Genomic DNA, 113,786 nt, shown 5'->3' on the forward strand with positions numbered 1-113,786 from the left:
AGCTACCTGCCATCCACGCAGGAACACGGTAGTTGGTTCACCTGGGAGGCAGAACAACCGGGGATGACGGTGCGCGATGGCATCAGCCACCTGGCAGTAGGGCAATGGCAACAGCGTGCAGCGGATCTCGCCAGCCGCTCTGCGCGCCTGCGAGCTTGTGTGCAAATCGAGAGCCTGGGCCGCTGGCTGACCACCTCGGTACTGCCGCACCTGGTATCACGAGACTCTCGGGATGCCCCCTGTCCAGCGACGGCCTGCGCCATGGCTCTGGCCTCCGGTTCCACGGCAAGCACATCTGGCAATTTGTGGTCGCAATGGCTGCATGATCGAACAGCCCTTGAGCCAGCATCAGCATTGGGACAGGCATCGTTGCCGTTCCCCGATCCGCTGTTGAGCTTGCTGCCGCGCCAGACGGGTCTCACACCTGCTCGCCGAGCGGCGGTGCTCGGCCTTTGGCTGTTCGTCCTCGCCGCCGGCATCGCGCTGTGCAGTTCGGCCTGGCAGAACCGCACACTGTTGCGCCAGGTGAACGACGACCTGCGGCGCTATCAGGCAATTCCTGAGCCGACCACGCTTGAACAGCCTGAATATCAGTTGCGTGAGCAAGCGGTCACCCTCCTGCGCGGTGATGCCGCGACGCTGGACCGCTACTACCGAGAAGGCGAACCACTGTCATTGGGGCTGGGCCTGTACAGCGCAGAGCAAATCCGTCCGCCGATCCTGGCTGCGCTAGCTGCCCACCGAGTTCCGACGCCGAAACCAGTGCTGGCGAAAATCCCCGATCCGGTTCGCCTGGACAGCTTGTCGCTGTTCGCCAGCGGTAGCGCCGAACTCAAGCCCGGCTCGACCAAGGTACTGATCAATGCATTGGTGGACATCAAGGCCCAGCCGGGCTGGCTGATCGTCATCGCGGGGCATACCGACGCCACCGGTGATCCGCAGCGCAACCTGCTGTTATCGCGTGCTCGCGCCGGCGCCGTGCGCGACTGGATGCAACGCATGGGCGACATCCCTGACAGCTGTTTTGCCGTCCAGGGCTTTGGCGCCGACCAACCGCTCAGCAGTAACGACACACCGGAGGGGCGAGCAGCCAACCGCCGGGTCGACATCCGCCTGGTACCGGAGTCGGGGGCCTGTGCGCTTCCCTCTCAGGTATCCGGCGGCCAACCCCAGCCGCGGCAACGGCCAGCGGCGAGTTTTTATCTGTAGAAGGAACTTCACATGGCAATTCCCGTTTACCTGTGGCTCAAAGATGACGGCGGTGCGGACATCAAAGGTTCGGTCGACGTCCAGAAGCGCGAAGGCAGCGTTGAAGTGGTGGCGCAGGATCACAGCCTGTACATCCCCACCGATAACAACACGGGCAAGCTGACCGGTACCCGCATCCACACGCCGTTCGTCTTCACCAAGGAAATCGATGCCTCCAGCCCCTACCTGTACAAGGCCGTGAGCTCGGGCCAGACCCTGAAAAGCGCCGAGTTCAAGTGGTACCGCATCGATGACGCCGGCCAGGAAGTCGAGTACTTCAACACCCTCCTGGAGAACGTCAAGGTCGTGAAAGTCGCGCCGAAAATGCACGACGTGAAAGACCCGAGCAAAGAGAAGCACAACCACCTGGAACTGGTTGAGCTGCGCTACGAGAAGATCACCTGGACCTACAAGGACGGCAACATCATCCACTCCGACGCCTGGAACGAGCGTCAGAGCGCGTAATCGCGTCCCATCGACCGGCGGGACGCCTGCCGGTCGATGTTCGCGCTGACCTATTTCCCGCCTTGCTGCCGAGCATGCATCGGAGCAAGACGAATGCCTCAGCAAGGATCGCCCCATGGCCCAGCCCACCCACCTGCTTCGCCGCCTCAATCCCTATTGCGCCCAGGCCCTGAGTGCCGCCGCGTCGTTGTGCCAGACCCGTGCCCACGCCAGCATCAGCGTGGAACACTGGCTGCTCAAGTTGCTGGAGCAGGGGGAAGGCGACCTGACCCTAATCGCCCGTCGCTACGAATGGGATCTGGATGCGCTCTGGCAGGGCTTACTGGACCACCTCGATACGTTGCCGCGCAGTGTGCGCGACAAACCTCGGTTGTCGCCCAAGCTCGAACAACTGATCAAGGACGCCTGGTTGATGGCCTCGTTGCAGGGCGATATCGAAACCTTGCGCTCGGCGCATCTGCTCAGCGCCCTGCGAGAAACGCCGCAACTGCTGGAGTGCGACGCCGCCTGGCCGTTACTCAGCGTCGGCGACACCCAAATCGAGCGCCTGCTCCCGGTGCTGGATGAACAGTCCCAGGAGCGCCACACAGTTCAGCAAGAAGCGGCCCTGGCTGAGGTACCACGCCCTTCGGCGACCAAGCCTGCCGCGAAAGCTGAAGCTAACACCGCGATCCTCGACAAATTCACCCAGGACGTCACCGCCAAAGCATGGGCGGGGGGTATCGACCCGGTCTTTGGCCGCGACAACGAAATCCGCCAAGTCATCGACATCCTCGGTCGCCGGCGCAAGAACAATCCCATCCTCGTCGGCGAGCCGGGCGTTGGAAAAACGGCGCTGGTTGAAGGCCTGGCCCTGCAGATTGTCGGCGGCAACGTGCCGGACAGCCTCAAGCAAGTCAGTGTGCGCACCCTGGATCTCGGCCTGCTGCAAGCCGGTGCCGGCGTCAAAGGCGAGTTCGAACAGCGCCTGAAGAATGTCATCGATGCCGTCCAGCAATCGCCCACGCCGATCCTGCTGTTCATTGACGAAGCCCACACCCTGATCGGCGCCGGTAACCAGGCCGGCGGCGCCGACGCGGCCAACCTGCTCAAGCCCGCCCTGGCTCGTGGCGAGTTGCGCACCATTGCCGCCACCACCTGGTCCGAATACAAACAGTACTTCGAGCGTGACGCCGCCCTGGAACGTCGCTTCCAAATGGTCAAAGTGGACGAGCCAGACGACGCCAGTGCCTGCCTCATGTTGCGCGGCCTGAAGGCTCGCTATGCCAGCCACCATGGCGTGCATATCCAGGACGCCGCCGTGCAGGCCGCCGTCACCCTGTCACGCCGCTACCTCACCGGGCGCCAACTGCCGGACAAGGCCGTTGACCTGCTCGACACCGCCAGCGCCCGCGTGCGCATGAGCCTGGATTGCGAGCCGCAGCCGCTGGTGCAACTCAAGGCGGAACAGCAAGCGCTGCTGCTCGAGCGCCAGGCCCTTGAAGAGGACGCCAGGCTCAGTGGCGCCATGGCGATTGATCGCTTGTCGGCTATCAGCCTGCGCGAGCACCAAGTGCAGGAAAGCCTCAAGCATCTGCAGCAGCAGTACCAGAAAGAACTGGCTCTAACCCGTGATCTGCTAGAGGCCCGGAATAGCACGCCGGAGACGTGTGCCGCCTTACAGGAACGACTTTCCACGCTGCAGGGCGACCATCCACTGCTGTCGCTGGACGTTGACGCCCGTTGTGTGGCCGAAGTGATCGCTGACTGGACCGGCGTCCCCCTAGGCAGCCTGCTCAAGGACGAACAGACCAACCTCCTCGAGCTGGAACAGCAGCTCGGCCAGCGAGTCATCGGCCAGGACAGTGCCCTCGCCGACATGGCGCAACGACTGCGTGCGGCCAAGACCGGCCTTACCTCAGAGAATGCCCCGCTGGGCGTCTTCCTGCTGGTGGGCACCAGCGGCGTCGGCAAGACCGAAACCGCCTTGGCCCTGGCCGATTGCCTGTTCGGCGGTGAAAAGTCTCTGGTCACCATCAATCTCTCCGAGTACCAGGAAGCGCACACCGTCAGCCAGCTCAAGGGCTCGCCGCCGGGTTACGTCGGCTATGGCCAAGGCGGCGTGCTGACCGAGGCCGTCCGCCAACGCCCCTACAGCGTCGTCCTGCTCGACGAGGTGGAAAAGGCCCACCGTGACGTGCTCGACCTGTTCTACCAAGTCTTCGATCGCGGCTTCATGCGCGACGGTGAAGGGCGCGAGATCGACTTCCGCAACACCGTCATCCTGATGACCTCCAACCTGGGTAGCGACCGCCTGCAAGCACTGCTGGATGAGCGCCCCGAGGCCACCGACAGCGACCTGCAAGAACTGCTGCGCCCGGTGCTGCGCGACCACTTCCAGCCCGCGCTGCTCGCACGCTTCCAGACTCTGATCTACCGGTCGCTGGATGCTGCCGCACTGAGCCGCATCGTCGCCATCAAGCTCGGCCAGGTCGCCAAGCGCCTGCAGCGCCACTACGGCATTACTTGTCGTATCGACAATGGCCTCAACCAGGTACTGGTCGATGCCTGCCTGCTGCCCGACAGCGGTGCCCGCAACATCGACAGCCTGCTCAACCAGCAAATCCTGCCGGTGCTCAGCCAGCAACTGCTGCAGCGCCAGGCCAACCAGCGCAAAGCCAAAGCCGTCACCCTCGGCTACAGCGCTGACGACGGCATCGCCCTGGAATTCAGCGAAGAGCCTTCGGCTCTTGAAAGCGCGGAGGTCTGACCATGCTCAACGAGATACGCACCTTCTTCGATCACAGCCGGCACACCGTCACCGTGGATGGCCAGAGTGCCTTACTGGATGTCTTGGCATTTTCCGGAACCGAGGCACTCAGCGAGACGTTTTGCTACGCCATCGAGGTGACCAGCCCGAACCTCGATATCGCCGCTGACACCATGCTCGGCAAAGACGCCAGCTTCATTCTGCGTGCTGCGCCGCCGTCAGTGGCGATTCGCGGCTTCACGCCGCCCCCGGTCGCGCCGCTGCGCACTCTGCATGGGGTGATTACGCAGTTCAAGCGACTCTCGGCCTCCCGCGATGAGGCACGCTATGAGCTGACCCTGGAGCCGCGTCTGGCCCTGCTGGATAAAGGTTGTCAGTACCGCATCTACCAGAACCAGAGCGTGCCCGAGGTAGTGGAAACTATCCTGCGTCGCCATGGCATGCGCGGGCAGGATTTCCTGATCGATCTCGGTCGTACCTACAAGCAGCATGACCAACTGCTCCAGTACGGCGAATCAGACTTTTCCTACATAAAACGCATCTGCGCGGAGAGGGGCATCTGGTTTAGCTTCGTTATGGACTTGAGGCTAAAAATCGATGTCGTCGAGCTGCATGACGCCCCCATGCACTATGAACGCGACTTCACCTTGCCGCTGCGCCCGCTGAGCGGGCTGGAAACCAGTGGCCAGGATGCTGTCTGGGATCTGCAAGCCAGCCACCAGATCGTGCAGCAGTTGGTCAGCACCCGGGCCTACTACTCGCGTGACGCCGGTGCCAACCTCGACGGTCAGGTCGATCTGACCCGAGGGGCAACCACTACCTACGGCGAGGCTTATCACTACGCCGACGAGCCTTACCAGACGCTAGGGGATTCCCTGGCGCGTGGCGATGAAGAAGGCCACGCCGAAAGCGGCGTCTTCTATGCGCAGCTAGCCCACGAGCGCTACCTGAATGACCAACTCCGGCTGAGTGGAGTCAGCAGCAGCGCCGAACTGGCTCCGGGCCTGGTGCTCAAGGTCGAGGGCGGGGCACCTTCAGCTTTCACCGAAGGCGCATTGATTGTCCGCACCCACTGCACCGCCGCCCGTGATCGCAGCTTCGAGGTGCGCTTCGAAGCCATTCCCGACGGCAACATCGCTTTCCGCCCGCCAGTACCGGCCAAGCCACGCATCGCTGGCACGGTCCCGGCACGCGTCACCAACCCGCAGCGGAACGATCCTTACGCCCACATTGACGGAGAAGGACGCTACCGCGTCAACTTCCTCTTCGACCGGGACGTCTGGCCGGCAGGCCGCGAAAGCATGTGGCTGCGTCTGGCGCGGCCTTATGCCGGCGACACCTACGGTCTGCATATGCCCTTGCTGGCCGGTACCGAAGTGGCCGTGGCCTTCGAACAGGGCGACCCGGACCGCCCCTTCATCGCCCATGCCCTGCATGACAGCCTGCACCCCGATCACGTCACCATCCGGAACGACCGACGGAATATTTTAAGAACGCCCGCGAACAACAAGATTCGCCTGGACGATACGCGGGGTCAGGAACATCTCAAGCTCAGCACTGAATACGCCGGCAAGAGCCAGCTCAACCTCGGCCACCTAGTGGATGCGCAGCGCAAGAAACGCGGAGAAGGCTTTGAGCTGAGAACTGATGACTGGGGCGCACTGCGCGCAGGTAAAGGTGTGTTCATCAGTGCTGATGAGCAGCACAAGGCAGAGGGCGTGGTACTGCAGATGGATGCGGCCATTGAGCAGTTGGACAGTGCTCTTTCTCTAGCGCGCTCCATGCGCGCGGCTGCGCTAGGCGCCCAAGTGAAGCCAGGCGACCTCGACAGCCAGATTCGGCTGAACAAAGCCCTGAATACGCTGGCCAAACCGGGCGTGCTAGTACACGCCCCTGGGGGCGTTGGCATCCTCAGCCCCGAAACGATCTGCATCTCATCCGGTGGCGAAAGTGTGGGAATCATGGCTGGTCGGAACCTCGACCTCAGCTCCGGCCGGGACTTCACCGCGGTGGCCGAGGACTCTGTCAGCGTCCTGGCACAGTCCTCGGGCATGCAACTCAAGGCGGCTCACGGCAAGGTCGAGCTGCACGCCCAAGATGGTGACCTGCATGCACTGGCCAGCAATGAGGTCAAGGTTGAAAGCACTGGCGGTCGGGTAGAGATAACAGCCCCGGAAGAAGTAGTGCTGCACTGTGCCGGCGCCTATATCCGCATCAAGGGCGGAGATATCGAACTCGGTGCTCCCGGCAATATTTATCTGAAAGCTGCCAATGTGCAGAAGCTCGGCAGTACAAACCTGAATATCCCGCCAACGCCTTTGCCAGGCGGCTACAGCGCACGTTATGTGCTGAAGGATGATGCACAAGCACCGATGACGTTTACCAGTTATCGAGTGACGACTGCCTCGGGCGAGATGTTCAACGGTGTCACGGACAGGGAAGGCAAGACTATGCCTCTCCATACTTTAACACCAGATAATTTGAAGATTGACTTCCCTGAGTCCGAAAGGTGGATCGGCTTTACTGGTCCATCTGATATGAGCTACGAGGGCATTCGTTGCACCGCAACAATGGATGATGGCGCAAAGCTGGAGGGGGTTTTTGAAGCTGATAACTCCGTGCGCTTTAACTCGATCAGTGGGAATGCCTGTGTAAACCTAGAGTTGGAAAATCTTGATCAGCCCGAAGAACTGCCAAGCATGGCTGTTGCAATTCTCAAGCGTTACGGAGCTTAAGGAATGGATTCATTCTATCGCTATTATCTGGCAGAAAAAATGCATCCTGCTGACGACGACGCGCTTGAGCGGGCTCTCAGCCTATACGAAGGAGCGGCATTAAAATTCTCTTCCGATTTTATCAGTGATGCCAAGCAGCGGGAAAATTATAACCGAAACGTTAAGAGAGTGAAGGAATTAGTGCTCGAAGAGGTCAGGTCTAAAAGAACCACTGTAAAAGATGCGGCCGAATATTGTAGTGAAATGCGAAATAAGATTATGGCCGAAATTCGAGCAAAGACTTCGGTGCATGGCCTGGCCATTGCTGAGCAAGAAAAGAGAATCCCCAAAACGCTTGAGCAGCTGCTTGATAAATATGCCGTTGAAAAATTTGGCAAGAAGTTCCTGGAGCTTAGTGAGCAGCAAAGAAATGCGGTTCATTACGAAATAATAGAGGCTTCCGCAAGGCCTCAAACGAAATTCAACACCCTTAATAAAAATTTGAGGATTGCCGGCAAGGTAATGATTGTCGTAACAATTGCCTACGCCGCTTATGAAATTGCCAATGCAGACAACAAAGCCAAGGAAACCATAAAACAAGGCGCTGCCATTGGTGGCGGGATCGCTGGAACTGCATTAGCTGGATTGGCTGTTAGTACCGTGTGCGGGCCAGGGGCTCCGGTTTGCGCTATTGCGTTACTAATTGCTGGTGGAATGGCAGGTGGTTTGTTGGCTTCAGGGACGGCGGATTACTTTGCTGAAGAGCTAGAGGAATTTACAAAGTGGTCCGTGAGTTAAAAATTATTCCATTGGCGTTAATGGCTGATAGGGAATAAAAATGATACAGGTAATTTAAATTGAGCCTCACAATTGCCGCCCTATTTGCCCCATTCATTATTTTAATTTTTCCTTTTGCTCTGGTTGCATATATGGCGAAAGTGGACATGGAAGAGATCGATAAAGCCTTCAGGCAAAGCAGGATTATTCACTCCTATTTGGAGGGATGGCGCGGCGGATCAATTCCAAGTCGCTGCACCCCGCTTCTGATTGTTATCGGAGCAATTGTCTGGCCAAACGTTCATGTTTCTAGAGGCGATCTATTGCCGGAAGAACTCCACAACCTCCCAAGAGGCGTTTTGCTCCGTATGCGATGGGTGGCGGGACTTATATGTCTCAGTTGTGCGTGGCTTGTTGCGTTATTTGTCTGGGGCAAGTATTTCAAATAGAGCGTGATCTGTATTGCCATCGGACGGTGGAGAATAAACATGGAGGGCGTGAGATTTAATGAAAAGAACCGGCGAAATTGAAATTTCTCAAGCTGGCCAAAGCGGTCGGCAAGGGCGCAACTCTTATCTAGTCCTTTCATGGATGATTGATCATGTCCGATAGAAATCACCGTACCGACACGCTTTGCCCGCTGAAAGATGTTCAAGCAGGCAAACAGATTAAGCACTGGCTTGAGTTTCAGCTCATCGACGAGCGCGGCGAGCCCCTGGCTAACCAGCGGTACCGGGTAATCAACGAGGCTGTGCGAAGCGGTGAGGTTCCGGAGTTTAGGGGAAAGAGTGACGCTAAAGGAGTAGTCCGTCTGGATGGCCTTAAGTCTCTCGCTGTCACATTATTTATTGCTGCCGATCCATTCGCTAAAGAATTGCAAACTCGACGCTTGCGCCCGATCCGGGCTGAAACCCCAATTGAGAAGGTCCATGCGTATACCTACGAGCCTTCACCTTCTGGCTTCTCGCCGCGCGAGAAGGATGCGCGGGCGGCGGGGAATCTGTATCACTACTTACGTATTGGGCAACTGAGCGACCGGCTGCCGAAGCTCGATCCTCCTTTGGCTGACCCGAAAAAATTACCCAGCTTCCATTTCCCAGACCCTGACTTCAAAGGTTTCACTGTCCCGGCCGAGCAATTGGATCGCCGTCATGTGTTGGAGGTTTGCCCCTTCCGCGCTTGGCAACTGGTGCTGCACCACCAGCCCGAGTACAGCATGGTCAACGGTTACAACCTGGGGCTGATGGCCAACCTTTCGTACAGCACGCTAGTGCAGAAACAGCGCAAGGCGGCGAAGAAGACGAGGAAAGAGGTGGACCTGGCAGTGGTATTCGGTGGGGTGGAGGAACTGTTCTTCCGCCAGTGCCTGGACCTGTCGCGTACACCGACGATGCTAGATCCAAAAGGGCAGGCGTTCCCGGCTGTAGTGGTAGATGTGCCGTTCGACGAGCGTTACACCACCGCGATCATGCTGGATTCGACCGAAGCGGAAACCCTGCCGAGTGACCCACGCACGCCATTCCGCATCATCGAGAACACCCAGTTGTTCTACTTCAGCAACAAGAAGCAGGTAGTGGTGGCGTGGCGTGGCACCCAGGAACCAATGGACTGGCTTACGGATCTCCAGTATCGGCCACGCCCCACCAATGGCACTGGTTGTGACATTAAGAGGCCTGGGAACCAATGCACATTTCTGACTTCGGCTGGGAGCGTACATGATGGTTTTTTGCAGGCGTTTGAGATAGCGAAAAAGTTATTTCCAACTCGTTTTTTAGAAATTGAGCAGGAGATTACCAACAAGAAGCTATTCATTTGTGGGCACAGCCTTGGCGGTGCGTTGGCGTTAATTCATTCAGCGGAACTGAAAAATGCCAACCCTCTGCTCTATACATACGGTATGCCGCGCACTTTCACGCGAAAGGCTGTGGAAAGTCTCGGTGCCGTCACTCACTTCAGGCATGTAAACGACGCCGACACCATTACCAGCGTTCCGCCTGAGGCCGAGTTGAATAACTGGCTGTACGGCGTTTTCGGCCCGCTTGGGCCGGACCTGGGCTATGTCTGGTCGGTGCCCGAGTTGCTGGTCAGCAAACTCACGGGGTTCGGTGATCCCTATTGGCACCACGGCAAGATCGCCATGCACTATCGCGCCGACCAGCACATCGCTATCCCCGCGTCAGCTTACCCGGCCTACAAGAGCAAGGACGGCCTCGGTGCTCCCTACTACAACACCATCCGTGCGCCGCTGCCCGAGCGCGCCTTCCTCTATCTGGTGCCCAGTCTGAACGATGCCGCCAGCCGTTACGCCGGGGAGGAACAAAAGGCGCTGATGAAGTCGTTGTCGAAAGAAAGCATGCAACGCTACTTCCCGCCGCACACCAACCCTGACCGCAGTAACAGCCGTACCAACCCGATGGATCACTCCATGATCAATGCGTATCTGCCGTTCCTGCACAACCAATTGCTGGAACTAAGCGACCCTACTCGAGCGTTGGTACGGAAGGAACAGCGCAAGTGCTTCGAAGAGCAGATGGGCCACAAGGATATCCCCAAGGCGGAACTGCAGCGCAACCAGCATTTCCTTGCCTTGCAGAAACTGATGCCTATGACCCTGCGCATGACCCAGGATATGGAGGGAGGCAGCGAAGCATTGCAGCGCTTCTGCCGCGAACAGGAAGCTGGCGTACCCATCGAGATCATGCGGGCACGCTCGCACTGTCGAGTACCGCCCCAGGCTGCCACCAGCAAGGTGGAGGAACTGACACCATGAATCAGCGTTTCATCCTTTCCTCCGCATTGGGCGGACTGGTGTTGTTGGCCAGCCTTAGCGGTTGCGCACAGAGCCAAGCGCTTACGCCTCCGCCTGGTGGCGCGCAGGTGGTCTTTCGCATCAAGGTTCCGCAGGACCTTGCGGCAGACCCGATGCGCGTGATGTATCGCTCAGAAAAATGCCCGGTTCAGCGGTCCGATGGCAGCGGAGGGCGTTTCGAAGTAGACGGTTATCACGCTATCGAAGTGGTTCCGCAACGCCAGGGGCAGAGTGATCTGTATTTGGCGAATGTAGCCCGTGATGGTGGCGGTGCCTGTCATTGGCAGTTGAGCAACGTGACTTTCGGTGTGCACTACCAAAATACTTTACGCTTTGGTTCAAACGTTCTGCCCGGAGGTGGCGGGGGGGTTATTGTATTGTTTGACGATAATCAACCGCAGCAACGCTCTTTGCTGGAGGATCCCGAAGAAGTTAGTGGGGATCTATTAGTCTCTAAGGACTATTATCCCTGGATCGATGAGCAATTTCTTATCCGCCATGAAACACGCGCATGGCTTTTTGGAGATGGTGACATTTATCCAACTTACAAAGCATTAAAGGCAAATATCGTAATATTCGAGCCAAGGCTACATACAGATGGCGTGGTGCATTCAGTAGGCCCAAGATTTAAGAAGGAAGGAGTTTATACCCAGTTTACTTACCCAGATGGCAGCAAAGAGGCTGATGGCAGCAGCAAGCCAAGCTTCGAGAAGTTACAAGCTATTCGGCTAGGGCGTGGCGAATAACAACGCATTCGGTACTGCTATCAGTAGTTCTTTGGAAGTGGAGCCGAAGCCGTGATGTATTTCGCTTCCCGGTACTCATGGAATTTATTGTCGAAGGAAGGGACTCTTGATGTCTCGAGGATTCGTTTTGCTGGGTGACAAGACCACTCACGGTGGTCAGGTCATTTCCGCGACCTCTGCCTATGAAATGCACGGCAAGTTCGTGGCGCTGGTGGGGGATCTCGTCAGTTGCCCCATCCCTGGCCACGGTGTGAATGCCATTGTCGAAGGCTGTCCGGACTGGTCCGAGAACGGCCGTGCGCTGGTTGTCGATGGCTGTCGTAGTGCTTGTGGCTGCCAGGTGATATCCAGCGCCCCAGACTGCTCGGTGTTGTAAACCATGGCATGGAATCGTCGTGCGCCCGACGTCATAGAGGCCCCTGCGCCGCTGTCGCTGATCCGCTGGTTGGGGGCTGCTCTGCTGGCGGTAGTCATAGGCATCGGACTGTTCGTGCTGGTGGTGTCGGGACGCCTGCCTGAACTCGGGAGCCTCAATGTCTGGATGCTGGCCGCTTCGCCGTTATTAGTGTGGCTGCTGGCATTCGCGGTACGCAGCTACACCTACGGCGGAGCACTGAGCCACTTCCAGTTTCTGGAGGAGCAGGCAGATGAGGCCAAAGTTGCATGGAGCCAGTGGGCGCAGCGTCACTTTGGGGTGCAGGCGAGTTGCGTGGTATTGCCGGAGCGGGTGTCTGCGGCACTAATCGCCCAGGGAGTTCCTGGTCAGCCTCGCCGTCCAGGCGAGGTTTGCCGCATTGCCGAACTGCCTGCGGCGGGCGATGCGCGTGTGCGGGTTGCGTTGCAGAAGCTGTTCGCGGGGGTAGGGGCTGCTCTTATGGTGCTGCCTGCCGATCGAGCATTGCGAGTGACCGTGCTAAGCGACCTTGATGCTGAAGGCCTGGAATCACTTCGCACGGTGTGGGGCAAGGATTGGTCCAAAGCCATCCCTAACTATTTGCAGGTAGCAGTGAGCTTCGTCAGCGAGCTCTCGCTGCAATGGCTGGAAGACAGCCTGAAGGCCCCCGGTGCGGCGGTCGAGCTATTGGTGGTCCTGCAAATCAATGGGCAGGGCGCCTATTCCGATGGATTGGCTGCCTTGTTGCTGTGCCCGGATGCCCTGGTGCAGGAATGGGAGCTGCCCGTTCAAGGCCGGCTGCTGCGGCCGATGCCACTGGATGCCGGTAAGTTGGACACGGAGCTGCCGCTTTTCCTGGAAACCCAACTGGCGGCACGAAACGCCACCGGCATTCTCGCCGACAGTGCGCAATGGCAACCGAGCCTGGGAACCCTTCTCGCGATGGGCGAGGCGCAGCAGGCGAAGTTCCAGGTAGGGCAGCAGTGGATACAGGAGGCGTTCTGTGGCGTGCCGGGGCCGTTCAGTGCCTGGCTGCTGGCGGGGTTGGGCCTAGAGATGAGCCGGCACTTCCAACAACCGCTGGTGTTGCTCAGTCAGGAGCCCTCGCAGCGTTGGATCAGTACTGTCGCCACGGGAGAATTGGCATGAAGACCTATAGCAACCCGTGGCGCCGCGTCGGCGGCGGAATGTTGATCGGCGCGGCGCTGGCGGTAGTGGGCGGGTTGATCTGGCGTTATGGCGATCGGATAGGTTTGGTCGAGAATCGCGACAAGGTGTTCGTCTTCCTGCTACTCACGGTCATTGTCCTCATCCTGCGTTCGGCCCCTAAGCTGCTGGCCCATATAAAACGCCAGCAGTATCAGGATCAGGGCGTGGCGACGGGTGTTCGTCCCGCATCGGATGGGGCTCTACTGCCTTCCAGCAAGCGTGCTTCGTCGAAGGATGAGATCCCCCAACAGTTGCGGGCTCAGTACGGTTTTTTCTGGAAACGTAAAGTCCGCCTGCTGCTGGTGGTCGGTGAGCTGGAGCAGATCGAGGCCGTAGCGCCGGGGTTGTCCAAACAGCAATGGCTGGAAGGGCAGGACACCGTGCTGTTGTATGGCGGTTCGTTGAACAGCCAATGGCAGACCGATGTGGCTGCACTGCTGAAGACGTTGCGCCGCTCGCGCCCGGTAGATGGCATCGTCTGGGCGCTGAGCGAGGCGCAGGGCAATGACGTGGCCACCGTCAGCACGGGGGTGCGCCAGTTACGCGACCTGGGTCAGGTGTTGTGCTGGCAGGCGCCGTTGTACCTGTGGCAGGTGTGCACAAGCCCGTGGAGCCAGGCTGACCGCGAGGGGCAACCGGTCGGTTGCCTGCTGCCGGCGAAAGCCTCGGCAGAGCAGATCGAGGCGTCGCTGCGCAAGCTGGTGGTGCCACTGCGCGCGCGCGGGATGAGCCAACTCGCGGAGCACTCTAACCATGATTTCCTGCTACGCCTGTCCCGTGACCTGGAGCATTCTGGCATTAGCCAATGGCGCCAAGCGCTGAGCCCTTTCCTGGCACAGCTCAACTGCTCGGTGCCGCTACGTGGTTTGTTGTTCAGCCCGAAGCTCGCCGGTATCGCTATCGGCACACCGAATGCGTGGTGGCCGGAGGCGAGTTGGAGAGCGGTGCTGGGGGACAAGCAAATCCGGGGCCGCCGTTTGGCCTGGTCCTGGGTACGTGGGGCCTATATCGCGGGATTGGCGCTTGCCGGCCTCTGCGCCCTGGCATTCCTGTTGTCCTTCGCCAGCAACCGCAACCAGATCGCCACCGTGGAGTCGGTTTTGGCGACCCTCAACACCCAAGGCGACGCGAATGCGCAGCTCAAGGCCTTGCACGAACTGACCCGCGAGATGTCCCGCCTGGATTACCGGCGCGAGCATGGCGAGCCCTGGTATTTGCGCTTTGGCCTGAGCCAGAACGACGCCCTGCTGGCCGTGCTGTGGCCGCGCTATGCCCAGGCCAACAATCGCTTGATGCGCGATGTGGCGGCCAAGCACCTGGAGCAACAACTGACGGACCTGGCCGCCTTGCCGGCGGACAGCCCCAAGCGTGCGGCACGGGCGGAAGAAGCACACGCCGAGCTCAAGGCTTACCTGATGATGGCCCGCCCGGAAAAGACCGATCCGGAGTTCCTGACCAAGGTGCTGGCCCGCGAGGAAACCGACCGTCCCGGTGTCACGCCGGGTCTCTGGCAAGACCTGTCGCCCAACCTCTGGGCGTTCTACGCACAGCACCTGGCGGCACACCCCGAATGGCGCACGGAGCCCCAGCCCGACCTTGTGGCCCAAGCCCGACAAGTGCTACTGAGCCAACTGGGCCAACGCAACGGCATGGCCAACCTGTACCAGCAGGTGATCGACCGGGCGAGCAACAACTACGCGGCGATGACCTTGCTGGATATGGTCGGCGAAACCGATGCATCGATGCTGTTCGACACCCCCAACAGCGTGCCGGGAGTGTTCACTCGCCAAGCCTGGGAGGGGCAGGTCCGCAAAGCCATCGACGAAGTAGCCGAGGCCCGTCGCGAAGAAATCGACTGGGTGCTGAGCGATCAGCAGAGCACGATCGACAGCGAGCTGACGCCCGAGGTGCTCAAGGCGCAGTTGACCGAGCGCTACTTCCAGGCGTTCAGCGACGCCTGGCTGGCCTTCCTCAACAGTATCCGTTGGCGTCAGGCGGACAGTCTGTCCGACGCGATCAGCCAGCTCACCCTGCTCAGCGATGTACGCCAGTCACCGCTGATTGCCCTGATGAACACCCTGGCCTACCAGGGCAAGACCGAAGTCAAAGGCGAAGCCCTCTCCGATTCGCTGATGAAGTCCGCGCAGCAGATGCTGGACAAGGACAAGCAGCCGGTGATCGACCAGAAGGCCGCCGGTCCACAGGGGCCATTGGACGGCACCTTCGGTCCGCTCCTCGCTTTGCTGGGCAAGGAAAAATCCGCTGCCACCACCGGTGGTGACAACCTGAGCCTGCAAGCCTTCCTCACCCGCGTCACGCGCGTGCGCCTGAAGCTGCAACAGATCACCACCGCCACCGATCCGCAGGCGATGACCCAGGCCCTGGCGCAGACGGTGTTCCAGGGCAAGAGCGTGGACCTGACCGACACCCTCGACTACGGCAGCCTGATCGCCGCCAGCCTCGGGGCGGAATGGAGCGGCTTTGGCCAGAACCTCTTCGTGCAACCGCTCAACCAAGCCTGGGAAGGCGTGCTCCAGCCCTCCGCTGCAAGCCTAAATCGCCAGTGGCAGCGAGCAATCGTCGGCAACTGGCAGCGCTCCTTCAATGGCCGCTATCCGTTCGCCGCCACCGGCAGCGATGCGTCGCTGCCGATGCTAGGTCAGATGATCCGTTCCGGTACCGGTCGCATTGACCAATTCATCAGCTCGCAACTGAGTGGTGTGCTGCACAAGGAAGGCAATCGCTGGGTACCGGACAGCGCCAATACTCAGGGGCTGCACTTCAATCCACAGTTTCTCAAAGCGGTCAATCAACTGGGTGAGCTGGCGGACATCCTCTACACCGATGGCGGCATGGGGATGACCTTCCAGCTCCAGGCCAAGCCCGTGCGCAATGTGGTGGAGACCACCTTCATCCTCGATGGCGTGAAGCTGGAGTACTTCAACCAGATGGAGAGCTGGCAGCAGTTCACTTGGCCGGGGGGAACCGACCATCCAGGCGCCTCCTTGAGCTGGACCAGTATTAATGCCGGGGCCCGCTTGTTCGGCGACTACTCCGGTACCTGGGGCCTGATCCGCCTGCTCGAACAGGCCAAGGTCACCACTCTGGACGACAGCAACACACGCTTTGAATTGGTGCTGACCGCGCCGGACAAGTTGCCATTGACCTGGTACCTGCGTACCGAGCTGGGCAACGGCCCGCTGGCGGTGCTGCAGCTGCGGGGTTTCACACTGCCCACGAACATCTTCGTCACGGGGGCCGGGGCCTCCGATCCCTATGCCGTGATCGAGCCGTTTGAGTAGCTCTTGCCATGATCAAGTGTCCACCTGCCATTCAACGCGAGCTGGATCGTTTGCACCTGACGTGTCTCGATCCGCGATGGCAAACGCGAAAGTCTACCTATCGTTTCTATTGCCAGGAGGGCCACGAGTTTGAGTGGTTGGCGGACTCGTTGTTTGCGCTCAAGGCGTGCCCTGAGTGTCGGAACGCCAGAAAGCTCGATCACTTACGGCAACAAGCAGCCCAGGAGGGCAGTGAGTGCCTCGATGTGTGGCTCGGCTCCAAAGCGCAGTACCGGTTTCGCTGCCTGAACGACCCCGGCCACGAATGGTCGCGCTCCTACCCATTCGCGCGGCGTACCGCACGCTGCCCACACTGCAGCGTGGCCAAGGCTGCGCAGAATCAGATGATCGTAGATGGGCTGCAAAAGTTGCAGGCATATGCCCGGAGTCGGGGTGGGGAATGTCTCTCACAGACATACCTGGGCGTGGAGCGCAGGCATCAATTTCGTTGTGCCCAAGGCCACATTTGGGCTGCACGGGCCGGCAGTATGCTCCGCCTTGGACAATGGTGCTCTCAGTGCCGCAATGACCAGCAGCGCGCTGAGTTGGAGGCGGTTCGTATCACTGCTACGGCTCGAGGTGGGAAGTTTCTGTCCGCCGATTACTTCAACAACCGTACGCCCTATGAATGGGCCTGTGCCCGTGGGCATACCTGGACGACTACCTACGCCTCAATTCGTGCCGGCACCTGGTGCCCAACCTGCTACTACATGAGCCGAACCAAACCTGGCTCAGCCGCCTGGCGACGCTACCAGACGCACCAACCCCGAGATTGACGATGTGCCGTACATGAAGGGATTTAAGACACACCGATGAGTTTGCAAGGACTGATTTCCACCTGCCTGGATGGGCAAGAAGCCGTGGCGCTGGCCAAGGCTCAGGCGAGCCAGTGGGAAACCTGGTTGGCGCCGATCAGCAAGGCGTCGCCGACCGGTGAAGACCCCGGTTACGACGATGATTTCCAGCACATGCGCGAGGAGGTCAACAAGCTCTCCGGCGCGGACGTGGAAAAGGTCATCGAGCTGGCGGAGCAGTTGCTCAAGCAGCGCTGCAAGGACCTGCGGATCGCGACTTACTACCTCTGGGCGCGCACGCAGCGAGATGGCGAGGTGGGGCTCGCCGATGGTCTGGAACTGGTGGCGGCGCTGCTCGAACGCTTCGCCAAGCAGGTACTGCCGGCTCGCCCGAACAGCCGGCGCACCGCACTGGAGTGGGTGGCCAGCGGTAAGGTGCTGGACAGCCTGTCGCTGTTCCCCGAGGTGGTGAAGGCGGAGGCGCAGCGCACAGTGGCAGCGCTCGCCTGGCTGGAGCAGATCGTCTCCTCCTGGCCGAAAAGCGAGCGACCAGGGTTGGGTTCTCTGTATGCGGCCCTGACTGCTCGTATGACGCAATCAGGCGGGGTGAATGCCCTGGTGCCACAAAACAGTGCCGCGCACAGCGAGCCGACGTCGCACTCGGCGGCCCCGGTCCTGGCGGCAATCAAGTCCGGCCGCGACCTGCTGGACAGCGGCAAGGCGCTGGCCGGCTACCTGCGCGACCAGCCGCAGGGCTGGCTGGCCGCCCATCGCCTGCTGACCAGCCTGCGCTGGGACACCGTGCACCAGTTGCCGGTGCAGGAGGCCAACGGCAATACCCGCCTGGCCCCGCCGCGCACGGAGTATCGCGCCCAGCTCAAACGCCTCTGCCTGCAGCAGAGCTGGATCGAGCTGCTGGACCAGGTGGAGCGCATGTACGCCGAAGGGGTGAACCACTTCTGGCTGGACCTGCAGTGGTACCTCTGCCAGAGCCTGAGCAAGCTGGGCGTCCCCTATGAAGGCTGGGCGGACATCATCAAGCGCGACCTGGGCATGTTCCTCGATCGCCTGCCGGGCATCGAACAGTTGCGCTGGAGCGATGGCACGCCCTTCGCCGATGAGCCCACGCGCGAATGGATCACTCAGCAGGTGAGCGGCAATCAGCCCGCTCCGTGGATGTCCACGCCCGTCGCGACCTCCGCCGTGGTGGACGACATCCTGGCGCTGGAGAGCGAAGCCCTGGCCCAGGCCGACAGCGATGGTGTCGAGGCGGCCCTGGCCTGGCTGGCCGCGCGCCCGGATGCGACGACCGGGCGGCAGCGTTGGCTGCTGCGCCTGCTGATGGCGCGGGTGGCCGAGCAGTACGGTAAGAGCGACCTGGCGATCCACCTGCTGGGCGAGCTGGATGCCGTTGCACAGCAGCAGGGCCTGAGTACCTGGGAGCCGGAGCTGGGCTTCGAGGTCAAGGCGCGCCTGCTCAAGCTGTTGCGGCAGAAATCCCAGCGCAGCGATGCCGACAAGACCACCCTGGCGCGACGCATGGAAGGCCTGCTGGCCGCCCTGGTCGCGATCGACCCTGTTCGCTCGGCCGTGCTGTGCGGCTGAGCGACTTCGCGGATTCATAACGGTGAGCATGGACAATCTGACACTGCGTTATTTCGATGCCGAAATGCGCTACCTGCGCGAAGCGGGCAAGGAGTTCGCCGAGGCGTTCCCTGACCGGGCCGCGCAGCTCAACCTGGACAAGGCCGGCGCCCGCGATCCCTTCGTGGAGCGGCTGTTCGAGGGCTTCGCATTCCTCATGGGGCGTCTGCGCGAGAAGCTCGATGACGACCTGCCGGAGCTGACCGAGGGCCTGGTGAGCCTGCTGTGGCCGCATTACCTGCGCACTATCCCCTCGCTGTCGGTGGTCGAGCTGACGCCGGACATTCGCGAGATGAAGCGCTGCGAAACCATCGCCCAGGGATTCGAGGTGCTGTCGCAGCCGGTAGGCCCCAAGCGCACGCGCTGCCATTACACCACTACCCAGGACGTCACGCTGAACCCGCTGTCCATCGAGTCAGTACGGGTAACCAGCGAGCCGGATGGCCGCTCTGTGCTGCGCCTGCGCTTTGTCTGTAGCCCGATGGCGAATTGGTCCGAAATCGATCTGAGCCGCCTGCCGCTCTACCTCAATGCCGACGCCCCCCTGGCCTGCGCACTGCACCGTGCCCTGACGCTCAATGCCCAGGCGCTCTATGTGCAGGTGCCAGGGCATACGGGTCGGTTGAAGCTGGACGGTCACTTCTCGCCGAAGGGATTTGGCGATGAGGACCGGCTTTGGCCCAAGGGGGACAGTGCCTTCAGCGGCTATCAACTGCTACTGGAGTACTTCACCTTCCGCGAAAAATTCATGTTCGTCACGCTGCGCGGCCTGGAGCAGATGCCGATCCCAGCGGAGCTGTCGAGCTTCGAGCTGGACGTGGTGCTGAGCGAGCAATGGCCGCATGAGTTCGTGGTGAGCGCCGAACATGTACGGCTGCATGCGGTGCCGGTGATCAACCTGTTCCCGCTCGAGGCCGACCCCCTGACACTATTGCCGCTGCAGACCGATTACCTGCTACGGCCGATGCGCCTGCAGGACGGGCACACCGAGATCTACTCGGTGGACAACGTGTCTTCGTCCAAGCACTCGTCGAAACGCGACTACGTGCCGTTCACCAGTTTCCGCCACAAGGGCGGCATGCTGCGTGACGAAGCGCCGGAGCGCTACTTTCATACGCGGATGAAGCGCGGGGCGAATGGCATGCACGACACCTGGTTGATTCTCGGCGGTGAAGGCTTCGACGCCGATCGTCTGAGCCAGAGCGAAAGCCTGTCCCTGCGCCTCACCGGCACCAACGGCCAACTGCCGCGCAAGGCGCTGCAGAGCACCCTGCTGGACTCACTGGTGAAGACGCCGCTGATGGGCTTGAAGGTGCGCAATCTCTGTGCGCCGACCCTGCCGTGCTATCCGCCCAACCAGGACCGCTTCCACTGGCGCGTGCTTAGTCACCTGGGCTCCAACTTCCTGCCGATGCTGGACAACGCCGAAGTGCTGCGTGGCACCCTGGCGCTGTACGACTGGACCCACAGCGAGCTGAATCGCAGGCGGCTGGCGGCCATCGTCGAGGTGCGCCATCACCTGATCCAGCGCTTCGAGAAGGGCTTCCTGCTGCGCGGCGTGGACATCGAGGTGACGCTGGATGCCAACGGTTTCTGCGGCGAGGGCGACATCAGTCTGTTCGGCGAGATGCTTAATCGCTTCTTTGCCCTGTACGCCGATATCCACCTGTTCAACCAGCTCACGCTGGTCCTGCAACCTACTGGTAAGAGCCTGCGATGGACCGAGAACCACAGTCAGCGTATTCCCGGCTGAAGGCCAGCGGTCTGCTGGAGAGGCTGGCGGGGCGGGTGTCCGAAGCGAACCTGTACCGCTTCTGCCAGCTGATCGAAGCGGCGGCTCCGGACAATCCCCCCTTGGGGACCACAACACGGCCCAGCGACGATGCCGTGCGTTTTCGTCCGCACCCCGGCATGGCGTTTCCCGCCGGCGAGCTCAAGGCCATCGAGTTCGACGAGGAGTATCCCGAGCGCCCCGCCACGGTGCGTACCCGGTTGCTTGGTTTGTACGGTGTCGATTCCCCGTTGCCCACTGCCTACCTGGACGACATTACCCAGCGCCGGGAGGGGCACGAGGCGCTGGAGGCCTTCCTCGACATCTTCAACCACCGCATCTTCACCCAGTTCTACCGCATCTGGCGCAAGTACTCCTATCCCGCCACCTTCGAGGCCGGTGGCGCGGATAGCACCTCGCAATGCCTGCTCGGGCTGATCGGGCTGGGTATTCCGGGGACGGCGAACCACATCGCCACGCCGGTATCGCGTTTCCTCGCCTTGCTCAGCGTGATGCGCCTGCCGACCCGCAATGCCGAGGGCATCAGCGCACTGGTGAAGCTGCTGGCGCCGAACACACAGGCACGCGTGACTGCGCACTGGCCCCGAAAGGTGCCGCTGGCACAACCTGCCAGCCTGTCGAAAGAGCGACCCGTCAGCCTCTCCCAGGGCACGCCGCTGGGCGCCGTGGGCGCGGATGCCAATAGCCAGGTGCGTCTGGAGCTGGTGACCGAGGACCTTGCCGAGGCGCAAGGCTGGCTGCCGGGAAGCCAACTGCACAGCGATCTGCTGGTGCTGTTGCGGGTGTACCTGGGATGGCGATGCACCGCGAAACTGCAGCTCACCTTGCCGGTGGAATGCCTGCCGCAGCCGGTGCTGGGCGGCGCTCCGGTGTTACTGGGGCTGACCGGCGTACTGGGGCTAGATCCCGGCGCTGGACAGCCGTGCATAACTGTCAATCTGGGGCGTTACCTGGGACTGAGAGAGAACAAAAAAAGAAGGGAGACACAGCATGTCACTTACTGCTTCTAAGACTCTGCTGACCGTGGCCGTGTTTGGCCTCCTGCTCAGCGGGTGTGGGCTGACTCAGCGCGCGATGGATGGAGGGAGTTCCATCGCTCAGGGCATTTTCTACAAGCAGGTTAAGGTCCTGCATCTGGACTTCAACGCCCGCACAGCGCTGAACACTTCGGCCACTGACATGTCCGCACTGTCAGTCTCGACCTTGGTGCGTGTCTACCAGTTGAAGGATGACAAGGCACTGGAGAAAGCGGACTACCCCAGACTGTTAAGCAATAGCAGTGATGTGTTGGCAGAGGATCTGCTGGACGAGCACTGGGTAGTTGTGAAGCCCGGCGGGGGCGCACAACTGAACGCTGCGCTGGCCGATGAGACGAAGTTCGTCGCCGTGGTTGCGCTGTTTCGCTCCCCGGATAGGCAGCAGGGTAATTGGCGCCTGACGCTCGCCCGCGAGGAGCTGGATCCGGATTACCCACGGGTGATTGAGCTGGGCGACAACGCGCTGAACCTGGCACCACTGCCCAAAGAGGACTCCTGGTGGTGAGTGAGCAGAATCCGTCGCTCTACGAGCTGCTGTTGCAGAACTTCACCGGTGAGCTCGATCTGCATCGGGCGCGCGAGGAGGATCAACCCCTGCTTTCGGTGCTGGACAACTTGCAGCGCATCCTCAACTGCCGGGCCGGCACCCTCAGCCATCTGCCCGACTACGGTCTGCCAGACATGAGCGAGATCCTGCATGGCATGCCGGGCAGCGCCCATGGGTTGATCGGCAACATGACCAACATGCTGCTCAAGTACGAGCCGCGCCTAGCGTCGCTCAACATCGAGTTGCTACCGCAAATCCTTCCCGGGCACTTGGAGTACAGCGTTACAGTCGAGCTGCATGATGGGATGCGCGCAACTTTCGGCACCACACTGGCGCCAGAAGGACGGGTGTTGGTGCGCCACTTGAAACAGATAAATTGCCTACAGCCATAGCGTGATGGAACGGACATCAATGGAATGCTGATTTCAGACTTTGGCATGCGCTTGGGCGGGGACCCGCGCGGCTTCGCGGAGTACCGGGCGCTGCGTGATGAGCTACTCAAATTAAGCCACCCGGCTCGCCCAGATGTGGATTGGGCTCAGGTCGAAAACCTATGCCTGGCATTGCAGGAAGAAAACGGGCTGGAGTTGCAGTCGATGGTGGTGTTGATCCTGGCCAGAGTGCATCTGTATGCGCTGCCGGGGCTGCAGGAAGGGATTCAGTCGTTGAATCGTCGTCTGCCGCAATTGTGGGACCAACTGTGGCCATCAGCGCTCTCGGCTCGCCTGGAATCGCTCAGTTGGGCGTTTGAGCAGTTACAGCCTTTATTGCGTACAGTGAACGTGACAGCCGAATCGCTTCCCCGCTTGCAGCAGCTCAACGAAGAATTGGACAGCTTGGCTGACCTGCTTCTGCAGTACGCGGAAGTTCCCCTGATCTCGTTGCAAGCATTACGTCGGCAGTTGGGCAGAGTCGCAGCGCGGCTCAATCGAGAGGCAATCTTGGGTGATTTGCTCGTCCAGCCCAAGCAAGCACGGGTATACGCATCTGCAACCGTAACGGCGACCAGCGTTGGCGGAAGTGGCACCGGACACACCCCCGAGGTGATCGTTGTGACCGTTGCACCAGAGCCTCCCGTGTCTCCCGCGCCGCTGCAAGCGAGGCGATCACCGTGGTTGTGGCTACTGCTCGTAATAGCCCTGGCTGCTGCACTCGGCTTCGGATACTGGCAATGGCACTTGGTATCCGAGGAGCAAACGTCTCCACGACCGATTCAGCTGGACAGCCTGCTGTTGTTCCCGCCCGGTAGTACTAAGTTACGCCCCGAGGCAACTAAAGTGCTGATTAATGGTTTGATGAACATAAAGGCGCAGCCGAATTGGCTGATAGTGATCACGGGCCACTCTGACAGCAGTGGCGATAGCACGAAGAATCTTGAGATTTCACGAGCGCGTGCCATGGCTGTAAAGGAGTGGATGCAGCAGATGGGCGACATTCCGGATAGCTGCTTTGTGGTTCAGGGCTATGGCGCGGATCTGCCGCTCATGAACAATGACTCGGAAGCCGGGCGGGCCGCCAATCGCAGAGTGGACGTGCGCCTCATTCCTCAGGGCGGCGCCTGTAATCTAACGACGCGCCCCTGACTCATGCGCCCGCTCGCCCCCCCAGAATGGTCATCATGATTAGGCCAAGGATGACGCATCTGGATTGGGGTTAACAGGCAGAAGTGCAATCAGCCAGTCTTTAGACAAATCAAGGGCACAAAAAAAAAAGAACCTCCCACCCACAGTCCCATTCGGGGCTGCTGGCAGGAGGTCGCAAGGGTATCCTTGTTACTGCTCGGCCTGACAGGCCTGAGCGGAGGCCATTAGGGCTTTGAGAAAGTGCTCAGGTGGTGCTGTGTAGGGTTTGTTGAGTGCTTTGAGTTCAGCAGGACTGTAGATCGCTTCCAGCTTCTCGAAGGTACAGGTGCAGATGGCTTTCGGGGCGCCGCCCTGGATGCATCCCGCCAGGAATTGCCCCCTCACTTTCGAGTTCTCGTCAGAGCATCCGGCCAGCAGCGTGGTCATCAGCAGTACCGCAAAGAGTGCGCGCATATAGCCCTTCCTCAGCGCAACACAAGGGCGCAGCCGATGGCGATACCGCCGATCAGCCCCACCACCTGCGGCCCCACCAGCCAGAACACCTTGATCCAAATCAGCTGCAGCATGCCACCACGGGTATAGACCGCATCGGGCCGAGCAAAGCGGCGCAGCGCATCACCCAGTACGGCGCCGATCAGACCCAGAATGCTACCGACCACCACCGCGCCTACCTTGGCAAAGGTGCTCGCACCCAGCACCAGGGCCGAGTTGTTCTTCACGACGAAGAGAACGGAGACCACCACGGCGGCGATAGCCCAGCCAATCACGGCTGGGCTGATCATCGGTACATCGGGATCGTTTTGCTGAACATCATGATCCATGACTTTTCTCCAGAGGGTTTGGACTGACGGGGTTACCACGCCGACTTGCAGGAATTTTCTTTGCTGCTGAGCGGGAGCAACTCACGGCTCAAGTTCTTGGTGGGGAGCTTGACGGTCTTGCCGTGAGCCGTGATCTGCAGGTTGTTGGCTCTGCGCAGGGCGGCCCAGAACCCGGGGAAGTTGGAGCCACAGGCATGGCAGTCGGTGAAGAACGGATTGCTGTAGGTCACGCCATCGACGATGACATTGAAGCCCTCGTCGCTTTCAGAGGAGTACTCCTGGCCCACGATGCTCGCGTAAGCCCGGACGGCTTGGCCGTCATCGCTGGAACAGGAGATGTTCAGGCCGTTGCCATTGCCGTCATCGACCAGGTGCTCGGTGACGCCTTGGGCAAAGCCCGAGGTCCATTCATAAGTGCCCGCCTGCGTCGCGCTGCTGAGCAGCGTGCCAAGCAGAGCTGTAAGCAGCAGTTTCTTGTGCATCAGGACATGTCCTTCTGTCGGTGGGTTGGATGAGCAGCATGCTCATTGAGGGGATATTCGGCTGGTAATTGGGTCGTAAATACCGTGGTCGTTTTGACATCATAACGGGACGATTTTTGCCATGGCAAGAATCTCCGGACATCAGGACAAAGACCGCGACCTCGTGAAGCTGGGCGCAGCGATACGAGTGCGCCGTAGGGCGTTGGCGCTTTCGCAAGAAGCCCTGGCCGATGCGGCGGTGATCGATCGATCCCACATGGGCAAGATTGAGCGAGGCGAGCGCAACGTCACCTTCCTCAACATCTGTCGGATTGCCACGGCCATTGGGTGTAAGCCCTCTGAGCTGTTGATGGAGGCCGGGCTGTAAGAGCGGCTATGCCACGTCCTTGAAGATCGGTAATCCGTCGAGAAACGCCGCATCTGGATCGAACAGCAAGAAGCGCACATCGGCTTGCCCGGCCAGGTGCAGAATCTCTACGAACTCGTCAGGCAACCCATAGTCCAGTTGCTGCTGACGCAGCGCTGCCGGGCTGGTGCTGAGCAGCTCCAGGTGTTTGTCCGTCCAGGGCGTATTACGCAGCTTGCAACCGATCACGCTTTGATTGGCGTTCTGGAAGAACTCCAGCTGTAAGGCGTGAAGATCAGTGCACATGAGGAACAGCTGGTTCAGCACGTCTTCCGGCAAATGTTCTGCACTGATCTCCCAGCAGCGGCTGAACTGCCCGGTTTCGAAGCTCAAGCGCTGCACGATGCCTTGAGCCTGCTCCAACGTGGGCTGCACGCCGAGTACCAGCGATTGATCGTGGTCCTGGGCATGAATCACGTAGGACAGCTCGCGCACCGTGCTGCCCGGTTGCAAGTCGTGCACGATCAGTTGAATGGACAGCGTGTCGTAACCACGTCGAAAGGGATTGGAGTTCATAGGGGCTCCGAAGGGATGCACGGCGGCATCCCACGAAAGTGAAGACAGTAGATGCACAACAGGAGCCCGAGGGCTCCTGTTTATGCCGTTGCAGTCCGATGTTTCAGGCTTGGCTCAGCAGGTCGGTGATTGCGCACCGAAGTCAGCGGCGATCACCTGGGCAGGTGTCTCACCGGCCTGCCAACGCTCCACATAGTCGGGATCGGGCTCGTCCGGCGTGCCGGCCAGCTCTTCATGCCCGAAGCGTGCGCCCAGGGCGTTCACGTCGCGTATCCATTGGCGCAGTGCCTTGGCGTCTTGCCAGCGCATCAAGTCGCCTCCTTCCAGCGAGTGCTGGCGCTTGGGGGAATGCCTCGCGCGTGGGAGGCATGGGGATTCAGGGAGACTCTGAAGGGAGGAGCCCGGTGGGCTCCTGTTTATGCCGTCTCAGATCGGCGAGCTTCGGCCCGGCGCAGTTCCTGCTGGAACAGCAGCAACGCCAGCACGATGACCAGCAGCAGCGGCCAGAAACGCAGCGCCAGGAGCAGCAGCGCGACGACGGCTGCCGTGCCGGCGAAGATGCTGACCAGCACGAACAGCAAGCCTAAAAAACGCAGTAGACCCATGGTGAAACTCCATCGGGGTGAGTGAGGTGATCAGGACGGCTGACGCTGGTCGGCCTGGATTCGCTGGTAGACCTCATCGCGATGCACCGTGATGTGTGCAGGCGCGGTGACGCCAACGCGCACCTGGTTGCCCTTGACGCGAAGAATGGCGATCTCGATGTCATCGCCAATACGGATGGTTTGGCTGACATTGCGGGTGAGGATGAGCATGACGGGTACTCCTGGACGGATTGAGTTGAGTCGCTGACGGCATAGGGCCGACCTTTAGGAGCGACTAATTCGCTGAGGGATTGCGTGCTTCAGCACGTTCGCGCAGCAGGGTCGAGAGCGTGGGACGCGGCTTGTCGGTAGGGACCGGTGGCGGTACAGGTTCTTCAGCCTGTGCTGGCACCGGTGTAGCGGAATCGGTGGACGGTTCGGGAAAGAACTCATCGACGATGGCCGTGCCTTCGTCTTCGCTGTCCTCGAAGGCGCCATTGGCAAAGCCCAGCCTTGCCGTGGCATCCAGCGCCGCCTGGTCAAAGCCCGAGGCCTGACGCAGTTCATCCAGCTCACGGGCTTGTTGCAGCGCCAGCTCCAAGGCCACACCACTGCGCACCGTGATATCGACGTAGAAGATCGGTGAGCCATGGCTCTGGCGGGTGGACTTGCCCCGCAGGCGTAGCTCCAGGGCCAGGCACGCCAGGCGATTGCCGGAGATGGCTTGCAGGTACTGCAGGCGGGCCGCCAGGGTGCGGATGCTGTTGAAGCCAGTGGTGCGGAACACGAAGCTGCCCAAGGCATCCTCGTCACCGATGACCACGTTGAGCCGGCCATAGGGCTTGCAGGCACCGCCCTTGGCCAATGGACAGCCATCGGGGGACGGGCAGGGGTGCGACTCGATACCGGCCTGGCCACGGCGCTTGCAGGTCTCGCCATTGCCGACGCAAGAAGGCCGCCCCGTCTGCCGATCAAACAAGCAGTATTCGGCACGAAAATTCAGCTCCGGTGCGTTGAACAGCAGGCGGATCGGAATGCGCCGGATCTTGCCGTCCTGGGCCTTGCGCAACTCCTCGTCAAAGGGGTGAGCAACCCAGCCGTCGCGCAGCTGAACCTGCGAGGTGATGGTGAATTGATCGTCTTTCTCCGGCAGGCGCTTGCCGTTCTTTTCGACCACCTTACCGATGGAAATCCGCCCGAGTACGGGCGGGGTAATAGCCAAGCCTTTGAGCATGGGGGAGTCCTCCAGTGACGGAATAAAAAAGGCCATCCCGACGCAGGTGCGCGCGGGGATGGCCAATGGGGGAAATGAGGAAACGGAATCAGAAAATCAGGAAACGACGGCTGCCGGTCTTGGTGGTGGGGTAGCGCGCCAGCAGGTAGGGCTTTTCCTTGAGTAGCAGCGGGACATCGAGCACCACACTGTCCTTGGCCTTGCGCCAGGACACCGCGCCATTGGCAAACTCTGCACGACTGGCATCGCCCATGGCCTGCTGCAGCTGCTGCTTGAGTTCGGCTTCGCGCTTACTCTGCAGGTCCAGGTTGGCACGTACCGATTGCAACTCATCGAATACGGCGGACAGCACCGTATCCTCGGTGAAGTCCAGGGTGTGACCGTGATCCTCCGGATACAGACAGCGCAGTGCCTGGTCCGCTGATTCAGAACCGTCTGCGGGTGGCGGGGTATCGCGCTGCACGTAACTCCAGAAGTCCCGCTCCAGCTCGATCAGCCGAGCGATCAGCTCATCGTCACGCTCGATACGGTGAATCTCCAGGTGCTGGCCACCGAGCAGTACAGCCACATCCGCCGCTTGCTTGCCGGTGACCGCCAACTGATGCATGACCTGCAGTTGCACGTACACCGGCACACCGTCACGCCACAGCAGAGCGCCATTGATACCGGCAGTCTTGCATTCGAGTATCTGTACATCGCTGGCGCCGATTACCTCGCGATCAATGTTGGCCAGCATCCAGTCCAACTTGGGATCGGGGTGCTGGAGCACGGCGTTGATGCGTCGTACCCGGTTGCCGGTACGTTGCGTGTAGTGGGTAGCCACGATGGGTTCGAGGATGTTGCCCCAGTAGGTGGGGCTCTCCTCGTCGGTGGGATCGATCTTGGGCAACAAGGCATCACGGCCGGTTTTCTCCAGCCACAGCTCCAGTTGCGATTTGTAGGGGTTAAGGCCAACGGCAGCGCCCGCATCGGAGCTGCCGATGCCCTGCTGGCGCACCAGCAACCAATCCTCGCGAGGCAGGTTTTTGGTGCTGACCAGGCGCAGGGCAGGACGGCTACCGGGTTGGGATGAGGCTTTCAGTGAGGTCATGGTCATTTCCTGCGGGCATAAAAAAGCCCGAGCGGCGAGGCCGTTCGGGCGAGGGAGCAATGGAACAACGAGGTAGAGGGTAGAACGCTTGATACGCAATACGAAAAGCCATCCGCCCGATTCTAGGCGGCCAGCGCCAAGGCGGCGTCCAGGGCTTTTTGTTTCAGCACGGCACCCTGACCGAACCAGGCCGAGTCCAGGCGGTACTCGTTGCTGCGTGCCCGGCGCTCGTGGTCCACGTACTCGGTGACCGCATTGAGCAGGCCCCATGCCGTGCCTTGGGCCGACGCCAGTTGCGCACCCCGTCCGCGACCTTCGTACAGGCTTTGCACCTTGCGCATGGCGCGTTCGTTGGCGAGCTTCTCCGGCAGCGCGCCATTGATCGGCGTATCGCACATCACGTTCATGAAGAAGCCCATCGCTTCGTGCCACTGCACCTTGCGCTCGGCCAGGGCGCGCATGCGGTACATGAAGTCATCCCATTGCGACACGGCAATGCCCAACTGCTTCTTCACCACCTTGGGATCGAAGCGGGTGTTGTGCGGCACCCGGATGGCCCGCGTCGCGCCATCGACGGCAATGGTCAGCGTGTTGTTGCAGACGACCCGGATGGTGGTGGGGGTGGCGGTGGTGGCCAGGGTGCCGTCGCAAGAGGTGGCCAGCAGCAGGTAGCCATTCACTTGGTCGTTGCCTTTGAGCGCAGTGTTTTGCCCGGTACGCGCCAGCGCCCAGAATTTACGACCGCCCTTGAGCACGCCTGCAGTTTCCAACTCGTAGCCCGAAACCTCGGTGAGGTCGCGGTAGAACTCCAGGACCTCCTTGGGCTGGACGACCTGGTAGCGTTGGGAGACCACCGAGAGCGGTGCCTTGGTGTCCGAGCGGTAGAGGACCTTCTGTTCGGGGAAGGAATGGATGCTGCCCAGGTGCCCGACTGCATCGGCCTTGAAATGCACCGGGCTTTCCTGGATCTGCCAGTCCATGCCGGCTTCACGCTGCCAGATTTCGATGGGCTGTTTGCGCGGCAGATGATTGCCCAGACCATGCCAGGGGGTATCGCCAACGTAAGCCATGTGTTCGACAAGATGCGCCATGAGAATTTTCCTTGAGGTAATAGCCGGCATAAAGCGCTGCGCACAGCGCAGCACTGGCCAGAGGGAATCGATTGAGTGATGGAAAAAGAGAGTGTTTAGTCGGTGAGGCTGAAGCAGTAGTCGCAGTGCTGGCAGTGGCAGTTATTCAGCAATTGCTCATCGACCTGGCTGCCCAGAGCTGCACCAGCGATCCCCCCGGTGGCGGCACCTACCAAGCCACCAAGGATCGCGCCAGCAAAGCCACCAAGCGCAATACCGACGGGACCACCCACTGCGCCTAGGGCCGCCCCCGTCTCTCCGCCGGCCATTGCACCGGAGATACCGCTGGCGGCCCCACCGACAGAGCCGATCAGACCGCCGGCTTTTTTACCGAAATCGCGCTTCACTACGCGGCTGGAGCCGCAAGATGGACAGATCATCGTGAAACTCTCCCAATATCACGCCAAATAGGGTCTACGAAGGCATACGGGCACGCCTTCAAGTGGGTGATATAGGTCTGAAATTTCTTTCAATCTAATCAGACAGCGCTGCGCTCAAGCGAAAGCCCAGATCATCGAAAAAATCGTCTTCTTCGCGTACTTTCAGTCGCTTCTCAGGCGCAAAAGGAAGCTGTCGTTGATGGAAAATGCCCTTGATCGTGTCACCCAGAAAATTGTCGAGGCCGATGACCTCAAGCTACTGGAGCACGTAGATACCTACGGCTATGTCTGCCATGGGCATGCGTGCGGTGTTCGAGTATTTCCACGCTCGTACCGCCCTGAAAATTTGCAGAGACCGCACTTCTCGCTCCCCAAAGGACAAGCTCATGCGCCAGATTGCGATGTAAAGGGCGAGGACGATCTTCGAGCACGTGGCAAGAAAGGCAGCATCGCCAAGGAGTTGGAAACGAGCCCAGGGCTTTCGCCGGCCAGCCTGCGCCTGATCGAGACGCGAGTGATCACCGACCCCATCGCTACTCCCGCCGGAGCTCACGCGCAGGGCGGCAGCCGCTCAGCCACAACGGGAGAAGCACTGCAGAAACCAACAGGACGCCGTGCTGCGAACAGTATTCGCCCCATTTGCCGAGCCTTCCTGGAGTTTCCTTACGACCGGCATCTGCCACTGCAGATCGACGGCATCCAGACGACCACCTACCAAACGGTATTCAAGAAGCTGCGCTCCGAAGGCATTGAGGCCTTTCCCCAGCAGAGAATCTTCTACGCAGAGTTGTCCTGGAAGCCCCCTCAGGAGTCCAACGACGGCCTGCTCATCCAGCTCAGTGCAGGAGAGTGGAAGGACAAGCAACTGGTGCGGCCATACTGTGTTCTGGTGCAATGGGCGGCGTGGACACAGACTGCCAAGACGCGATTAAAGAATGAGTTGGAGCTGGCACGCAAAGAGAACCGGGAAGCCAAGCAGGCGGATGCAGATGAGCGAACCTACTTGTTCGTCATCGGTGCGCAGAATCCCGAGGACCTATCGCAGTTTGTGGTGAGTGATCAGCGGCTGATCTGTACGGTCCATGACCACTTGGTCTTTCCGAAGCAGCAGTGACATAGAGCAGTTCGCGCATTGCAGTCGGAGCGAGTGTCACCCACCGAAACAATGGCAATAAGACATCAATGGTGGATACCTGCCTGCGTCTAGCAGAATGGAAGCTGAAAGACGTATGGTCGCATCACCCGCTATGCGACCGCTCTCACTCCCACTACCACTGTTCAAAAAATGCACAAAGAAACGAAGTGGGGGATTTTTTGGGGGATATGAAAATCAACAGAATAGATAACCTTTAAAAATCATGGCCTTACGAAAAGAAAGGCCCGACACATGGCCGGGCTTTTTGTTGGCAGCGAGAAGGCTCAGACCTTCTTCACGAACTCCGACTTCAGCTTCATCGCGCCGATGCCGTCGATCTTGCAGTCGATATCGTGGTCACCGTCCACCAGGCGAATGTTCTTCACCTTGGTGCCGACCTTCACCACCAGGGACGAGCCCTTGACCTTCAGGTCCTTGATCACGGTGACGGTATCGCCATCCTGCAGCAGGTTGCCAACGGAATCCTTGATCACGCGCGCATCACCATCGGCCTCGGCCGCGCCACTGGCGGACCACTCGTGGGCGCACTCCGGGCAGATCAGCAGGCCGCCGTCTTCATAGGTGTATTCGGAGTTGCATTTCGGGCAGGCAGGCAAGGTGCTCACGGCGATTCTCACATTGGAACGGTTGAAAGACCGCAGAGTATATAAGGTTTAAGCACTTCCTGTCGGCCTCCGGAATCGGACGGCTGTTTTCCTACATCCACAGGGCAGTTTCGGAAAACTCCTGACGGCGCCCGGAAATATCGGCATTCCCTCTTCCGCAACGCGCGGCAAAGCTTGCGGGCCTCGGTCATTCGGCCGATTTTCCGCCAACTGTTCAAGAGTGAGCACTCCATGAAACGTCTCTGCATCCTCCTCGCCGCCTGCGCCGTTCTCGCCGCCTGTGACAAGAAACCCGAACCGGTCCCGAAGGCCAGCGCACCCGCCGCCCAGCCGGCTGCCGCAGCTCCGGCTCCGGCTCCGGCTAAGCCGCCTGCCGCCCCGGAAGCCCAGCCAGCCGCACCGGCTCCGGAAGCACAAGCCACCCCGGACCAAGCGCCGCAGTCCGCTGAGCAGTCCGCCGCTGAGCAGCCGGCCGAGCAGCAACAGCAGCAGTAAAGCCCCACACCGGCGTGCGCCTTTCCCGGCGCCGCCGGCTCCACCTCAGGGCCGCAGCTGACTGAGGTAGGCGGTCAACGCGGCAATGTCCGCGTCGCTGAGCGACGCCGCGATGCCAAGCATGGGCGAGTCCGCCCGGCTGGGGTCCTTGTCGCGGTAGCGCTGCAAGGCGTGGCTCAGGTAGGGCCGAGGCTGGCCGGCGATGCGCGGAATACCGTCGTGGCCCTGGGCAGCAGCACCGTGGCAGGCGGCACAGACAGTGCCGAAGCGCTGCGCGCCCTGCTCCACCAGCACCATGTCCACTGGCTCGGTGGCGGGCCTGGGATGGACCTTCTGCTGGCTGAAGTAGAAGGCAATGTTGACCCGGTCATCGATCGTCAGCAGCTTCGCGGCCTGGTTCATCACGAAGTCGGTGCGCTGGCGGGTGACGTATTTCTCGAAGGCGTCGAACAGGTACTGCGGGTTCTGCCCGGCGAGGTTGGGGATGTAGTCGCGCTTGCTGTTGCCGTCCTCGCCATGGCACTTGCTGCACAACAGGATGCGCTCCTGAGCCGCGGCATAAGACCGATCCCGCGCGGCGGGGTCCTTCTCCAGGGCGTTGAGCCGATCCATCATCTCCGATGCCTGCGCGCTCGCGCACAGCAGCACCCACAACAGAACGACTCTCCCCATCGCCGCACCCTGGTCAGTCAGTTTTCCCAGCGTGGAACCTAAGGGGTTTCTGAAGGAAGTTTCCGACGCAGATCAAGCAAACCGGCAAATCGTGCGGACAAAAAAAGAGGGAGCATCGTGCTCCCCCGTGGACTGAACCTTAAAGACCCGTCTGTCCTTGGTCAGCCTTCAATTTCTACCAGGATCTCACCGGGGTTGACCCGGTCGCCCTTGGCCACATGAATGGCCTTCACGGTGCCGGCGATGCCCGCCTGCACCTCGGTTTCCATCTTCATCGCTTCGGTGATCAGCACGGCCTGGCCAGCCTTGACGCTGTCGCCTTCCTTGACCAGCACGTCGACGATGTTGCCCGGCATGGTGGTGGTGACATGACCCGGCTCACTGGCCTGCTTGCGCTTGTTGCCGCCACCACCGATGAACTCGTTGAGCGGCTCGAACACCACTTCTTCCGGCATGCCGTCCACCGAGAGGTAGAAGTGGCGCTTGCCGTCGGTCTTCACGCCGACACCGGTGATGTCCACGCGGTAGCTCTCGCCGTGTACGTCGACCACGAACTCGGTCGGCACGCCTTCGCCACCGGCCGGGGCAACGCCCTTGCCGTTGGGGATCGGCAGCAGCTCTTCCGGCTTCAGGGTGCCGGCGGCGCGCTCTTCGAGGAACTTGCGGCCGATGTCCGGGAACATCGCGTAGGTCAGCACGTCCTCTTCGGACTTTGCCAGGCTGCCGATTTCCTCGCGCAGCTTGTTCAGTTCCGGCTTGAGCAGGTCGGCCGGACGCACGTCGATCACTTCTTCGTTGCCGATGGCCTGGCGGCGCAGCGTCTCGTCGATCTTGCCCGGCGCCTTGCCGTAGCGGCCCTGCAGGTAGAGCTTCACCTCGTTGGTGATGGTCTTGTAGCGCTCGCCGGCCAGTACGTTGAAGAACGCCTGGGTGCCGACGATCTGCGAGGTCGGGGTGACCAGGGGCGGGAAGCCCAGGTCTTCGCGAACGCGCGGGATTTCAGCCAGCACTTCCGGCATGCGGTTCAGCGCACCCTGTTCCTTGAGCTGGTTGGCCAGGTTGGAAATCATCCCGCCCGGAACCTGGTTGACCTGCACGCGGGTATCCACGCCGGTGAACTCGCTCTCGAACTGGTGGTACTTCTTGCGCACGGCGTGGAAGTACATGCCGATTTCCTGGATCAGTTCCAGGTCCAGGCCGGTGTCGAACGGGGTGTCGCGCAGGGCGGCAACCATGGATTCGGTACCCGGGTGGCTGGTGCCCCAGGCCATGCTGGAGATGGCGGTGTCGATGCGGTCGGCGCCATTCTCGACAGCTTTGAGCTGGCACATGCTGGCCACGCCGGCAGTGTCGTGGGAGTGCACAACCACGTCCAGCGGCAACGCATCTTTCAGCGCCTTGACCAGTTCGCCGGTGGCGTAGGGGGTCAGCAGGCCGGCCATGTCCTTGATGGCGATGGAGTCCACGCCCATGTCGGCCATGGCCTTGCCCTGGGCGACGAACGCGTCGATGGTGTGCACCGGGCTGGTGGTGTAGGCGATGGTGCCCTGGGCATGCTTGCCGGCGGCCTTCACGGCCTCGATGGAGGTGCGCAGGTTACGTACGTCGTTCATCGCGTCGAAGATGCGGAACACGTCGATGCCGTTGACCGCGGCCTTGGCGACGAAGGCGCGGACCACGTCATCGCTGTAGTGGCGGTAGCCCAGCAGGTTCTGCCCACGCAGGAGCATCTGCAGGCGGGTGTTGGGCAGCGCGGCCTTGAGCTTGCGCAGGCGCTCCCACGGGTCTTCCTTGAGGAAGCGCACGCAGGCATCGAAGGTGGCGCCGCCCCAGACTTCCAGCGACCAGTAGCCGACCTGGTCGAGCTTGTCGCAGATCGGCAGCATGTCTTCGGTACGCATCCGGGTCGCCAGCAGCGACTGGTGGGCGTCGCGCAGGATGGTATCGGTGATGGTGACTTTCTTGCTCATTCGATGATCCTCACAGGCCAGCGTGGGCGGCAATGGCGGTGGCGATGGCGATGGCCAGGTGCGACGGGGTGCGCTTGATGGAGTACTCGGTCAGTTCCGGGTGGCTCTCGACGAAGCTGGTGTTGAACTGCGCGCTACGGAATTCCGGGTTCTTGAGGATTTCCTGGTAGTAGGCGGCAGTGGTCTTCACGCCTTGCACGCGCATGTCGTCCAGCGCACGCAGGCCACGGTCCAGCGCCTCTTCCCAGGTCAGCGCCCAGACCACCAGCTTCAGGCACATCGAGTCGTAGTACGGCGGGATGGTGTAGCCGGTGTAGATCGCCGTATCGGTGCGCACGCCGGGGCCGCCGGGCGCGTAGTAGCGGGTGATCTTGCCGAAGGACGGCAGGAAGTTGTTCTTCGGGTCTTCCGCGTTGATCCGGAACTGCAGCGCGAAGCCGCGGTGGATGATGTCTTCCTGCTTCACCGAGAGCGGCAGGCCCGAGGCGATGCGGATCTGCTCGCGGACGATGTCGATGCCGGTGATTTCCTCGGTGATGGTGTGTTCCACCTGCACGCGGGTGTTCATCTCCATGAAGTACACCTCGCCATCGGCGAGCAGGAACTCCACGGTGCCGGCGTTCTCGTAGCCCACGGCCTTGGCCGCGCGCACCGAGAGGTCACCGATGTAGGCGCGCTGCTCGGGGGTGAGCTGCGGGCTGGGGGCGATCTCGACGAGCTTCTGGTTGCGGCGCTGGATCGAGCAGTCACGCTCGAACAGGTGCACGGTGTTGCCGAAGGAGTCGGCCAGCACCTGGGCTTCGATGTGCTTCGGGTTGACGATGCACTTCTCGAGGAAGACTTCCGCGCTGCCGAACGCCTTGGTGGCCTCGGAGATCACGCGGGGGAAATTCTGCTCCAGCTCTTCACGGCTGTTGCAGCGGCGGATGCCGCGGCCGCCACCGCCGGAGGTGGCCTTGAGCATCACCGGGTAGCCGATGCGTTCGGCTTCGGAGATGGCTTCGGCGAGGTCGGCGACGTTGCCTTCGGTGCCGGGGGTGCAGGGCACGCCGGCGGCGATCATGCTGCGGCGCGCTTCGGTCTTGTCGCCCATGCGGCGGATCACTTCCGCCGACGGGCCGATGAACTTGATGCCGCGCTCGGCGCAGATGTCCGCCAGCTCGGCGTTCTCGGAGAGGAAACCGTAGCCCGGGTGCAGTGCGTCGCAACCGGTTTCCACCGCCAGGTTCACCAGGGCGCGCGGGTTGAGGTAACCGGCGAGCGGATCGGTGCCGATGCTGTGCGCTTCGTCGGCACGCTTGACGTGCAGGGCGTGGCGGTCGGCGTCGGCATAGACAGCCACCGAACGGATGCCCATCTCGGCGCAGGCGCGCACGATCCGGACAGCGATCTCCCCACGGTTGGCGATCAGGATTTTCTTGATCACTGCGGCTTTCCCTCGGCCCGGGCCTTGTGGACCCCGGCGTAAAAACCAATCGGCAGCTCCGGCAGCGGCAGCTGGACGTGTGGACCGGAGCGGGTTCCGGCGTGGGATTTACCCTATCGCGGGAAGGAGGATTAACCAAAATCAATAATTATTGGGGTAGCCATAAAGAATGCTTTATAGTCGCTGAAAAATACCGCCAAAAGACAGGCTTCTATGCGTAAGTCATTGATGCGTATGACCCTTCGTCAGCTGCAGGTTTTTCGCGCGGTGTGCGAAAGCCGTTCCTACAGCCGGGCGGCGGAGGAAATGGCGCTCACCCAGCCGGCGGTCAGCCTGCAGATTCGCCAGCTGGAAGAACTGGTCGGCCAGCCGCTGTTCGAGTACATCGGCAAGAAGCTCTACCAGACCGATGCCGCCGACGCCCTGCTGCGCGCCACCACCGACATCTTCCAGCGCCTGGAAGTGCTGGACATGAACCTCTCCGACCTCAAGGGCTCGCTGCAGGGCCAGCTGCGCCTGGCGGTGGAGTCCAGCGCCAAGTACATCACCCCGCACCTGTTCGCCGCCTTCCACGCACAGCACCCGGACGTCAGCCTGAACCTCACGGTGGTCAACCGCGCCCAGGCGATCAAGCGCCTCTCGGACAACCGCGACGACCTGGTGATCATGTCCCTGGTGCCCCAGGACATGGCCCTGGAGTTCCTGCCCTTCCTGAACAACCCGATCATCGCGGTGGCACCGCCGGATCACCCACTGTGCAACGCCGCCAAGCTCTCCCTGAAGGACCTGGAGCCCTATCCGCTGCTGGTCCGCGAACCCGGCTCGGGCACGCGCAAGGCCTGCGAGGAACACTTCCAGCAGAAGCGCGCGCACTTCCCGCAGACGCTGGAATTCGCCTCGCTGGAGGGTTCACGGGAAGGGGTATTGGCCGGCCTTGGCCTGGCGCTGCTGCCGCGCCATGCGGTGAGCCGCGAGCTGCACTCGGGCCTGCTGCGCGAGCTACCGGTGGAAGAGTTGCCGCTCTACCGCAGCTGGTGTCTGGTGCATGCCCGCGGCAAGCGCCTGAGCCCAGTGGCCCAGGCGTTCGTCACCTTCATCCGTGAAGAGCGGGCGCTGATCAGCCAGCTGGCCGAACGCTTCGCCGGCCCGCCCGCGCAGAAGTGAGGTAGGCGGCGGCGATCAGATCGGGGTAATCGGAGGTTTCCACGGCGAGGCGTTGCGCCTCCATGCGGTCTTCGATGGCGCGACGGAACTGCATGCGCCGCTGGTCTTCAATCTTGCGGCGGGTCTTGGCGTCCAGTTGGAGCTGGGTGTCGTCGATATGGCGGGGCATCTCGCATCTCCCAAGGCCGAAGGGCTGGAGACGCCAGCATGCTGACGACGGATGACCGTTTGACGACGTGGCGGTGAAGCGCCGGTGACGCCGACGAGTGGTCGGCGGGATGAACTTTGTAGGAGCTAGCTTGCTCGCGAACCGCTCAGCTCCAGGCCTCGCAGTTAGCCCTGTTCGCGAGCAAGCTCGCTCCTACGAAAAACGAAAAGCGCTCAGGACGCCTCTTCCGGGCGCTCCTCGTGGCTCTTCACCACTTTCGGCGACAGACGCAGGCTACGCAGGCTGCGCTTCACGCTCTTGAGGTGATTGACCAGGTCCGGGCCGCGAGCCATGGCCACGCCCATCGCCAGCACGTCGATCACCACCAGGTGGGCGATACGCGAGGTCAGCGGCGTGTAGATGTCGGTGTCTTCGTGTACATCCACGGCCAGGTTCACCGTGGCCAGGTCCGCCAGCGGGGTCTGGCTCGGGCACAGGGTGATCAGCGTGGCGCCGGCCTCGCGCACCAGGTTGGCGGTCACCAGCAGGTCCTTGGAACGGCCGGACTGGGAGATGCAGATGGCCACGTCCGAAGGCTTCAGGGTCACCGCCGACATGGCCTGCATGTGCGGGTCGGAGTAAGCCGCCGCCGAGAGCAGCAGGCGGAAGAACTTGTGCTGGGCATCCGCCGCCACCGCGCCGGAGGCGCCGAAGCCGTAGAACTCCACGCGCTGGGCATGGGCGATGGCCGCGATGGCGCGCTCCAGGGCGTGGGTGTCGAGGTGCTCACGGACCTCCATCAGCGAGTGCAGGGTGGTGTCGAAGATCTTCAGGCTGAAGTCCGCCACCGAGTCGGTCTCGTTGATCGAGAACTGGCCGAAGCTGGCGCCGGCGGCCAGGCTCTGCGCCAGCTTGAGCTTGAGGTCCTGGAAACCGCTGCAGCCGATGGCGCGGCAGAAGCGCACGATGGTCGGCTCGCTGACGCCAACGCCATGGGCGAGGTCCGCCATGGAGCTGTGCATGACCGATGCAGGGTCCTGCATCACGTGATCGGCAACCTTGAGCTCCGACTTGCGGAGCAGATGACGCGACTGGGCAATGTGCTGCAAAAGGTTCACAGGGGTAGGCTCGGTGATGATTGTCTGAGAATTCTGTAGTCTTGTTGTAGTTATACTACAAATCGACTCGCCAAGCCCAGGGAATAAGTCTTGAATACGCCCGCCAGCCTTAGTCTCCCCAGCTCCTGCGACATCCTGGTGTTCGGCGGTAGCGGCGACCTGGCCCTGCACAAGCTGCTGCCGGCGCTCTACCACCTGCACCGGGAAAACCGCCTGCCGGCCGACACGCGTATTTTCGCCCTCGCCCGCAGCAATCGCGACACCGCCTCCTACCTCGCCCTGGCCGAGCGCAACTGCCGCGCCCAGGTGGCGCGCAACGACTTTTCCGCCGAGGCCTGGCGCAGTTTTGCCCAGCGCCTGGAATACCTGGCGATGGACGCCTCGCAGAGCGCCGACTTCGGCCGGCTGGCCAAGGCGCTCAAGCGCAGCGAAGGCCGCGTGCTGGTGCATTACCTGGCCACCGCACCGAGCCTGTTCGCGCCGATCGCACAGAACCTGAAGGTCGCCGGGCTGGCCGGACCTCTGGCGCGCATCGTGCTGGAGAAGCCGCTGGGCCATTCGCTGGACTCGGCGCTGGCGATCAACCAGGCCATCGGCGAGGTGTTCGACGAATCGCGGGTATTTCGCATCGACCACTACCTGGGCAAGGAAACCGTGCAGAACCTGATGGCCCTGCGCTTCGCCAACACCCTGTTCGAGCCGGTGTGGCGCAACGGGCACATCGACCACGTGCAGATCACCGTCAACGAGACCCTGGGCGTGGAGAACCGTGGCGGCTACTACGACCACGCCGGGGCCATGCGCGACATGGTGCAGAACCACCTGCTGCAGCTGCTCTGCCTGGTGACCATGGAAGCGCCGGTACGCTTCGACGCCGAGGCGGTGCGCAACGAGAAGGTGAAGATTCTCCAGGCTCTCAGGCCGATTTCCGGACAGGACGTGCAGGACAAGACGGTGCGCGGCCAGTACACCGCCGGGTACATCGGCGGGCAGGAGGTACCGGCCTACTGGTTCGAGAAAAATATCGACAACGACAGCGATACGGAGACCTTCGTCGCCGTACAGGCCGAGATCGATAACTGGCGCTGGTCCGGCGTGCCTTTCTACCTGCGCACCGGCAAGCGCATGGCGAAGAAGTGCTCGGAGATCGTCATCCAGTTCAAGCCGGCACCCAACGGCCTGATCGGCAGTACCGCCAGCACGGCCAACCGCCTGTGGATAAGGTTGCAGCCCGAAGAGCGCATCAGCGTGCAGCTGATGGCCAAGGCACCGGGCAAGGGCATGCAGCTGGAGCCGGTGGAACTGGACCTCAACCTCGCCGAGGCCTTCAGCCGCAACAAGCGCCGCTGGGACGCCTACGAGCGCCTGCTGCTGGACGTGATCGAGGGCGACTCGACCCTGTTCATGCGCCGCGACGAGGTGGAAGCGGCCTGGAGCTGGGTCGACCCGATCCTTGCCGGCTGGCACGAGCACTACCAGAGCCCGCGCCCCTACCCCGCTGGCAGCAATGGGCCGGAGCAGGCGCAGACGCTGCTGGAGCTGCAGGGGCGCAAATGGCTGGAGTGAGGCTCCCGTAGGATAGGTAGAGCGCAGCGAAACCCATGCTGTCGGTGCGCGGGATTGATGGGTATCGCTTCGCTCCACACCATCCTACGAGGAGTTCGCCAGGCACATCGTCGCCAGAGCGTTCACATGATCCGTTGACCTCGCTCAGCACGCACAACCCGCGGATTTCCTAGAGTGGCGGCCTTTTTCCCACAACCCGCTCCGCCGCCATGTCCCACACTCCGTTTTCCCCCGAACTGCTCTGCCCCGCCGGCTCGCTGAAAAACCTGCGCCACGCCTTCGCCTATGGCGCCGACGCCGTCTACGCCGGCCAGCCGCGCTACAGCCTGCGGGTGCGCAACAACGAATTCGACCACGCCAACCTCGCCACCGGCATCAATGAAGCCCACGCCCTGGGCAAGCGCCTGTACGTAGTGGTGAACATCGCCCCGCACAACGCCAAGCTGAAAACCTTCCTGCAGGACGTGGAGTCGGTGATCACTCTCGGGCCGGATGCGCTGATCATGTCAGATCCCGGCCTGATCATGCTGGTTCGCCAGAATTTTCCCGAGGTTGATATCCATCTCTCGGTGCAGGCCAATGCGGTGAACTGGGCCAGCGTGGAGTTCTGGCGCCAGCAGGGCCTGAAGCGGGTGATCCTGTCCCGCGAGCTGTCGCTGGAGGAAATCGGCGAGATCCGCGAGCGTGTGCCCAGCATGGAGCTGGAAGTCTTCGTCCACGGCGCGCTGTGCATGGCCTATTCCGGCCGCTGCCTGCTGTCGGGCTACATCAACCGCCGCGACCCCAACCAGGGCACCTGCACCAATGCCTGCCGCTGGGAGTACAAGACCCACGCCGCCCACGAGGACGAGCTGGGCCATGCGGTGCGCAACGTCGAGCCGACCCTGGGCATCGGCGCTCCGAGCCGGGAAATCGTCCTGCTGGAGGAAGGCAATCGCCCTGGCGAGCTGATGGAGGCCTTCGAGGACGAGCACGGCACCTACATCATGAATTCCAAGGACCTGCGCGCCATCCAGCATGTGCAGCGTTTGACGCAGATGGGCGTGCATTCGCTGAAGATCGAGGGTCGGACCAAGTCCCACTACTACGTCGCCCGCACCGCCCAGGCCTACCGCAAGGCCATTGATGACGCCGTCGCCGGACGCGCCTTCGACCTCGGCCTGATGGACACCCTGGAGTCCCTCGCCCACCGCGGTTATACCGAGGGCTTCCTGCGCCGCCATGTGCATGACGAGTACCAGAACTACCAGTACGGCCACTCCCTTTCCGAGCGCCAGCAGTTCGTCGGCGAGTTCACCGGGGAGCGCCGCCACGGCCTGGCCGAGGTGCGGGTGAAGAATCGCTTCGAGGTGGGCGACAGCGTCGAGCTGATGACCCCGGCCGGCAACCGTACCTTCCGCCTGCAGGCGTTGGAGAACAATCGGGGCGAGTCCATCAGCGTCGCGCCGGGGGATGGGCATGTGGTCTATCTGCCGGTGCCCGAGGGGCTGGACCTGCAATACGCGCTGCTGATGCGCAACCTCAACGGCGGGAACACGCGGGATGCGCGGGAGCCGGCTGCGGCAGAAGGCTGCGGGAACGATTGCGGCAAGTGCGGGTGTGGCGGGAGCTGACCGGTCGGCCGCCCCTGCTACCGGAACAACCGTCGAAACGCCCGCAGGATGGCGTGGAGCGCAGCGATACCCATCAATCCCGTGCACCGGCAGCATGGGTATCGCTGCGCTCCACCCATCCTACGCAAACAATGCCAGCCCGAACCCACCGGCCTCACGGATTCTGCAGAAACACCACATACCCCCTGAACCACGGACTCCGCGCCAGATAGTCCGGCGCCTGCCACTCCCCGTACTGCGCCAGCCCGATGCGGAACGGCAGCTGCAATCGGGCCACGCGCGGCAGATAGGCCTGGTAGTTGGGAATGGTGTGCCGGCCCTGGTAGGTCTGCACCACCACTTCATCTACGACGCCGGCCAGTCGGTTGATGGTTTCAGGCGCACCGTTGCTGCCCCAGTCCATCAGGCCGGTGATGCTCAGCCGGCAATCCGCCGGCAGGCGCTTGCGCAGGTCCTGGAGGAAGTCGACGTACTCACCCAGGTAGCGCGTGCGCGCATCGAAGTCGATCTGCACACCCACCACCGGATTGCCGGCGGCGCGCCAGCGGCGCAGCTGGGCCAGCAGGGTGCGGTAGATGTCCTCGTGCCAGCGCAGGGTATGGGCGCGGTAGACCACCCAGACTTCGCCCTGCGACAGGCGCGGAATGGCGATGCCCTGGGCGATCAGCCGGGCGTTGCCGTTCTTGTAGCGCGGCGCGCTGACCTGGCCCTGCAGCACGTAGAGGGTGCGCGCCTGGGCCAGCACCGGTTGCGCGGCGACGCCGCTCCACAGCCAGAAGGCATCGTGGTCGGCGGCATCCACCTCGCCGGCGACGGCCCCGGCGCTGCCCAGCAGCAGCGCCAGGGCGACCGCAACGGTGCGCAGCATCGGCTTACCAGTAGTACTTCAGCGCCTTCGCCCAGGGCGTGGCGGCGTGCTGGCTCTTGAGCGCACGGAACCACTGCTTGCGCTGCGACGGGGCGATGTCCTGGCTGCCGCAGCCGTTGAAGCCGCTGGGCGCGAAGCAGTTGATCGCGCGGAACAGCGCATAGGCGCGGTCGTCTTCCGGTGCCTGCTTGTCGGCGATGACCTTGAGGTAGCCATCCATGCGCGAATACGCGGTGCCGGCGAACAACGACTCGCTGCCGCCCAGCTCGCGCTCGCTCGGCGGGTTGTCCAGCGGGAAGCTGTCCAGGTTGTTGCGCAGGATGAACTCGCCCAGGCAGTTCAGCGCCTTCGGTGGCTGCGGGCTCTGTTGCAGGTCGCGAGCCACGTCGGCGATCGCCGGGCATTCGTAGCCGGTGTCGTTCTTGCCGCCCGGCCACTGGAACAGCGTCAGCGGCATGCTGCCGTAGAGGTAGCCGATGCTGGCGCCCAGCGGCTTGCTGGTCGGCTCGGCGGGCAGCAGCGCGAGGTCGTTGATGAAGGCCGGGTACTGGCCGTGCAGCAGGTCCTTGTAGAGCAGGGCGAACAGCGCGGTGTCGCGCTCCTCGATCGATGCCGAAGTGGAGCGCGCCTGCTGGCGCAGCAGCTCGGGGCTGGCGACGTGGCGCAGGAGAATCTCGCGGATGATCGGCGTCTGTACCGGCGAACCCTCGGCGAAGACCTTCACCAGGCGGTCGCTGCGCTCATAGTTGAAGGCCAGGGCCAGTTCGATCTGGTCGTGCTGCAGCGGCTGACGGGCCAGGGGCAGCAGGCGCAGCCAGAGCTTCTCGGCGCCCAGCCAGTCATTGCCGGCCTCCAGGGCAAAGCCACGCAGGGTCTGCTGGCTGAAAGCGAGGTAGTCGAGCTTCTCGGGGATGTCCTCGGGCAGATTCTTCAGCGCCTCGGCCGGCTTTTCCTCGACGTACAGCTGGTAAGCCGCGGTCAGGTAGTCGTGCAGCCCAGGTTGCTTGGCGAACAGCTCCTTTTGCCCTGCGAGGGCGGCGCTGTCCAGCGCGCGGGACTCGTTCGGCTCGTGATGGCGCATCTGCATCAGGTCGAGCACGGCCAGCAGGCGTGGATCGCTGACATCGGCCGGATGAGCAGTCACCAGCAGCTTGTTGTCGACTTCCTGGATCAGCGGGCCCAGGTCGCCCTCGGCGTCGCGACGGGCGAACAGCTCGGCGTACTCACCGGCCAGCCGGCCCTCATCGCTCATCAGCCAATAGATGCGGCGCAGCAGGCCCTTGGCCGAGGCGCTGTACTGGCCCTGTGGATAACGCTCGAGGTAGTCGCCCAGGCTCGCCTCGGCACTCTTCAGGACGTTCTTGTCGACCTTGCGCAGATCGGGGTAGCCCATGTCGTCGAAGGCGTTCTGCTGGGCCTCGTTGAGCTGGCTGCGGGCGACCATGTAGCGCGCGGTTTCCTGTACCCAGGACAGGTCGCTGTCCTGCAGGGCGCGAAAGGCCTTGAGCGCCTCGCCGAAGCGGCCGCTGTAGAACTCCGCCGCACCTTTGAGGTAAGTGGCGAACGCCTTGCCCGGCGCGGATTTCAGGTCGCCGGGCAGGATGACGGTGAGCCGCGTGTCGTCCCACTGGCAGGCCCCGAGCAGGGTCAGGCGGCCGCGCGCCAGGCTCTGCCGCTCCTCGGCGGACAGTCCTTCGACGAGCAGCAGCTGGCTCAGGAAGTCCTGGGCTGTGCTGGCGTTGTTGCTGCGGCAGCGGCTGCCTTCGCCGCTGGCGAAGCTGTCGGCGGACTGCGCCAGGCTGTCCGCCGGCAAGCCGATGCGCGCCACCAGGTCGGCCAGCGGCGCGGACGCCCGGGTAGCGTTCGCCGGACCCTCGCCATCGGTGGACGATCCATCCTCGAGCCACCTCGCCATGGGGAACGGCACCTTGCCGTAACCCAGCTGCTGCTCGTCATCGGAGAGCGGCCGGTCCGGGATATTCGCCTGGCCAGAATCGGCCAGCAGCAGCTGCAGGTTGATCCGGCTGTCATTGCCGGGGCTCAGGAACGGCAGGCTGTTGCACACGTCCAGCGTGTCGCGCTTGAGGTTCCAGCTCGGGTAACAGGAATCGTCGCTGCTCGCGCGCGCTTCCTGCACGCCGAGGCAGCCAATCGTCAGGGCCAGAAGGGTGAGTCCGTGCAGACGCATGGAGGGTCCTTGTCCGTTGGGGCCCGCACGTCGGGCGCGGGGGGTTGGTTCAGTGGGAAGAATCTTACCTCGCCGCCCTTGCACTTGCGCGCTTCTATCGTCGCAGGACGGTAAACGCCAGCGAGCGCACGCCAGAGCCTGCGACACGTTGTCCAACTGAGGACTTGTTTGCTCCGGCGCAAAGAAGATTCCGCCCCAGAGGGTATCTCTGTGCTCAACGACGCATCGTCCATTACGGAGAAGTACCCATGCATGATCAGGAAGAGATGTCCCTTTCCCGGCGCACCCTGCTGGCCGGCGCGGTGGTCCTCGGTGTCACCGGCTCGATGCTCGGCAGCACCCGGGCCTTCGCCAAGGGCGAGCCCGCACCGAAGAACATGGGGCCGGCGGCTGACCTGTCGACGCTGGAGCACGTCCAGATCGAGCTGGTCGCCCCACCCTTCGTCCACGCGCACGAGCAACGCGCCACGGGCAAGCCGCGCGTGGTCCAGTTCCGCATGGTGATCGAGGAGAAGAAGCTGGTCATCGACGACGACGGCACCGAGATCCACGCCATGACTTTCAACGGCTCGGTACCGGGACCGCTGATGGTGGTGCACCAGGACGACTACCTCGAACTCACCCTGGTCAACCCGGCCAGCAACACCCTGACCCACAACATCGACTTCCACGCCTCCACCGGCGCCCTGGGCGGCGGGGCGCTGACCATCATCCAGCCCGGCGAGGAGGTCAAGCTGCGCTTCAAGGCCACCCGCCCCGGCGTATTCGTCTACCACTGCGCACCGGGCGGGGCGATGATCCCCTGGCACGTGGTCTCGGGCATGAACGGCGCCATCATGGTGCTGCCGCGCGACGGCCTGAGGGACCGTAACGGCAAGCCGTTGAAGTACGACAAGGTGTTCTACATCGGCGAACAGGACTTCTACGTCCCGCGCGACAAGGACGGCAACTTCAAGCGTTACGCCAAGCCGATGGACGGCTACAACGACATGCAGGAAGTCATGAAGGGGCTGGTCCCCAGCCATATCGTGTTCAACGGCAAGGTCGGCGCCCTCACCGGCAAGAACGCGCTCACCGCCAACGTCGGCGAGACCCTGCTGCTGGTCCACTCCCAGGCCAACCGCGATACCCGCCCGCACCTGATCGGCGGCCACGGCGACCACGTCTGGGCCACCGGCAAGTTCAACAACCCCCCGGAGCAGGACCTGGAAACCTGGCTGATCCCCGGCGGTGCGGCCGGCGCATCGCTTTACACCTTCCTGCAGCCGGGCCTGTACACCTACCTCAACCACAACCTGATCGAGGCGGTCCTGCTGGGCGCCGCCGCCCACATCCAGGTCGAAGGCAAGTGGAACGCCGACCTGATGAGCCAGATCGAGCCGCCCACGGCGATCAAGTAAGGCCCACGGCCGGCCCGCAGGGGCCGGTCATTTCCCGGACAGCGCTTCGCCGGACCTCACCGCCATGCGCAAGACAACCCTGATCGGCGTCCCCATCGCATTGCTGATCGCCGCCACCACCCTGCTGCTACGGCCGCAGTACGACGCAGAGCTGGCGCCGGAAACCGTGAAGCTGGTGCCGCGCGCCTTCGACTTCCGCCCGGCCGGCGACTACTGGCTGGAAAAGCGCGCGGTCGACGCCCCGTCACAGCGTGAGCACCTGGCCCCTCGCTTCGAAGTCATGAAGTACCAGGTCAGCCAGGCCGAGTACGCCCGCTGCGTGGCCGACGGCGATTGCCTGACGCTGGACAGCAACAGTGGCAACGCGGCGAACGCGGACCTCCCGCAAACCGGCGCCAGCCTGCTGGATGCACAGCTGTATGCCGACTGGCTGTCGAAGCGCACCGGCCAGGACTGGCGCCTGCCCACCGACCGCGAATGGGCTTTCTTCGCCGGCGCGCGCTGGGCCGATGATGCCCTGCGCATCGAGGATGATGACGGCAGCAACCCGGCCAGGCGCTGGCTGGCCCGTTACCGCCTCGAAGCCGAAAGCCGCACCAGCGCCTCGGCAGTGCCACAGGCGCGCGGCAGCCACGGCCTGAACGAGTTCGGCGTGGCGGACCTGGGCGGCAACGTCTGGGAATGGACGCAAAGCTGTCACCAGCGGGTCAATCTCGACGCCCAGGGCGCCCTGACCGACCGCGCGGAGTACTGCTCGATCCGCATCGCCGAAGGCCGCCACCGCGCCGCCATCAACGATTTCGTCCGCGATGCCCGTGGTGGCGGCTGCAGCGCGGGACAGCCACCGGACAACCTGGGTTTCCGTCTGGTCCGGGGCATCCCTTGATTCCCCTCAAGTTTCGCCGCTGCGATTGAACGGTATGCTGCGGCGAACCGAAGGGAATCATTGCCGTGACCGCCAATCTCCCCCTCAATCGCGCCTGGCTGGCCAACCTGCCGCCGTTCGCCAACACCAGCCGCGAGGAACAGGACGATATCCTGCGCGAAGCCAGCGTGCTGCGCCTGCACGGCGGCGCCACGGTATTCGAGCAGGGCACCCCGGCAGACGCCTTCTACCTGCTGGTCCACGGCCGGCTGAAGGCGACCCAGCTCACCGGCGACGGCCAGCGCGTACTGGTGCGGGTGGTCAATCCGGGGGATCTGTTCGGCTTCGTCCGCGCCCTGGGCCGGCGGGACTACCCGGCCACCGCCAGCGTCACCCTGGACAGCCTGGCGCTGGCCTGGCCGACCCGCCAGTGGGAGCCCCTGCTGGCGCGCCACCCCGGCTTCGCCCTGAACACCGTGCAAGCCATCGGCGAGCGCCTGCAGGAGGCCCATGTGCGCTTCTGCGAGCTGGCCACCGAGGAGGTCGAGCGGCGCGTCGCCCACACCGTGCTGCGCCTGATCCAGCACACCGGTTTTCCCGAGGCGGACGGCATCCGCATCGACTTCCCGGTCACCCGCCAGGACATCGCCGAGATGACCGGGACCACCCTGCACACCGTCTCGCGCATCCTGAGTGCCTGGGAGGACCGCGGCCTGGTTCGCGGCGGACGGCAGAAGCTGCTGGTACGCAATCCACAGCGGCTGATGCAGATTGCCGGCGGCGACGAGCGGGAAATCGCCCACGAGGGTGCTTGACTGCAATCAAGGAGCCTTGAGCCCCTGCGTCCCTAGACTGGCCGCAACCGCCACGATGATGGCAACCGCCGTGCCCACTCCACCCGAGGCCCGCCATGACCGACAAGCTTACCGAACGCACTTTGAGCGACCTGGCTTTCAGCCTGCCCGGCAGCACCGCGCTGTTCCACGACTACAAGCTGGATTTCTGCTGCGCCGGCCAGCGCAGCCTGGGCGAGGCGGCCAGCGAGTTGGGCCTCGACGCCCGGCGCATCGCCGAAGCACTGCAGGCGATGCCGCCGGCAGACGATCAAGTCGACTGGCGGCACAGCAGCAACGACCAGCTGATCGACCACATCCTGGAGCGCTACCACAGGGTCCACCGCGAGCAGTTGCCGGCCCTGATCCCGCTGGCCGAACGCGTCGAGAACACCCATGCCGCGCATCCGCAATGCCCGACCGGGCTGACCGCGCACCTGAAGAAGATGCTGGAAGAACTGGAGTGGCACATGTGCAAGGAGGAAAGCGTGCTGTTCCCCTGGCTGCGCCAGGGGATTCCGCTGACCCACGTGCAGGGACCGATCGGCGTGATGCGTCATGAGCACGACGAGCATTCGCAGTCGCTGGCCGTACTGGCCGACCTGACCGGCGATCTCACCGTCCCCGCCGACGGCTGCAACAGCTGGCGCCGGCTCTACGCCGGGCTGGAAGAGCTGCGCCGCGACCTGATGCAGCACATCCACCTTGAGAACAACCTGCTGTTCCTCGGCGCCAACCACCCGGCCTGAGGAGCGGCCTCGGGCTGCCGGGAGTAAGACCAGTGACAGCTTGTCTCATCACGCTGCCGGGCAGCGACGCGCATACTGGGCGGATTGTCCCCGCCCAGGAGCGCTCCGCCATGCTCGCGCATCGCGTCCACCACCAGATTCTGTGCGGCCACCACCTGTTCAACGTGCTCAACGAAGAACAGCTGGAGCAGCTGCTCGCCACCAGCACGCTGCTCAACCTGGAGAAGGGCGACAAGCTGTTCCTCCAGGGTGAGCCGGCCCATGCCTTCTATTTCGTGATTTCCGGCGCGGTGAAGATATTCCGCCTGACTCCCGAGGGGCAGGAGAAGGTGCTGGAAGTCGTCGGCAGCCGGCAGACCTTTGCCGAAGCCATGATGCTGATGGACACCTCCAACTACGTGGCCTCGGCCCAGGCGCTGGAGCCCACCCAGGTCTACCGCTTCGCCAACCGCACCTACATGGAACTGCTGCACAGCAACCCGCAGTTGCCCTTCTCCCTGCTCGCCACCCTCTGCGTGCGCCTGCACCGGCGGATCAACGAGATCGAGACGCTGTCGCTGAAGAACTCCACCCACCGCGTGGTGCGCTACCTGATCACCCAGTTGAACCGCCAGGGCGGCGAAGACAACCGCTTCGACCTGCCGATGGCCAAGCAATTGGTGGCCGGACACCTGTCGATCCAGCCGGAAACCTTCTCCCGCGTGCTACGGCGGCTGATCGACGAGGACATCATCGACCTGAACGGCCGCACCGTGCAGGTGCTCGACGTGGCGCGACTGGAACAGTTCGAGTAAGCCATGCGCCAGTGCCTGTACTGCCAGTTTGAGGCCCCCGAGGTCGCTGCGGATTGCCCGCAGTGCGGGATGCCCCTGCCGGTGGACCAGGCACTGGCGAAGCAGCGCCGGCTGCGGCGCTTCGCCTGGTATTGCGCGTTTCTCGCGGTGTTCTGCCTGGTCATGATGTTCTGGTTGCCGCGCTGATTTCCGCTTTCCGCCGTTACCGCGAACTCCCCCAATCTGGCGCCATGGACTCACCCTGTAGGAGCGGGCCATGCCCGCGATCGCGCGCATGGCCCGCTCCTACAATGGGTTATCCCTGCCGGCGGGTGAGCTGCCGGTAGAGCTGCGGCAACTGCACCGGCAGCTGTGCCGGATCGTTGATCAGCAGGTAGCCCTGGCTGCCGAACAGGTGCGGCAGGTAGTCCGCCGCCTCGCGATCAATGGTGATGCAGAACGGCACAAGTCCCGCACGACGGGCTTCCAGCACCGCCTGGCGGGTGTCCTCGACGCCATAGCGCCCCTCATACACATCCAGGTCATTGGGCTTGCCGTCGGTGAGGATCAGCAGCACGCGCTGGCGCTCCTTGCGCTCCAGCAGCAGCTGCGTGGCCCGGCGGATCGCCGCGCCCATGCGCGTGTAGTAGCCGGGACGCAGCGCACGGATGCGCCCGCGCACGACATCGTTGTAGCGCTCATCAAAGGTCTTCAGCTGGGTCAGGCGCACCTGCTGGCGACGCAGCGAAGAGAACCCGTACAGCGCGAAACGATCGCCCACCGCCTGCAGCGCCTCGCCGAACAGCAGCAGGCTGTCGCTGATCAGGTCGATCACCCGGTGGTCGTTGTCGATGTGCGCGTCTGTGGACATCGACAGGTCCGCCAGTAGCAGGCAGGCGAGATCGCGGCGGGTCTGCCGGCGCTCGAGGAAAAGCCCCGACTCGCTGCACGCGCCCAGGCGCCGTTCGACGCTGAAATCCAGCCAGGCTTCGAGGTCCAGCTCTGCGCCCTGGGGTTGTCGGCGCAGCCATTGCGGCTGCTGGCGCAGGCTCTCGAACTGCCGACGCAGGCGCCGCGCAATGGGCGCCAGGGCATCAGGCAGCGGCGCCGGCACGGCATCGCGGGGCAGCATCGGCTGCAGGCAGACGTGGTCGTCGATCAGTTGCTGGCGGCGGTAATCCCATTCCGGCAAGCGAATGCCCTCGCCCAGCGGCACGTCGTCGAAGTCGGCGGCCGGCAGGTCGAGGTCGAGCTTCAGCCCGCCGCCCTTCTTCTGCCGTTGCCGCGACAGGCTCAGGTGATCGAGGTCGTCGGCGACCCTGGCCGCATCCAGGTCCTCGCTGTCGTCGCCGGCGCGGTCCAGTTCGATGTGCTCGGACCAGCTGAACAGGTTTTCCAGGCGGAACAGCAGCAGACCACCCCGGCCGGGGTCCTGCTCGACCCGCTCGGCACGCTTGCGCGCCAGTCCCTTGGCTTCACTGTGGGCGGAGCGGCCTTGCTCGTCGCCGTCGATCAGGTCGGTGTGCTGTGGTGCAGCTAACCGTTGCGGTGGATAGAGCCACAACGGCACTGGCCAGGGCGCCTTCTCGCTGCGCGGCAGGCGCTCAACGCTGCCCGGATCGCGCAGCGCCTGTTGCAGCGCCCGCTCCAGTTCGGCCTCGGCAGTTGGCAGGCCGCTGGGATCAGGGCGCAGGCTCAGCAGCGCGTCCACCAGCCGACGGTAACGCGGACGCAGCAGCGGGTAGCGCTCGAGCACGGCGCCGGTCCAGGCCTGGTTGTCGCGTGCCCAGTGGCGCATCGGCTGGCTGTGGGCGGCGAGCAGCGCCAGCCAGCGGTAGAGTTCGCGGTTCAGTTCGGCGTCGGGGTACACCGCCAGCTGCGCAGGCAGGCGCAGGGAATCGGCGTCGAACCAGGCCACCGGCAATTGCTGGCAGGTACCGGCCACCTGTTGCAGCAGACTGCGGCGCACCAGCAGTTCACGAGCGCTGGCGGCTTCCACGCCGACGCCAGCCTCACCACCGGTGCCGCGGAACAGCAGCAGCAGACTGCGGCGCATGTCGTCCAGGGTCACCGCCGCCTCTTCGAACTCCGGGCTGGCGTGGCGCGTGATGAAGCGGTGCCAGACGCGGCCGAAGCCTTCTTCGATTTCGAGGTGGATGGTCATGGCGCCCCCAGCAGAACGAAAAAGGGCCCGCCGCAATGCGGACGGGCCCGGGTTGGTTGGATTCCTCAGCTCACCTGGGCCATTCCTGCGGCAACCGCGACACGGCCGCGCTGGCGGAAGCTCAGCAGGTAGCAGATCAGCCCGATGAAGAAGCCCACACCGGAGTACAGGCGCAGCCAGAAGAAGATCTTCAGCTGCTCGACCGTGGCCATGAACGGCAGGGCGGCGCCATCGGCGGGCATGCGCTGCAGCCAGACCTGGACGATGCCGGCGGCGGTGAGCATCAGGGTGATCAGCAGCATGGAGATGGTCATCAGCCAGAAGCCCCAGATTTCCAGGCCCTGCGCACGGGCGTCAGGCGCTTCGCCGATGCCCCGCAGGCGTGGCATGGCGTAGCTGATCATGGTCATGACGATCATTGCGTAGGCGCCGTAGAAGGCCAGGTGACCGTGGGCGGCGGTGAGCTGCGAGCCGTGGGTGTAGTAGTTCACCGGAGCCAGGGTGTGCAGGAAGCCCCACACGCCGGCGCCGAGGAAGGCGGTCACGGTGGTGCCCAGGGCCCACAGCGCGGCAGCCTTGTTCGGGTGCTCGCGGCGGCGACGGTTCACCATGTTGAAGGCGAACAGCACCATGGCGAAGAACGGCAGCGGCTCCAGTGCGGAGAAGATCGAACCCAGCCACAGCCACACGCCCGGCGCGCCGATCCAGAAGAAGTGGTGGCCGGTGCCGATGATGCCGGTGATCAGGGCCATGGCGATGATCACGTAGAGCCATTTCTCCACGACCTCGCGGTCGACGCCGGTGATCTTGATCAGCACGAAGGCCAGCATCGCGCCCATGATCAGCTCCCACACGCCTTCCACCCACAGGTGCACGACCCACCACCAGTAGTACTTGTCGCGGGCCAGGTTTTCCGGGTTGTAGAAGGAGAACAGGAAGAACACCGCCAGGCCTACCAGGCCGGTCATCATCACCACGCTGACGGCGGTCTTGCGGCCTTTCAACATGGTCATGCCGATGTTGAACAGGAAGCCCAGCGCCACGACCACGATGCCCATCTTGGTGATGGTCGGCTGTTCGAGGAACTCCCGGCCCATGGTCGGCAGCAGCTCGTTGTGGGTCAGCCTGGCCAGGCCCGCATAGGGCACCAGCAGGTAGCCCAGGATGGTCAGTACGCCGGCGACGGCGAATACCCAGAACAGCACGATGGCCAGTTTCGGGCTGTACAGCTCGCGGTCGGCTTCCTCGGGGATCAGGTAGTAGGCCGCGCCCATGAAGGCGAACAGCAGCCAGACGATCAGCAGGTTGGTATGCACCATTCGCGCAACGTTGAACGGAATCGCCGGGAACAGGAAGTCACCGACCACGTACTGCATGCCCATGATCAGCCCGAAGACGATCTGCCCGACGAAGAGCATCAGGGCGAACACGAAGTACGGCTTGGCCACCGACTGCGAGGCGAATTTCAGATAGGGATTGCCCGGGTTCATGATCAACCCTCCTTGTTCGGCGGCCATTTGTTGGTGTCGATCTTCGAGGTCCACAGCAGGAACGCCGCGAGATCGGTGACCTCCTGGTCGCTGAGGTGGAACTGCGGCATCTGCCGGCGACCGGGCACGCCCAGCGGCTGCATCTTCATCCAGGCCGCGAGGAAGCTGCCGAAAGCGGCGTCACCGCCACGGCGGACCGCGACGTTGCCCAGCTCCGGCGCGAAGTAGGCGCCTTCACCGAGGATCGAGTGGCAACCCACGCAGTTGTTCTGCTCCCACACCAGCTTGCCGCGCACCACCGATTCGGTGAGCTCACTCTGGTGGGTGCGCTTGGGGAAGGTGGTTTCGGTGTGATAGGTCAGCGCGAGGAACACCAGGAAGAAGAAAACGCCTCCTCCCAGGTAGATGTTCCTCGCCATCCCTTTGGTAAATGTCTCTGACATGGGGCCCTCCTAGGTCACGGTCGGGGCCATTGTAGGAAGCGTCCTAGGACGTCTCGCTTGATGGCAATCAAGAAAGACCAATGCTTCCAGTCAGGTATTTTTCCGAAGGAAAATCAGGGAGTTGCGTGCAGAGCCAGGATCACGCTGGTGACCACCAGCGGCCAGCCGAGCAGCAGCGATTGCCACAGGCGCGGGCCGTGGTTCAGCTCCATGAAGCGCAGCGCGATGATCCAGGCTTTGCCCAGCCCCAGCAGCAGGATCGCCGCCACCGGCAGCAGCACGTCGGGCGCGTGGTGCCCCAGCCATACCGCCGCCACCGACATCGGCAGCATCGCCAGCCAGGCGAGCAACAGCGTCTTCATGAACCGGGCGCCAACACGTAGACCAGCGGGAAGAGCACCACCCAGACCAGGTCGACCATGTGCCAGTAGAGTGCGCCGGACTCCAGCCCGCCCAGGGCATCGCGGCGGTAGGCGCCGCGCAGGCAGCGCAGCGTCATCCAGCTGAGGATCACCAGCCCCAGCAGCACATGCAGGAAGTGGAAGCCGGTGATCAGCCAGAACAGGGTGAAGAAGGTGCTGTACTCCAGGTCCAGCCCGCGCGAGGCGAGGTGCTGGTACTCGCCGGACTTGAGCACCACGTGGGCCAGCCCCAGCAGCACAGCCACGCCCAGCAGGGCGGCCGCGCGGCGCTGCCGTCCGTGGCGCACCTGCTCCACCGCCAGTGCCGCGCAGAAGCCGGCGGTGAGCAGGGTCAGGGTGAGCGCCAGGGCGGTGGACAGGTCCAGCTGCGCGCGACCGGCGCGGAAGCCTTCGACGTCCAGGTGCTGGGTCACGGCGAAGACGATGATGAGGATGGCGAAGACCGTCAGCTCGGCGAGGATGAACAACCACATCGCCAGGTCGCCCGGCAGGCGCCGGGCGTTGAGCGTCGCCTCAGGCGAAATGGACATCGACCAGGTCCATCAGCGCGGCGACCGTGGCCTCGTCGTCCGACAGCGGCTCGGCGAGCCCGGCGCGGCAGGCATCGCGCGGCGCCACGCCGGCATTGAGCAGACGCGCGGTGAGCACCAGCAGGCGCGTCGAGCAGACTTCCTCCAGCTCCTGCCGGCCCAACCGGCGCAGGGCTACGCCCAGTTGCGCCAGACGCTGCGCCAGCTCGGAGGAAACGCCAGCCTCGCGGGCGATGATGCCGGCTTCCACTTCCAGCGTCGGATAATCGAACCGCAGGGCGACGAAGCGCTGGCGGGTGCTGGGTTTCATGCCCTTCAGCAGATTCTGATAGCCGGGGTTGTAGGACACCACCAGCATGAAGCCCGGTGGCGCCACCAGGGATTCCCCGGTGCGCTCGATGAACAATTCGCGGCGATCGTCCGCCAGCGGGTGCAGCACGACCACGGTGTCCTGCCGCGCCTCCACCACCTCGTCCAGGTAGCAGATACCGCCTTCACGCACTGCGCGGGTCAGCGGGCCATCCTGCCACCAGGTGCCGTCGCTGCCGATCAGGTGGCGGCCGACCAGGTCGGCCGCCGACAGGTCGTCATGGCAGGCCACGGTGTACAGCGGCAGGTTCAGGCGCTGCGCCATGTGCTGGACGAAGCGCGTCTTGCCGCAGCCGGTCGGGCCCTTGATCAGCACCGGCATGCCATGGGCGGAAGCGTGGGTGAACAGCGCCACCTCGTTGCCGGTCGCCTGGTAGAAGAGCGGCTCGATGTGCTGGGCAGGGGCGTTCATGGCGAGGATATCTCTGTAGGAAGTTTCGGTAGGCAAGCTAATCAGCCAGCCCCCCTCTCTCAAGCGCGCCGAGAGGAGTTCTTGATTGCCATCAAGCCAAGGCCGCTCGGGCCGCTCCTAGAATCGCCACAGAAGCCGGGCGGGAAGCCGGCGAAAACGATCGGCGCCTCGAAGCGCCCAGCCCGTGAGGAGAGCGTTCATGAACAAAGCCCTGGTTGCCCTGCTGTTCGGCGGCTTGCTGGTGCAGACCACTGCGATGGCCAGTACCGGCGAGGAGCTGTTCAAGGCCAAGGCCTGCGTGGCCTGTCACGCCGTCAACAAGACGGTGGTTGGCCCAGCCTTCAAGGAGGTCGCGGCGAAGTATGGCGCCGACGGCGTTGCGCACATCAGCAACAGCATCAAGACGGGCAGCAAGGGTGTCTGGGGGCCGATTCCGATGCCGGCCAACGCCGTCAGCCCGGACGAGGCCAAGACCCTCGCCGAGTGGATCGTCACCCTCAAGTGATTCCACGCCGCGCGGCCGGCGCTCAGTGCCGGCCGACGCTCCTCAGCATCTCCAGGCAATCCCCCGCCGCCAGCGGCGGGCTGATCAGGAAGCCCTGGATCTCGTCGCAGCCGTGGGCGCGCAGGAAGCCCAGCTGTTCGGCGTGCTCGACCCCCTCCGCCACCACCTTCAGTTCCAGGCTGTGCGCCATGGCGATGATCGCCCGGGTGATGGCCGCGTCCTCGCCTTGCTGCGACAGGTCGCGGATAAAGGTCTGGTCGATCTTCACGTAGTCCACCGGGAAGCGCTTGAGGTAGCTGAGCGAGGAATAGCCGGTGCCGAAGTCGTCGATGGCCAGCTTCACGCCCATCTCGCGCAGCTGGCGGAAGGTCGTGGTGACACTCTCGACGTTGTCCAGCAGCTGGCTCTCGGTCAACTCCAGTTCCAGCAGGTGCGACGGCAGGCCGGTTTCATCGAGCACGGTGCGCACCAGCTCGACCAGGTTGCCGGTGCGCAGCTGATGCACCGAAAGGTTCACCGAGACCCGCAGCTCATGACCCTGTTGCTGCCACTCGCGGGCCTGGCGGCAGGCGCGGCGCAGGACGAACTCACCGATGGCGCCGATCAGCCCGGTTTCCTCGGCCAGGCCGATGAAGTCGCCCGGCGGCACCATGCCCATTTCCGGGTGGCGCCAGCGCACCAGCGCCTCGGCACTGTCCAGGCGCTCGTTGGCGAGGTTCAGCTTGGGCTGGTAATGCACGTCCAGCTGGCCTTCGTCGATGGCCTTGCGTAGCCGGGTTTCCAGCTGCAGGCGCTCCAGGGTGCAGGCCTGCAGGTTGTCGGTGAAGAACTGGAAGGTGTTGCCGCCCAGGTGCTTGGCGTGATGCATGGCCATGTTGGCCTGGCTCATCAGCGCGGAGATTTCCCAAGCGTTGTCCGGCAGCAGGCTGATGCCCACCGAGGCGCTGATCACCAGTTCGTGGCCGCCTACGGTCATCGGCGCGCGCAGCTTGGCCAGCAGCCGGCTGGACAGGCGCGCCAGCGCGGCAAGGCTGGCGTAGGAGTCGATCAGCACGGCGAATTCGTTGCCGGACAACCGGGCGATGGTGTCCGCCTCGGGCACCGTCTGGGTCATGCGCCGCGACATCTGCCGCAGCAGCTGGTCGGCGACTTCGTGGCCGAGGCTGTCGTTGAGCAGCTTGAAGCGGTCCAGGTCGATCAGCAGCAGCGCCGCCGTGCGGCCTTCCTGGCGGGCGCGCTGGCTGGCCTCATGCAGGCGTTCCTTGAACAGGCTGCGGTTGGCCAACCCGGTGAGTTCGTCATAGTGCGACAGGTAGCGCAGGCGTTCCTCGGCGTCGCGGCGGGCGGTGAGGTCGGCGAAGAAGCCGACCACGTGGGTCACCTGGCCACGGCCGTCGCGCACCACGTTGAGTTGCAGCCACTGCGGGTACAACTCACCGTTCTTGCGCGTCTCGATCAGCTCGCCCTGCCAGGTGCCCTGGCACTCCAGCTCGGCGCGGATCGCCTGGTAGCGGCGCAGGGTCTCCGCCGAGCCCATCAGCCGGCTGACGTTGCGCCCCAGCAGTTCCTCGCGGCGATAGCCGGTGAGGCGGGTGAAGGCTTCGTTGAGGGCGAGCAGGCGGTAGTTCGGGTCGAGAATGATGATGCCTTCGCTGGCCGCCTCGAACACCGTGGCGGCCAGGCGTTGTTCTTCCTCGCGCTGCTTGCGGGCGGAGATGTCGCAGCGGGTGCCGACCATCCGCGTGACCTGCCCGAGGGCGTCACGCTCCATGGCCCGGCCACGGTCCTCGACCCAGACCCAGTGGCCGTCGGCATGGCACACGCGGTATTCGATGCGGTAGCCGTCGGTGCGGCCCTTGAGGTGCTCGACCAGCGCCCGCCGCAGCAGCGGCAGGTCGTCCGGGTGCAGGCGCGGGCGCAGGTCGTTGCGTACGCTCTTCACCGCCGCCTGGGTGATGCCGAAGATTTCTTCCAGGTGCGAGTGGTGCACCTCGTCGGTCAGCAGGTTCCAGTCCCACAGCCCCAGCTCGCTGGCTTCCAGCGCCAGCGCAAGGCGCGCCTCGGTGTGGCTGAGCTGCGCGCTGCCCGCCTCCACCCGTTCCTGCAGGGCATCGCGGGCGCGGCACAGTTCGCGCTCGGCTCGACGGCGCTGCTCGACTTCACGCTCCAGATCCTGGTTCAGCGCTTCGGCCTGGCAGTTCGCGCGCTCCAGATGCGCCACCAGCGCCTGGGCCTGGAAGCGCCGCAGCAGGCTGGTATGCACCAGCCGGTGGATCTGCCAGGCCACCACCAGCAACGCCGCCAGCAGGATCACCCCGAGCACTCCCCAGCCCTGCTGCAGCGGGTTCTCGCTGAGCAGCAGGTAGGAAATCGACGGGAACAGGCAGGGCAAGGCGAAGGTGAGGAAGGCCGGCAGGCTGACCGCATAGGCCACGCTGGCCGACAGGATTGCGGCGGCGATCAGGCCGAACACCAGGGACTGCTGGAGGAAGGCGTCCGCCGGAACAAGGGCAATGGCGGCGAAGGCCAGGGTCAGTCCGGAGGCGCCTGCGCCGAACAGGAAGGCGCGCTGCCAGTGCCCGCTGGCCTGGCGTTCGGCGGACGCGGCATGGAAGGCGGATACCTGGATCAGCCGCAGCACGGCCAGCAGCACTAGCGACACCAGCCAGCCGCAGAGCAGCACGGTGGATACCCGCTCCCACAGCAGGCCGGCACAGGCCAGACCGTTGAGCAGCATGAGCAGCGTCGGAACTCGGGACCCCTGATACAGCAGGCGGGTGCGTTCGACGGCAATCTCGTGAGCATACTGCTGGCGGATCTCGGCATGGCTCACCGGAATCGCCGAAGGCTCTACATAAGCAGTCATAGGCGTTTTTCTTGTAGGTTCTGGCCTAGGAGTCGGCGGAGCATAACCGAGGACAATCCTCCGCTAACAGCATCACAGATGGCATTTGGCCGGCTGCCTGCCCAACTTTCGTCGGGAATCCGCCGGACGGCGGGCCGGTTTGCCCGGGTTTCGGCCCCACCGGTAGAATGCCGCCCCATGAATGACGACCTCTCCCTCCTGCTCAACTCCCTCAATGACCCGCAGCGCCAGGCCGTGGCCGCGCCGCTGGGGCGCCAGCGCGTGCTCGCTGGCGCCGGGTCCGGCAAGACCCGCGTGCTGGTGCACCGCATCGCCTGGCTGATCCAGGTGGAGCGCGCCTCGCCGCACAGCATCCTGGCCGTGACCTTCACCAACAAGGCCGCCGCCGAGATGCGCGCGCGGATCGAGCAGCTACTGGGGATCAACCCGGCGGGCATGTGGGTCGGCACCTTCCACGGCCTGGCCCACCGCCTGCTGCGTGCGCACTGGCAGGAAGCCGGGCTGCCGGAGAACTTCCAGATCCTCGACAGCGACGACCAACTGCGCCTGGTCAAGCGCGTGGTGCGCGAGTTGGGGCTGGACGAGCAACGCTGGCCGCCGCGCCAGGCGCAGTGGTTCATCAACGGGCAGAAGGACGAGGGCAACCGCCCGCAGAACATCCAGGCCAGCGGCGACCTGTACCTGTCGACCATGGTCAGCATCTACCAGGCCTACGAAGAGGCCTGCGCCCGCGCCGGCGTGGTGGACTTCGCCGAGCTGCTGCTGCGCTCGCTGGACCTCTGGCGCAACCGCCCGAGCCTGCTGGAGCACTACCAACGGCGCTTCCGCCACATCCTGGTGGACGAGTTCCAGGACACCAACGCCGTGCAGTACGCCTGGCTGCGCTTCCTCGCCAAGGGAGGCGAGAGCCTGATGGTGGTGGGTGACGACGACCAGTCGATCTACGGCTGGCGCGGCGCGAAGATCGAGAACATCCAGCATTTCGCCGATGACTTCGCCGGTACCGAGGACATCCGCCTGGAGCAGAACTACCGCTCCACCGGTACCATCCTGAAGGCCGCCAACGCGCTGATCGCCAACAACAGCGGGCGCCTGGGCAAGGAGCTGTGGACCGATGGCGTCGACGGCGACCCGATCACCCTCTACGCCGGCTTCAACGAACACGACGAAGCGCGCTACATCGTCGAGACCATCGAGGACGCCCTGCGCAAGGACGGCCTGAAACGCAGCGAAATCGCCATCCTCTACCGCTCCAACGCCCAGTCCCGCGTGCTGGAAGAAGCGTTGCTGCGGGAGAAGATCCCCTACCGCATCTACGGCGGCCAGCGCTTCTTCGAGCGCGCCGAGATCAAGAACGCCCTGGCCTACCTGCGCCTGATCCGCCTGCGCGACGACGACGCCGCGCTGGAGCGGGTGATCAACGTGCCGCCACGCGGCATCGGCGAGAAGACCGTCGAGGCGATCCGCAACGCCGCGCGCCTGAACGGCACCTCCATGTGGCGGGCAATCAACGACGTGATCGCCGCCAAGGCCGTGGCCGGCCGCGCCGCCAGCGCGCTGAACGGTTTCCTGGAAACCGTCGACCTGCTCGCGGTGAAGGTCGAGGGCATGCCGCTGCACCAGATGACCCAGATCGTCATCGAGCAGTCCGGCCTGATCACCTACCACAAGGAAGAAAAGGGCGAGAAAGGCCAGGCCCGGGTGGAAAACCTGGAAGAACTGGTCAGCGCCGCCCGCGCCTTCGAGACCCCGGACGACGAGGACACCCCACCGCTGGTGGCCTTCCTCGACCACACCGCGCTGGAGTCCGGCGACACCCAGGCCGACGCCTTCGAGGACAGCGTGCAGCTGATGACGCTGCACAGCGCCAAGGGCCTGGAGTTCCCGCTGGTATTCCTCGCCGGCGTGGAAGAAGGGCTGTTCCCGCACAAGATGAGCCTGGAAGAACCGGGCCGTCTGGAAGAAGAACGCCGCCTGGCCTACGTGGGCATCACCCGTGCCATGCACCGTCTGGTCATGACCTACGCGGAAACCCGCCGCCTGTATGGCAGCGAGACCTACAACAAGGTGTCGCGCTTCGTCCGCGAAATCCCGCCGAGCCTGATCCAGGAGGTGCGCCTGTCCAACTCGGTGAGCCGTCCGCTGTCGGGCAACCAGCGCAGCGGCAACCTGTTCAGCGGCGCCAGCGTGCCGGACACCCCCTTCAGCCTCGGCCAGAGCGTGCGCCACCCGCTGTTCGGCGACGGCGTGATCCTCAACTTCGAAGGCTCCGGCGCCCAGGCACGGGTACAGGTGAACTTCGACAGCGAGGGCAGCAAGTGGCTGATGATGGGTTACGCGAAGCTGGAAGCGATCTGAGGCCGCTTCACTCCGCGCTCAACCTGTAGGAGCGCCCCATGGGCGCGAATCGCGGGCATGGCCCGCTCCTACGGGTGCGGAGGCTTTCAGCACCTGCGCCAAGTTCGGCAACGGCATCAATGGTGCTGCCCGCCGCCGCTCTGCTCGAAGGTCTCGATCAGCGCCACCTGCATCCGCGAATGCACGCGGATGAACCAGCGCCAGAACACCGCGATCACCAGCGCCGCGATCAGCGCCACGACGACCAGCAGCTCGCCCGGCGGCAGGATGCTCGAACTGAGCGCTGCCAGCAGCAGCATCATGCCGCCCAGCGACAGCAGCGGGATCAGCTCGGAAATCACCCGGCGCACCCGCGCCGTATGGCGCCCGGCGCTTTCCGCCTTCACGCCCATTTCCGCCAGCAGCATCGCCAGCGCCTTGAGCTTGCGGTAGGCGGCGATCAGGAACGGCAGCGACAGCAGCAGCGCGGCGCCCCAGATCAGCGCCTTGTGCAGCGCTTCCTGCTCGACGATATCGACCAGCCACTGGGAAATCGTCCCGGCGAAGTAGGCCAGGCCGAAGAAGATGGCGATCACCAGGGTCAGGTTCACCCCCACCTGCAACAGGATGCGGCGGATCAGCCCGGCGAGGATCGCCTTGTCGCCACGCGGCTTGATGCTGCGCAGCCATTCGCCGTAGAGGCTGAACACCCGCACCATGGGCGGTGGCAGGCTGCGCCCCAGGTACAACGCCAGCGGGTCGGCGGAGCGGATCAGGTAGGGCGTCAGCAGCGTGGTGATGGCCGACACGCCGACCACCACCGGGTAGAGGAAGTCGCTGGTCACGCCCAGGCTCATGCCCAGCGCGGCAATAATGAAAGAGAACTCGCCGATCTGCGAAAGGCCCATGCCCACGCGCATCGAGGTGCGCCCATCGTTGCCGGCTATGAAAGCGCCAGTCCCGCACGACACCAGTTTGCCCAGCACTACCACCAGGGTGATCACCAGGATCGGCGCGGCGTAGTCCACCAGTACTTTCGGGTCGATGGTCAGGCCGATGGCGACGAAGAAGATCGCGCTGAACATGTCGCGCACCGGCTCCATCAGCCGTTCGATCTGAACCAGCTGGCGCGACTCGGCCATGATCGCGCCGATCAGGAAGGCGCCCAGGATCATGCTGTATTCCAGCTTCACCACCAGCAGGCAGAAGCCGAAGCACAGGCCCAGCACCGTCACCAGCAGCATCTCGTTGCTTTCGAACTTCGCCACGTAGGCCAGCAGGCGCGGCACCAGCAGGATACCGACGACCAGCGCGACGACCATGAACAGGCTGAGCTTGCCGACGGTGGAGAACACTTGGTCGGCTTCCACCGTGCCGCTCACCGCAATGCCGGAGAATAGCGCGATGATGCCGATACCGAGGATGTCCTCGATGATCAGGACGCCGAAGATCAGCTGGGCGAAGCGCTCGTTCTTCATCTTCAGGTCACCCAGGACCTTGATGATGATGGTGGTCGAGGACATCGCCAGGATCGCGCCGAGGAACAGCGAGTCCATGGTGCTCCAGTCGAACAGCCGGCCGATCTCGAAACCGGCCCAGAGCATCAGGGTGATTTCCAGGAAGGCGGCGATGAACGCCGTGGCGCCGACCTGGAACAGCTTGCGCAGGGAGAATTCCAGGCCCAGGCAGAACATCAGGAAGATCACCCCCAGCTCGGCGAGGGTCTTGATCGTCTCCTGGTCGTGCACCAGGGCGAAGGGCGGGGTGTGCGGGCCGATGATCACCCCGGCGATGATGTAGCCCAGGACCACCGGCTGCTTGAAACGATGGCAGAGGATGGTGACGAAGCCGGCGATCAGCATGATCACCGCGAGGTCCTGGATGAAATCGATGGCATGCATGGTCGGCGGTCCTCGCGGCGTGGGGTCTGGGGGATCGCGCGGCGGACGGCCTCGCTCAGCGAAGCCTATCATCCGACTTTACCGACAGGCGGTTCTGAAAGAATCAGTAACAGACTGATTTGGAAAGGGAATCCACGACCCCCATATAGGGCAACAGCGCGAAACAAAATCCGGCTGGCCCTCACAGGCCCCGGCCGGCAACATGACGCGCGTCGATCCACCAACCAAGAGAATGACAACGATGAAGCGCTTTCTCAGCCTTGCCATGGCCTTCTGTGTCGCCGTGACGCTCAGCCTCGACGTCAACGCCGCCAAGCGTTTCGGTGGCGGCAAGAGCATGGGCTCGGCGCCGAGCCACCAGACACGCCAGGCGCAACCCAGTGCCGCCCCGACTTCCCCCACCGCGGCTCCTGCCGCCGCCGGTGCTGCCGCTGGCGCAGCCGGTGCCGCCGCCAAGAGCGGCGCCTCGCGCTGGCTCGGCCCGCTGGCCGGCCTCGCCGCCGGTGGCCTGCTCGCCTCCATGCTGATGGGCGACGGCTTCCAGGGCATGCAGTTCCTCGACATCCTGATCATCGCGCTGATCGCGTTCATCGCCTTCCGCTTCATCGCGTCCCGTCGCCGCCAGCAGCAGGGCCATCAGCCCGCCATGGCCGGCCACGCGCCGATGCAGCGCGAAATGCCGGCCCAGCCGTCGGTCTTCGCTGGCGCCTCGCGTCCGGTCATGGACACCCGTCCGGTGATCAACGCGCCGAGCTGGTTCGATGAAGCCCGCTTCGTCGGCGCCGCCCGCGAGCACTTCATGGCCCTGCAGCAGCACTGGGACGCCAACGAGATGGACAAGATCGCCGAGTTCGTCACCCCGCAGATGCTGCAGTTCCTCAAGCAGGAGCGCGCCGACCTGGGCGACGGCTACCAGTCGACCTACATCGACAACCTCGATGCGCAGCTGGAAGGCGTCGACGACAACGCCGAGAAGACCATCGCCACGCTGACCTTCAGCGGCGTGTCGAAGACCTCGCGCTTCGACCAGGGCGAGCCCTTCAGCGAAAGCTGGCGCATGGAACGTGCCCAGGGCGAGAACCAGCCCTGGCTGGTGGCGGGTATCCGTCAGAACTGATCCTGCGCGCAACACTGGAAAAGCCCGGCCCTGGCCGGGCTTTTTCGTTTCCCGGTGAAGTTCAGCGCTCTTTCCTGGCTGGACGAAGGAACCGCCCGTCCGGACGCCGCCACGGCAGTGGCCTTGCGCCAAGTGCCGGCTACTACTGTATAAAGCGCGCCACTATCCAGACGTAGAGAGGCCCCGCCTGTGGAAGATGTGATCGAGAAGCTGCGTGAAGCGAACGAGCCGGTTCCCGTCCCCCTGGAATTGCCGGACGAAGAACTGCTGGTGGAGATCGAAGAAGCCCTGCTGATAGGCATTCCGTCGGAATTTCGTGAGTTTCTCCTGCAGGTCAGCGATGTGATTTATGGCCGTCTGGAACCGGTCACGGTGACCGATCCGCACTCCCATACCTACCTGCCGGAGGTGGCTGCCGTCGCCTGGTCGATGGGCCTGCCGCGCGAGCTGATCCCGCTCTGCGCCGATGGTGAGGACTATTACGCGGTGGCCGAGGACGGCGAAGTGGTGCTCTGGGCCGACGGCGAACTCACCGAGGAGACCTGGGACTCGGTGTGGACCTGGGCACGCGACGTATGGCTCGAGACCTGAACCGAGGCTTCGGAATTTCCTGACACTTCGATGGTCTCACTGGCAACTCACCGTACCTTCGGCCCTTTTGCTGTCCAGGCCAGGCACGATGCCTTGTTGTGGAGACGCTATGAAGTTCAAAGCCCTGTTCACCTGCCTGTTGCTGCTCGGCCTCGCCGGTTGCGCCGACAAGGCCGTGGTGACGCTGCAGGATGGCAGCGAAATCCTGGTGAAGGATCACTCTGATTACGACAAATACAATGACTACTACGAATTCGAGCAGCTCAATGGCGACACCATCCTGATCAAGAAGGACAACGTCCGCTTCATCAAGACGCCCTGAGTGCCGACAGGGTGAGATGCCGATCAGCGAGGTGGTGAGCGCAGCGCTCGCACTCCGGGCTGATCCTATCCGCTTAGCTGTGGGGGCTATCGCACCCCCAGCCGTCCCCCACTCTCCAGTTCGAGCAGATTGAGCAGGTACTGGCCGCAATAGCCCAGGTCCTGCTCGATGGCTTTGCGCGCGCCCGCGCCATCGCCGCGTTCCAGGGCGCGCAGGGCGTCTTCGTGGAAGTCGTTCAGGCGCAGCGACAGGTCGGCCTCGGTGAACAGGCGGTTGAAGAACGGCCCGACCTGCAGCCAGAGCGCCTCGATCATGCGCAGCAGGGTCGGGTTGCCGCAGGCGCTGTAGAGCGTGAGATGGAACAGGCTGTTGGCATCCAGGTAGCCCTGGACGTCACGGGCGTTCAGCGCGACTTCCATGCGCTCGGTGCAATCGCGCAGCACCGCCATGTCAGCCGGACGCAGATGCCTGGCCGCATCCTCCACCGCCAGTCCCTCCAGCGATTGCCGCACCTGCAGGATCTGCAGGTAGCGCTCGCGGGTCATCACCGGCACCCGCAGCGAGCGCTGCGGCTCGCCTTCCAGCGCGCCCTCGGCGACCAGCCGCTGCAGGGCGGCGCGCACGGGCATCGGGCTGGTGCCCCACTCCTGGGCCAAATCGCGGATCTTGAGCCGCTCGCCGGGCTGGAAGCGCCCGCTCAACAGAGCCTGGCGCAGGTTCAGGTACAGCTGCTCCTGAAGGTTGTCGGCCATCGCAGATCACTCCCGGCCAGCCGGCGGTGCCGGCAGTTGGGCGAAGGTCAGGCTGCAGTTGTGCATCATCTTGCGAATCCCTTGTTTTCGATCAGACAGAGTCCTGTGGCCGTCCACAGTCAGTTTGTGATCACAGAATTTGTTACAGGGCAGATTATCAGGCTAAACATCCTGTGTATTGACATTTTTGTGATCACAAATGGAAGATGTGCAAAAAAACAAACGAGGTGTGCAACATGACCGCCAGCGGAATCACCCAACAGGCCGTTGATCTCTTCACCGCCCGTGAGCGCCAGCGCTTCCTGGAACAGAATCCCAAGTCCGTCGCCCTTGCCGAGCGCGCGCACAAGTCGCTGTACGCCGGCGTGCCGATGCACTGGATGGCCGACTGGTCCACACCCTGCCCGCTGTTCGTAGAGCGCGCCCAGGGCGCCCGCTTCTACGATGTGGACGGCCATGACTACGTGGACTTCTGCCTGGGCGACACCGGCAGCATGTTCGGCCATTCGCCGGCGCCGATCGCCCGCGCCCTCGCCGAACAGGGCGCCCGTGGCCTGACCACCATGCTTCCCGGCGAAGACGCGGTGGTTTGCGGCGAACTGCTCGCCGAGCGCTTCGGCCTACCCTACTGGCAGGTCACCGCCACCGCCACCGACTCCAACCGCTACGTGCTGCGCTGGGCCCGTGCGGTGACCAAGCGCAAGACCCTGCTGGTGTTCGACGGCTGCTACCACGGCACCGTCGACGACGTGATGGTGCGCTACCGCGATGGCGAGACCGTGCACCGCTCCGGCCTGGTCGGCCAGGCCTACGACCTGACCCAGCACAGCCGCTCCATCCCCTTCAACGATGTCGAAGCGCTGGAAGCCGCGCTGGCCCAGGGCGACGTCTGCGCCCTACTGTGCGAGCCGGCGATGACCAACATCGGCATGGTCCTGCCCGATCCAGGCTTCATGCAGAAGTGCCGCGAACTGACTCGTAAATACGGCTCGCTGCTGATCATCGACGAAACCCACACCATCTCCACCAATATCGGTGGCTGCACGAAGCTGTGGAACCTCGACCCGGACTTCTTCGTGGTCGGCAAGCCGATCGCCGGCGGCGTGCCCTGCGGCATCTTCGGCTGCAGCGCGGAAATGGCCGAGCGCATGGCCGCCTCGCGCAAGAGCGCCCAGGAAGACAGCCACGGACACGGCCACAGCGGCATGGGCACTACCCTCTCGGCCAACGCCCTGGCCATGCACTGCATGCGCGCCAACCTGGAACAGGTGATGACCCAGGCGGCCTACGACCACATGCTGCCGCTGGCCAAGCGCCTGGCCGACGGCTTCCGCCGCCTGATCGCCAAGCACGAGCTGAAGTGGTCGGTGACCGAACTGGGCGCGCGCAGCGAGTTCCAGTTCTGCCCCATATCGCCGCGCACCGGCGCCGAGGCCGAAGCCGCCTTCCACGACGAGCTGCAGATGGCCCTGCACCTGTACCTGATCAACCGCGGCATCCTCATCACGCCATTCCACAACATGACCCTGTGCTGCCCGGACACCACCGCCGCCGACGTGGATCGCCTGATCGAGACCCTCGATGCCGGCATCACCGAGCTGCTGTCGATTCCCGGCGCACGCGAGGCCTGATCTCCAGGAACCCGTAGGAGCGGACTCCGTCCGCGATGCTTTTCGCCGCCTGCGGCGGATCGCGGACAAAGTCCGCTCCTACGTTGTTTTCTGGGTCCCCGCGTTCGCGGGGATGACGCAAAGGCGCTCGAATCTCACCCCCGTCACTCCCGCGAACGCGGGACAGCGCTTGCGCTGAACGCACTTCAGTGCGGCCCGAAGGGTGAGCGTAGCGAATAGCCCAGAAGACAGTTGCTCCTACAAAAGAACATTCCGGCGCACCGCGCCATCGAGGACCACCATGCAATTCGCCGATCGAAAGGAAGCCGAAGCCTTCCTCGCCGCCCACCCCGAGGTGCGCAGCATCGAACTCTTCATCATCGATTCCAACGGCATCCCGCGCGGCAAGCTGCTGCACCGTGACGAGCTGCTGGCGATCTACGACAACGGCCGCCCGCTGCCCAGTTCGATCCTCGCGCTGACCGTGCAGGGCGAGGACGTCGAAGGCACCGGCCTGGTCTGGGAAGTCGCCGACGCCGACTGCTGGACCTATCCGCTGCCCGGCAGCCTGACCCTGCAACCCTGGCGCACCAGCCCCACCGGGCAGCTGCAGGTGAGCATGCACCCGACCCAGGGCCTGCCGGCGACGCCAGCCGACCCGCGCCAGGCGCTGAGCCGCGTGGTTGACCGGCTGAAGGCCGACGGCTTCCACCCGGTGATGGCGGTGGAACTGGAGTTCTACCTGCTGGACAAGCAGCGCGACGCCAACGGCCGTCCGCAGCCGGCGCTGCAGATGAACGGTATCCGCCCGGAAGCGCCGCAAGTCTATGGCATCTACGAACTGGAGCAGCTGCAGCCGTTCCTCGACGACCTCTACGCCGCCTGCGAAGTCCAGGGCCTCCCGGTGCGCACGGCGATCTCCGAATACGCGCCGGGCCAGGTCGAGCTGACCCTGGAGCACCGCTTCGACGTGATGCAGGCCATCGACGAAGGCGTGCGCTACAAGCGCCTGGTGAAAGGCGTGGCGAACAAGCACGGGCTGCAGGCCTGCTTCATGGCCAAGCCGTTCGGCGACCGCGCAGGCTCCGGCATGCACCTGCACGTCAGCCTCGCCGACGAGATGGGCAACAACCTCTACGCCAGCGAAGACCCGCACGGTACGCCGCTGCTGCGCCACTCCATCGGCGGCATGATGGCCCGCCTGCTGGATTCCCTAGCGATCTTCTGCCCCAACGCCAACTCCTTCCGCCGCTTCCAGGCCAACAGCTACGCGCCGCTGGCCAAGAGCTGGGGCGTGAACAACCGCACCGTGTCGTTCCGCGTGCCCGGCGGCCCGGCGAAGAGCCGGCACATCGAGCACCGCATCTGCGGCGCCGACGCCAACCCCTACCTCGCGGCGGCGGCTATCCTCGCAGCCATCCACGAAGGCATCGGCAAGCAGATCGACCCGGGCGCAGCCATCGTCGGCAACGGCTACGAGCAGGCCACCGAGTTCCTGCCCACCGACTGGCTCACCGCGCTGCGCGCACTGGAGTCCTCCACCTGGGCCCGCGAGGCGCTGGGCGAGGAATTCCTCAAGGTGTTCCTGGCGATCAAGTGGGAGGAGTACCGCCAGTTCATGGGCGAGGTCGGTGAGCAGGACTGGCGCTGGTACCTCAATCACGCCTGATTCGTCCGAGACGGGCGAAGTGAAAACCTCGCTCGTCGTCGTATCCCATCGTGGATAACTGCCGGTGGATTTCTTCAGTGCTGTGGATAACTCGCCCCGCTCTGGCGCGGGCTCTTTGACACACGACAGCCTTACGAAAAATTTACTCTGGCAGAGTGAAGAATCTGGTCTTTTCTTGGTCTGTAATTGCACGGGGCGCGGGTGCGCCCTGTGATCGATACGGCGCCCGCCGGTACTGCCTGCCGGCCGCCGTCCTCTCTCAGGCAGGGAGAACCCGTAGACAATGAGCACTCCTGTCGTACTGATCACCGGCGCCGCCGGTGGCCTCGGAAAAGCCATCGCCAAGCGTTTCGCCCAAAGCCACTGGCGCATCGCCGCCACCGATGTGGACAAAGCCGGCCTGCACGCGTTGAACGCCCAGGTGCCGCTGGATGCCACCGCCGTCGGTGACTTGCGACGCGCCGACAACTGCCACAGCCTGGTCTCCGACATCCTCGCCCGCACCGGCCGCCTCGACGCCCTGGTGAACGCTGCCGGCGTCTGGCGCGAAGGCCCGGTGGAGGATTTCAACGAGGACGACTTCGACCTGGTGATGGGCGTGAACCTCAAGGCCGCCTTCTACATGTGCCAGGCGGCGACGCCGTACCTGAAGGAAAACCACGGCTGCATCGTCAACATCTCCAGCGACTCCGGCCGCCAGGCCTATCGCGGCTCCGCGGCCTACTGCGCGAGCAAGGCGGCGCTGACCATGCTCACCCGCACCCTGGCGCTGGAACTGGCCGAGTCGGGCGTGCGGGTCAACGCCATCTCCCCGGCGGACATCGCCACACCCATGCTCGACTACCAGGCCGAGCGCTACGGCCAGGGCAACCCGGACGCCTACAAGCGAGCGCTGCTGAAGGATTATCCACAGGGCAAGGTGTCGCGCTTCATCCGCCCCGAAGAAGTCGCCGAACTGGTCTGGTACCTCTGCAAACCGGAATCCGAAGCCATCACCGGTGCAGACCTGGCGATCGACTTCGGTCTCTCGGCCGGACGCTGACCCAGGCAACGGACGGGCGGCACAAGGCCGCCCGCTCCCCTCGATGAGTTTCCCTGGCGGTCCTCGCCAATGGGTTGTATAGAAAAAACTGTGTCGTCAGTCCCACTCCGGTGCGTCCAGAGTGGGTCCCTTTTCCATCCGCCACAGAGAACAGCATGGAACCCGGCAACCACCAGCTCAGCATGACCGTCCTGATGACCCCCGACATGGCCAACTTCTCCGGCAATGTCCACGGCGGCACCCTGCTCAAGTACCTCGACGAAGTCGCCTACGCCTGCGCCAGCCGCTATGCCGGCCACTACGTCGTCACCCTGTCGGTGGACCAGGTGATCTTCCGCGAGCCGATCCATGTCGGCGAATTGGTCACCTTCCTCGCCTCGGTGAACTACACCGGCCGCACCTCCATGGAGATCGGCGTGAAAGTGGTCACCGAGAACATCCGCGAAAAGTCCGTACGCCACACCAACAGCTGCTTCTTCACCATGGTGGCGCTGGACGACGAGCGTAAGACGACGGTGGTTCCGCAACTGGAGCCGCAGACCAAGGACGAGAAGCGCCGCTTCGCCCAGGCCCAGCAGCGCCGCCAGCTGCGCCAGGAGCTGGAACAGCGCTACAAGGCAATTCGCGACGAATGACGGACGATCGCGACATTTCTTGATAAGAATTGTCTGTGCCTCGAAAAAATTCCATCGCGTCAACGGGTTACTCTTGCGTGAAAGCAATGTAGGAATTCATTCCAGCGCCTAGAGTTTTCGTACGCGGGTTTGCCCCCGTGATCCACCTTCGAGCAACCCGGGCCCACCGGCTCCGGTTGCTCCCTGCGTGCCCGGAGCCCAGACCATGCATCACACGCCCCTGCTTACCACCCTCGCCGTCGGCTTCGTGCTGGCCTTCGTCCTTGGCGCCCTGGCCAACCGCCTGCGCATCTCGCCGCTGGTCGGCTACCTGGTCGCCGGCGTGCTGGCCGGCCCCTTCACCCCCGGTTACGTCGCCGACCAGGCGCTGTCCGGCGAGATTGCCGAACTGGGCGTGATCCTGCTGATGTTCGGCGTCGGCCTGCACTTCTCCCTGAAAGACCTCTTGTCGGTCAAAGCCATCGCCATCCCCGGCGCGGTCGTGCAGATCGGCGTGGCCACCCTGCTCGGCATGGGCCTGGCCTGGATGATGGGCTGGCAGTTCGGCGCCGGGCTGGTGTTCGGCCTGGCCCTGTCGGTCGCCAGTACCGTCGTGCTCCTGCGTGCCCTGGAGCAGCGCCAGCTGATCGACACCAAGCGCGGCCGCATCGCCATCGGCTGGCTGATCGTCGAGGACCTGGCGATGGTCCTCACCCTGGTCCTGCTGCCGGCGCTGGCAGGCTCCCTGGGCGGCACCTCCGACGGCAACGAAGGCAGCGTGCTGATGCCGATCCTGCTGACCCTGGGCAAGGTCGCCGCCTTCGTCGCAGTGATGATCCTCGGCGGCCGGCGCATCGTGCCCTGGGCCCTGGAGCGGGTGGCCAAGACCGGCTCGCGCGAGCTGTTCACCCTCGCCGTGCTGGCCATCGCGCTGGGCATCGCCTACGGCTCGGCGGTGATCTTCGGCGTGTCTTTCGCCCTCGGCGCCTTCTTCGCCGGGATGATCCTCAACGAGTCCGAGCTGAGCCACGAGGCGGCGGAGAACTCGCTGCCGCTGCGCGATGCCTTCGCCGTGCTGTTCTTCGTCTCGGTGGGCATGCTGTTCAACCCTGCCATCCTGATCCACGAGCCGCTGCCAGTGCTGGCCACCTTCCTGGTCATCGTGTTCGGCAAGTCGGTGGCGGCGTACGTCATCGTGCGCCTGTTCGGCCACCCCAACAGCACCGCGCTGACCATCGCCGCGAGCCTGGCGCAGATCGGCGAGTTCTCCTTCATCCTGGTCGGCCTGGGCGTCAGCCTGCACCTGCTGCCCGAGGCGGGCCGCGACCTGGTGCTGGCCGGGGCGATCCTGTCGATCCTGGTCAACCCGCTGCTGTTCATCGCCATCGACCGCCTGCAGGCACGCCAGGCACAGAAGGCCGAGAGCGAGCCGGGCGTGGTGCAGGTGGACGCCCCGGACCTGCCGCCGCCGGTGCTGGAGCGGGACCACGCGATCCTCATCGGCCACGGCCGGGTCGGCGCGCTGGTCAGCGAGCGCCTGCGCAAGGACAAGGTGCCGCTGGTGGTGATCGAGGACAAACGCGAGAAGGCCGCCGAACTGCGCGAGTACGGCCTCTGCGTGGTGGTCGGCAATGCCGCCATGCCGGAGGTGCTCACCCAGGCCAACATCGCCGCCGCGCGCTGGCTGCTGATCGCCATTCCCAACGGCTTCGAGGCCGGGCAGATCGCCAGCCACGCCCGGGCGATCAACCCGAACCTGAACATCGTCGCCCGCGCCCACTTCGATGCCGAGGTGGACTACCTGGAGCAGAACGGCGCCAACCTGGTGATCATGGGCGAGCGGGAAATCGCCCGGGGGATGGTCGAGCAGGTGGCGCGCCACGACGCCGTCGCGGCCGCCCGCGACGACCACCTGCCGCAGTCGGCCTGACGCCTGGCTGCCACAGGTCATCCCTACGCCTAACCGGCCCTCTGATGTCACCTTGCAGGAGCGGGCCATGCGCGCGATCGCGGGCATGGCCCGCTCCTACAGGGAGACTCTGGCGCGCGCCCCGAACGCTAATAACCGCGCTCAGCTCACCCCAGCTTTACCGGCTCGAACTTCACCCGCGGATGGGCGATGCGGTCCTGCGCCCGCACCAACTCCAGCTCGTAGCTGCCGCAGGTCTGGGTCTCCAGCAGCACTTCATGCACGGCGGCGGCGCAGAATTCGAAGGCCGTGCGCAAGTCGTCGCCCAGTAGCAGGCGGGCAAGGAACAGCCCGGAGGTGAGATCGCCCACACCGACCGGCTGGCGCGGGAAGGCCAGCAGCGGGCGGCGCAGGTGCCAGGTCTCGGCCTGCGTCACCAGCAGCATCTCGAAGGCGTCCGCCGGCTTGCCCGGATAATTCAGGTGCTTCACCAGGACCGCCTTCGGGCCGCGCTCCAGCAAGCCGCGAGCCATGGCCGCGCAGTCTTCCAGGGAGGTCGGCTGGCGGTCGCAGAAGCTGTCCAGTTCCAGCTGGTTCGGGCACAGGTAGTCCGCCACGGCGGCGGCTTCGTGGAGGAGGAACTCACCGACTTCCGGAGCGACGATGCAGCCCTTCTCCGGATGGCCCATCACCGGGTCGCAGAGGTACACCGCACGCGGGTTCACCTCGCGGATGCGACGCACCACTTCGAGGATCGAACGCCCCTGCTCCGCACTGCCCAGGTAGCCCGACAGCACCGCGTCGCAGTTGCCCAGTTCGCCGATGGCGGCGATGCCGTCGACCAGCGCGGGAATCTGCTCCGGCGGCAGCACCTGGCCGGTCCAGTGACCATACTGAGTATGGTTGGAGAACTGCACGGTATTCAGCGGCCAGACGTTGACTCCGACGCGGCGCATGGGGAACTCGGCGGCGCTGTTGCCGGCATGGCCGAAGACGACGTGGGACTGGATGGCGAGAACGTGGGGAGTGCGCGACATAACGGTGTCCTGCTGCGGAATGGGGCAGTATGGGGCGCAATTCACACGCTGTGAACATCCGCCCCTCGCCGCCTGGCGGCGGAGTGAGTAAGCTGATGCGCCGATTCCGAGGAAGTTGAAGTGGACCTGGGCAATCTTTTCGTCTTCATGCTGTTTGCCGCGGCTGCCGCCTGGTGGTGGCGCGCCCACGGCATCCGCGAGCGTGCGCTGGTCCTGGCCAAGCAGCACTGCGCGCGCGAGGGCGTGGAACTGCTCGACGAAGCCATGGCCCTGCAGCGCATTCGCTTCCGCCGGGATGGCCGCAACCATCTGCGCCTGGCACGGGAGTACGGCTTCGAGTTCACCGCCACCGGCCAGGAACGTTACGCCGGCACCATCCGCATGTTCGGCCACTACCTGGGCCGCATCGAGCTGGCGCCGTTCCGCATGGCACCCGAGCCGCGCGCCACCGTCGCGCCGGTCGCCACCTTCAACCCGGTTGACGACGAGATCGTCGACGCGGTGTTCGACGACGCCCCGCCCTCGCGCCCCAAGGCCGAGGTGGTACGCCTGGACGAATGGCGTCGGGCGCACCAGGACAAGAAGGTCGGCGACTAGAGCTGCGCGCGGATCTTCTGCCAGTCCTTTTCCACCGCCGCCGTCATCGCCCGCCTTAGCAGCCAGCACCGCCCACAGTGCCAGGGCGAATGCCGGCGCTTCTGATTGCGCCGGCAGGCCTCGAACAGCCAGTCCGGATCGAAGCCATCCCACACGCCAGCCGTCGCCCAGGCGTTGGTCCAGACCACCGGCGCCACTTCCAGGCGGTAGATTGCCGTTAGCTCCGCCACGGAAAACCCGCTGATCGCCAGGGTCTTCGCAATCGCGGCGCGACCGGACTTATCCAGCTCGGTGTCCAGCCACAGCTCGGACAGCGCCAGCCAGACGGACTCGCGGGCCGGGTCGTTCATTCGTGCCCCAGCAGGAAGCGCGAAACGCGCTCGGCGCTGTCCTCGGGGAACTCCTGCATGAAGCAGTGCCCGCCATCGACGCACTGCCCGCTGATCGCCGGGTTGCTCGCGCACCAGCGCGCCACCGCCTTGGGCACGAAGGGGTAGGTGTGCTCGCCGAACAGCACCTGGGTCGGCGTCACCACCTTGTTCAGCGACGGCCACAGGCGCTTGGGGAAGGAACTGAAGATCTCCGCCTCGCGGCTGGGCCGGCATTTCAGCTCGACGCCGCCCTCCACCACCTTCATCGCGTGTTCGACATAGGCCCACAGCGCCGCATCGGTCCAGCCCTTGAAGATGCCCCGACCATGCAGGCTGGCATAGGCGGCCTCGCGGTCCGGCCACTGGCTGCGCCGCGCGCGCGCCTTCTGCACCATGGTGCGGCGCTGGTGCAGGCCGAGCACCTCGGAGAGCGCCATCACGCCGATCATCGCCGGGGTGAACAGCACCGGGTCGAGCAGCACGGCGCGGCGGAACAGCTGCGGGTGGCGCCCCAGGACCAGGCTGGTCAGCACGCCGCCGAAGCTGTGCCCGCAGGCGTAGCGCGGCACATCGCCGAACAGCCCGCGCCCGGCCTCGAAGGCTTCCACCGCCATCTCGGCGTTGCGGTTCCAGCCGTGGAAACGCCCGCCATGGTCGCTGTCGCCGTGGCCCTGGACATCGCACAGCCAGAGGTCGAAATCCTTCGCCAGCAGCTTGAGCAGCGGCTCATAGGCGCGGGTGCAGAAACCGTTGCCATGAAGAAAGTGCAACAGCGGCTTGCCGCTGGGCTCGCTGCGCCAGCCGCGCAGGGTGAAACCGGCGGACCCTTCGTGGGTCCAGGACAACAACTGCATGGATGCGTCTCCGTCAGGACGTCCGCAGTGTAACGAGGCAGCCGGGCGCCGAACCAGTACGCCGACGTGCTATCGTCGCCGTTCTAGCTCGACTTGCTTCGAACATGCCGCTTCCCCGCCCCCTTCGCCTCGCCCTGATCAGCCTGCTCCTGCTGGCCGGCCTGCTGCTGTCGGCGTACTGGGCGGGCGAGCAGGCACGCCACCGGGCGTTGCTCGCCGAGGCCGAAGCGGCCCACGAACAGCTTGGCCTCTACGCCAACACCCTGCACACGCTGATCGAGCGCTTCCGCAGCATTCCGGCAGTGCTCGCCCTCGACCCCGACCTGCGCAGCGCCCTGCAGGGCCAGGTGACCGGCGATCTGCAGCAGCGGCTCAACCTCAAGCTGCAACAGACCAACGCCGCGGCGCGCTCTTCCACCCTGGAAGTGCTCGACCGCACCGGTCTGGCGGTGGCCGCGAGCAACTGGGAGCTGCCGACCAGCTACGTCGGCCACAACTACAGCTTCCGCCCCTACTTCCGCCAGACCATCGCCCAGGGCGCCGGGCGCTTCTACGCGGTCGGCGTGACCACCGGGATTCCCGGCTATTTCCTGTCCAACGCCGTGCGCGACGACGCCGGCAACTTCCTCGGCGCCATCGTGGTCAAGCTGGAGTTCCCCGACCTGGAGCGCCAGTGGAGCCAGACTCCCGACGTGGTGCTGGTAAGTGACAGCAAAGGCATCGTGTTCCTCGCCAACCATCCGCGCTGGCGCTACCGCGAACTGCTGCCGCTGGACGCCGTGGCCCGCGCCGAGCTGCGCGACACTCGCCAGTACCACCAACAGCCACTGAGCGCCCTGCCCCACCAGACCCTCCAGCGCCTGGGCGACAACGCCCGGCTGGCGCGGGTGGAGGGTCAGGACATCGGCGGCGACTACCTGTGGCAATCGGTGGTCCTGCCCGAGGACGACTGGACCCTGCACCTGCTGCGCGACGCCCGTGGCGTCCAGTCCGACGTCAGCAGCGCGCGCCTCGCCGCCGCCGGCGCCTGGCTGGCGCTGGTGTTCCTGGTGCTCTGGCTGCAGCAACGGCGACGGCTCGCCCTCCTGCGCCAACGCAACCAGGAAGAACTGGAACAACTGGTGGAGCAACGCACCGCCGCCCTGCGCACCGCCCAGGACGGCCTGGTGCAGGCCGCCAAGCTAGCGGCGCTGGGGCAGATGTCCGCCGCGCTGGCCCACGAGATCAACCAGCCGCTCACCGCCCAGCGCATGCAACTGGCCAGCGTGCGCCTGCTGCTCGACGCCGGTCGCCAGGACGACGCCCGCACCGCGCTGCAGCGGGTGGATGAGCTGCTGGAGCGCATGGCCGCGCTCACCGGCCACCTGAAGACCTTCGCCCGCAAGACCCCCGGCGGCCTGCGCGAGCGCATCGAACTCGGCCATGTACTGGACCAGGCGCTGCACCTGCTGGCCGTGCGCATCCGCGACGAACGGGTGGCGATCGTCCGGCAACTGGACGAACCGGCCTGGGTGCTGGGTGATGCGATCCGCCTGGAACAGGTGCTGGTCAACCTGCTGCGCAACGCCCTGGATGCGCTGGCGGGCACCGTGCATGCGCAGATCACCCTGCACCTGCGCCGCGAAAAGGATCACTGGTGCCTGGAGGTGGCCGACAACGGTCCCGGCATCGACGAGGAAAACCTCGCCAGCGTCTTCGATCCCTTCTTCACCACCAAGCCGGTGGGCGAGGGACTGGGCCTCGGACTGGCGGTATCCTACGGCATCGTTCATGAATTCGGCGGCCGCCTGGGCGCCGCCAACCAGCCCTCCGGCGGCGCACTGTTCCGCCTGAGCCTGCCCGCCGCCCCCGAAGAAAACCGAGCATGAGCCAGACCATTCTCTTCGTCGACGACGAAGCCGCCATCCGCGAAGCCGTCCAGCAATGGCTGCAACTCTCCGGCTTCGACGTGCGCCTGTGCAGCAGCGCCGACGAGTGCCTGAAAAGCGTGGCGCGCGAGCTGCCCGACGTGATCATCAGCGATGTGCGCATGCCCGGCACGGACGGCCTGGCGCTGCTCGACCGCCTGCAGCAGCTCGACCGCGACCTGCCGGTGATCATGGTCACCGGTCACGGCGACGTGCCCATGGCGGTGCAGGCCATGCGCCAGGGCGCCTACGACTTCATCGAGAAGCCCTTCACCCCCGAGCGCCTGCTCGACAGCCTGCGCCGCGCCCTGGAGAAACGCCGGCTGGTGCAGGAAAACCGCCAGTTGCGCGAACAGGCCGCGCTCAAGGACCAGATCGAATCGCGCCTGCTTGGCGTGTCGCGGCCGATGGACACCCTGCGCCGGCAGATCATGGCGCTGGCCGGCACCCCGGTGAACGTGCTGATCCGTGGCGAGACCGGCAGCGGAAAGGAACTGGTCGCGCGCTGCCTGCACGACTTCGGCCCGCGCGCCGGCAAGCCCTTCGTCGCGCTGAACTGCGCGGCGATCCCCGAGCAGCTGTTCGAGAGCGAACTGTTCGGCCATGAGAGCGGCGCCTTCACCGGCGCCCAGGGCAAGCGTGTCGGCAAGCTGGAACACGCCAATGGCGGCAGCCTGTTCCTCGACGAGATCGAGAGCATGCCGCTGGCCCAGCAGGTGAAGCTGCTGCGCGTGCTGCAGGAACAGCAGCTGGAGCGCCTGGGCTCGAACCAGAGCATCAGGGTCGACCTGCGGGTGATCGCCGCGACCAAGCCGGATCTTCTCGAAGAAGCCCGCGCCGGGCGCTTCCGCGAGGACCTGGTGTATCGCCTGAACGTCGCCGAGCTCCGCCTGCCGCCGCTGCGCGAACGCCGCGAGGACATCCCGCTGCTGTTCGACCACTACGCCGCGCTGGCCAGCGAAAAGTTCGGCCGCGAAGCCCTGCCGCTGTCGGCCACCGAACTGGCCCGCCTGCTCGCCCACGACTGGCCGGGCAACGTGCGCGAACTGGCCAACGCCGCCGAGCGTCACGTGCTGGGCCTGGACCGCGACGAACTGCCGGTCGAGCCGGCCGGCAACGGCCTGTTCGAGCGCATGGAAGCCTACGAGGAGCAGTGCATCCGCCAGGCGCTGGGCCAGTGCAAGGGCGACATCAAGGCGGTGATGGAGCTGCTTGGCCTGCCACGCCGCACCCTCAATGAGAAGATGCAGCGCCATGGCCTGAGCCGTGGGGATTACCTGGGCGAGGATTGAGCCCGGCCACTACTCCTGGGCAACCAGCGCGTGCCGAGGCGCGCCCAACCGGCGAGCAACAGCAGCGACCCGAGGATCGAGATCAACGCGAGCAGAGGCAGTCCGGTCGACGTCTGTGCGCGCATCAGCGCTTCATGGAACAGGGCGTAGCCGAGCACGCCGAGCAGCGCCGTGCACAGCAGCCAGCCAAGACCGATGGTCACGCCCGCCAGCAGGACGCGGCCGGCGCCATAACGCGGCAGTCGGTCCGGAAGCCGCGTGTAGATGCACAGCAGCACCAGCGCGGCGGGAAGCGCCCACGCCAGGACCTCCAGCGCAGTTCCCCAATACCCCATCCGGTTGAGCACGAAGAGACGCGCCAGCCCCGACAGCAGCTTTGCGGTGAACCCGGCGAAGGCAAGGGCGACTCCGAGTGCGACATGCATCCGCCGGATCGACGGCAGCGCCTCCGTGGGCTGGCGCTCGCAGCGTGAACGGGTCGCCGCCAACACCAGCCACAGGCAGATCAGGTACAGCACAAGCTGCACCAGCGCCCCGCCAAGCAGCGCTATCGGTATGACGACGAAAGACTGGTCGCTGAGATCGCCCAGCCAGAAGGCGAATTCCTGTATCGGCAGGACGAGAACCCTGCTGTAGAGCTGCTCGACGGCCATCTGCAGCGCGAAAAACACCACCACGATGATCGCGAAGGGACGGAATCTCCGGAGCCGGTGCAGCTCCCGCTGGGCCTGCATGAACAGCACCACCAGGGCGCCACTGACGGCCAATGAGGACAACCCTACGCCGAGCTGCCCCGGCAGTGCCTGCAGCAGCCGCTCATGGGGGACGCCGCTGGTCCACTGCCACAGCGTCTCGGCCACCCGCGCGCCGATGCCGAACAGGAACAGCGCGGCAACCATGGCATACGGCTGCCAGAGGGCGGGTAAGGAGGCGTCCGTTTCCGACCCCGCCTCGGCCTGCGGGGAGATGAAGGGGCTTTCCGGCACGTAGCGGCATCCTGGGCGATTGAACGAAGCACCATTATGCCGAGTGCCAGCGCCCGGAGAGAGAATTGGACGAGCCCGCCCGCGCCGCGCCCTCGGAAAGACAATGCGGCGCCCCGGACGAGCCGCAGGGATTACCTGGGCGAGGCCTGCGCCAGCTGCTCGGCGAAGAACCATCCTGTGCACCCGCGCGCCAGCGGCCAGAGCAGCACCAACAGAATGACGGCCGGCGGCAGCAGGTAGAGCGGCAGGCTGCTCGAATTCAGCGAGCCATAGGCAGCGAAGGCCGTCACGATCGACACCAGCAGGATCGCGACGGCCCACAGCGCCAGCAGCACCAGCGACGCGGCCAGCACCCGGCCGGCGGCGAAGCGCGAGACCTGGGCCGGCAGGCGCATCTGCACGGCGGCCATGACAATGGCAAAGGGCAGCACGCAGCTGCTCAGCAGGAACACCGACTGCCAGCCATCCGCGCCGGAGTACAGGAAGAGCGCGGCATAGCTGAGCGAGGCGAGCAACTTGTAGGTCAGCGCGATGAAGCACAGCGCCACGCCCAGGGCCACCTGCCAGGACGGCAGCACGACCGCCTGCCCCGGCGCCAGCCGCTCCGCTCGCGGGCGCGCCAGGCGCAGCACCAGCCAGAGCGGCAGCAGGCACACCAGGACCAGGCTCAGCAGCCCGGTGAGCTGGCTGTGCAGGATCATCCAGACGGTCCGGGCGCCTTGTCCAAAGGCCCACTGATAGAACGGCGCGCTCAGGTAGGAGATCGCCGTGCTGACGATCAGCGCGACGAGCACGTAGAGCACCGCGAACCCCACCAGCAGCCCGGCCGTGGGCCGGAAGCGCGCAATGCCGTGACGTTCACGCTGGTAGTGCACCAGCAGCAGGATCGCCGCGGCATGGAAGACCAGGCCTCCCGCCCAGTTCGCCAGCATCATCGGCAGGAACTGCATCGCGCGGGCGCGGTATCCACCCAGATCGCTGAACCATTGCCAGGCGTTGCTGCCAACGAAGATCAGCGCCGCGGCGACCACCATCGCGGCGATGAACTGCAATGGCTGGTTGTCGGCGACACGGGCCGCGCCCAATGACGGGGTCAGCTCGGCGTGGGGCGGGGAAAAGGGATTATCGAGAGTCATGGCAGGCATCCTTGTCAGCTCAGTCGCGCAGTGCGCTGCCACAAGGGTACCAGTGGAAAGGCGGCTCGCCACAGCACGATGGGCGTGACCTGGCGATGGATAAAAAAAGGCCGCTGAAGTCAGCGGCCTGGAGATAGACGTCGATTCGGAGCAATCAGATATCGGCGTCGGGAAGCTTTCCGGCTTGCGGGCCGGGGACGGGGCGATACGGCTATCGGCCCGTGCGGAGACTCCACAGAACAAATCAACTTATTGATTAATAAGGATTTATTCGAAATATTTACCCCCACAGTGTAGCCGGGTGGCAATCATATTGCCTGGAGAATCTGTGACAAATTCTATTGACCGTTTGGACAGGAATAAATCCACTCAATCAGGAAAGACTGTTGCATTTTTTGCAACAGAGCGCGCTGTCACAGCGTCCCCGCGAAGAAAAAAACGCCGCATGTCATATGCGGCGCAAGGTGTTGAGAAGCCCGGCTCACGCACCGGACCTCCCGGGGGAAGCGGTCGATCAGGAGTCGGAGCGGCTGTCGGCAGCGGCCTTGGCAGTCTGCTCGGCGGACTGGGCCTGCTGCTGGGCAATGACGGCTTCGTTGGCCTTGACCATCTTGTCGGTCATCAGGCGCGATTCTTCGGCGAAGCTCAGTTGGGCGAACGACAGCGTGCAAACGGACAGCAGGGCAGCAACATAAAGCGAACGGGACATGATGAAGATCCTTTCTGAACTCCCGGTTGGTCGGGGTTGGAGAAAGGTTACGGCGCAACAGTGGGTAGAAAAATAGCTAGCTAACCAACAAAGCATTGCCTAAAAAGCAACAATCGTCGGAAATCGATCAAGAAGCCTGATATAGAGCGCCCGTGGCGTTCTGTCGCAGCCAGGGGCTGCCTCAGGCCCAGTTGACGGGATCGTTGAGCGCTGCTTCGTCTTCCTCGAAGACCTTGGGGAGCTCCGCCTTGAGGAACTCCACCCAGGTGCGGATCTTCGCGTCGAGGAAGCGCCGCGACGGGTACAGCGCGTAGATCTGCCGCACATGCAGACTGTGTCGGGGCAGCACCCGCACCAGCGAGTGCTTGCGCAGGGCGGGTGCGGCGACGTAGCTGGGCAACAGGCAGATGCCCATGCCGGCGGCGGCGGCGCCGGTCAGCGCCTCGGCGACGTTGACCATGAAGGTGTCGCGCGGGCGGATCACGCTTTCCTCGTTGCCCTCCTCGAAGGCCCAGCCTTCGGGGAAGGTCGGGTCCTGCAGGCGCAGGCACTGGTGCTGGTGCAGGTCGGCGACGGTCTGCGGGGTGCCACGGCGCTTGAGGTAGTCGGGGCTGGCGCAGAGCACGCTGTAGATGGTGCCCAGGGTCTGGGCGACGAATTCGGAGTCGGGCAGTTCGCGGTCGCGGGTGATCACCACGTCCTGGCCTTCTTCGAGGATGTCCGGCTGGCGCTGAGCCAGGGTCAGCTCGATGTAGACCTCGGGGAAAGACTCGCAGTAGCGCGAGATCAGCGGGATCAGGTGCTGCTGGCCAAGGCCGGTGAGCGAGTGCACGCGCAGGCGGCCGCGCGGCGTCAAATGCGCGCCGCTGGCTTCGGCCTCGGCTTCATCGACGTCAGCGAGGATTTCCCGGCAGCGCTGCAGGTAGCGCTCGCCGGTTTCGGTCAGCGCCAGGCGGCGGGTGGTGCGGTGCAGCAGGCGGGCTTCGAGCTGGGATTCGAGGTCGGAGACGACGCGCGAGACCTGGGCTGTGGATAACCCCAGGGCGTTGGCGGCGGCGGTGAAGCTGCCGGCATCCACAACCCGGACGAAAGCCCGCATCGCGTGAAGTACGTCCATGGTTTCCCCTGCTCATCCAGCCTGTAGGAAACGAAGACAATTGTTGTCTTCGCCGCAATACTGAATCGCAGTATAGGGTCGTTTTCTATCGATTGTTACTGCGTATAGTGCCAGCCAAGTCGCTGCAGCAACGTTGGGCATACCAGGCTCATCGTACGGCCGCCGATACACCAATCGACGGCCATCTCCCCCGCGCATACCTGGCTGCAGCGACTGACTTTTTCTCCTGGGGCGGCCATCTGCGGATGGCCGCCCTTTTTCATGCCTCGAAGAAAACTCGGTGCTGCCACGTAGGATGGGTAGAGCCTGCGAAACCCATCGATCCGATGCACCGAAACAGCATGGGTTTCGCTTCGCTCTACCCATCCTACGGGAAGCCGTCAGCGCGGCAGCGGGTACAGGCGCTCGTCGAACTGGTCCAGGCGCACGAACTCCAGCGGCTTGTCCTCGTCCAGGTGCTGCAGGCGGTCCTGGTACTGGCGCAGGAAGTCCACGCGCGCGTCGTTGCTGATGTAGGGCACGTGCCAGGCGATGAAGGGCGGCAGCACGGTCATTCCGGTGTAGGCCAGGGTGCCGCGCAGGATCGGCCGCAGCATGTCTTCCAGCGGGCCGTGGATGGCGCCTTCGCCGAACATGTGGTCGCGCCCGCCGAGGGTCACGGTGACCAGCGCCTTCTTGCCGGCCAGGCCGCCCTGGTCGTAGAAGCGCTTGCCGCCGTAGCAGATGCCCGAGACCAGCACGCGGTCGAACCAGCCCTTGAGGATGGCCGGCGCGGAGAACCAGTAGATCGGGAAGTTGAAGATCACCAGGTCCGCCCAGAGCAACTTGTCCAGCTCGGCCTGGATGTCGGCGGCGATGGTCTTGGCCTTGGCGCCTTCGCGCTGCTCCAGGGCGTAGACCAGGTACTCGGGGTTGGCGCGGGCGCCGAAGTCGGCGGCGCTGGCCACCGGGTTCCAGTTCATCGCGTAGAGGTCGGAGACCTGCACCTCATGGCCCTGGCCACGCAGGGTTTCTTCAGCGAGCTGATACAGCGCGGTGCTGAAGGATTGCGGCTCGTTATGGGCGTGGACGATCAGTACGTTCATGTGGATTCCTGACAAGTCGGTGAGCGGAACTGCACTCACCCCAGCCCTCTCCCCGAGGAAGAGGGGGTCTGTTTAAAGCTGGATGGCCTTGAGCTCGACGAATTCGTGCAAGCCCTGCTCGCCCCATTCGCGGCCGTTGCCGGACTGCTTGTAGCCGCCGAACGGCGCACGGTAGTTGAAGGCGCCGCCGTTGACAAAGGATTGGCCGGCGCGCATCTGCCGGGCGAGTTTCAGGCCCTGCTCGCGGTCGCCCGCCCACACGGCGCTGGACAGGCCGAAGGGCGAATCGTTGGCGATCTGCAGCGCCTCGGCCTCATCGGCATAGGGAATCAGGCAGAGCACCGGGCCGAAGATTTCCTCGCGGGCGATGCGCATCTGGTTGTTCACGCCAGCGAAGATGGTCGGCTGCACGTAGTGGCCGCGCTCCAGATGCGCGGGACGCTCGGCGCCACCGCACACCAGCTGCGCGCCCTCCTCCTGGCCGACGCGGATGTAGTCGAGCACGGTGCGGCGCTGGCCAGCCGAGCACATGGGGCCGAGGAAGCTGTCGGCGTCCAGCGGGTCACCCATCTTCAGCGAGAGGGCCTCAGTGCGGGCGATTTCCACGGCTTCGTCATAGCGGCTGGCGGGCAGCAGCATGCGGGTCAGCGCGGTGCAGGTCTGTCCGGAGTTGATCATCACGTCCTGCACGCCATGGCGCACGGCGGCGGCCAGGTCGGCATCGGCGGTGATCAGGAAGGGCGACTTGCCGCCCAGCTCCAGGCACACGCGCTTGACCGTCGGCGCCGCGGCTTCTGAGACCTTGACGCCCGCACCGGTGGAACCGGTGAAGGACACCATGTCCACGTCCGGATGCCGCGCCAGGGCTTCGCCGACCTTGGAGCCGGGGCCGCTGACCAGGTTGAATACGCCGGCCGGCAGGCCGATGGCGTGGACCATGTCGGCCAGCAGGAAGGCGTGCAGCGGAGTGTCCTGGCTGGGCTTCACCACCATGGTGCAGCCGGCGGCCAGGGCCGGGGCGAGCTTGCCGATCATCTGGTGCAACGGGTAGTTCCAGGGGTTGATGAAAGCGCAGACACCCACCGCTTCCTTCACGATCAGCGAGTTGCCGACCTCGCGCACTTCGTCCATGTGCGCGGCCATCTCGGCGTAGCTCTCCAGGCCCTCGATCGGCCCGTCGACCTGCACCATGCGGCACCACTGCACCGGCATGCCCAGCTCGGCGGTGATCAGCGCGGCCATCTCGTCGGCGCGGCTCTTCAGTTGCTCGGCCAGCGCGCGGATGTAGCCGGCGCGCACGTGAGACGGCGTCTGCGACCAGGCCGGGAAGGCGCGGCGCGCGGCGTCCACCGCGCGGTTCACGTCGGCTTCGCCGCCCAGCGGCACGCGGCCGACGCATTCCTCGGTGGCCGGGTTCTGCACCTCGGCCAGGCCTTGTCCTTGCGGCGCCACCCAGGCGCCGTCGATGTAGAGCTGCGTACGGTCATGCATAGCGCTTTTCCTTCAGCAGTTCGGCGGCGCACAGGGCGATGCGGCGACAGGCTTCGCGCAGCGGCTCGGCACCGAGCACCAGGCCCAGGCGGATGTGCCCGGCGGCGCTGGGGCCGAAGGCTTCGCCGGCCAGCACGGAGACGCCGTGGCGGTCCAGCAGCAGGTTGGAGAAGTCCTGGGCGGAGAGTCCGGTGGCACGGATATCCACCATCACGAACATGCCGCCGTCCGGACGCAGGGCGCGCACGCCGACACAATCGGCGAGGCAGTCGATCACCAGGTCGCGGCGCTGGCGGTAGGCCTCGCGCATGGCTTCGAGTTCCGGCAGCTTGGCTTCCAGCGCGGTGCAGGCGGCGTCCTGGATGAAGTCCGGCGAGCCGTAGAGCATGCACAGGGCGAGGTTTTCCAGGTGCGCGCAGAGTTCCTGCGGGCCAACCACCCAGCCGACTCGCCAGCCGGTCATGGCGTGGGATTTCGACAGGCTGTTGAGGGTCGCGGTGCGCTCGGCCATGCCCGGCAGGCTGGCGGGGCTGATGTGTTCGCCGTCGAACAGCAGCTCGCTGTAGACCTCGTCGGAAATCATCCACAGGTCATGGGCGACGCACAGCTCGGCCAGCGCTTCCCAGGTGGCGCGCGGCAGGCTGGCGCCGGAGGGGTTGTGCGGGCTGTTGATGGCCAGCGCGCGGGTACGCGGGGTGATCAGCGCGGCGACGTCCTCGGCCTGCACGCGGAAGCCGTGCTCGGAACGCACCGACACCGGGATGACCTTGGCGCCACAGGCACCGAACACCGCTTCGTAGGTGACGTACATCGGTTCGGCGACGATCACCTCGTCGCCCGGGTTGAGCACGCACTGCGCCACGGCATAGAGCGCGCACTGGGCGCCGGCCAGCACCACCACGTCGTCAGCAGTCACTGCTTGGCCGCTGCGCTGGGTGTGACGGCGGGCGATGGCCTCGCGCAGCGAGCGCTTGCCGCGTACGTCGGCGTAATGGGTGTTGCCGGCCAACAGGCTGTCGATGGCCGACTGCACGATGGGTACCGGGGTGTCGAAGTCCGGGTCGCCCACCGACAGCAGGAGGATGTCGTCGCCCTTCTCCATGCGCGCCAGGGCGCGGTAGTGAATGTCCCAGGCGGCGGCGCCGTCGCCGGCGATGCGTTGGGTGAAGTTGGAATAGCGCATGGGAATCTCCTTGGAGCCTGCCTGTACGGGTGGCGGCAGGCTCGGAATGCTCAGTGACCACGCCGGGGCCCGCACGGCCCCGGCCGGTACGACGGACCTACTTGGCGCAGGCGTGTTTCAGCTCGATCAAGGTCACGCCCGGATGGGCGAAGCCGGCGCGCAGGTCGCGCTCCAGCTCGTCCAGGCTCTGCGGTTCGCGCATCTCGCAGCCGTAGGCGCGGCCGAGCAGGGCGAAGTCCGGGTTGCGCGGCAGGACGCCGATGGGCTCGATGTCCAGGCCGATCATGTCGTCGCGGATCTGCCCCAGCGCATCGTTGTTCCACAGCAGCACCACCAGCGGGCTGTCCAGTTCCTCGGTGGCGGTCGCCAGTTCCTGGGCGGTGTAGAGGAAGCCGCCGTCGCCAACCAGCACCAGGCCCGGACGCTCCGGCGCGCCGAACTTGGCGCCGATGCCGGCGGGCACGCCGTAGCCGAGGGTGCCGTAGCCGGTGGGGTGCAGCCAGCCGCGCGGCGCCTTGCTCGGGTACAGGTAGTTGGCGGTGTAGGCCAGCTGGGTCATGTCGCTGGCGATGAAGGCGTTATCCGGCAGCACCTTGGCGATGCGCTCGAGGATCGACTTGTGGATCAGTTGCAGCGGCGCGTGGCCGGCGTCGATCTGCGCGCGCAGTTCGGCGATGCGCGACTGCGATTGGGCGGCATCGCGGGTGGCGCTCGGCAATGCGGCGAGCAGCGCTTCGGCGGTGGCCTTGGAATCGCCCAGCAGCGCCACGGCGCTCGGGTAGAAGTCATTGAACTTGCGCGAGTCGACGTCGACGCGGATTACCTCGCCGGTCAGCGGCAGGCGCTCGCGCCAGTAGTCGGTATCGGCCATTTCGGTGCCGATGGCGAGCACCACGTCGGCCTCGGCGATCATGTCCCAACCGGCCTGGGTGCACAGGGTGGCGCCCGCGGCGAGCGGCGCTTCCGGCGCCAGCAGGCCCTTGCCGGCGACGCTGGTGAACAGCGGCGCGGCCAGGCGTTCGCTCAGCGCGGCCAGTGCGTCGGCGGCATGCAGCGCGCCGCCGCCGGCGATGATCATCGGGCGCTTGGCGGCCTGGAGTTTATCCACAGCCTGCTTCAGCGCATCGGCGGCAGGCTGGCCACGGCCGGCACGGCGCACCACTTCGTTGGTCCAGTCGCGGGCGACCGGGTTGGCGAGCACGTCCAGCGGCACCGAGATGTGCACCGGGCGCGGGCGCTCGCTGTCGAACACGGCGTAGGCACGGGCGATCAGTTCGGGCAGGTCTTCGGCGCTCAGGGCGACGGCCGAGAACGCGGTGATCGGCGCGGTCATGGCGCGCTGGTCCTGGGTCTCGTGCAGGCAGCCCCAGCCCTTGCCCAGGCTGGCGGTGTGGTTGACGCTGGAAATCACCAGCATCGGAATGGAGTCGGCGTAGGCCTGGCCGATGGCGGTGGCGGCGTTGGTCACCCCCGGGCCGGTGATGATGAAGGCCACGCCGGGCTTGCCGCTGACGCGCGCATAGCCGTCGGCCATGAAGCCGGCGCCCTGCTCGTGGCGGGTCAGCACGTGGCGGATGCCGCTGCCGGGCAGGCCGCGGTAGAGCTCCAGGGTGTGTACGCCGGGAATGCCGAATACGGTGTCGACGCCGTAGTTGGCCAGCAGGCGGACCAGGGCCTGGCCGCCGGTGAGGTTCTTGTTGTTCTGCATGTTCACTCCTCGAAGTGTTTTTTGTAGGAGCGAGCTTGCTCGCGAACAAATCCCGCTGCGGGGCTGTTCGCGAGCAAGCTCGCTCCTACAGGTACGGTCATTCGGCGACGCGAATCAGCGCATCCACCGCCACGGCGCCTTCGGCGTCCGCCAGCAGCGGGTTCACATCCAGTTCCAGCAGGTTGTCCACATGCTCGCAGGCGTAGTCGGCCACTGCGCGCACGGCTTCCACCAGCGCCTCCAGGTTCACCGCCGGGCGACCACGGAAGCCGGTGAGCAGCGGCGCGCTGCGCAGGCTCAGCAGGGCATCACGAATCGCCGCGTCGGTGGTCGGCAGCAGCAGGCTGCGGCTGTCCTTGAGCAGTTCGACGAGGATGCCGCCGGCACCCAGCACCAGCGCCAGGCCGAAGCCGTTCTCGCGCTTGATGCCGACGATCAGCTCGGCCAGCGGCGGATTCGCCATGCTCTCCAGCAACACCTGGTCGAAGGGCACATCCGGCGCATGGCGGGCGATGTTTTCGCGCATGTCGAACAGCGCGGCTTCCAGCGCCGCCTCGTTGCGCAGGTTGAGCGCCACGCCGCCGGCCTCGGTCTTGTGCGGCAGCTGCGCGCTGACCACTTTCAGCGCCAGCGGGAAGCCGACGTCGGTGGCCGCCTCGCGGGCCTGGGTCGGCGTGCTCAGGGCTGCGCGCGGCAGCGGCAGGCCGAAGGGTTTCAGCGCCTGCTTGGAATTCCACTCGTCCAGCAGGCGGCCTTCGCCGTCGATGGCCTGCGGGCAGAGCGGCACCAGGGCGGCTTCGCCACGGGCCAGCAGTGCTTCGCGACGCTGGCGGTAATGGGCGATGCGGCCCCAGGCGGCGAGACCGTCTTCCACGCCTTGCAGCGCGGCGACGCCATGGGAGTGCAGCAGTTCGCGGGCATGCTTGGGCAGCAGCTCCGGCAATGCCGAGGCGATGAAACCGACCTTGCCGTGACGTTCCAGCGCAGCGCAGTACAGCTCCAGCAGCAGGTCGCACTGCGGGCGTTCGCCGGTTTCTTCGCCGGGATAGTCGAGCACCAGCAGGGCGGCATCGGCTTCGGTCTGCAGGGCGCTGTCGAGCATGCGCTGCAGTGCCGGGCCGTCGCCCCAGATGGCGGTGGTGAAGTCCAGCGGGTTGGCGATGTTGGCGTAGTCCGGCAGCACCTGGGCCAGCTCGGTGCGCTGGGCGTCGACCAGCTTGGGCAGGGCCAGGCCGTTGCGTTCGGCGTAGTCGGCGATCAGCCCGGCGTCGCCGCCGGAGCAGGCCAGCGCGGCCAGGCTCGGGCCGGCCGGCAGGTTGCCGCAGGCGGCAGCCTTGAGGGTTTCGATGAAGCTCACCGGGCCGCTGACGCGGATCACCCCAAGGCGGTCGAACAGCGCGTCGTACAGCGCATCGGAGCCGGCCAGGGAGCTGGTATGGCTGAGCGCGAGCTCGGCGCCGATCTCGGACACGCCGGTCTTCAGGGCGATCACCGGGATGCCTTTCTGCAGCGCCTTGAACGCGGCGCGGGCGAAGCCGGGGACGTTCTTCAGGCCTTCCAGGTGCAGGCCGATGGCGGTAACGCGCGGCTCGTCGAGCAGCACGTCCATCAGTTCGGCCACGCCCAGCTGCGCCTGGTTGCCCACCGAGGCCATGTAGGCGATCGGCAGCGAACGGTCGCTCATCGACAGGTTGTAGGCGAAGTTGCCGCTCTGGGTCAGCACCGCCACGCCCTTCTCCACCAGGTGCCCGCCGTGGGCCACCGGCCACAGCGCTGCGCCGTGCAGGTAGTCGAGCAGGCCATAGCAGTTGGGGCCGAGCAGGGCCATGTCGCCGGCGCTGGCGAGCAGGCGGCGCTGCAGCGCTTCGCCTTCCTCGCCGGTTTCGGCGAAGCCGGAGGCGTAGCAGATGGCACCGCCAGCGCCCTTGGCGGCCAGTTCAGCCACGGCCTGCACGGTCAGGTCGCGGTTGGTGGCGATGAACACCGCGTCCGGGCCTTCGGGCAGTTCGGCGATGCTGCGTACGCAGTGCACGCCTTCGAGTTCGTCGTATTGCGGGTTGACCAGCCACATCTGGCCGGCGAAGCCGCCTTCGGCGCAGCGCTTGAGGGCGCGCGCCATGCTGCGGCCGCCGATGAAGGCCAGGTGCCGGGGCGCCAGCAGGCGCTGGAGGTTTTCTCTTTTCATGTCAGGTCTCGACAGTGTGTATCCCTCGGCCAGCCCCTCTCCCCGCGGGAGAGGGGGGACGCAGGATCAGCGCAGCAGCGGGCGCAGCAGTTCGCGGGAAATGATGTGGCGCTGGATTTCCGAGGTGCCTTCCCAGATGCGCTCGATACGGGCGTTACGCCAGATGCGCTCCACCGGACCCTCGTCCATCAGGCCCATGCCACCGAAGATCTGCACGGTCTCGTCGGCCACCTTGCCCAGCACTTCGCTGGCGAACAGCTTGGCCATGCCGGCCTCGCCGTCGGTCATGCTGCCGCGGTCCATTTTCCAGGCGGTGTGCAGGGTCATCAGCTCGGCGGCGCGAATCTGCGTGGCCATGTCGGCGAGCTTGAAGGAGATGCCCTGGTAGCTGCCGATGGCCGCACCGAACTGCTTGCGGTCGGCCGACCACTGCAGCGCCAGATCCATCGCCCGCTGGGCCTGGCCGACGCAGTTGGCGGCAACCATCACGCGGCCGGCGGTAAGCCAGGCGTTGGCCACTTCCCAGCCTTTGTCGACTTCGCCCAGGACCTGGGAGGCCGGTACGCGGCAGTCGTCGAAGAAGATTTCGTAGGTGTGGTAGCCCTTGTTGCTCACGCATTTCGGGCCACGGCGCACGGTCATGCCGGCGGTGCCCTTGTCCACCAGGAAGGCGGTCACGGCGTTGCGCTTCTTGCCATTGCGCTCGAAGGTATCGGTCACCGCGAAGACGATGGCGAAGTCGGCGTGGCCGGCGTGGCTGATGAAGTGCTTGGAGCCGTTGATCACGAAGTCCTCGCCGTCACGCACGGCGCGGGTCTTGATCGAGTTGGCGTCGGAACCGGCGCCCGGCTCGGTGAGGGCGAAGCAGTCGATCTTCTCGCCCTGCACCACCGGCAGCAGGTAGTCCTGGATCTGCTGGCCCTTGCAGGCCATGAGGATCTTCGAGGGACGCGCGACGAACACGTGCAGCGCCCAGGAGACCTTGGACAGCTCGCGCTCGACCAGTGCCTGGGACAGGTAATCGAGGCCGCCGCCGCCCACTTCCTCGGGCATGTTGAAGGCGTAGAAGCCGGCCGCCAGGGCCTTGCCGCGAATCTGTGCGGCCAGCTCCGGGGACACCGCGTCGGCGCGGTCCACTTCTTCTTCGTAGGGCAGCAACTCTTTCTCGACGAAGGCCTTGACCGCTTCGACGAGCATTTCCTGTTCTTGAGTCAGTTGGAAATCCATCACATCACCTGCAGCCGTTAGCGGCCTTTGAATTGGGGAGAGCGTTTTTCGGCCACGGCGCGCAGCGCCTCAGCGGCATCTTCACTGCGGCCGCAGAGCAGCCCGGCGGCCTGTTCGGCCTCCAGTTGCTGGGCCAGGGTGCGGGCGGCGCCGTCGCGCATCAGGCGCTTGGTCTGGGCGAAGGCGAAGGTCGGACCGGCGGCCAGGCGCGCGGCGAACTCGCCGACGTGCGCAAGCAACTGCTCATCGGCGACTACTTCGCTGACCAGACCTGCGTTCAGGGCGCGCTCGGCGTTCCACAGCTCGTCGAGGAACAGCAGGCGCTTGGCCGCTTCGCTGCCGATCAGGCGCGGCAGGTGCCAGCTGGCGCCGGCGTCCGGGCAGTAGGCCATGCCGGTGTAGCCGGCCTTGAAGCGGGCGGAGGCGCCGATGACGCGGAAGTCGCAGCACAGGGTCAGGTCCATCCCGGCGCCGACGGCGGTGCCGTTGACGGCGGCGATGGTCGGCTTGTCCAGGCCGTGCAGGCGGCGCATCAGGGCGTGGGCGGTTTCGGTCCAGCCGTAGGTTTCCAGCTCGCCACGGGCTTCGGCCTCGGCCCATTCGGCGAGGTCGGCGCCAGCGCAGAAGCTGCGGCCCTGGCCGGTGAGCACGATGACGCGCACCGCCGGGTCCGCCTCATGGGCGTCGAGCAGGGCGTGCAGGTTCTTGAGCGTCGGGATGTCCAGCGCGTTGCGCTGTTCGGGACGGTTCAGGGTGATCCAGGCGATGCCGTCCTGGACCCGGCTGAGCGGGGATGCTTGAGTCATGCGGCCCTCATTCTTGTAGACGATTGTGTTGAGGCGTTGGCGCCAATACTAAACAAGTGTTCAGTAAGACGGCAATCCACCCGAAAGGGGGGCTTGTAACGACACGCGGACAGGCGGGAACGCCGCGCGGCGCGGGGGCTGCCGGCGTTCAGGGGGGATTTGCGGGGACGGTTGTTACAACTTCGAACAATCGCGCAGGGCGGCGCGGTGATGGCTCACCGCGTGGAGGTCAGTCCTGGCTGTGCACCACGACCAGCAGCTCGGCCTGTTCGTCGCCCAGGGAGCGCAGGCGATGCGGTTTCTGCGCATTGAAATGGAGCGCGTCGCCGGTTTCCAGGGTCAGGCGTTCGGACATGAAGTCCACTTCAACCCGGCCGCGATGGACGAAGATGAACTCTTCACCCAGGTGTTCCTTGAAAGTCGAATGGCTGAAGTCCGCTGGCGGATAGACGATGAACGGCAGCAGCGCACGGTCGCCGATCTGCCGCGCCAGCGAGGCATAGGCCGGGCCCTCGGCATCACGCGCCAGCGACTGCCGCTCGCTGCTGCGCACCAGGCTGTAGCCCTCGGCGGCGACTCCCTCTTCAGCGAACAGCTCCTCGACCTGCACGTTGAGCGCCTTCGACAGCTTGAGCGCGGTGGCGATCGACGGCGTGTTCAGGCCGCGCTCGACCTTGGACAGGTAGCTCTTGGTCATGCCGGTCTTCTCGGCCAGCGTCTCCAGGGTGATCCCCAGTTTTTTTCTCAGCAATTTCAATCGCATGGACATGCAGAACGCCCCTTGCCGGCGCTATAGGAAACTTTACCCTTGCACATGACACCTTGTGTCATATAGCTTGATCCGTGTCATCTCGCACTGCCCGAAATGACCGCGAGCCCCACTCGCGTCCATCCCGAACCACAGAGGAAGACTTCCATGGCGACCACCATGCACCTCCCCAAGGACCAGCTGATCCAGCACGCCGAACGGCAGATGCAGACCAGCCTTGCGGATAATACGTGGACTGCGCGGCAAAAACTGGCCCTGACCTGCCGCATTCTCTTCGACGGCGGCCACGACTCCGGGCTGGCCGGCCAGATCACCTGCCGCGCGGAGACACCTGGCTCCTACTACACCCAGCGCCTGGGCCTGGGCTTCGACGAGATCTCCTCCGGCAACCTGCTGCTGGTCGACGAAGACCTGAAGGTGCTCCAGGGCCAGGGCATGGCCAACCCGGCCAACCGCTTCCACAGCTGGGTCTACCGCGCCCGTCCCGACGTCAACTGCATCATCCACACCCATCCGCTGCACGCCGCCGCGCTGTCGATGCTGGAAGTGCCGCTGGCGGTGTCGCACATGGACCTCTGCCCCCTGTTCGACGACTGCGCCTTCCTCAAGGACTGGCCGGGCGTGCCGGTGGGCAACGAGGAAGGCGAGATCATCTCCGCCGCCCTGGGCGACAAGCGCGCCATCCTGCTCTCCCACCACGGCCTACTGGTGACCGGTTCAAGCATCGAGGAAGCCTGCGTGGTGGCGATGCTGTTCGAGCGCGCCGCGAAGATGCAGCTGCTGGCCATGGCCGCCGGCGAGATCAAGCCGATTCCGCAGGCCTTGGGCAAGGAAGCGCACGACTGGATCTCCACGCCCAAGCGCCACGGCGCCGCCTTCAGCTACTACGCCCGGCGCAGCTTGCGCGAGCACGGCGAATGCCTGTGCTGATCGTCCGCCCATATCTCTGACGCGTCCCACTCATCCTCAAGTGCTCCAGGTGCAACCATGTCCTCAACCATCCTCCACGGCATCATCGGCTACACCATCACGCCCTTCGGTCCGGACGGCGAGCTCGACCTGCCCGCCCTTGGCCGTTCCATCGAGCGACTCCTCGCCGGTGGCGTACACGCCATCGCGCCACTCGGCAGCACGGGCGAAGGCGCCTACCTGAGCGACCCGGAATGGGACGCGGTGGTGGAATTCAGCCTGAAGACCATCGCCGGCCGCGTGCCGACCATCGTCAGCGTGTCCGACCTGACCACCGCGCGCACCGTGCGCCGCGCCCGCTTCGCCGAACGGCTCGGCGCCAGCGCGGTCATGGTGCTGCCGGTGTCCTACTGGAAGCTCAACGAAGCGGAAATCCTTGCCCACTACCGCGCGGTGGGCGAGGCGATCAGCATCCCGGTCATGCTCTACAACAACCCCGGCACCAGCGGCACCGACCTGCCGGTGGAGCTGATCCTGCGAATCGTGAAGGAGGTGGCGAACGTCACCATGGTCAAGGAGAGCACCGGTGATATCCAGCGCATGCATCGCCTGCGCCTGTTGTCGAACGGCGAGGTGGCCTTCTACAACGGCTGCAACCCGCTGGCGCTGGAAGCCCTGGTGGCCGGGGCGAAGGGCTGGTGCACGGCAGCGCCGAACCTGATCCCGCAGCACAACCGAGAGCTGTACGACGCGGTGCAGGAGGGACGCATGGAGGATGCGCGGGAATCGTTCTACCGCCAGCTGGCGGTGCTGGACTACATCACCCGCCGCGGCCTGCCGACCACCATCAAGGCCGGCCTGCGCATGACCGGGCTGGATGTCGGCGTACCGCGCCTGCCGCTGCAGGAGCTCGACGGCGATGGCCAGCGCTACCTGCAGGGCCTGCTGAAAGCGCTGCAGTGAGGGTATGGAGGCCCCACCCGCGTCATGCGCGGGCGGGGCATTCCATGGGTCAGTTCACGCCCAGCGCGGCCTCGCTGACCACCTGCGGACGCTTGCGCTTGAGCACGTAGTACGCCAGGTAGCAGGCCGCCATGAAGCCGAAGCCCCAGTACAGCGACGGACGCTGGGTCGGGTCCATGGCGAGGAACACGAACAGCGAGCAGCAGATCGCGATGCACGCCAGCGGGATCAGCGGGAACAGCGGCGCTGCGTACTTCAGGTCGGCCACGGTGCCGCCCTTGGCGATGTGCTCGCGGCGGAAGCGGTACTGGGCATAGGCGATGACGATCCAGGTGACGGTGCCGGACATCCCGCTCACCGCCATCAGCACCATGAACAGGGTGTCGGCGGCGACGATGCTGGTCAGCAGCGACAGCAGGGCGAACGCCAGGCTGATCAGCAGCGCATAGAGCGGCACGCCACGGGCGCTGAGCTGGGACAGCTTGCGCGGCGCCATGCCGGTCTTGGACATGGCCCAGAGGATGCGGGTGGACGCGTAGAGGCCGGAGTTACCCACCGACAGGATCGCGGTGAGGATCACGAAGTTCATCAGGTCGGCGGCGTAGGGAATGCCGACCATGTCGAACACCTGCACGAAGGGGCTTTCCATCAGGCCGGCCTGCTTCCACGGCACGATGCAGGACAGCACGACGATCGCCAGCACGTAGAAGATCAGCACGCGGAACACCACGTTGCGCACGGCGCGCGGGATGCTCTTTTCCGGCTGGTCGGTTTCACCGGCGGCGACGCCCATGATCTCGCAGCCCTGGAAGGCGTAGACCACCGTCATCATCACCGCGAACACGGCGGACAGGCCATTGGGGAACAGGCCATCGCTCATCAGGTTGGAGAAGCCCGGCGCGGCGGCGCCGCTGTTCAGCGGGATGGCGCCGAATATCACCAGCACGCCGACCACGATGAAGGCCAGGATGGCAGCGACCTTGATACCCGAGAACCAGTATTCGGCCTCCCCGAAGGCGCGGGTGGCCAGGGCATTGAGGGAGAACAGCACGACTACGAAGAAGCCCGACCAGAGCCAGATCGGCACCTCGGGGAACCAGCGGGTCATCAGCATGCCGGCAGCGGTGAATTCCAGGCCGACGGTGGAGGCCCAGCTCATCCAGTACACCCAGCCGATCATGAATCCGGTGGCCGGGCCGATGAAGCGCGTGGCGTGCGCCTGGAAGGAACCGGAGACGGGCATCTGCACGGACAGCTCGCCCAGGCAGACCATCACCAGGTACATCAGCAGGCCCGCGACCAGGTAGGCGAGGATGGCGCCCATGGGGCCACCGGAGCCGATGGTGACGCCCGAGCCCATGAACAGGCCGGTGCCGATCACGCCGCCCAGGGACAGCATGAAGATGTGGCGGCTCTTCAGCGCGCGGGTGAGTTGAATCTTCTCTTGCGACTCAGACATGGCGCACCTCCAGGGAATGGCGGGCGCGGCTGAGCGGAACTCTACGTTGGATCATTGTTGTTATCTCCAATCTGTCGAGGCCGTGGCTCGGGCACGGATGCCACCGGATTATTGGAAGACGATGTAAGACGCCGTTGTTCGGCGGGATCGAAGTTGTAGAAAGATGTAAGGAATTTGTGCAGGGCGCGTGGGGCGGGGCTTTCAGGGGATTGGCTTGGGGTAATGGTGGGCTTGTTCGCTAACCACCACGGCTGAAGATTCAACGGTAGGAGCGCGCCATGCGCGCGATCGCGGGCATGGCCCGCTCCTACAAGGAACAGTGCCTGGATCAGCGCGTAGTCCGTCCACGCGGAAGCTACGCCTGGTCGCCCTTCAAAAGTTCGAAGGCCAGCGCCCTCTCGCGCTCCAGCCGCTCGGCCCATCCGCCGAGGGAATCACCGGCCAGCGCCGCCTGCTCCAGCTCACCCAGGCCATCCCCCAACGCACGCAAGCCCATCGACCGGCAACTCCCCGCCAACCGGTGGGCCAGGCCGGCCACCTCCACGGCATCCTCCTGGCGCAGGGCATCCAGCAACAGCGGCCACTGTTCGTCCAGCAGCTTCCACAGGCTGGCGAGCAGCTCGTTCAGCTTGTGCTCACCGAGCAACCGGCGATGGGTATCCAGCACCTGGCGATCCAGCGGCCCGTTATCCACAGCCTCGGGCAGGGGCGCCGAGGCCACGCCGGACAGCGCGCGACGCAGGTCGTCCAGGCGCAGCGGCTTGCCCAGTACGCCCTGCATTCCCGCCTCGAAATAGCGGCGGACCATCCCCGGCTGCACGCTGGCGGTGAAGGCGTGGATCGGCGTGTCCGCGTTGAGCCCGCCAGGCTGCTTGCGGATCGCCCGGCACAGGTCGAGGCCGGTCATGCCCGGCAGGTGCATGTCCAGCAGGATCAGGTCGAAGGTCCGCTGAGCGGTGAGCGCCAGCGCAGGCTCCGCGTCGTCGGCCAGGTAGACGTGGTGACCATCGCGCTCCAGCAGCCCCTGGGCGACCTCGCGGTTGAGGGCGACGTCCTCCACCAGCAGCACCTCCAGCGCCAGCGCCCGCTCGGCGACCAGCGGAGCGCGCGGGACCAGCCCCGGCGCCAGCGCGATCTCGAACCAGAAGGTGCTGCCCTCGCCTTCCAGGCTTTCCACGCCGATCTCGCCGCCCATGGCTTCCACCAGGCGCTTGCTGATCGCCAGCCCCAGGCCGGTGCCGCCGTAGCGCCGCGCCACCTCGTCGCTGGCCTGGGTGAAGCGCTGGAAGATCTTCTCCTGCTGCTCGGCGGAGATGCCGATGCCGTCGTCGATCACCGCGAAACGCAGGCGCTGCGCGGCCTCGCCATGCGCCAGCAGCGTCACCTCCAGCAACACCTCGCCGTCCTCGGTGAACTTCACCGCGTTGGCCAGCAGGTTGCTCAGGACCTGGCGAAGGAACTGCTCGGCGCCCCGGCAGGCGTCCTGCACCCGCGGATCGACGCGCAGGCGCAGGCTGATGCCGTTGTCGGCGGCACGCGGCTCCAGCAGCGTCACCACGTCATCGAGCAGGCGGCGCAGGGAGAAGTCCAGCGGCTCCGGCTGGCTGGCGCCGTCTTCCAGCTTGGCGAAGTGCAGCACCTCGTTGAGGATCGCCAGCAGCCCCTCGCCAGCGGTGGACAGCGCCTGCAGCCGGCGCCGGTCCTGCGCGCCCAGGGGCGCGGCGCGCAGCAGCTCGGCCATGCCGAGGATGCCGTTGAGCGGCGTGCGGATTTCGTGGCTCATGGTGGCGAGGAAGCGGCTCTTGGCGCGGTTGGCCTCCTCCGCGTCCTCCTTGGCCCGGCGCAGGCTGGCGGTGCGCCGCTCGACCCGGCGCTGCAGTTCATCGCGCTTGCTCTGCAGGGCGGCGCGGTCGGCCTCACGGCGCCTGAGCTCGGCGCGCAGGGCGCGGCGCAGGTCGTCGAGGGCGTCGGCCACGGTGTCGATCTCGTCTTCCTTGCGGCGCTTGTGCAGCGCCAGCTCGGTCTGCAGGTCGCCCCCGGTGAGGCCCCGGACGAAGTCGGCCATGACGCGCAGGTGACGGGTGACCAGGCTGTGGAACAGCCAGCTCAGCGCCACCGCCAGACCACAGAGGAACACCGCCATCCACAGCAGGTTGGTCAGGCCTCCGTGCAACAGGCGACGGTAGACCGCGCCGAGGTCGATGCTGATTTCCAGCTCGCCCAGCGCGCGGCGCTCGCCGTCCGGCGGCTGGAAAGCCAGGGCGTAATGCTCGACGCGGAGCGGACCGTGGGGGGCGTCGGCGTCCTGTACCAGGTTGAAATCGGCGCTGCGCAGGCGCACCCGGGCAATGTCGGGGAAGTCCGCCAGGCCGTGCAATTGCACGTTGAGCTGCTCCTGGTTGAGGTCCCAGAGGCTGCGCTCGAAGCTGGCCAGGTAGCCGACACGGATCAGCTCCAGGCGCGCATCGATATCACGCATCTCGCGGCGGTATTCGAAGTACAGCTGCACCGTACTGGCCAGCACCGTGAAGCACAGGCTGAACAACAGCACCCGCAGCAGCAGGCGCCGGGCCAGGCCGCCGGGCAGCTTCAACGCGGCACCCCGTCGCCGGCGAGCATGGCACGGTAGCTACGCTCGCTGTCATCCAGCCAGCGCGCCACGCTGCCGTCGTCCACGCGCTTCTTGAGCACCGCGTCGATCTCGTCCATCCGCGCGGCCAGCGGCGAATGGCGGGAGACGGCGATGCGCAGGTAATCCACGGTCAGCGGTCTGGGCAGGGCGACGATGTCCTCGCCGCCGGCCAATTGCTCGACGAACAGGGTGCCGGTGCGCCGCTCGTGGGCGATGAAGTCGATGCGCTGGCGGATCAGCTTGCCGAAGTTCTGCCGGCTGTCGGAGACCCATTCGACGTTGCCGTGCTCGGCCACGAAGCGGTCGAACTCCGGCCCGTAGCTCTCGCCGAAGAGCAGCCCGCCGCGGTAGTTCGCCAGGTCGCCGAGCTGCTCGAAACGCACCGGCTTGCGGCGGTTGTAGAAGATCGCCACTTCTTCGCGCAGCACCGGCACGCGGGAGAACAGCAGGCCGTTGTCGCGCTGCGGGGTCTGGTAGGCGAGTACCAGGTCGACACGGCCCTCGGCGGCGTCCAGCAGGCAGCGCTTCCAGTTGCCCAGCACCACGGTCTGCACCTCGTAGCCCAGCTCGCCGAGGACGCTGCGCACGGTCTGTGGCGCCAGGCCATGAACTTCGCGGCCGTCGCTCCAGGAAATGGGCGGGTAGACGGGGTAGTCGCAGTAGCGGATCGGCTGCGCGGCGCTGGCGTTGGCAGCCACTGCCAGCAACGGCAGCAGCAGGCACAGCACGGCCAGCCAGCGCATGGCTCAGGCGTCGACGGGCGTGGCGGTGAACAGGTAGCCGGCGCCGTGGATGGTGATGATCAGCTCGGGCTCGGCCGGGTCGTCACGCAGCTTGCGGCGCAGGCGGCCGACCAGTACGTCGATGGAGCGGTCGTTGGGCAGCCACTCGCGGTTGCGGATCTGGTCCATCAGTTGGTCGCGGCTCAGGGTGTGGCCGGTGTTGCGCAGGAACACGCAGAGCAGCTGGAACTCGCCGTGGGTCAGCGGGGTTTCGCTGCCAACCGGGTCGATCAGGCGGCGGCGGTCCGGGTCCAGCGTCCAGTGGGCGAAGCGCTTGTGGTTCTGTCGCGCCGGCTGGGCAACCGGGCCCTGGCGGGCGTGGCGCACACGGCGGATCAGGTTCTTCGCCCTCGACACCAGTTCACGCGGGTTGAGCGGCTTGATCACGTAGTCGTCGGCGCCGCATTCCAGGCCGACGATGCGGTCGATGTCGTCGTTGCGTCCGGTGATCAGGATGATGCCGACCTCCGAGCGTACGCGCAGTTCGCGGGTCAGGGTCAGGCCGTCCTTGCCGGGCAGGCGGATGTCGAGCATCACCAGGTCGATGGGCTGGTCGCCGCGCTCGGCCTCGGCCAGGCTCGCTTCGGCCTGTTCGGCGGTACCCGCGCAGAGCACGTCGTAGCCTTCCTCGCCGAGGTAAGCCTGGAGGAGCTCGCGAACCACCGGATCGTCGTCGACGATCAGTACACGGGAAGTCATCGCAATACCCTGCTGACGCCACCGCTCGGTGCGGGGCAATTCTTGTTATTAGTCTAGAGAGGTCTGTAGGACCGGTCCTGCGGACGCAGCAGGTTACCGATCGCTGAACAATCGATCAACAGGCCGCCGCCGCACGGCTGAAGCGCTGCCGACCACCCTGCTGCAGGCCGTCGACCCAGGCCTCGCAGATCTGCACACCCTGCTCCGGGGTGAAGGTGTTCGGGTTCAGCCCGGACTCCAGCCACAGGCCGTCGAGCAAGGCGCTCAGGGCAATGGCGGCGAGCTCGGCGTCGAAGTCGGACCAGCCCTGCTCCTTCGCCAGCTCATTCAGCGCCTGCGCCAGCAACGAGCGGTACTCACCGTAGGAATGGTCGTGCGCCTTGTTGATCTCCTCGGCGGTCTTCACCGCGCCCCAGAACGCCAGCCAGGCATCCAGCAGCTGCGGGTCGAGCAGCTCGGCGGAGAACGACGCGCGGAAGAACGCCGACAGCCGTGCGCGGGCATCGGGCGCCGCCTCGGCGATGGCTTCGCGCAAGAGCTGCATCACTCGCCCGGTCACGGTCAGGTAGGCCTCGGCCACCAGTTCGTCCTTGCCCGAATAGTGGTGGTTGATCAGCCCCACGGAGACCCCGGCCTCAGCACAGATCTTGCGGATCGACGCGCCCTGGAAACCGTGGCGCTTCAGGCAGGCGAGCGTCGCCTCGATCAGTAGCGCCTTGCGCTGTTCGGGCTCCAGTCGGGAAAAGCGGACTTCCTGGTTCATTCCTGTGATTCCGGGTAGGGGATGGGGAGAATCTGAACGATTGTTCGACAAGATGCCAGTCCCAGGGTCCGTAGTTGCTTCGACCGGTGCGTCGAAACGTCGACGGATCCTACCTACCCGTTCGGGGAATGGTCCGCCAACCGGGGCTGGCCGAGAGTGGCCCCATCAGCGAACACAACAACAACAGGTGGACTGACATGCAGAAAACCCTCGCTGCAGTACTCAGCGCGGCACTGGCGACCTTGCCGGCACTGGGTCACGGGGAAGAAAGCAGTAGCGCCAATACGCTGCGGCTGTACAACTGGTCGGACTATATCGGCGAACACACCATTGCCGATTTCGAGAAGGCTACCGGGATCAAGGTGGTCTACGACACCTTCGACTCCTACGAAACCGTGCAGGGCAAGCTGCTGCCCGGCCGCTCCGGCTACGACCTGGTGGTGCTCAACGCCGCCCTGGTACCGCCGCTGCTGAAAGCGGGCGTGTTCCAGCCGTTGGACAAGTCCCGGCTGCCCAGCTGGAACAACCTCGATGCGGACGTGCTCAAGCACCTGGACCACTACGATCCGGGCGTGAAGTACTCGGCGCCCTACACCTGGGGCAGCAACGGCATCACCTACAACATCGAGAAGATCAAGCAGCGCATGCCGGATGCGCCGATCGGCTCGCTGGCGATGCTGTTCGATCCGAAGATCGTATCGAAATTCGCCGACTGCGGCGTGACCATCATCGACTCGCCCACCGACGTGATCCCGCTGGCCCTGACCTACCTCAAGCGCGACCCGAACAGCGCCGCCCCCGAGGACCTGAAAGCCGCCCAGGACCTGCTGCAATCGATCCGTCCGTACATCCGCAAGTTCGACTCCACCAGCTACCTGAACGGCCTGGCCAACGGCGACCAGTGCATGGCCATGACCTGGTCCGGCGACTACGCGACCGCCCAGGCCCGCGCCGACGAAGCTGGCGCCAAGGTGAAGCTGGGCTACTTCGTGCCCAAGGAAGGCTCGCTGATCTGGTTCGACGACTTCTACATGCCGGCCGACGCGCCGCACGTGGAGAACGCCCACAAGTTCATCGAATTCATGCTCCAGCCCAAGGTGGCCGCCGGCGTCAGCGACTACATCCGCTACGCCTCCAGCAACGCCGCCGCCATCCCGCTGCTCACCGACGCGGTGCGCAACGACCCGGCGATCTACCCCGACGCCGAAACCCGCGCCCGACTGTTCACCCAGAAAGTGCAGGACCCCAAGGCCACCCGCCTGATCACCCGCACCTGGGCCGCTGTGAAAACCGGAACCTGACGGACCGCGACTAACCCGCCCCGGCCTGAGCGCCGGGGCACGGGGAGAAGGCTCTCCCCCCACGAATAACCGAAAGACGAAAGGTACAGACGATGAACACCCCAACCCCAGCCTTCTTCGCCCAGTTCAACGACGAGCAGCTGGTCGCCGCCGACAAAGCCCACTACATGCACGGCTACCACGTGTTCGACGACCACCGGGTCAACGGTGCGCTGAACATCGCCGCCGGCGAGGGCGCCTACATCTACGACACCAAGGGCAATCGCTACCTGGACGCCGTGGGCGGCATGTGGTGCACCAACATCGGCCTGGGTCGTGCGGAAATGGCCGACGCCATCGCCGAACAGGTGCGCCAGCTGGCCTACTCCAATCCCTTCTGCGACATGGCCAACGTCACCGCCATCCAGCTCTGCGAGAAGCTCGCCGAACTTGCGCCGGGCGACCTGGACCACGTCTTCCTCACCACCGGCGGCTCCACCGCCGTGGACACCGCCTACCGGTTGATCCAGTACTACCAGAACTGCCGCGGCAAGCACGCCAAGAAGCACATCATCAGCCGGGTCAACGCCTACCACGGCTCGACCTTCCTCACCATGTCGCTGGGCGGCAAGGTCGCCGACCACCCGGCCGAGTTCGACTTCTTCAAGGACTACATCCACCACATTTCCTGCCCCAACCCCTACCGCGCGCCGGAAGGGATGACCGAAAGCGATTTCCTCGAATTCCTGGTCAAGGAATTCGAAGACAAGATCCTGGAGCTGGGCGTCGACAACGTGGCGGCCTTCTTCGCCGAGCCGATCATGGGCTCGGGCGGCGTGATCATCCCGCCCAAGGGCTACCACAAGCGCATGTGGGAGGTCTGCCGGCAGTACGACGTGCTCTACGTCGCCGACGAAGTGGTGACCTCCTTCGGCCGCCTCGGCGCCTTCTTCGCCTCCGAGGACGTGTTCGGCATGCAGCCGGACATCATCACCACCGCCAAGGGCCTGACCTCCGGCTACCTGCCGCTGGGCGCGTGCATCTTCTCCGACCGCATCTGGAAGGTGATCGGCGAAGCCGACAAGGGCCGCTGCTTCGCCCACGGCTTCACCTACAGCGGGCACCCGGTGAGCTGCGTCTCGGCGCTGAAGAACATCGAGATCATCGAGCGCGAAAACCTGCTGGAGCACGTCAAGGATGTCGGCACCTACCTGGAGCAGCGCCTGCAGGAGCTGGCCGGGTTGCCGCTGGTGGGCAGCGTGCGCTGCCAGAAGCTGATGGCCTGCGTCGAATTCGTTGCCGACAAGCGCACCAAGGCGCTCTTCCCCGAAGAGCTGAACATCGGCGAGAAGATCCACCTGCGCGCCCAGGCTCGTGGCCTGCTGGTCCGGCCGATCGTGCACCTGAACGTGATGTCGCCGCCGCTGACCATCACCCGCGAGCAGGTCGACGAGATCGTCGACACCCTGCGCGAGTCGATCCTCGAGGCCGCCGAAGACCTCAAGCGCAGCGGTGATTACGTGGGGAACTGATGAGCGATCCGAGGATTTTGCCTACACCCCGGCAGCCCTTTAGACTGCCGGGTATGAGCGAATCCCAAGCACTGAGCGAATCGTCCGACGCACCGGCCCTGCATGCCTGGCATGCGGGGCTGGCGCGCGCCATGGGCAGCGTCGGCGACGTCGTCTTCGTCGAACGCCTGGCCGAGGCGCTGGACTGCCTGGTGCCGGTGGAGTCGGTGATGCTCGGCCTGGAACAACGCGGCCAGCCGCCGCAGCCGCTGTACCAGCGCGGCATAGTCCCGGAACACCACGAAGGGCTGATCGATCGCTACTACGCCCGCGGCTACCTGCTCGACCCCTTCTGCCTGGCCATGGAAGACGGTCTCACCGAAGGCTTCTACCCGCTGGCCGACATCGCCCCGGACGACTTCTTCGCCAGCGAGTACTACAAGACTTACTACCTCAAGTTCGGCTGCACCGAGGACTGCCACTTCATCATCGACCTGGGCGCGCAGCGCAAGGTCTCCCTGTGCCTCTACCAGGGCCGCAGCGGCGCGCGCTTCAGCGAGACCCAGCTGGACCTGCTGGCCGGCGCCCTGCCACTGGTGCGCGAGCTGATCCTCCAGTTCGAGCGCAACGGCGGCCTCGACCTGCTGCTTGCCGGTCGCGGCGAGGGCAACGCGCAAGCGGCCCAGGCGCCGCTGAACCGGCACATCCGCGCCGCCTTCATGAACTTCGGCGCCGATCTCCTGACCGAGCGCGAACGGGAAATCGCCCACCTGTTGCTGCGTGGCCACTCGGTGAAATCCAGCGCGCGGGTGCTCGACATCTCCCCGGAAACGGTGCGCATGCACCGCAAGCACCTCTACACCAAACTGGAGATCAACTCCCAGGCCGAACTCTTCTCGCTGTTCATCGACTGGCTCACCGGCGGCGTGACCGCTGCCTGAACCTAGGGCGTACAACCGTTTCACCCGGCTCATCGTCAACGTCACGTGCAAATTCGAAGCACCCGTAAACCCAGCTCCGAGTTCAGTCCCAACGTGATCGGGAACCCAGTCAAAACGGCGTATAACGCAGAGCGTCATCCGCCCTGCACCCGGCCCGGCCGCCGTGCAGGAATAGTCGTGGATCGAGAACGCATCGAACTCAGCCGATGCAGCGCCGGCTGAGAAAATCTGCCAACCTATGCTATTTCCCGCTGTCTGATCCGTGCCCCACCACCAGGAGAGCTACCCGATGCGCCACTGGCTACCCGCCCTGCTACTGGCCGCCACCCTGCCGTTGCACGCCGCCGAGACCAAGCCCACCTACGGTCCCGAACTGGAGCGTTTCCAGTACGCGTTTCCGGTCGGCCATTACAGCTTCGTCTCCCAAGGCCATCACATGCACATGGCCTACATCGACGTGAAGCCCAAGCAGCAGGCCAACGGTCGTACCGTGGTGTTGCTGCACGGCAAGAACTTCTGCGCCGGCACCTGGGAAAGCACCATTGCCGCACTGAGCAACGCCGGCTACCGGGTCGTGGCGCCGGACCAGGTGGGCTTCTGCAAGTCCACCAAGCCCGAGCGCTACCAGTACAGCTTCGGCCAGCTGGCGAGCAACACCCACGCCCTGCTGGACCACCTGAAGGTCGGCAAGGTCACCCTGCTCGGCCACTCCACCGGCGGCATGCTCGCCACCCGCTACGCGCTGATGTACCCGCAGCAGGTCGAGCAGCTGGCGATGGTCAACCCCATCGGCCTGGAAGACTGGCAGGCCCTCGGCGTGCCCTACCGCACCCCGGACCAGTGGTACGAGCGCGAGCTCAAGACCAGCGCCGACAGCATCCGCCAGTACGAACAGGCGACCTACTACGCCGGCCAGTGGAAGCCGGAGTACGACAAGTGGGTAAACATGCTCGCCGGCCTGTTCAACGGCACCGGCCACGAGCGCGTGGCGTGGAACTCGGCGCTGCTCTACGACATGATCTTCACCCAGCCGGTGGTCTACGAATTCGGCCAGTTGAAGATGCCGACCCTGCTGCTGATCGGCACCAAGGACAACACCGCCATCGGCAAGGACATCGCCCCGCCCGAGCTCAAGGACAAGCTGGGCAACTACGCCGAACTGGGCAAGCAGACCGCCAAGGCGATCCCCAACGCCACCCTGGTCGAGTTCGACGACATGGGCCACGCGCCGCAGATCCAGGACCCCAAGCGCTTCAACGACGCGCTGCTCAAGGGGCTGGCTGATCTCAAGCACTGAAATCCCAGAGAACCGTAGGATGGGTAGAGCGCAGCGAAACCCATGCTGTCGCTGCACCAGATCAATGGGTTTCGCGCGGCTCTACCCATCCTGCGTCGCTGCGTCCGACTGACTCTGTCGCGCGGCCGCCCCTCACCCCGACCCTCTCCCAAAGGGAGAGGGTGCTGTCCGTACCGGCTGGCGCCAAGCTCTCCTCCTGCATTGATCGGTCCCCTCTCGTTCAGGAGTGGGGCGCGCAGTCAGGGTTAGAGTGAGGGCCAGCACAGACACCGGGCCCGGCCTGCAGGATCGAGGGGCGCGCGAGCAAGCTCGCTCCTACGAAAGACACCGCGACGCTCAGCCCAAATAAAAACGCCGGCTCCCCTCACGGCGAGCCGGCGTCGAGTGCCCCCGAGCCCCGTCAGCCCAGGTTCTTGCCCAGCAGCGCGTGGTACAGCTCGCTGTCGCCGAGCACGCCCACCACGCGGCTTTTTTCCTGCAGCACCAGCTTGTGGCCGGTCTGGTAGCGGATCTGCAGCGCATCGCGCATGCGGATGTTGACGTCCACCAGGGTCGGCTCGTGCTTGAGCTTCTCCACCGGATCGCCCGGCTGCCACTGCTGCAGGTCGATGATGTTGCTGCCCAGGCGCGCGGCCTTGATCTGGTTGGTCTCGGTCAAGCCGAGCCAGCAGTCGCGGCCCTGGTCGAAGCACACCTCGTCGGCCTGACGGCGGCACTGGTCCAGGCCACGCATCAGGCTCGAACCGCACAGCACGTTGAGCGGGTTGGTGTGGGCGACGAAGGTACGCACGTAGTCGTCCGCCGGGCTGAGCACGATTTCCTCGGGCTTGCCGTGCTGGATGATGCGGCCGTCCTTCATGATCGCGATGCGCGTACCGATCTTCAGCGCCTCGTCCAGGTCGTGGCTGACGAAGACGATGGTCTTGTGCAGCTGGCGTTGCAGCACCAGCAGTTCATCCTGCAGCTGCTGGCGGATCAGCGGGTCCAGCGCGGAGAAGGGCTCGTCCATCAGCAGGATGTCGCCATCCATCGCCAGCGCGCGGGCCAGGCCAACGCGCTGCTGCATGCCGCCGGACAGCGAGTCCGGACGCTTGTCGCGCCATTGCGACAGGCCGACCAGCTCCAGCTTCTCGTCGATCACCTTCTTGCGCTCGTTCGCCGGGCGGCCCTGCATCTCCAGGCCGAAACCGATGTTCTCGGCCACGGTCAGCCAGGGCATCAGGGCGAACTTCTGGAACACCATGGCGATGCGCTTGGTGCGCATGGTCTTGAGCGTTGCCGGCGAGCAGTTGGCGATGTCCACCTGCTGGCCTTCATGCTCGATCAAGAGCTTGCCGCGGCTGACCCGGTTGAGGCCGTTGATGCAGCGCAGCAGGCTGGACTTGCCCGAGCCGGAGAGCCCCATCATCACGCAGATTTCGCCGCGGTTGACGTCGAGGTTGGCGTTCTCCACACCCAGTACCTGGCCGGTGCGCTTGAGGATTTCCTCGCGGCCCATGCCCTGGTCCAGCAGCTTGATGGCTTCCTTGGTGTGGGTGCCGAAAATCACATCCACATGTTCGAATCGAATCGCCGACATAGTGCTTACCTCCCCCGCAGCGAACGTTGCTTGCACACCCGGTCGAGCAGGATGGCGAGCAGGACGATGGCCAGACCGGCCTCAAAGCCGAGGGAAATGTCCGCCGTGTTGAGCGCGTTGACCACCGGTTTACCCAGGCCATCGGCACCCACCAGCGCGGAGATGACGACCATCGACAGCGACAGCATGATGCATTGTGTGACCCCGGCGCCGATGCTGGGCATGGCGTGGGGCAGTTCGATACGGGTCAGCAGCTGCCAGCGCGAGCAACCGAAGGCCTTGCCGGCGTCCATCAGTTCCGCCGGCACGTCCTGGATACCCAGGCAGGTCAGGCGGATGGGCGCGGCGATGGCGAAGATCACCGTGGAGATCAGACCCGGAACCACACCCAGGCCGAACAGGGTCAGGGTGGGGATCAGGTAGACGAAGGTGGGTACCGTCTGCATCAGGTCCAGCAGCGGCCGTAGCGCGGTGTAGAACCAGGGCTTGTGCGCCGCCAGGATGCCCAGCGGCACCCCGATGGCAATGCACACGACCGTGGCGAAGATCACCTGCGCCAGGGTCTCCATGGTTTCCTGCCAGTACCCCAGGTTGAGGATCAGCAGCAGCGAGGCCAGGGCGAACGCCGCCAGGCCCCAGCTGCGCTGGATGTAGAACACCACAATTACCATTAGCGCGATCAGGGCCAGCGGGTTGAACCAGAGCAGGCTGTTGGTGACAGCGTGAATCAGGAACTCAAGGGTGTCGGAGATCTTGTCGAAAACAGCCGCGCCATGCTGGGTGAGCCATTCGACGAAGGCGGCGATATGTGCACCCAGCGGGAGCTTGTGGTCAGTCAGAAACATAATGCGGGCCCATCAGAAGCTTGAGGAATCGGCCAACGGCAATTTCTTCGGCACTTATTTCGCGAATGCCACCTTGGCTGCCGCCAAGGCCGGTTTGCCGTCACGGGTGGTCACGCCGGCGAGCCAGGCGTCGAGCAGTTCCGGATGGTCCTTCAACCAGGCTTTGGCCGCCTCTTCGGGCTTCTTGCCCCCGTTGAGCACGGCGTCCATGAGCTTGTTTTCCATGTCCAGGGTGAAGGTCAGGTTGGTCAGCAGCTTGCCGACGTTGGAGCATTCCTGAACATAGCCCTTGCGGACGTTGGTGTAGATGGTCGCGCCGCCGTAGTTGGGGCCGAATACGTCATCCCCGCCTTCGAGGTACTTCATCTTGAAGCGGGTGTTCATCGGATGCGGTTCCCAGCCCAGGAACACGATCCACTGGTTGCGGCGGTCGGCGCGTCCGACCTGCGAGAGCATGCCGGCCTCGCTCGACTCGACCAGCTTGAACTTGCCCAGGCCGAACTGGTTCTTGTCGAGCATGCCCTGGACCAGGCGGTTGCCGTCGTTGCCCGGCTCGATGCCGTAGATCTTGTTCTCCAGCTTGTCGGAGAACTTGGCGATGTCGGCGAAGCTCTTCAGGCCGCCGTCATAGGCCGCCTGGGTGACCGCCAGGGTGTACTTGGCACCTTCAAGGTTGGCCCGAATGGTTTCCACAGAGCCGTTGTCGGTGTAGGGCTTGATGTCGTTGGCCATGCTCGGCATCCAGTTGCCGAGGAATACGTCCATGTCCTTGTTCGCCAGCGACTTGTAGGTCACCGGTACGGACAGCATGGTCACCTTGGTGGTGTAGCCAAGCGATTCGAGCACCTGGCGGGTGGTAGCCGTGGTCACGGTGATGTCGGTCCAGCCGACGTCGGAGAAGCGAACCGTGCCGCACGACTCAGGTTCAGCGGCCTGAACCGCCAGCGGCGCGCAAATGGACACAGCCAGCAGCAAAGACTTGCAACCTTTCATGGACGTACTCCTCTGCGGATGGGGCGCCGACGCGTCCCGCAGTGGGCGCGGCGGTTTCTTGTTTTATTGGTAAGGCCGGAGATTCAGGCCCTTTTCTTGTCATTTCGTGATCGATCATGGAACAGGAAAAATTCGCCGCATACCGGGTGCGTCGCAACCAGTGCAGGCGAAGTCGCATTCAGCACCAGGCATGTCGCATCCAATCCAAAGGCCCGGTCCAGGCGACCTGCGCGGGTCGCCGTCAGTCGTTGGCAACGGCCTTCGACCCCTGCGAAGCACTCGGTGCGACACCCTGCAACCACACGTCCTGCATCTGCGGATTGGCCTTCAGCCAGGTCTTGGCGGCCTGACGCGGATTGTGCCGCTCGTTGAGCACCGCATCCATCAACTGGTTCTCCATCGCCAGGTCGAACTTCAGGTTCTTCAGCAGCCGCGCAACATTCGGGCACTCCTGAAGATAGCCTGCCCTGACGTTGGTGAAGACCGTGGCGCCGCCATAATTCGGCCCGAAGTAGGCATCGCCGCCCTCCAGGTACTTCATTTGCAGACGCGTATTCATCGGGTGAGGTTCCCAACCGAGGAACACGATCGGCTGTTTCAGCGCCCCGGCGCGCTTCACGTAGGCCAGCATGTCGGCCTCGCTGGACTCCACCAGCTTGAAGTCGCCCAGGCCGAAGGCCTTTTCCCGGATCATTTTCTGGATCAGCTGGTTGCCGTCGTTGCCCGGCTCGATGCCGTAGATGCGGCCGCCCAGTTGGTCCTTGAATTTCGCGATGTCGGCAAAGCTCTTCAGCCCCGCGTCATAGGCGTACTGCGGCACCGCCAGGGTGTACTTGGCACCTTCGAGGTTGGCCCGCACGGTTTCCACCGTGCCCTTGTCGGCGTAAGGCTTGATGTCGTTCGCCATGCTCGGCATCCAGTTGCCGAGGAACACGTCGATCTTGCCCTCCGACATGGCCTTGTAGGTATCGGGCACCGACAGGCGCACGACCTGGGTACGGTAGCCCTGGTGGGCGAGCACCAGGCGGGTAACCGCCGTGGTGACGGTGATATCGGTCCAGCCCACGTCGGCGAAACGCACGACGGCACAGGATTCAGGCTCGGCAGCCCGGGCAACGCCCGGCAGTACCACGGATAACGCCAACAGCGACGACACAAGACTCTTCATGAGACCAGCCTCTGACTGCGGAGAAAGGGGGCGCGCACGGTCCGATACCGTTCGTCGGGGTCGGATCATGGAACAAGGCCCAATCCCACGCCTATCGACCAATCGACGTCCGAGCACCGAATGTCGTTGCCAGACATGCTCTCGTCGCCGACGGAACACCAGCTCCGGCGTTAGCGCCGCCGCGCCTCGCGGCCAATCGCCCACGGCGCTTTTGGATATGGCCAAGTCGGTGCCGGAAGGGGCCGCGCCACCGCTTGGGTCGATGATGACTGCGCAACGCGGGCACACGGACGTGCCCCATCCCCCACCCTCGCAGGATGCGCAGCCCGCTCGGAGTCCGGCATGGCAATCAGTGTGTTCGACCTGTTCAAGATCGGTATCGGCCCCTCCAGCTCGCATACCGTAGGCCCCATGCGCGCCGCCGCGCTGTTCGTCGGCACCCTGGGCGAGCGCCGGCTGCTCGAACGCACCCGCCGTGTGGAAGTCCGCCTGTATGGCTCGCTGTCGGCCACCGGCGTCGGCCACGGCACCGACCGCGCAACCATCATGGGCCTGATGGGCGAATGGCCCGACCGCATCGACCCGCAGCAGATCGAGCCGCGCATGGCGGCCCTGCGCGAATCCGGCGAACTGCTGCTGGCCGGCACCCACGCCGTGGCCTTCGACTGGGTGCGCGACATGCGCCTGCTCGACGAGAACCTGCCCTACCACCCCAACGCCATGCGCCTGACCGCGTTCGACAACGACGGTGAGCTGCACAGCGACACCTATTACTCCATCGGCGGCGGCTTCGTCGTCGACGAAGAACAGGCCGCCTCCGGCAGCCTCGACACCGACAACACCGTCCTGCCCTACGACTTCTCCAGCGCCGCCGAACTGCTCACCCTGTGCCGCCGCCATAACCTGCGCGTGTCCGAGCTGATGATGGCCAACGAGCGCATGTGGCGCAGCGAAACCGATATTCGCGAGGGCCTGAAAGTCATCTGGCAGGCCATGCGCGACTGCGTGAGCAGCGGCCTCAACCAGGAAGGCATCCTCCCCGGCGGCCTCAACGTGCAACGCCGCGCCGCGCGCCTGCACCGCAGCCTGCAGGAAATCGGCAAGCCCAACGTCATCGGCTCCACCCTCTCCGCCATGGAATGGGTCAACCTCTTCGCCCTGGCGGTGAACGAGGAAAACGCCGCCGGCGGACGCATGGTCACCGCGCCCACCAACGGCGCGGCGGGAATCATCCCGGCGGTGCTGCACTACTATATGCGCTTCAATCCCGACGCCAGCGACGACGACGTCACCAACTACTTCCTGGCCGCCGCCGCCGTCGGCATCCTGTGCAAGAAGAACGCCTCCATCTCCGGCGCCGAAGTCGGTTGCCAGGGTGAAGTCGGCTCGGCCTGCGCCATGGCCGCGGCGGGTCTCGCCGAAGTCCTCGGCGCCAGCCCCGAGCAGGTGGAGAACGCCGCCGAGATCGGCCTGGAGCACAACCTCGGCCTGACCTGCGACCCGGTCGGCGGGCTGGTCCAGGTGCCGTGCATCGAGCGCAACGCCATCGCCGCAGTGAAAGCCATCAACGCCGCGCAGATGGCCCTGCGCGGCGACGGCCAGCACTTCATCAGCCTCGACCAGGTGATCCGCACCATGCGCGACACCGGCGCCGACATGCACGACAAATACAAGGAAACCTCCCGCGGCGGCCTGGCCGTCAGCAGCATCGAGTGCTGACCCCAAAATCGACCACCCGATCCTGAAAACGCCACATTCTGGCGCAGATGGACGCTCGTACTAATCCCCCAGCGAGCGTTACCGTTTGGCGCAATGCACCGCCGGCCGCGTGACCGGCGAGTGCTACCGAAATCCCCAGCCCCCTCCCCATGCGTATTTGCGACCTGCAGCGGGTCGCAATCCGGCCCGTTAAAAGCGGCATTCCCATGCCGTTTTCTTTTTTTATTGAACGGTCAATCAATGTAGGCATGGCATTTGCCTTGCTATACGCAGAGGAACAGCCACGGGAACGCCCAGGGCGAATTTCCCGAGCAGAAAACAAGCATAAGAAACGCCTCCAAAGAGGCGACTGTGACTAGCGTGAGGTGATCGAATGAATGCGTTCAACCCCGGAGTTCCCCCGCAAAACCGAGCTCCGCAGTCCATCGGCTTCCTGCTGTTGGACAACTTCACCCTGATCTCCCTGGCCTCGGCGGTGGAACCGCTGCGCATGGCCAACCAGCTTTCCGGTCGCGAACTCTACCGCTGGCACACCCTGAGCCTCGACGGCCGCCAGGTCTGGGCCAGCGATGGCCTGCAGATCACCCCCGACGCGTCCTGCGACAGCGCCCCGCAGATGG

The 113,786-nt window shown here is 64.6% G+C and carries 102 protein-coding genes (2 of these 102 cut by a window edge); 50 read left to right on the forward strand and 52 right to left on the reverse strand.

Going from position 1 to position 113,786, the window contains the following annotated elements; translation table 11 throughout:
- From GA645_RS27905 to GA645_RS27985, 17 genes are all read left to right on the forward strand, one after another.
- A protein-coding gene (locus tag GA645_RS27905) for an OmpA family protein (protein WP_152227530.1) crosses the window boundary here: on the forward strand, positions 1–1,209 show its 3' portion. The gene continues 540 nt to the left of window position 1, outside the view; 1,209 of the gene's 1,749 nt are visible here — the last part of the coding sequence; its start codon lies off the left edge, out of view; the stop codon is at positions 1,207–1,209.
- Between the two features lie 12 nt (positions 1,210–1,221).
- Positions 1,222–1,713: an Hcp family type VI secretion system effector gene (locus GA645_RS27910; RefSeq protein WP_152227532.1), complete on the forward strand. Its 492-nt coding sequence runs from the start codon at positions 1,222–1,224 to the stop codon at positions 1,711–1,713.
- A 115-nt stretch (positions 1,714–1,828) separates the two neighbouring features.
- Positions 1,829–4,462, forward strand: a complete 2,634-nt coding sequence (tssH, locus tag GA645_RS27915) for a type VI secretion system ATPase TssH (protein ID WP_152227534.1) — start codon at positions 1,829–1,831, stop codon at positions 4,460–4,462.
- A gap of 2 nt (positions 4,463–4,464) precedes the next feature.
- Positions 4,465–7,197: a type VI secretion system Vgr family protein gene (locus GA645_RS27920; RefSeq protein WP_152227536.1), complete on the forward strand. Its 2,733-nt coding sequence runs from the start codon at positions 4,465–4,467 to the stop codon at positions 7,195–7,197.
- A gap of 3 nt (positions 7,198–7,200) precedes the next feature.
- Positions 7,201–7,974, forward strand: a complete 774-nt coding sequence (locus tag GA645_RS27925; protein WP_218572345.1) for a hypothetical protein — start codon at positions 7,201–7,203, stop codon at positions 7,972–7,974.
- Between the two features lie 59 nt (positions 7,975–8,033).
- Positions 8,034–8,402, forward strand: a complete 369-nt coding sequence (locus tag GA645_RS27930) for a hypothetical protein (RefSeq protein WP_152227538.1) — start codon at positions 8,034–8,036, stop codon at positions 8,400–8,402.
- 152 nt (positions 8,403–8,554) lie between these two features.
- Positions 8,555–10,723, forward strand: a complete 2,169-nt coding sequence (locus GA645_RS27935; protein ID WP_152227540.1) for a lipase family protein — start codon at positions 8,555–8,557, stop codon at positions 10,721–10,723.
- Positions 10,720–11,508, forward strand: a complete 789-nt coding sequence (locus tag GA645_RS27940) for a hypothetical protein (RefSeq protein WP_152227542.1) — start codon at positions 10,720–10,722, stop codon at positions 11,506–11,508. Before GA645_RS27935 ends, GA645_RS27940 begins: the two co-directional genes overlap by 4 nt.
- A gap of 109 nt (positions 11,509–11,617) precedes the next feature.
- Positions 11,618–11,884 (forward strand): PAAR domain-containing protein, encoded by a 267-nt coding sequence (locus GA645_RS27945; RefSeq protein ID WP_152227544.1) that lies wholly within the window; start codon positions 11,618–11,620, stop codon positions 11,882–11,884.
- 3 nt (positions 11,885–11,887) lie between these two features.
- Positions 11,888–13,051 (forward strand): hypothetical protein, encoded by a 1,164-nt coding sequence (locus GA645_RS27950; protein ID WP_256676037.1) that lies wholly within the window; start codon positions 11,888–11,890, stop codon positions 13,049–13,051.
- Positions 13,048–16,413 (forward strand): ImcF-related family protein, encoded by a 3,366-nt coding sequence (locus GA645_RS27955; protein ID WP_152227546.1) that lies wholly within the window; start codon positions 13,048–13,050, stop codon positions 16,411–16,413. Before GA645_RS27950 ends, GA645_RS27955 begins: the two co-directional genes overlap by 4 nt.
- 851 nt (positions 16,414–17,264) lie before the next feature.
- On the forward strand, positions 17,265–18,851 hold the full coding sequence (gene tssA / locus GA645_RS27960; RefSeq protein WP_152227548.1) for a type VI secretion system protein TssA: 1,587 nt from the start codon (positions 17,265–17,267) through the stop codon (positions 18,849–18,851).
- 22 nt (positions 18,852–18,873) lie between these two features.
- A complete protein-coding gene (gene tssF, locus GA645_RS27965) occupies positions 18,874–20,643 on the forward strand; it encodes a type VI secretion system baseplate subunit TssF (RefSeq protein ID WP_152227550.1) in 1,770 nt (589 codons plus the stop codon).
- Positions 20,607–21,692: a type VI secretion system baseplate subunit TssG gene (gene tssG, locus GA645_RS27970; RefSeq protein ID WP_152227553.1), complete on the forward strand. Its 1,086-nt coding sequence runs from the start codon at positions 20,607–20,609 to the stop codon at positions 21,690–21,692. The genes tssF and tssG overlap by 37 nt, the downstream gene beginning before the upstream one ends.
- Positions 21,673–22,224, forward strand: a complete 552-nt coding sequence (gene tssJ, locus GA645_RS27975; RefSeq protein WP_152227555.1) for a type VI secretion system lipoprotein TssJ — start codon at positions 21,673–21,675, stop codon at positions 22,222–22,224. Before tssG ends, tssJ begins: the two co-directional genes overlap by 20 nt.
- Positions 22,221–22,658, forward strand: a complete 438-nt coding sequence (tssE, locus tag GA645_RS27980; protein ID WP_152227557.1) for a type VI secretion system baseplate subunit TssE — start codon at positions 22,221–22,223, stop codon at positions 22,656–22,658. Before tssJ ends, tssE begins: the two co-directional genes overlap by 4 nt.
- Positions 22,659–22,682: 24 nt before the next feature.
- Positions 22,683–23,849 (forward strand): OmpA family protein, encoded by a 1,167-nt coding sequence (locus GA645_RS27985; protein WP_152227559.1) that lies wholly within the window; start codon positions 22,683–22,685, stop codon positions 23,847–23,849.
- A gap of 189 nt (positions 23,850–24,038) precedes the next feature.
- On the opposite strand, the gene GA645_RS27990 is transcribed toward GA645_RS27985, so the two are convergent.
- The 3 genes from GA645_RS27990 to GA645_RS28000 are packed head-to-tail and all read right to left on the reverse strand — an operon-like array spanning position 24,039 to position 25,152.
- Positions 24,039–24,302, reverse strand: coding sequence for a hypothetical protein (locus GA645_RS27990; protein WP_152227561.1), 264 nt, complete (start codon positions 24,300–24,302; stop codon positions 24,039–24,041).
- 11 nt (positions 24,303–24,313) lie between these two features.
- Entirely contained in the window at positions 24,314–24,670 is a 357-nt protein-coding gene (locus tag GA645_RS27995) for a hypothetical protein (protein ID WP_218572346.1), read from the reverse strand.
- A gap of 32 nt (positions 24,671–24,702) precedes the next feature.
- Complete coding sequence (locus tag GA645_RS28000) at positions 24,703–25,152, reverse strand: hypothetical protein (RefSeq protein WP_152227563.1); 450 nt, start codon at positions 25,150–25,152, stop codon at positions 24,703–24,705.
- Between the two features lie 121 nt (positions 25,153–25,273).
- Here GA645_RS28000 and GA645_RS28005 point away from each other — a divergent pair, with 121 nt between their 5' ends.
- A complete protein-coding gene (locus tag GA645_RS28005; RefSeq protein WP_152227566.1) occupies positions 25,274–25,519 on the forward strand; it encodes a helix-turn-helix domain-containing protein in 246 nt (81 codons plus the stop codon).
- A 6-nt stretch (positions 25,520–25,525) separates the two neighbouring features.
- Here GA645_RS28005 and GA645_RS28010 read toward each other — a convergent pair whose 3' ends face one another.
- The 8 genes from GA645_RS28010 to GA645_RS28045 form a co-directional block, all read right to left on the reverse strand.
- Positions 25,526–26,074 carry a hypothetical protein gene (locus GA645_RS28010; protein ID WP_178119600.1) on the reverse strand — a complete coding sequence of 183 codons (549 nt, stop codon included), beginning with the start codon at positions 26,072–26,074 and terminating at the stop codon, positions 25,526–25,528.
- A gap of 114 nt (positions 26,075–26,188) precedes the next feature.
- The gene (locus GA645_RS28015) at positions 26,189–26,383 is read right to left on the reverse strand and encodes a hypothetical protein (RefSeq protein WP_152227568.1); all 195 of its coding nucleotides are present in this window, start codon (positions 26,381–26,383) and stop codon (positions 26,189–26,191) included.
- 107 nt (positions 26,384–26,490) lie between these two features.
- On the reverse strand, positions 26,491–26,679 hold the full coding sequence (locus tag GA645_RS28020) for a hypothetical protein (protein ID WP_152227570.1): 189 nt from the start codon (positions 26,677–26,679) through the stop codon (positions 26,491–26,493).
- 30 nt (positions 26,680–26,709) lie between these two features.
- Positions 26,710–26,889, reverse strand: a complete 180-nt coding sequence (csrA, locus tag GA645_RS28025; protein ID WP_152227572.1) for a carbon storage regulator CsrA — start codon at positions 26,887–26,889, stop codon at positions 26,710–26,712.
- Positions 26,890–26,953: 64 nt separating this feature from the next.
- Positions 26,954–27,892: a hydrolase or metal-binding protein gene (locus GA645_RS28030; protein WP_152227574.1), complete on the reverse strand. Its 939-nt coding sequence runs from the start codon at positions 27,890–27,892 to the stop codon at positions 26,954–26,956.
- Between the two features lie 88 nt (positions 27,893–27,980).
- Positions 27,981–28,988, reverse strand: coding sequence for a YqaJ viral recombinase family protein (locus GA645_RS28035; protein WP_152227576.1), 1,008 nt, complete (start codon positions 28,986–28,988; stop codon positions 27,981–27,983).
- 116 nt (positions 28,989–29,104) lie between these two features.
- The gene (locus GA645_RS28040) at positions 29,105–30,073 is read right to left on the reverse strand and encodes a DUF932 domain-containing protein (RefSeq protein ID WP_152227578.1); all 969 of its coding nucleotides are present in this window, start codon (positions 30,071–30,073) and stop codon (positions 29,105–29,107) included.
- Between the two features lie 95 nt (positions 30,074–30,168).
- Positions 30,169–30,492, reverse strand: coding sequence for a hypothetical protein (locus tag GA645_RS28045; RefSeq protein ID WP_152227579.1), 324 nt, complete (start codon positions 30,490–30,492; stop codon positions 30,169–30,171).
- Between the two features lie 199 nt (positions 30,493–30,691).
- Between GA645_RS28045 and GA645_RS28050 the strand changes: the two genes are divergently transcribed.
- On the forward strand, positions 30,692–31,606 hold the full coding sequence (locus GA645_RS28050) for a hypothetical protein (RefSeq protein ID WP_152227580.1): 915 nt from the start codon (positions 30,692–30,694) through the stop codon (positions 31,604–31,606).
- A 305-nt stretch (positions 31,607–31,911) separates the two neighbouring features.
- Here the strand turns inward: GA645_RS28050 and GA645_RS28055 are convergent, their stop codons facing one another.
- Positions 31,912–32,253, reverse strand: a complete 342-nt coding sequence (locus tag GA645_RS28055; protein WP_152227582.1) for a zinc ribbon domain-containing protein YjdM — start codon at positions 32,251–32,253, stop codon at positions 31,912–31,914.
- Between the two features lie 231 nt (positions 32,254–32,484).
- Between GA645_RS28055 and GA645_RS28060 the strand changes: the two genes are divergently transcribed.
- Positions 32,485–32,748: a hypothetical protein gene (locus tag GA645_RS28060; RefSeq protein WP_152227584.1), complete on the forward strand. Its 264-nt coding sequence runs from the start codon at positions 32,485–32,487 to the stop codon at positions 32,746–32,748.
- Positions 32,749–32,793: 45 nt separating this feature from the next.
- Here GA645_RS28060 and GA645_RS28065 read toward each other — a convergent pair whose 3' ends face one another.
- From GA645_RS28065 to GA645_RS28075, 3 genes are all read right to left on the reverse strand, one after another.
- Complete coding sequence (locus GA645_RS28065; protein ID WP_256676038.1) at positions 32,794–33,420, reverse strand: c-type cytochrome; 627 nt, start codon at positions 33,418–33,420, stop codon at positions 32,794–32,796.
- 161 nt (positions 33,421–33,581) lie between these two features.
- Complete coding sequence (oadA, locus tag GA645_RS28070) at positions 33,582–35,390, reverse strand: sodium-extruding oxaloacetate decarboxylase subunit alpha (protein ID WP_152227586.1); 1,809 nt, start codon at positions 35,388–35,390, stop codon at positions 33,582–33,584.
- 10 nt (positions 35,391–35,400) lie between these two features.
- Positions 35,401–36,816 carry an acetyl-CoA carboxylase biotin carboxylase subunit gene (locus tag GA645_RS28075; RefSeq protein WP_152227588.1) on the reverse strand — a complete coding sequence of 472 codons (1,416 nt, stop codon included), beginning with the start codon at positions 36,814–36,816 and terminating at the stop codon, positions 35,401–35,403.
- A gap of 228 nt (positions 36,817–37,044) precedes the next feature.
- On the opposite strand from GA645_RS28075, the gene GA645_RS28080 reads away from it, so the two are divergent.
- A complete protein-coding gene (locus GA645_RS28080) occupies positions 37,045–37,980 on the forward strand; it encodes a LysR family transcriptional regulator (RefSeq protein WP_152228364.1) in 936 nt (311 codons plus the stop codon).
- Here the strand turns inward: GA645_RS28080 and GA645_RS28085 are convergent.
- Both GA645_RS28085 and hexR read right to left on the reverse strand, forming a co-directional pair.
- On the reverse strand, positions 37,934–38,149 hold the full coding sequence (locus tag GA645_RS28085) for a PA3496 family putative envelope integrity protein (protein WP_152227590.1): 216 nt from the start codon (positions 38,147–38,149) through the stop codon (positions 37,934–37,936). The genes GA645_RS28080 and GA645_RS28085 overlap by 47 nt on opposite strands.
- Positions 38,150–38,361: 212 nt before the next feature.
- A complete protein-coding gene (gene hexR / locus GA645_RS28090; protein ID WP_152227592.1) occupies positions 38,362–39,246 on the reverse strand; it encodes a transcriptional regulator HexR in 885 nt (294 codons plus the stop codon).
- 90 nt (positions 39,247–39,336) lie between these two features.
- On the opposite strand from hexR, the gene zwf reads away from it, so the two are divergent.
- Positions 39,337–40,812 (forward strand): glucose-6-phosphate dehydrogenase, encoded by a 1,476-nt coding sequence (gene zwf / locus GA645_RS28095; protein ID WP_152227594.1) that lies wholly within the window; start codon positions 39,337–39,339, stop codon positions 40,810–40,812.
- 209 nt (positions 40,813–41,021) lie between these two features.
- Positions 41,022–42,425, forward strand: a complete 1,404-nt coding sequence (gene yegQ, locus GA645_RS28100; protein ID WP_152227596.1) for a tRNA 5-hydroxyuridine modification protein YegQ — start codon at positions 41,022–41,024, stop codon at positions 42,423–42,425.
- 154 nt (positions 42,426–42,579) lie between these two features.
- On the opposite strand, the gene GA645_RS28105 is transcribed toward yegQ, so the two are convergent.
- Both GA645_RS28105 and GA645_RS28110 read right to left on the reverse strand, forming a co-directional pair.
- Positions 42,580–43,293, reverse strand: coding sequence for a DUF3142 domain-containing protein (locus GA645_RS28105; RefSeq protein WP_152227598.1), 714 nt, complete (start codon positions 43,291–43,293; stop codon positions 42,580–42,582).
- Between the two features lie 4 nt (positions 43,294–43,297).
- Complete coding sequence (locus tag GA645_RS28110; RefSeq protein ID WP_152227600.1) at positions 43,298–45,481, reverse strand: outer membrane assembly lipoprotein YfiO; 2,184 nt, start codon at positions 45,479–45,481, stop codon at positions 43,298–43,300.
- Positions 45,482–45,858: 377 nt separating this feature from the next.
- Here GA645_RS28110 and nirK point away from each other — a divergent pair, with 377 nt between their 5' ends.
- From nirK to GA645_RS28140, 6 genes are all read left to right on the forward strand, one after another.
- Complete coding sequence (nirK, locus tag GA645_RS28115; protein ID WP_256676219.1) at positions 45,859–46,881, forward strand: copper-containing nitrite reductase; 1,023 nt, start codon at positions 45,859–45,861, stop codon at positions 46,879–46,881.
- Between the two features lie 64 nt (positions 46,882–46,945).
- Positions 46,946–47,767, forward strand: a complete 822-nt coding sequence (locus GA645_RS28120) for an SUMF1/EgtB/PvdO family nonheme iron enzyme (protein WP_152227614.1) — start codon at positions 46,946–46,948, stop codon at positions 47,765–47,767.
- Between the two features lie 65 nt (positions 47,768–47,832).
- Positions 47,833–48,561 (forward strand): Crp/Fnr family transcriptional regulator, encoded by a 729-nt coding sequence (locus GA645_RS28125; RefSeq protein WP_152227616.1) that lies wholly within the window; start codon positions 47,833–47,835, stop codon positions 48,559–48,561.
- 95 nt (positions 48,562–48,656) lie between these two features.
- The gene (gene ytfE / locus GA645_RS28130; protein WP_152227618.1) at positions 48,657–49,328 is read left to right on the forward strand and encodes an iron-sulfur cluster repair protein YtfE; all 672 of its coding nucleotides are present in this window, start codon (positions 48,657–48,659) and stop codon (positions 49,326–49,328) included.
- 110 nt (positions 49,329–49,438) lie between these two features.
- Positions 49,439–50,122 (forward strand): Crp/Fnr family transcriptional regulator, encoded by a 684-nt coding sequence (locus tag GA645_RS28135; RefSeq protein WP_152227620.1) that lies wholly within the window; start codon positions 49,439–49,441, stop codon positions 50,120–50,122.
- 3 nt (positions 50,123–50,125) lie between these two features.
- Positions 50,126–50,308 carry a protein DnrP gene (locus GA645_RS28140; RefSeq protein ID WP_152227622.1) on the forward strand — a complete coding sequence of 61 codons (183 nt, stop codon included), beginning with the start codon at positions 50,126–50,128 and terminating at the stop codon, positions 50,306–50,308.
- A gap of 109 nt (positions 50,309–50,417) precedes the next feature.
- On the opposite strand, the gene GA645_RS28145 is transcribed toward GA645_RS28140, so the two are convergent.
- From GA645_RS28145 to GA645_RS28170, 6 genes are all read right to left on the reverse strand, one after another.
- Positions 50,418–52,265 carry a nitric oxide reductase activation protein NorD gene (locus GA645_RS28145; protein ID WP_152227624.1) on the reverse strand — a complete coding sequence of 616 codons (1,848 nt, stop codon included), beginning with the start codon at positions 52,263–52,265 and terminating at the stop codon, positions 50,418–50,420.
- Positions 52,266–52,330: 65 nt separating this feature from the next.
- Positions 52,331–53,758 carry a cbb3-type cytochrome c oxidase subunit I gene (locus tag GA645_RS28150; RefSeq protein ID WP_178119638.1) on the reverse strand — a complete coding sequence of 476 codons (1,428 nt, stop codon included), beginning with the start codon at positions 53,756–53,758 and terminating at the stop codon, positions 52,331–52,333.
- Positions 53,758–54,198, reverse strand: a complete 441-nt coding sequence (locus GA645_RS28155; protein ID WP_152227628.1) for a cytochrome c — start codon at positions 54,196–54,198, stop codon at positions 53,758–53,760. Before GA645_RS28155 ends, GA645_RS28150 begins: the two co-directional genes overlap by 1 nt.
- 113 nt (positions 54,199–54,311) lie before the next feature.
- Entirely contained in the window at positions 54,312–54,560 is a 249-nt protein-coding gene (locus tag GA645_RS28160; RefSeq protein ID WP_152227630.1) for a cytochrome C oxidase subunit IV family protein, read from the reverse strand.
- A complete protein-coding gene (locus tag GA645_RS28165) occupies positions 54,557–55,150 on the reverse strand; it encodes a cytochrome c oxidase subunit 3 (RefSeq protein ID WP_152227632.1) in 594 nt (197 codons plus the stop codon). Before GA645_RS28165 ends, GA645_RS28160 begins: the two co-directional genes overlap by 4 nt.
- Positions 55,134–55,931, reverse strand: coding sequence for a CbbQ/NirQ/NorQ/GpvN family protein (locus GA645_RS28170; protein WP_152227634.1), 798 nt, complete (start codon positions 55,929–55,931; stop codon positions 55,134–55,136). Before GA645_RS28170 ends, GA645_RS28165 begins: the two co-directional genes overlap by 17 nt.
- Before the next feature lie 199 nt (positions 55,932–56,130).
- Here GA645_RS28170 and GA645_RS28175 point away from each other — a divergent pair, with 199 nt between their 5' ends.
- Positions 56,131–56,436, forward strand: a complete 306-nt coding sequence (locus tag GA645_RS28175) for a c-type cytochrome (protein ID WP_152227636.1) — start codon at positions 56,131–56,133, stop codon at positions 56,434–56,436.
- A 22-nt stretch (positions 56,437–56,458) separates the two neighbouring features.
- Here GA645_RS28175 and GA645_RS28180 read toward each other — a convergent pair whose 3' ends face one another.
- Positions 56,459–59,302, reverse strand: coding sequence for an EAL domain-containing protein (locus tag GA645_RS28180; RefSeq protein ID WP_152227638.1), 2,844 nt, complete (start codon positions 59,300–59,302; stop codon positions 56,459–56,461).
- Between the two features lie 177 nt (positions 59,303–59,479).
- On the opposite strand from GA645_RS28180, the gene uvrD reads away from it, so the two are divergent.
- Entirely contained in the window at positions 59,480–61,660 is a 2,181-nt protein-coding gene (gene uvrD, locus GA645_RS28185; RefSeq protein WP_152227640.1) for a DNA helicase II, read from the forward strand.
- A 116-nt stretch (positions 61,661–61,776) separates the two neighbouring features.
- Here the strand turns inward: uvrD and GA645_RS28190 are convergent, their stop codons facing one another.
- On the reverse strand, positions 61,777–63,540 hold the full coding sequence (locus GA645_RS28190) for a cation:proton antiporter (RefSeq protein ID WP_152227641.1): 1,764 nt from the start codon (positions 63,538–63,540) through the stop codon (positions 61,777–61,779).
- Positions 63,541–63,781: 241 nt separating this feature from the next.
- On the opposite strand from GA645_RS28190, the gene GA645_RS28195 reads away from it, so the two are divergent.
- From GA645_RS28195 to GA645_RS28205, 3 genes are all read left to right on the forward strand, one after another.
- Entirely contained in the window at positions 63,782–64,657 is an 876-nt protein-coding gene (locus GA645_RS28195) for a Tim44 domain-containing protein (protein WP_152227643.1), read from the forward strand.
- A 189-nt stretch (positions 64,658–64,846) separates the two neighbouring features.
- On the forward strand, positions 64,847–65,248 hold the full coding sequence (locus tag GA645_RS28200) for an SMI1/KNR4 family protein (protein ID WP_152227645.1): 402 nt from the start codon (positions 64,847–64,849) through the stop codon (positions 65,246–65,248).
- Between the two features lie 109 nt (positions 65,249–65,357).
- Positions 65,358–65,570: a YgdI/YgdR family lipoprotein gene (locus GA645_RS28205; RefSeq protein ID WP_152227647.1), complete on the forward strand. Its 213-nt coding sequence runs from the start codon at positions 65,358–65,360 to the stop codon at positions 65,568–65,570.
- Between the two features lie 86 nt (positions 65,571–65,656).
- Here GA645_RS28205 and GA645_RS28210 read toward each other — a convergent pair whose 3' ends face one another.
- Positions 65,657–66,322, reverse strand: coding sequence for a GntR family transcriptional regulator (locus tag GA645_RS28210; protein ID WP_152227649.1), 666 nt, complete (start codon positions 66,320–66,322; stop codon positions 65,657–65,659).
- Positions 66,323–66,558: 236 nt separating this feature from the next.
- Here GA645_RS28210 and GA645_RS28215 point away from each other — a divergent pair, with 236 nt between their 5' ends.
- From GA645_RS28215 to ybaL, 5 genes are all read left to right on the forward strand, one after another.
- The gene (locus tag GA645_RS28215; protein WP_152227651.1) at positions 66,559–67,953 is read left to right on the forward strand and encodes an aspartate aminotransferase family protein; all 1,395 of its coding nucleotides are present in this window, start codon (positions 66,559–66,561) and stop codon (positions 67,951–67,953) included.
- A gap of 280 nt (positions 67,954–68,233) precedes the next feature.
- On the forward strand, positions 68,234–69,601 hold the full coding sequence (locus GA645_RS28220; protein ID WP_152227653.1) for a glutamine synthetase family protein: 1,368 nt from the start codon (positions 68,234–68,236) through the stop codon (positions 69,599–69,601).
- 283 nt (positions 69,602–69,884) lie between these two features.
- Positions 69,885–70,643, forward strand: coding sequence for an SDR family NAD(P)-dependent oxidoreductase (locus GA645_RS28225; protein WP_152227655.1), 759 nt, complete (start codon positions 69,885–69,887; stop codon positions 70,641–70,643).
- 155 nt (positions 70,644–70,798) lie between these two features.
- Positions 70,799–71,278, forward strand: coding sequence for an acyl-CoA thioesterase (locus tag GA645_RS28230; protein ID WP_152227657.1), 480 nt, complete (start codon positions 70,799–70,801; stop codon positions 71,276–71,278).
- A gap of 205 nt (positions 71,279–71,483) precedes the next feature.
- Positions 71,484–73,187 (forward strand): YbaL family putative K(+) efflux transporter, encoded by a 1,704-nt coding sequence (ybaL, locus tag GA645_RS28235; RefSeq protein ID WP_152227659.1) that lies wholly within the window; start codon positions 71,484–71,486, stop codon positions 73,185–73,187.
- A 146-nt stretch (positions 73,188–73,333) separates the two neighbouring features.
- Here ybaL and pdxY read toward each other — a convergent pair whose 3' ends face one another.
- Positions 73,334–74,203 (reverse strand): pyridoxal kinase PdxY, encoded by an 870-nt coding sequence (gene pdxY, locus GA645_RS28240; RefSeq protein ID WP_152227661.1) that lies wholly within the window; start codon positions 74,201–74,203, stop codon positions 73,334–73,336.
- Between the two features lie 147 nt (positions 74,204–74,350).
- Here pdxY and GA645_RS28245 point away from each other — a divergent pair, with 147 nt between their 5' ends.
- Positions 74,351–74,800, forward strand: a complete 450-nt coding sequence (locus GA645_RS28245) for a DUF3301 domain-containing protein (protein WP_372239821.1) — start codon at positions 74,351–74,353, stop codon at positions 74,798–74,800.
- Here GA645_RS28245 and GA645_RS28250 read toward each other — a convergent pair.
- On the reverse strand, positions 74,797–75,150 hold the full coding sequence (locus GA645_RS28250) for a hypothetical protein (protein ID WP_152227664.1): 354 nt from the start codon (positions 75,148–75,150) through the stop codon (positions 74,797–74,799). The two genes, GA645_RS28245 and GA645_RS28250, sit on opposite strands and share 4 nt — an antisense overlap.
- Positions 75,147–76,025, reverse strand: coding sequence for an alpha/beta fold hydrolase (locus tag GA645_RS28255; RefSeq protein WP_152227666.1), 879 nt, complete (start codon positions 76,023–76,025; stop codon positions 75,147–75,149). The genes GA645_RS28250 and GA645_RS28255 overlap by 4 nt, the downstream gene beginning before the upstream one ends.
- Positions 76,026–76,129: 104 nt before the next feature.
- On the opposite strand from GA645_RS28255, the gene GA645_RS28260 reads away from it, so the two are divergent.
- Together GA645_RS28260 and GA645_RS28265 are read left to right on the forward strand one after the other, a co-directional pair.
- A complete protein-coding gene (locus GA645_RS28260; RefSeq protein ID WP_152227668.1) occupies positions 76,130–77,893 on the forward strand; it encodes an ATP-binding protein in 1,764 nt (587 codons plus the stop codon).
- The gene (locus GA645_RS28265) at positions 77,890–79,224 is read left to right on the forward strand and encodes a sigma-54 dependent transcriptional regulator (RefSeq protein WP_152227670.1); all 1,335 of its coding nucleotides are present in this window, start codon (positions 77,890–77,892) and stop codon (positions 79,222–79,224) included. The genes GA645_RS28260 and GA645_RS28265 overlap by 4 nt, the downstream gene beginning before the upstream one ends.
- On the opposite strand, the gene GA645_RS28270 is transcribed toward GA645_RS28265, so the two are convergent.
- From GA645_RS28270 to GA645_RS28325, 12 genes are all read right to left on the reverse strand, one after another.
- Positions 79,206–80,210, reverse strand: coding sequence for a hypothetical protein (locus GA645_RS28270; protein ID WP_152227672.1), 1,005 nt, complete (start codon positions 80,208–80,210; stop codon positions 79,206–79,208). The two genes, GA645_RS28265 and GA645_RS28270, sit on opposite strands and share 19 nt — an antisense overlap.
- Before the next feature lie 131 nt (positions 80,211–80,341).
- Positions 80,342–81,346: a hypothetical protein gene (locus GA645_RS28275; RefSeq protein ID WP_152227674.1), complete on the reverse strand. Its 1,005-nt coding sequence runs from the start codon at positions 81,344–81,346 to the stop codon at positions 80,342–80,344.
- A 514-nt stretch (positions 81,347–81,860) separates the two neighbouring features.
- On the reverse strand, positions 81,861–82,055 hold the full coding sequence (locus GA645_RS28280) for a hypothetical protein (RefSeq protein WP_152227676.1): 195 nt from the start codon (positions 82,053–82,055) through the stop codon (positions 81,861–81,863).
- Between the two features lie 181 nt (positions 82,056–82,236).
- A complete protein-coding gene (locus GA645_RS28285; protein WP_152227678.1) occupies positions 82,237–83,172 on the reverse strand; it encodes a LysR family transcriptional regulator in 936 nt (311 codons plus the stop codon).
- Positions 83,173–83,552: 380 nt separating this feature from the next.
- On the reverse strand, positions 83,553–84,257 hold the full coding sequence (locus GA645_RS28290) for an NAD(P)H-dependent oxidoreductase (RefSeq protein WP_152227680.1): 705 nt from the start codon (positions 84,255–84,257) through the stop codon (positions 83,553–83,555).
- A 72-nt stretch (positions 84,258–84,329) separates the two neighbouring features.
- Positions 84,330–85,748 carry an aldehyde dehydrogenase family protein gene (locus GA645_RS28295; protein WP_152227681.1) on the reverse strand — a complete coding sequence of 473 codons (1,419 nt, stop codon included), beginning with the start codon at positions 85,746–85,748 and terminating at the stop codon, positions 84,330–84,332.
- Positions 85,741–86,931, reverse strand: a complete 1,191-nt coding sequence (locus GA645_RS28300) for a pyridoxal phosphate-dependent aminotransferase (protein WP_152227683.1) — start codon at positions 86,929–86,931, stop codon at positions 85,741–85,743. Before GA645_RS28300 ends, GA645_RS28295 begins: the two co-directional genes overlap by 8 nt.
- Before the next feature lie 97 nt (positions 86,932–87,028).
- Positions 87,029–88,639 carry a 5-guanidino-2-oxopentanoate decarboxylase gene (locus GA645_RS28305; RefSeq protein WP_152227685.1) on the reverse strand — a complete coding sequence of 537 codons (1,611 nt, stop codon included), beginning with the start codon at positions 88,637–88,639 and terminating at the stop codon, positions 87,029–87,031.
- A gap of 97 nt (positions 88,640–88,736) precedes the next feature.
- Positions 88,737–90,824 carry an acetate--CoA ligase family protein gene (locus tag GA645_RS28310; protein ID WP_152227687.1) on the reverse strand — a complete coding sequence of 696 codons (2,088 nt, stop codon included), beginning with the start codon at positions 90,822–90,824 and terminating at the stop codon, positions 88,737–88,739.
- 66 nt (positions 90,825–90,890) lie between these two features.
- Entirely contained in the window at positions 90,891–92,051 is a 1,161-nt protein-coding gene (locus tag GA645_RS28315; RefSeq protein ID WP_152227689.1) for an acyl-CoA dehydrogenase family protein, read from the reverse strand.
- Between the two features lie 17 nt (positions 92,052–92,068).
- On the reverse strand, positions 92,069–92,857 hold the full coding sequence (locus tag GA645_RS28320; RefSeq protein ID WP_152227691.1) for an enoyl-CoA hydratase/isomerase family protein: 789 nt from the start codon (positions 92,855–92,857) through the stop codon (positions 92,069–92,071).
- A gap of 229 nt (positions 92,858–93,086) precedes the next feature.
- Entirely contained in the window at positions 93,087–93,626 is a 540-nt protein-coding gene (locus GA645_RS28325; protein WP_152227693.1) for a helix-turn-helix domain-containing protein, read from the reverse strand.
- 147 nt (positions 93,627–93,773) lie between these two features.
- On the opposite strand from GA645_RS28325, the gene GA645_RS28330 reads away from it, so the two are divergent.
- Together GA645_RS28330 and GA645_RS28335 are read left to right on the forward strand one after the other, a co-directional pair.
- On the forward strand, positions 93,774–94,556 hold the full coding sequence (locus tag GA645_RS28330; RefSeq protein WP_152227695.1) for an aldolase: 783 nt from the start codon (positions 93,774–93,776) through the stop codon (positions 94,554–94,556).
- A gap of 57 nt (positions 94,557–94,613) precedes the next feature.
- Positions 94,614–95,498, forward strand: coding sequence for a dihydrodipicolinate synthase family protein (locus GA645_RS28335; protein ID WP_152227697.1), 885 nt, complete (start codon positions 94,614–94,616; stop codon positions 95,496–95,498).
- A gap of 49 nt (positions 95,499–95,547) precedes the next feature.
- Here GA645_RS28335 and GA645_RS28340 read toward each other — a convergent pair whose 3' ends face one another.
- From GA645_RS28340 to GA645_RS28360, 5 genes are all read right to left on the reverse strand, one after another.
- Positions 95,548–96,957 (reverse strand): amino acid permease, encoded by a 1,410-nt coding sequence (locus GA645_RS28340; protein ID WP_152227699.1) that lies wholly within the window; start codon positions 96,955–96,957, stop codon positions 95,548–95,550.
- Positions 96,958–97,312: 355 nt separating this feature from the next.
- Positions 97,313–99,550 (reverse strand): ATP-binding protein, encoded by a 2,238-nt coding sequence (locus GA645_RS28345; RefSeq protein ID WP_152227701.1) that lies wholly within the window; start codon positions 99,548–99,550, stop codon positions 97,313–97,315.
- The gene (locus GA645_RS28350) at positions 99,547–100,332 is read right to left on the reverse strand and encodes an ABC transporter substrate-binding protein (RefSeq protein ID WP_152227703.1); all 786 of its coding nucleotides are present in this window, start codon (positions 100,330–100,332) and stop codon (positions 99,547–99,549) included. Before GA645_RS28350 ends, GA645_RS28345 begins: the two co-directional genes overlap by 4 nt.
- Positions 100,333–100,335: 3 nt before the next feature.
- The gene (locus GA645_RS28355) at positions 100,336–101,076 is read right to left on the reverse strand and encodes a response regulator (RefSeq protein WP_152228366.1); all 741 of its coding nucleotides are present in this window, start codon (positions 101,074–101,076) and stop codon (positions 100,336–100,338) included.
- A 109-nt stretch (positions 101,077–101,185) separates the two neighbouring features.
- Positions 101,186–101,833, reverse strand: a complete 648-nt coding sequence (locus GA645_RS28360; protein WP_152227705.1) for a TetR family transcriptional regulator C-terminal domain-containing protein — start codon at positions 101,831–101,833, stop codon at positions 101,186–101,188.
- 197 nt (positions 101,834–102,030) lie between these two features.
- On the opposite strand from GA645_RS28360, the gene GA645_RS28365 reads away from it, so the two are divergent.
- From GA645_RS28365 to GA645_RS28380, 4 genes are all read left to right on the forward strand, one after another.
- A complete protein-coding gene (locus GA645_RS28365) occupies positions 102,031–103,134 on the forward strand; it encodes a polyamine ABC transporter substrate-binding protein (RefSeq protein ID WP_152227707.1) in 1,104 nt (367 codons plus the stop codon).
- A 92-nt stretch (positions 103,135–103,226) separates the two neighbouring features.
- Entirely contained in the window at positions 103,227–104,645 is a 1,419-nt protein-coding gene (locus GA645_RS28370) for an aminotransferase (protein WP_152227709.1), read from the forward strand.
- A 53-nt stretch (positions 104,646–104,698) separates the two neighbouring features.
- Entirely contained in the window at positions 104,699–105,565 is an 867-nt protein-coding gene (locus GA645_RS28375) for a helix-turn-helix transcriptional regulator (RefSeq protein WP_152227711.1), read from the forward strand.
- A gap of 289 nt (positions 105,566–105,854) precedes the next feature.
- Positions 105,855–106,862 carry an alpha/beta fold hydrolase gene (locus tag GA645_RS28380; RefSeq protein ID WP_152227712.1) on the forward strand — a complete coding sequence of 336 codons (1,008 nt, stop codon included), beginning with the start codon at positions 105,855–105,857 and terminating at the stop codon, positions 106,860–106,862.
- Between the two features lie 400 nt (positions 106,863–107,262).
- On the opposite strand, the gene choV is transcribed toward GA645_RS28380, so the two are convergent.
- The 4 genes from choV to GA645_RS28400 form a co-directional block, all read right to left on the reverse strand.
- A complete protein-coding gene (choV, locus tag GA645_RS28385; RefSeq protein ID WP_152227714.1) occupies positions 107,263–108,441 on the reverse strand; it encodes a choline ABC transporter ATP-binding protein in 1,179 nt (392 codons plus the stop codon).
- 5 nt (positions 108,442–108,446) lie between these two features.
- Positions 108,447–109,286: a choline ABC transporter permease subunit gene (gene choW, locus GA645_RS28390; protein ID WP_152227716.1), complete on the reverse strand. Its 840-nt coding sequence runs from the start codon at positions 109,284–109,286 to the stop codon at positions 108,447–108,449.
- A 54-nt stretch (positions 109,287–109,340) separates the two neighbouring features.
- A complete protein-coding gene (locus GA645_RS28395; RefSeq protein WP_152227718.1) occupies positions 109,341–110,279 on the reverse strand; it encodes a choline ABC transporter substrate-binding protein in 939 nt (312 codons plus the stop codon).
- Between the two features lie 241 nt (positions 110,280–110,520).
- Complete coding sequence (locus tag GA645_RS28400) at positions 110,521–111,447, reverse strand: choline ABC transporter substrate-binding protein (RefSeq protein WP_152227720.1); 927 nt, start codon at positions 111,445–111,447, stop codon at positions 110,521–110,523.
- A gap of 342 nt (positions 111,448–111,789) precedes the next feature.
- Between GA645_RS28400 and GA645_RS28410 the strand changes: the two genes are divergently transcribed.
- Both GA645_RS28410 and GA645_RS28415 read left to right on the forward strand, forming a co-directional pair.
- The gene (locus GA645_RS28410; RefSeq protein ID WP_152227724.1) at positions 111,790–113,166 is read left to right on the forward strand and encodes an L-serine ammonia-lyase; all 1,377 of its coding nucleotides are present in this window, start codon (positions 111,790–111,792) and stop codon (positions 113,164–113,166) included.
- 373 nt (positions 113,167–113,539) lie between these two features.
- A protein-coding gene (locus tag GA645_RS28415; RefSeq protein WP_152227726.1) for a GlxA family transcriptional regulator crosses the window boundary here: on the forward strand, positions 113,540–113,786 show its 5' portion. 860 nt of this gene lie beyond the right edge of the window; the window shows 247 of its 1,107 coding nt (coding positions 1–247); its start codon is at positions 113,540–113,542; its stop codon lies beyond the right edge, outside the window.

The organism is Pseudomonas sp. SCB32, from assembly GCF_009189165.1.
Lineage (GTDB): Bacteria > Pseudomonadota > Gammaproteobacteria > Pseudomonadales > Pseudomonadaceae > Pseudomonas.

What these genes read in the sequence shown, in the direction of transcription:
- tssG (WP_152227553.1), top strand. Translation starts at nt 20,607, where the DNA reads ATGGACCGAGAACCACAGTCAGCGTATTCCCGGCTGAAGGCCAGCGGT.
- GA645_RS28105 (WP_152227598.1), bottom strand. Translation starts at nt 43,293, where the DNA reads ATGCTGCGCACCGTTGCGGTCGCCCTGGCGCTGCTGCTGGGCAGCGCC.
- GA645_RS28410 (WP_152227724.1), top strand. Translation starts at nt 111,790, where the DNA reads ATGGCAATCAGTGTGTTCGACCTGTTCAAGATCGGTATCGGCCCCTCC.
- GA645_RS28020 (WP_152227570.1), bottom strand. Translation starts at nt 26,679, where the DNA reads ATGGGTCTACTGCGTTTTTTAGGCTTGCTGTTCGTGCTGGTCAGCATC.
- choW (WP_152227716.1), bottom strand. Translation starts at nt 109,286, where the DNA reads ATGTTTCTGACTGACCACAAGCTCCCGCTGGGTGCACATATCGCCGCC.
- GA645_RS28290 (WP_152227680.1), bottom strand. Translation starts at nt 84,257, where the DNA reads ATGAACGTACTGATCGTCCACGCCCATAACGAGCCGCAATCCTTCAGC.
- GA645_RS28250 (WP_152227664.1), bottom strand. Translation starts at nt 75,150, where the DNA reads ATGAACGACCCGGCCCGCGAGTCCGTCTGGCTGGCGCTGTCCGAGCTG.
- GA645_RS27985 (WP_152227559.1), top strand. Translation starts at nt 22,683, where the DNA reads ATGCTGATTTCAGACTTTGGCATGCGCTTGGGCGGGGACCCGCGCGGC.
- GA645_RS28360 (WP_152227705.1), bottom strand. Translation starts at nt 101,833, where the DNA reads ATGAACCAGGAAGTCCGCTTTTCCCGACTGGAGCCCGAACAGCGCAAG.
- GA645_RS27945 (WP_152227544.1), top strand. Translation starts at nt 11,618, where the DNA reads ATGTCTCGAGGATTCGTTTTGCTGGGTGACAAGACCACTCACGGTGGT.
- GA645_RS28045 (WP_152227579.1), bottom strand. Translation starts at nt 30,492, where the DNA reads ATGATCTGTCCATCTTGCGGCTCCAGCCGCGTAGTGAAGCGCGATTTC.
- GA645_RS28255 (WP_152227666.1), bottom strand. Translation starts at nt 76,025, where the DNA reads ATGCAGTTGTTGTCCTGGACCCACGAAGGGTCCGCCGGTTTCACCCTG.
- GA645_RS28370 (WP_152227709.1), top strand. Translation starts at nt 103,227, where the DNA reads ATGAACACCCCAACCCCAGCCTTCTTCGCCCAGTTCAACGACGAGCAG.
- GA645_RS28035 (WP_152227576.1), bottom strand. Translation starts at nt 28,988, where the DNA reads ATGACCATGACCTCACTGAAAGCCTCATCCCAACCCGGTAGCCGTCCT.
- GA645_RS28040 (WP_152227578.1), bottom strand. Translation starts at nt 30,073, where the DNA reads ATGGCGCATCTTGTCGAACACATGGCTTACGTTGGCGATACCCCCTGG.
- choV (WP_152227714.1), bottom strand. Translation starts at nt 108,441, where the DNA reads ATGTCGGCGATTCGATTCGAACATGTGGATGTGATTTTCGGCACCCAC.
- GA645_RS28275 (WP_152227674.1), bottom strand. Translation starts at nt 81,346, where the DNA reads ATGACTCTCGATAATCCCTTTTCCCCGCCCCACGCCGAGCTGACCCCG.
- GA645_RS28180 (WP_152227638.1), bottom strand. Translation starts at nt 59,302, where the DNA reads ATGACTGCTTATGTAGAGCCTTCGGCGATTCCGGTGAGCCATGCCGAG.
- GA645_RS27955 (WP_152227546.1), top strand. Translation starts at nt 13,048, where the DNA reads ATGAAGACCTATAGCAACCCGTGGCGCCGCGTCGGCGGCGGAATGTTG.
- GA645_RS27990 (WP_152227561.1), bottom strand. Translation starts at nt 24,302, where the DNA reads ATGCGCGCACTCTTTGCGGTACTGCTGATGACCACGCTGCTGGCCGGA.
- GA645_RS28065 (WP_256676038.1), bottom strand. Translation starts at nt 33,420, where the DNA reads ATGGGGAGAGTCGTTCTGTTGTGGGTGCTGCTGTGCGCGAGCGCGCAG.
- GA645_RS28260 (WP_152227668.1), top strand. Translation starts at nt 76,130, where the DNA reads ATGCCGCTTCCCCGCCCCCTTCGCCTCGCCCTGATCAGCCTGCTCCTG.
- GA645_RS28245 (WP_372239821.1), top strand. Translation starts at nt 74,351, where the DNA reads ATGCTGTTTGCCGCGGCTGCCGCCTGGTGGTGGCGCGCCCACGGCATC.
- GA645_RS28395 (WP_152227718.1), bottom strand. Translation starts at nt 110,279, where the DNA reads ATGAAAGGTTGCAAGTCTTTGCTGCTGGCTGTGTCCATTTGCGCGCCG.
- GA645_RS28315 (WP_152227689.1), bottom strand. Translation starts at nt 92,051, where the DNA reads ATGGATTTCCAACTGACTCAAGAACAGGAAATGCTCGTCGAAGCGGTC.
- GA645_RS27910 (WP_152227532.1), top strand. Translation starts at nt 1,222, where the DNA reads ATGGCAATTCCCGTTTACCTGTGGCTCAAAGATGACGGCGGTGCGGAC.
- GA645_RS28325 (WP_152227693.1), bottom strand. Translation starts at nt 93,626, where the DNA reads ATGTCCATGCGATTGAAATTGCTGAGAAAAAAACTGGGGATCACCCTG.
- tssJ (WP_152227555.1), top strand. Translation starts at nt 21,673, where the DNA reads ATGTCACTTACTGCTTCTAAGACTCTGCTGACCGTGGCCGTGTTTGGC.
- GA645_RS28305 (WP_152227685.1), bottom strand. Translation starts at nt 88,639, where the DNA reads ATGCAGAACAACAAGAACCTCACCGGCGGCCAGGCCCTGGTCCGCCTG.
- GA645_RS28135 (WP_152227620.1), top strand. Translation starts at nt 49,439, where the DNA reads ATGCTCGCGCATCGCGTCCACCACCAGATTCTGTGCGGCCACCACCTG.
- GA645_RS28155 (WP_152227628.1), bottom strand. Translation starts at nt 54,198, where the DNA reads ATGTCAGAGACATTTACCAAAGGGATGGCGAGGAACATCTACCTGGGA.
- GA645_RS27920 (WP_152227536.1), top strand. Translation starts at nt 4,465, where the DNA reads ATGCTCAACGAGATACGCACCTTCTTCGATCACAGCCGGCACACCGTC.
- GA645_RS28050 (WP_152227580.1), top strand. Translation starts at nt 30,692, where the DNA reads ATGGAAAATGCCCTTGATCGTGTCACCCAGAAAATTGTCGAGGCCGAT.
- GA645_RS28120 (WP_152227614.1), top strand. Translation starts at nt 46,946, where the DNA reads ATGCGCAAGACAACCCTGATCGGCGTCCCCATCGCATTGCTGATCGCC.
- GA645_RS28365 (WP_152227707.1), top strand. Translation starts at nt 102,031, where the DNA reads ATGCAGAAAACCCTCGCTGCAGTACTCAGCGCGGCACTGGCGACCTTG.
- GA645_RS27995 (WP_218572346.1), bottom strand. Translation starts at nt 24,670, where the DNA reads ATGGATCATGATGTTCAGCAAAACGATCCCGATGTACCGATGATCAGC.
- GA645_RS27935 (WP_152227540.1), top strand. Translation starts at nt 8,555, where the DNA reads ATGTCCGATAGAAATCACCGTACCGACACGCTTTGCCCGCTGAAAGAT.
- GA645_RS28210 (WP_152227649.1), bottom strand. Translation starts at nt 66,322, where the DNA reads ATGGCCGACAACCTTCAGGAGCAGCTGTACCTGAACCTGCGCCAGGCT.
- GA645_RS28000 (WP_152227563.1), bottom strand. Translation starts at nt 25,152, where the DNA reads ATGCACAAGAAACTGCTGCTTACAGCTCTGCTTGGCACGCTGCTCAGC.
- GA645_RS28160 (WP_152227630.1), bottom strand. Translation starts at nt 54,560, where the DNA reads ATGAAGACGCTGTTGCTCGCCTGGCTGGCGATGCTGCCGATGTCGGTG.
- GA645_RS28215 (WP_152227651.1), top strand. Translation starts at nt 66,559, where the DNA reads ATGACCGCCAGCGGAATCACCCAACAGGCCGTTGATCTCTTCACCGCC.
- GA645_RS28085 (WP_152227590.1), bottom strand. Translation starts at nt 38,149, where the DNA reads ATGCCCCGCCATATCGACGACACCCAGCTCCAACTGGACGCCAAGACC.
- GA645_RS28350 (WP_152227703.1), bottom strand. Translation starts at nt 100,332, where the DNA reads ATGCGCTGGCTGGCCGTGCTGTGCCTGCTGCTGCCGTTGCTGGCAGTG.
- GA645_RS28300 (WP_152227683.1), bottom strand. Translation starts at nt 86,931, where the DNA reads ATGCGCTATTCCAACTTCACCCAACGCATCGCCGGCGACGGCGCCGCC.
- tssA (WP_152227548.1), top strand. Translation starts at nt 17,265, where the DNA reads ATGAGTTTGCAAGGACTGATTTCCACCTGCCTGGATGGGCAAGAAGCC.
- GA645_RS27925 (WP_218572345.1), top strand. Translation starts at nt 7,201, where the DNA reads ATGGATTCATTCTATCGCTATTATCTGGCAGAAAAAATGCATCCTGCT.
- GA645_RS28010 (WP_178119600.1), bottom strand. Translation starts at nt 26,074, where the DNA reads ATGAACTCCAATCCCTTTCGACGTGGTTACGACACGCTGTCCATTCAA.
- GA645_RS28005 (WP_152227566.1), top strand. Translation starts at nt 25,274, where the DNA reads ATGGCAAGAATCTCCGGACATCAGGACAAAGACCGCGACCTCGTGAAG.
- GA645_RS28285 (WP_152227678.1), bottom strand. Translation starts at nt 83,172, where the DNA reads ATGGACGTACTTCACGCGATGCGGGCTTTCGTCCGGGTTGTGGATGCC.
- csrA (WP_152227572.1), bottom strand. Translation starts at nt 26,889, where the DNA reads ATGCTCATCCTCACCCGCAATGTCAGCCAAACCATCCGTATTGGCGAT.
- GA645_RS28225 (WP_152227655.1), top strand. Translation starts at nt 69,885, where the DNA reads ATGAGCACTCCTGTCGTACTGATCACCGGCGCCGCCGGTGGCCTCGGA.
- GA645_RS28340 (WP_152227699.1), bottom strand. Translation starts at nt 96,957, where the DNA reads ATGTCTGAGTCGCAAGAGAAGATTCAACTCACCCGCGCGCTGAAGAGC.
- GA645_RS27940 (WP_152227542.1), top strand. Translation starts at nt 10,720, where the DNA reads ATGAATCAGCGTTTCATCCTTTCCTCCGCATTGGGCGGACTGGTGTTG.
- GA645_RS28375 (WP_152227711.1), top strand. Translation starts at nt 104,699, where the DNA reads ATGAGCGAATCCCAAGCACTGAGCGAATCGTCCGACGCACCGGCCCTG.
- GA645_RS27950 (WP_256676037.1), top strand. Translation starts at nt 11,888, where the DNA reads ATGGCATGGAATCGTCGTGCGCCCGACGTCATAGAGGCCCCTGCGCCG.
- yegQ (WP_152227596.1), top strand. Translation starts at nt 41,022, where the DNA reads ATGTCCCACACTCCGTTTTCCCCCGAACTGCTCTGCCCCGCCGGCTCG.
- GA645_RS28280 (WP_152227676.1), bottom strand. Translation starts at nt 82,055, where the DNA reads ATGTCCCGTTCGCTTTATGTTGCTGCCCTGCTGTCCGTTTGCACGCTG.
- GA645_RS28110 (WP_152227600.1), bottom strand. Translation starts at nt 45,481, where the DNA reads ATGCGTCTGCACGGACTCACCCTTCTGGCCCTGACGATTGGCTGCCTC.
- oadA (WP_152227586.1), bottom strand. Translation starts at nt 35,390, where the DNA reads ATGAGCAAGAAAGTCACCATCACCGATACCATCCTGCGCGACGCCCAC.
- GA645_RS28140 (WP_152227622.1), top strand. Translation starts at nt 50,126, where the DNA reads ATGCGCCAGTGCCTGTACTGCCAGTTTGAGGCCCCCGAGGTCGCTGCG.
- GA645_RS28145 (WP_152227624.1), bottom strand. Translation starts at nt 52,265, where the DNA reads ATGACCATCCACCTCGAAATCGAAGAAGGCTTCGGCCGCGTCTGGCAC.
- GA645_RS28335 (WP_152227697.1), top strand. Translation starts at nt 94,614, where the DNA reads ATGTCCTCAACCATCCTCCACGGCATCATCGGCTACACCATCACGCCC.
- GA645_RS28030 (WP_152227574.1), bottom strand. Translation starts at nt 27,892, where the DNA reads ATGCTCAAAGGCTTGGCTATTACCCCGCCCGTACTCGGGCGGATTTCC.
- GA645_RS28310 (WP_152227687.1), bottom strand. Translation starts at nt 90,824, where the DNA reads ATGAAAAGAGAAAACCTCCAGCGCCTGCTGGCGCCCCGGCACCTGGCC.
- GA645_RS28330 (WP_152227695.1), top strand. Translation starts at nt 93,774, where the DNA reads ATGGCGACCACCATGCACCTCCCCAAGGACCAGCTGATCCAGCACGCC.
- GA645_RS28265 (WP_152227670.1), top strand. Translation starts at nt 77,890, where the DNA reads ATGAGCCAGACCATTCTCTTCGTCGACGACGAAGCCGCCATCCGCGAA.
- GA645_RS28295 (WP_152227681.1), bottom strand. Translation starts at nt 85,748, where the DNA reads ATGCATGACCGTACGCAGCTCTACATCGACGGCGCCTGGGTGGCGCCG.
- GA645_RS28380 (WP_152227712.1), top strand. Translation starts at nt 105,855, where the DNA reads ATGCGCCACTGGCTACCCGCCCTGCTACTGGCCGCCACCCTGCCGTTG.
- ytfE (WP_152227618.1), top strand. Translation starts at nt 48,657, where the DNA reads ATGACCGACAAGCTTACCGAACGCACTTTGAGCGACCTGGCTTTCAGC.
- GA645_RS28220 (WP_152227653.1), top strand. Translation starts at nt 68,234, where the DNA reads ATGCAATTCGCCGATCGAAAGGAAGCCGAAGCCTTCCTCGCCGCCCAC.
- GA645_RS28015 (WP_152227568.1), bottom strand. Translation starts at nt 26,383, where the DNA reads ATGCGCTGGCAAGACGCCAAGGCACTGCGCCAATGGATACGCGACGTG.
- GA645_RS28230 (WP_152227657.1), top strand. Translation starts at nt 70,799, where the DNA reads ATGGAACCCGGCAACCACCAGCTCAGCATGACCGTCCTGATGACCCCC.
- GA645_RS28195 (WP_152227643.1), top strand. Translation starts at nt 63,782, where the DNA reads ATGAAGCGCTTTCTCAGCCTTGCCATGGCCTTCTGTGTCGCCGTGACG.
- GA645_RS28165 (WP_152227632.1), bottom strand. Translation starts at nt 55,150, where the DNA reads ATGTCCATTTCGCCTGAGGCGACGCTCAACGCCCGGCGCCTGCCGGGC.
- GA645_RS28400 (WP_152227720.1), bottom strand. Translation starts at nt 111,447, where the DNA reads ATGAAGAGTCTTGTGTCGTCGCTGTTGGCGTTATCCGTGGTACTGCCG.
- uvrD (WP_152227640.1), top strand. Translation starts at nt 59,480, where the DNA reads ATGAATGACGACCTCTCCCTCCTGCTCAACTCCCTCAATGACCCGCAG.
- GA645_RS28080 (WP_152228364.1), top strand. Translation starts at nt 37,045, where the DNA reads ATGCGTATGACCCTTCGTCAGCTGCAGGTTTTTCGCGCGGTGTGCGAA.
- nirK (WP_256676219.1), top strand. Translation starts at nt 45,859, where the DNA reads ATGGGGCCGGCGGCTGACCTGTCGACGCTGGAGCACGTCCAGATCGAG.
- GA645_RS28170 (WP_152227634.1), bottom strand. Translation starts at nt 55,931, where the DNA reads ATGAACGCCCCTGCCCAGCACATCGAGCCGCTCTTCTACCAGGCGACC.
- GA645_RS28190 (WP_152227641.1), bottom strand. Translation starts at nt 63,540, where the DNA reads ATGCATGCCATCGATTTCATCCAGGACCTCGCGGTGATCATGCTGATC.
- GA645_RS28320 (WP_152227691.1), bottom strand. Translation starts at nt 92,857, where the DNA reads ATGACTCAAGCATCCCCGCTCAGCCGGGTCCAGGACGGCATCGCCTGG.
- pdxY (WP_152227661.1), bottom strand. Translation starts at nt 74,203, where the DNA reads ATGTCGCGCACTCCCCACGTTCTCGCCATCCAGTCCCACGTCGTCTTC.
- GA645_RS28205 (WP_152227647.1), top strand. Translation starts at nt 65,358, where the DNA reads ATGAAGTTCAAAGCCCTGTTCACCTGCCTGTTGCTGCTCGGCCTCGCC.
- GA645_RS28175 (WP_152227636.1), top strand. Translation starts at nt 56,131, where the DNA reads ATGAACAAAGCCCTGGTTGCCCTGCTGTTCGGCGGCTTGCTGGTGCAG.
- ybaL (WP_152227659.1), top strand. Translation starts at nt 71,484, where the DNA reads ATGCATCACACGCCCCTGCTTACCACCCTCGCCGTCGGCTTCGTGCTG.
- tssH (WP_152227534.1), top strand. Translation starts at nt 1,829, where the DNA reads ATGGCCCAGCCCACCCACCTGCTTCGCCGCCTCAATCCCTATTGCGCC.
- GA645_RS28060 (WP_152227584.1), top strand. Translation starts at nt 32,485, where the DNA reads ATGAAACGTCTCTGCATCCTCCTCGCCGCCTGCGCCGTTCTCGCCGCC.